Source organism: Kibdelosporangium aridum (genome assembly GCF_900176515.1).
In the GTDB taxonomy this organism is placed as follows: domain Bacteria; phylum Actinomycetota; class Actinomycetes; order Mycobacteriales; family Pseudonocardiaceae; genus Kibdelosporangium; species Kibdelosporangium aridum.
This window is the reverse complement of the sequence record NZ_FWXV01000001.1, coordinates 1,877,116-1,992,458: the sequence shown is the minus strand read 5'-3', so window position 1 is coordinate 1,992,458 and position 115,343 is coordinate 1,877,116. Positions and strand designations below refer to the sequence as shown.

108 protein-coding genes (1 of these 108 running past the window's edge) are annotated in these 115,343 nt (G+C 67.0%); 60 read left to right on the top strand and 48 right to left on the bottom strand.

Annotated features, from left to right (window positions below):
* The first annotated feature begins 226 nt into the window (after positions 1–226).
* The 8 genes from B9C43_RS08565 to B9C43_RS08530 all read left to right on the top strand — a co-directional run bounded on the left by B9C43_RS08565 (position 227) and on the right by B9C43_RS08530 (position 7,052).
* Positions 227–1,270 carry an LLM class flavin-dependent oxidoreductase gene (locus B9C43_RS08565; RefSeq protein ID WP_084425360.1) on the top strand — a complete coding sequence of 348 codons (1,044 nt, stop codon included), beginning with the start codon at positions 227–229 and terminating at the stop codon, positions 1,268–1,270.
* Positions 1,267–1,773, top strand: a complete 507-nt coding sequence (locus B9C43_RS08560) for a winged helix-turn-helix transcriptional regulator (RefSeq protein WP_084425359.1) — start codon at positions 1,267–1,269, stop codon at positions 1,771–1,773. Before B9C43_RS08565 ends, B9C43_RS08560 begins: the two co-directional genes overlap by 4 nt.
* A gap of 6 nt (positions 1,774–1,779) precedes the next feature.
* Entirely contained in the window at positions 1,780–2,304 is a 525-nt protein-coding gene (locus B9C43_RS08555) for an SRPBCC family protein (RefSeq protein WP_084425358.1), read from the top strand.
* Positions 2,305–2,499: 195 nt separating this feature from the next.
* A complete protein-coding gene (locus B9C43_RS08550) occupies positions 2,500–3,348 on the top strand; it encodes a geranyl diphosphate 2-C-methyltransferase (protein ID WP_033386816.1) in 849 nt (282 codons plus the stop codon).
* 16 nt (positions 3,349–3,364) lie between these two features.
* Positions 3,365–4,474, top strand: coding sequence for a family 2 encapsulin nanocompartment cargo protein terpene cyclase (locus tag B9C43_RS08545; RefSeq protein ID WP_084425357.1), 1,110 nt, complete (start codon positions 3,365–3,367; stop codon positions 4,472–4,474).
* Between the two features lie 128 nt (positions 4,475–4,602).
* Positions 4,603–5,127, top strand: coding sequence for a pyridoxamine 5'-phosphate oxidase family protein (locus tag B9C43_RS08540; RefSeq protein ID WP_084425356.1), 525 nt, complete (start codon positions 4,603–4,605; stop codon positions 5,125–5,127).
* Between the two features lie 99 nt (positions 5,128–5,226).
* Positions 5,227–5,961, top strand: coding sequence for a sugar phosphate isomerase/epimerase family protein (locus B9C43_RS08535; protein ID WP_084425355.1), 735 nt, complete (start codon positions 5,227–5,229; stop codon positions 5,959–5,961).
* Complete coding sequence (locus tag B9C43_RS08530) at positions 5,958–7,052, top strand: Gfo/Idh/MocA family protein (protein ID WP_084425354.1); 1,095 nt, start codon at positions 5,958–5,960, stop codon at positions 7,050–7,052. The genes B9C43_RS08535 and B9C43_RS08530 overlap by 4 nt, the downstream gene beginning before the upstream one ends.
* On the opposite strand, the gene B9C43_RS08525 is transcribed toward B9C43_RS08530, so the two are convergent.
* Positions 7,049–7,642 carry a TetR/AcrR family transcriptional regulator gene (locus tag B9C43_RS08525; RefSeq protein ID WP_033386810.1) on the bottom strand — a complete coding sequence of 198 codons (594 nt, stop codon included), beginning with the start codon at positions 7,640–7,642 and terminating at the stop codon, positions 7,049–7,051. The genes B9C43_RS08530 and B9C43_RS08525 overlap by 4 nt on opposite strands.
* A gap of 83 nt (positions 7,643–7,725) precedes the next feature.
* Here B9C43_RS08525 and B9C43_RS08520 point away from each other — a divergent pair, with 83 nt between their 5' ends.
* From B9C43_RS08520 to B9C43_RS08505, 4 genes are all read left to right on the top strand, one after another.
* The gene (locus B9C43_RS08520) at positions 7,726–8,937 is read left to right on the top strand and encodes an MFS transporter (RefSeq protein WP_084425353.1); all 1,212 of its coding nucleotides are present in this window, start codon (positions 7,726–7,728) and stop codon (positions 8,935–8,937) included.
* Between the two features lies 1 nt (position 8,938).
* A complete protein-coding gene (gene msrA / locus B9C43_RS08515) occupies positions 8,939–9,436 on the top strand; it encodes a peptide-methionine (S)-S-oxide reductase MsrA (RefSeq protein WP_033386808.1) in 498 nt (165 codons plus the stop codon).
* Positions 9,437–9,444: 8 nt separating this feature from the next.
* Positions 9,445–9,963: a molybdenum cofactor biosysynthesis protein gene (locus tag B9C43_RS08510; protein ID WP_033386805.1), complete on the top strand. Its 519-nt coding sequence runs from the start codon at positions 9,445–9,447 to the stop codon at positions 9,961–9,963.
* Positions 9,964–10,039: 76 nt separating this feature from the next.
* The gene (locus B9C43_RS08505) at positions 10,040–11,050 is read left to right on the top strand and encodes an alpha/beta hydrolase (protein WP_084425352.1); all 1,011 of its coding nucleotides are present in this window, start codon (positions 10,040–10,042) and stop codon (positions 11,048–11,050) included.
* 61 nt (positions 11,051–11,111) lie between these two features.
* Here B9C43_RS08505 and B9C43_RS08500 read toward each other — a convergent pair whose 3' ends face one another.
* Together B9C43_RS08500 and B9C43_RS08495 are read right to left on the bottom strand one after the other, a co-directional pair.
* Entirely contained in the window at positions 11,112–11,519 is a 408-nt protein-coding gene (locus tag B9C43_RS08500) for a bacteriophage spanin2 family protein (RefSeq protein WP_033386801.1), read from the bottom strand.
* Between the two features lie 148 nt (positions 11,520–11,667).
* On the bottom strand, positions 11,668–12,663 hold the full coding sequence (locus tag B9C43_RS08495; RefSeq protein ID WP_084425351.1) for a LacI family DNA-binding transcriptional regulator: 996 nt from the start codon (positions 12,661–12,663) through the stop codon (positions 11,668–11,670).
* Between the two features lie 99 nt (positions 12,664–12,762).
* On the opposite strand from B9C43_RS08495, the gene B9C43_RS08490 reads away from it, so the two are divergent.
* The 5 genes from B9C43_RS08490 to B9C43_RS08470 all read left to right on the top strand — a co-directional run bounded on the left by B9C43_RS08490 (position 12,763) and on the right by B9C43_RS08470 (position 20,091).
* Positions 12,763–13,854, top strand: coding sequence for an ABC transporter substrate-binding protein (locus B9C43_RS08490; protein ID WP_033386796.1), 1,092 nt, complete (start codon positions 12,763–12,765; stop codon positions 13,852–13,854).
* Positions 13,854–15,380 carry a sugar ABC transporter ATP-binding protein gene (locus tag B9C43_RS08485; protein ID WP_084425350.1) on the top strand — a complete coding sequence of 509 codons (1,527 nt, stop codon included), beginning with the start codon at positions 13,854–13,856 and terminating at the stop codon, positions 15,378–15,380. Before B9C43_RS08490 ends, B9C43_RS08485 begins: the two co-directional genes overlap by 1 nt.
* 233 nt (positions 15,381–15,613) lie before the next feature.
* Entirely contained in the window at positions 15,614–16,588 is a 975-nt protein-coding gene (locus B9C43_RS08480) for an ABC transporter permease (RefSeq protein ID WP_084425349.1), read from the top strand.
* 5 nt (positions 16,589–16,593) lie between these two features.
* A complete protein-coding gene (locus tag B9C43_RS08475) occupies positions 16,594–17,604 on the top strand; it encodes an ABC transporter permease (RefSeq protein ID WP_235038499.1) in 1,011 nt (336 codons plus the stop codon).
* 21 nt (positions 17,605–17,625) lie between these two features.
* Positions 17,626–20,091 carry a LamG-like jellyroll fold domain-containing protein gene (locus B9C43_RS08470; RefSeq protein ID WP_084425347.1) on the top strand — a complete coding sequence of 822 codons (2,466 nt, stop codon included), beginning with the start codon at positions 17,626–17,628 and terminating at the stop codon, positions 20,089–20,091.
* A gap of 31 nt (positions 20,092–20,122) precedes the next feature.
* Here B9C43_RS08470 and B9C43_RS08465 read toward each other — a convergent pair whose 3' ends face one another.
* Positions 20,123–20,977: a sigma-70 family RNA polymerase sigma factor gene (locus B9C43_RS08465; protein ID WP_084425346.1), complete on the bottom strand. Its 855-nt coding sequence runs from the start codon at positions 20,975–20,977 to the stop codon at positions 20,123–20,125.
* An 83-nt stretch (positions 20,978–21,060) separates the two neighbouring features.
* Here B9C43_RS08465 and B9C43_RS08460 point away from each other — a divergent pair, with 83 nt between their 5' ends.
* Entirely contained in the window at positions 21,061–21,510 is a 450-nt protein-coding gene (locus B9C43_RS08460; RefSeq protein ID WP_084425345.1) for a carboxymuconolactone decarboxylase family protein, read from the top strand.
* A 48-nt stretch (positions 21,511–21,558) separates the two neighbouring features.
* On the top strand, positions 21,559–22,434 hold the full coding sequence (locus B9C43_RS08455) for a phosphotriesterase family protein (RefSeq protein ID WP_084425344.1): 876 nt from the start codon (positions 21,559–21,561) through the stop codon (positions 22,432–22,434).
* Here B9C43_RS08455 and B9C43_RS08450 read toward each other — a convergent pair.
* From B9C43_RS08450 to B9C43_RS08440, 3 genes are read right to left on the bottom strand one after another with little or no spacing between them, the layout of a single operon-like run.
* Positions 22,417–23,013, bottom strand: a complete 597-nt coding sequence (locus tag B9C43_RS08450) for a TetR/AcrR family transcriptional regulator (protein ID WP_084425343.1) — start codon at positions 23,011–23,013, stop codon at positions 22,417–22,419. The two genes, B9C43_RS08455 and B9C43_RS08450, sit on opposite strands and share 18 nt — an antisense overlap.
* Positions 23,003–23,770, bottom strand: coding sequence for an SDR family NAD(P)-dependent oxidoreductase (locus B9C43_RS08445; protein WP_084425342.1), 768 nt, complete (start codon positions 23,768–23,770; stop codon positions 23,003–23,005). Before B9C43_RS08445 ends, B9C43_RS08450 begins: the two co-directional genes overlap by 11 nt.
* A gap of 7 nt (positions 23,771–23,777) precedes the next feature.
* Positions 23,778–26,444 (bottom strand): AfsR/SARP family transcriptional regulator, encoded by a 2,667-nt coding sequence (locus tag B9C43_RS08440; protein WP_160096408.1) that lies wholly within the window; start codon positions 26,442–26,444, stop codon positions 23,778–23,780.
* Positions 26,445–26,845: 401 nt separating this feature from the next.
* Between B9C43_RS08440 and B9C43_RS08435 the strand changes: the two genes are divergently transcribed.
* From B9C43_RS08435 to B9C43_RS08420, 4 genes are read left to right on the top strand one after another with little or no spacing between them, the layout of a single operon-like run.
* Positions 26,846–28,003, top strand: coding sequence for an acyl-CoA dehydrogenase family protein (locus B9C43_RS08435; RefSeq protein ID WP_235038498.1), 1,158 nt, complete (start codon positions 26,846–26,848; stop codon positions 28,001–28,003).
* The gene (locus B9C43_RS08430; protein WP_084425340.1) at positions 28,000–28,980 is read left to right on the top strand and encodes an LLM class F420-dependent oxidoreductase; all 981 of its coding nucleotides are present in this window, start codon (positions 28,000–28,002) and stop codon (positions 28,978–28,980) included. Before B9C43_RS08435 ends, B9C43_RS08430 begins: the two co-directional genes overlap by 4 nt.
* The gene (locus B9C43_RS08425) at positions 28,970–29,971 is read left to right on the top strand and encodes an NADP-dependent oxidoreductase (protein WP_084425339.1); all 1,002 of its coding nucleotides are present in this window, start codon (positions 28,970–28,972) and stop codon (positions 29,969–29,971) included. Before B9C43_RS08430 ends, B9C43_RS08425 begins: the two co-directional genes overlap by 11 nt.
* Position 29,972: 1 nt before the next feature.
* Positions 29,973–30,437, top strand: a complete 465-nt coding sequence (locus B9C43_RS08420; protein ID WP_033386762.1) for a winged helix-turn-helix transcriptional regulator — start codon at positions 29,973–29,975, stop codon at positions 30,435–30,437.
* On the opposite strand, the gene B9C43_RS08415 is transcribed toward B9C43_RS08420, so the two are convergent.
* From B9C43_RS08415 to B9C43_RS08400, 4 genes are all read right to left on the bottom strand, one after another.
* Entirely contained in the window at positions 30,434–31,396 is a 963-nt protein-coding gene (locus B9C43_RS08415) for an NAD(P)-dependent alcohol dehydrogenase (protein WP_084425338.1), read from the bottom strand. The two genes, B9C43_RS08420 and B9C43_RS08415, sit on opposite strands and share 4 nt — an antisense overlap.
* Complete coding sequence (locus B9C43_RS08410; protein ID WP_033386758.1) at positions 31,393–31,614, bottom strand: helix-turn-helix transcriptional regulator; 222 nt, start codon at positions 31,612–31,614, stop codon at positions 31,393–31,395. Before B9C43_RS08410 ends, B9C43_RS08415 begins: the two co-directional genes overlap by 4 nt.
* The gene (locus tag B9C43_RS08405) at positions 31,611–32,033 is read right to left on the bottom strand and encodes a hypothetical protein (protein ID WP_143446183.1); all 423 of its coding nucleotides are present in this window, start codon (positions 32,031–32,033) and stop codon (positions 31,611–31,613) included. Before B9C43_RS08405 ends, B9C43_RS08410 begins: the two co-directional genes overlap by 4 nt.
* A gap of 98 nt (positions 32,034–32,131) precedes the next feature.
* Positions 32,132–34,705, bottom strand: a complete 2,574-nt coding sequence (locus B9C43_RS08400) for an NACHT domain-containing protein (RefSeq protein ID WP_084425337.1) — start codon at positions 34,703–34,705, stop codon at positions 32,132–32,134.
* Positions 34,706–34,792: 87 nt separating this feature from the next.
* Between B9C43_RS08400 and B9C43_RS08395 the strand changes: the two genes are divergently transcribed.
* A complete protein-coding gene (locus tag B9C43_RS08395) occupies positions 34,793–35,566 on the top strand; it encodes an SDR family oxidoreductase (RefSeq protein ID WP_084425336.1) in 774 nt (257 codons plus the stop codon).
* Positions 35,567–35,572: 6 nt separating this feature from the next.
* Here B9C43_RS08395 and B9C43_RS59920 read toward each other — a convergent pair whose 3' ends face one another.
* The 8 genes from B9C43_RS59920 to B9C43_RS08355 all read right to left on the bottom strand — a co-directional run bounded on the left by B9C43_RS59920 (position 35,573) and on the right by B9C43_RS08355 (position 47,058).
* Positions 35,573–37,765 (bottom strand): patatin-like phospholipase domain-containing protein, encoded by a 2,193-nt coding sequence (locus B9C43_RS59920; protein ID WP_327221958.1) that lies wholly within the window; start codon positions 37,763–37,765, stop codon positions 35,573–35,575.
* A gap of 120 nt (positions 37,766–37,885) precedes the next feature.
* Positions 37,886–40,804, bottom strand: a complete 2,919-nt coding sequence (locus B9C43_RS08385) for a M36 family metallopeptidase (protein ID WP_084425663.1) — start codon at positions 40,802–40,804, stop codon at positions 37,886–37,888.
* A gap of 41 nt (positions 40,805–40,845) precedes the next feature.
* Complete coding sequence (locus B9C43_RS08380; protein WP_084425335.1) at positions 40,846–41,514, bottom strand: hypothetical protein; 669 nt, start codon at positions 41,512–41,514, stop codon at positions 40,846–40,848.
* A 3-nt stretch (positions 41,515–41,517) separates the two neighbouring features.
* A complete protein-coding gene (locus B9C43_RS08375) occupies positions 41,518–42,138 on the bottom strand; it encodes a hypothetical protein (RefSeq protein WP_084425334.1) in 621 nt (206 codons plus the stop codon).
* Complete coding sequence (locus tag B9C43_RS08370) at positions 42,138–43,787, bottom strand: WXG100 family type VII secretion target (protein ID WP_084425333.1); 1,650 nt, start codon at positions 43,785–43,787, stop codon at positions 42,138–42,140. The genes B9C43_RS08375 and B9C43_RS08370 overlap by 1 nt, the downstream gene beginning before the upstream one ends.
* On the bottom strand, positions 43,784–44,269 hold the full coding sequence (locus B9C43_RS08365; protein ID WP_235038497.1) for a YbaB/EbfC family nucleoid-associated protein: 486 nt from the start codon (positions 44,267–44,269) through the stop codon (positions 43,784–43,786). Before B9C43_RS08365 ends, B9C43_RS08370 begins: the two co-directional genes overlap by 4 nt.
* A gap of 91 nt (positions 44,270–44,360) precedes the next feature.
* Positions 44,361–45,764: a glycosyl hydrolase family 18 protein gene (locus tag B9C43_RS08360; RefSeq protein ID WP_084425332.1), complete on the bottom strand. Its 1,404-nt coding sequence runs from the start codon at positions 45,762–45,764 to the stop codon at positions 44,361–44,363.
* A gap of 487 nt (positions 45,765–46,251) precedes the next feature.
* Positions 46,252–47,058, bottom strand: coding sequence for a polysaccharide lyase (locus B9C43_RS08355; RefSeq protein WP_235038496.1), 807 nt, complete (start codon positions 47,056–47,058; stop codon positions 46,252–46,254).
* Between the two features lie 139 nt (positions 47,059–47,197).
* Between B9C43_RS08355 and B9C43_RS08350 the strand changes: the two genes are divergently transcribed.
* From B9C43_RS08350 to B9C43_RS08335, 4 genes are read left to right on the top strand one after another with little or no spacing between them, the layout of a single operon-like run.
* Positions 47,198–47,590 carry a DUF5709 domain-containing protein gene (locus B9C43_RS08350; protein ID WP_033386718.1) on the top strand — a complete coding sequence of 131 codons (393 nt, stop codon included), beginning with the start codon at positions 47,198–47,200 and terminating at the stop codon, positions 47,588–47,590.
* A gap of 47 nt (positions 47,591–47,637) precedes the next feature.
* The gene (locus tag B9C43_RS08345; protein WP_084425331.1) at positions 47,638–48,234 is read left to right on the top strand and encodes a sulfite oxidase-like oxidoreductase; all 597 of its coding nucleotides are present in this window, start codon (positions 47,638–47,640) and stop codon (positions 48,232–48,234) included.
* Entirely contained in the window at positions 48,234–48,947 is a 714-nt protein-coding gene (locus tag B9C43_RS08340; RefSeq protein WP_200825458.1) for a ferredoxin reductase, read from the top strand. Before B9C43_RS08345 ends, B9C43_RS08340 begins: the two co-directional genes overlap by 1 nt.
* Before the next feature lie 2 nt (positions 48,948–48,949).
* A complete protein-coding gene (locus B9C43_RS08335; protein WP_200825457.1) occupies positions 48,950–49,201 on the top strand; it encodes a DUF6510 family protein in 252 nt (83 codons plus the stop codon).
* Here the strand turns inward: B9C43_RS08335 and B9C43_RS08330 are convergent.
* The 3 genes from B9C43_RS08330 to B9C43_RS08320 all read right to left on the bottom strand — a co-directional run bounded on the left by B9C43_RS08330 (position 49,155) and on the right by B9C43_RS08320 (position 53,173).
* Positions 49,155–50,867: a bifunctional copper resistance protein CopD/cytochrome c oxidase assembly protein gene (locus tag B9C43_RS08330; protein ID WP_084425329.1), complete on the bottom strand. Its 1,713-nt coding sequence runs from the start codon at positions 50,865–50,867 to the stop codon at positions 49,155–49,157. The genes B9C43_RS08335 and B9C43_RS08330 overlap by 47 nt on opposite strands.
* Positions 50,868–51,613: 746 nt before the next feature.
* The gene (locus B9C43_RS08325) at positions 51,614–52,075 is read right to left on the bottom strand and encodes a hypothetical protein (protein WP_084425328.1); all 462 of its coding nucleotides are present in this window, start codon (positions 52,073–52,075) and stop codon (positions 51,614–51,616) included.
* A gap of 21 nt (positions 52,076–52,096) precedes the next feature.
* The gene (locus B9C43_RS08320; RefSeq protein ID WP_084425327.1) at positions 52,097–53,173 is read right to left on the bottom strand and encodes a DUF6745 domain-containing protein; all 1,077 of its coding nucleotides are present in this window, start codon (positions 53,171–53,173) and stop codon (positions 52,097–52,099) included.
* 192 nt (positions 53,174–53,365) lie between these two features.
* Between B9C43_RS08320 and B9C43_RS08315 the strand changes: the two genes are divergently transcribed.
* From B9C43_RS08315 to B9C43_RS08290, 6 genes are read left to right on the top strand one after another with little or no spacing between them, the layout of a single operon-like run.
* Positions 53,366–54,634 carry a hypothetical protein gene (locus B9C43_RS08315; RefSeq protein WP_084425326.1) on the top strand — a complete coding sequence of 423 codons (1,269 nt, stop codon included), beginning with the start codon at positions 53,366–53,368 and terminating at the stop codon, positions 54,632–54,634.
* Complete coding sequence (locus B9C43_RS08310; protein WP_084425325.1) at positions 54,631–55,602, top strand: glutamate ABC transporter substrate-binding protein; 972 nt, start codon at positions 54,631–54,633, stop codon at positions 55,600–55,602. The genes B9C43_RS08315 and B9C43_RS08310 overlap by 4 nt, the downstream gene beginning before the upstream one ends.
* A 3-nt stretch (positions 55,603–55,605) precedes the next feature.
* Entirely contained in the window at positions 55,606–56,844 is a 1,239-nt protein-coding gene (locus B9C43_RS08305; protein WP_084425324.1) for a caspase family protein, read from the top strand.
* A complete protein-coding gene (locus B9C43_RS08300) occupies positions 56,841–59,024 on the top strand; it encodes a serine/threonine-protein kinase (RefSeq protein WP_084425323.1) in 2,184 nt (727 codons plus the stop codon). Before B9C43_RS08305 ends, B9C43_RS08300 begins: the two co-directional genes overlap by 4 nt.
* An 11-nt stretch (positions 59,025–59,035) precedes the next feature.
* Complete coding sequence (locus B9C43_RS08295) at positions 59,036–60,286, top strand: vWA domain-containing protein (protein WP_084425322.1); 1,251 nt, start codon at positions 59,036–59,038, stop codon at positions 60,284–60,286.
* Between the two features lie 28 nt (positions 60,287–60,314).
* Positions 60,315–60,671, top strand: a complete 357-nt coding sequence (locus B9C43_RS08290; RefSeq protein ID WP_084425321.1) for a GntR family transcriptional regulator — start codon at positions 60,315–60,317, stop codon at positions 60,669–60,671.
* Here B9C43_RS08290 and B9C43_RS08285 read toward each other — a convergent pair.
* Together B9C43_RS08285 and B9C43_RS08280 are read right to left on the bottom strand one after the other, a co-directional pair.
* On the bottom strand, positions 60,668–61,069 hold the full coding sequence (locus B9C43_RS08285) for a hypothetical protein (RefSeq protein ID WP_084425320.1): 402 nt from the start codon (positions 61,067–61,069) through the stop codon (positions 60,668–60,670). The genes B9C43_RS08290 and B9C43_RS08285 overlap by 4 nt on opposite strands.
* Before the next feature lie 84 nt (positions 61,070–61,153).
* On the bottom strand, positions 61,154–61,477 hold the full coding sequence (locus B9C43_RS08280; protein ID WP_033386692.1) for a putative quinol monooxygenase: 324 nt from the start codon (positions 61,475–61,477) through the stop codon (positions 61,154–61,156).
* Between the two features lie 181 nt (positions 61,478–61,658).
* On the opposite strand from B9C43_RS08280, the gene B9C43_RS08275 reads away from it, so the two are divergent.
* A complete protein-coding gene (locus tag B9C43_RS08275) occupies positions 61,659–62,045 on the top strand; it encodes a toll/interleukin-1 receptor domain-containing protein (RefSeq protein WP_033386689.1) in 387 nt (128 codons plus the stop codon).
* Positions 62,046–62,047: 2 nt separating this feature from the next.
* On the top strand, positions 62,048–65,734 hold the full coding sequence (locus B9C43_RS08270; RefSeq protein WP_160096404.1) for a tetratricopeptide repeat protein: 3,687 nt from the start codon (positions 62,048–62,050) through the stop codon (positions 65,732–65,734).
* Here B9C43_RS08270 and B9C43_RS08265 read toward each other — a convergent pair.
* Positions 65,726–66,535 carry an ANTAR domain-containing protein gene (locus B9C43_RS08265; RefSeq protein ID WP_160096402.1) on the bottom strand — a complete coding sequence of 270 codons (810 nt, stop codon included), beginning with the start codon at positions 66,533–66,535 and terminating at the stop codon, positions 65,726–65,728. The two genes, B9C43_RS08270 and B9C43_RS08265, sit on opposite strands and share 9 nt — an antisense overlap.
* A 180-nt stretch (positions 66,536–66,715) precedes the next feature.
* Between B9C43_RS08265 and B9C43_RS08260 the strand changes: the two genes are divergently transcribed.
* The gene (locus B9C43_RS08260; RefSeq protein WP_084425316.1) at positions 66,716–67,738 is read left to right on the top strand and encodes a hypothetical protein; all 1,023 of its coding nucleotides are present in this window, start codon (positions 66,716–66,718) and stop codon (positions 67,736–67,738) included.
* Here the strand turns inward: B9C43_RS08260 and B9C43_RS08255 are convergent, their stop codons facing one another.
* From B9C43_RS08255 to B9C43_RS08225, 7 genes are all read right to left on the bottom strand, one after another.
* Entirely contained in the window at positions 67,739–68,137 is a 399-nt protein-coding gene (locus tag B9C43_RS08255) for a nuclear transport factor 2 family protein (RefSeq protein ID WP_033386670.1), read from the bottom strand.
* A gap of 56 nt (positions 68,138–68,193) precedes the next feature.
* Complete coding sequence (locus B9C43_RS08250) at positions 68,194–69,015, bottom strand: peptidoglycan-binding domain-containing protein (RefSeq protein ID WP_033386668.1); 822 nt, start codon at positions 69,013–69,015, stop codon at positions 68,194–68,196.
* A gap of 59 nt (positions 69,016–69,074) precedes the next feature.
* Entirely contained in the window at positions 69,075–70,013 is a 939-nt protein-coding gene (locus tag B9C43_RS08245) for a D-2-hydroxyacid dehydrogenase family protein (protein ID WP_084425660.1), read from the bottom strand.
* A gap of 10 nt (positions 70,014–70,023) precedes the next feature.
* Positions 70,024–70,671: an HD domain-containing protein gene (locus B9C43_RS08240; RefSeq protein WP_084425315.1), complete on the bottom strand. Its 648-nt coding sequence runs from the start codon at positions 70,669–70,671 to the stop codon at positions 70,024–70,026.
* Between the two features lie 78 nt (positions 70,672–70,749).
* Complete coding sequence (locus B9C43_RS08235; protein WP_033386664.1) at positions 70,750–70,962, bottom strand: DUF5703 family protein; 213 nt, start codon at positions 70,960–70,962, stop codon at positions 70,750–70,752.
* Entirely contained in the window at positions 70,959–71,951 is a 993-nt protein-coding gene (locus B9C43_RS08230) for an NHL repeat-containing protein (RefSeq protein ID WP_084425314.1), read from the bottom strand. Before B9C43_RS08230 ends, B9C43_RS08235 begins: the two co-directional genes overlap by 4 nt.
* 79 nt (positions 71,952–72,030) lie before the next feature.
* Complete coding sequence (locus tag B9C43_RS08225) at positions 72,031–73,008, bottom strand: aldo/keto reductase (protein WP_084425313.1); 978 nt, start codon at positions 73,006–73,008, stop codon at positions 72,031–72,033.
* Positions 73,009–73,126: 118 nt separating this feature from the next.
* Here B9C43_RS08225 and B9C43_RS08220 point away from each other — a divergent pair, with 118 nt between their 5' ends.
* The 3 genes from B9C43_RS08220 to B9C43_RS08210 all read left to right on the top strand — a co-directional run bounded on the left by B9C43_RS08220 (position 73,127) and on the right by B9C43_RS08210 (position 75,839).
* Positions 73,127–73,954: an undecaprenyl-diphosphate phosphatase gene (locus B9C43_RS08220; protein WP_033386658.1), complete on the top strand. Its 828-nt coding sequence runs from the start codon at positions 73,127–73,129 to the stop codon at positions 73,952–73,954.
* Between the two features lie 10 nt (positions 73,955–73,964).
* A complete protein-coding gene (locus B9C43_RS08215; RefSeq protein ID WP_084425312.1) occupies positions 73,965–74,666 on the top strand; it encodes a histidine phosphatase family protein in 702 nt (233 codons plus the stop codon).
* 66 nt (positions 74,667–74,732) lie between these two features.
* Positions 74,733–75,839 carry a hypothetical protein gene (locus tag B9C43_RS08210; RefSeq protein WP_084425311.1) on the top strand — a complete coding sequence of 369 codons (1,107 nt, stop codon included), beginning with the start codon at positions 74,733–74,735 and terminating at the stop codon, positions 75,837–75,839.
* 16 nt (positions 75,840–75,855) lie between these two features.
* Here B9C43_RS08210 and B9C43_RS08205 read toward each other — a convergent pair whose 3' ends face one another.
* Positions 75,856–76,665, bottom strand: a complete 810-nt coding sequence (locus tag B9C43_RS08205) for a TetR/AcrR family transcriptional regulator (protein WP_235038495.1) — start codon at positions 76,663–76,665, stop codon at positions 75,856–75,858.
* Between the two features lie 63 nt (positions 76,666–76,728).
* On the opposite strand from B9C43_RS08205, the gene B9C43_RS08200 reads away from it, so the two are divergent.
* Positions 76,729–78,372: a right-handed parallel beta-helix repeat-containing protein gene (locus tag B9C43_RS08200; protein WP_084425310.1), complete on the top strand. Its 1,644-nt coding sequence runs from the start codon at positions 76,729–76,731 to the stop codon at positions 78,370–78,372.
* A gap of 271 nt (positions 78,373–78,643) precedes the next feature.
* A complete protein-coding gene (locus B9C43_RS08195; protein ID WP_084425309.1) occupies positions 78,644–80,590 on the top strand; it encodes a S8 family serine peptidase in 1,947 nt (648 codons plus the stop codon).
* Between the two features lie 45 nt (positions 80,591–80,635).
* On the opposite strand, the gene B9C43_RS08190 is transcribed toward B9C43_RS08195, so the two are convergent.
* On the bottom strand, positions 80,636–81,478 hold the full coding sequence (locus B9C43_RS08190; RefSeq protein WP_235038494.1) for a TIGR03621 family F420-dependent LLM class oxidoreductase: 843 nt from the start codon (positions 81,476–81,478) through the stop codon (positions 80,636–80,638).
* Between the two features lie 205 nt (positions 81,479–81,683).
* Between B9C43_RS08190 and B9C43_RS08185 the strand changes: the two genes are divergently transcribed.
* Positions 81,684–82,256: a Uma2 family endonuclease gene (locus B9C43_RS08185; RefSeq protein WP_235038493.1), complete on the top strand. Its 573-nt coding sequence runs from the start codon at positions 81,684–81,686 to the stop codon at positions 82,254–82,256.
* A gap of 18 nt (positions 82,257–82,274) precedes the next feature.
* On the opposite strand, the gene B9C43_RS08180 is transcribed toward B9C43_RS08185, so the two are convergent.
* The 3 genes from B9C43_RS08180 to B9C43_RS08170 all read right to left on the bottom strand — a co-directional run bounded on the left by B9C43_RS08180 (position 82,275) and on the right by B9C43_RS08170 (position 88,427).
* Complete coding sequence (locus tag B9C43_RS08180) at positions 82,275–83,255, bottom strand: LLM class flavin-dependent oxidoreductase (protein WP_084425307.1); 981 nt, start codon at positions 83,253–83,255, stop codon at positions 82,275–82,277.
* A gap of 64 nt (positions 83,256–83,319) precedes the next feature.
* Positions 83,320–87,534 carry a GH92 family glycosyl hydrolase gene (locus tag B9C43_RS08175; RefSeq protein WP_200825455.1) on the bottom strand — a complete coding sequence of 1,405 codons (4,215 nt, stop codon included), beginning with the start codon at positions 87,532–87,534 and terminating at the stop codon, positions 83,320–83,322.
* Positions 87,535–87,776: 242 nt separating this feature from the next.
* Positions 87,777–88,427, bottom strand: coding sequence for a class I SAM-dependent methyltransferase (locus B9C43_RS08170; protein WP_235038492.1), 651 nt, complete (start codon positions 88,425–88,427; stop codon positions 87,777–87,779).
* Between the two features lie 44 nt (positions 88,428–88,471).
* Between B9C43_RS08170 and B9C43_RS08165 the strand changes: the two genes are divergently transcribed.
* A complete protein-coding gene (locus B9C43_RS08165) occupies positions 88,472–89,128 on the top strand; it encodes a class I SAM-dependent methyltransferase (protein WP_084425305.1) in 657 nt (218 codons plus the stop codon).
* On the opposite strand, the gene B9C43_RS08160 is transcribed toward B9C43_RS08165, so the two are convergent.
* On the bottom strand, positions 89,106–90,209 hold the full coding sequence (locus B9C43_RS08160) for a tyrosine-type recombinase/integrase (protein WP_084425304.1): 1,104 nt from the start codon (positions 90,207–90,209) through the stop codon (positions 89,106–89,108). The two genes, B9C43_RS08165 and B9C43_RS08160, sit on opposite strands and share 23 nt — an antisense overlap.
* A gap of 11 nt (positions 90,210–90,220) precedes the next feature.
* Positions 90,221–90,787, bottom strand: a complete 567-nt coding sequence (locus B9C43_RS08155) for a TetR/AcrR family transcriptional regulator (RefSeq protein WP_200825454.1) — start codon at positions 90,785–90,787, stop codon at positions 90,221–90,223.
* Positions 90,788–90,884: 97 nt separating this feature from the next.
* On the opposite strand from B9C43_RS08155, the gene B9C43_RS08150 reads away from it, so the two are divergent.
* Genes B9C43_RS08150 through B9C43_RS08140 form a run of 3 tightly spaced genes read left to right on the top strand, consistent with a single transcriptional unit; the run spans position 90,885 to position 93,832 of the window.
* Complete coding sequence (locus B9C43_RS08150) at positions 90,885–92,204, top strand: ABC transporter permease (RefSeq protein WP_235038491.1); 1,320 nt, start codon at positions 90,885–90,887, stop codon at positions 92,202–92,204.
* A 32-nt stretch (positions 92,205–92,236) separates the two neighbouring features.
* Positions 92,237–93,223: an NAD(P)H-dependent flavin oxidoreductase gene (locus tag B9C43_RS08145; protein ID WP_235038490.1), complete on the top strand. Its 987-nt coding sequence runs from the start codon at positions 92,237–92,239 to the stop codon at positions 93,221–93,223.
* A gap of 27 nt (positions 93,224–93,250) precedes the next feature.
* Entirely contained in the window at positions 93,251–93,832 is a 582-nt protein-coding gene (locus B9C43_RS08140; protein WP_084425302.1) for a PaaI family thioesterase, read from the top strand.
* A gap of 220 nt (positions 93,833–94,052) precedes the next feature.
* Here the strand turns inward: B9C43_RS08140 and B9C43_RS08135 are convergent, their stop codons facing one another.
* Both B9C43_RS08135 and B9C43_RS08130 read right to left on the bottom strand, forming a co-directional pair.
* Positions 94,053–95,207, bottom strand: coding sequence for a winged helix DNA-binding domain-containing protein (locus B9C43_RS08135; protein ID WP_235038489.1), 1,155 nt, complete (start codon positions 95,205–95,207; stop codon positions 94,053–94,055).
* Positions 95,204–95,908 (bottom strand): SDR family oxidoreductase, encoded by a 705-nt coding sequence (locus B9C43_RS08130; RefSeq protein ID WP_084425301.1) that lies wholly within the window; start codon positions 95,906–95,908, stop codon positions 95,204–95,206. The genes B9C43_RS08135 and B9C43_RS08130 overlap by 4 nt, the downstream gene beginning before the upstream one ends.
* Before the next feature lie 84 nt (positions 95,909–95,992).
* Here B9C43_RS08130 and B9C43_RS08125 point away from each other — a divergent pair, with 84 nt between their 5' ends.
* A complete protein-coding gene (locus tag B9C43_RS08125; RefSeq protein WP_200825453.1) occupies positions 95,993–96,616 on the top strand; it encodes a TetR/AcrR family transcriptional regulator in 624 nt (207 codons plus the stop codon).
* A 224-nt stretch (positions 96,617–96,840) separates the two neighbouring features.
* Positions 96,841–98,136: a glycoside hydrolase family 18 protein gene (locus B9C43_RS08120; protein WP_033386602.1), complete on the top strand. Its 1,296-nt coding sequence runs from the start codon at positions 96,841–96,843 to the stop codon at positions 98,134–98,136.
* Between the two features lie 68 nt (positions 98,137–98,204).
* Here B9C43_RS08120 and B9C43_RS08115 read toward each other — a convergent pair whose 3' ends face one another.
* Positions 98,205–98,837 carry an SRPBCC family protein gene (locus B9C43_RS08115; protein ID WP_084425300.1) on the bottom strand — a complete coding sequence of 211 codons (633 nt, stop codon included), beginning with the start codon at positions 98,835–98,837 and terminating at the stop codon, positions 98,205–98,207.
* Between the two features lie 105 nt (positions 98,838–98,942).
* On the opposite strand from B9C43_RS08115, the gene B9C43_RS08110 reads away from it, so the two are divergent.
* From B9C43_RS08110 to B9C43_RS08090, 5 genes are all read left to right on the top strand, one after another.
* A complete protein-coding gene (locus tag B9C43_RS08110; protein WP_084425299.1) occupies positions 98,943–99,521 on the top strand; it encodes a PadR family transcriptional regulator in 579 nt (192 codons plus the stop codon).
* Between the two features lie 293 nt (positions 99,522–99,814).
* A complete protein-coding gene (locus tag B9C43_RS08105) occupies positions 99,815–100,765 on the top strand; it encodes an ATP-binding cassette domain-containing protein (protein ID WP_084425298.1) in 951 nt (316 codons plus the stop codon).
* Entirely contained in the window at positions 100,762–101,544 is a 783-nt protein-coding gene (locus tag B9C43_RS08100) for an ABC transporter permease (protein ID WP_033386591.1), read from the top strand. Before B9C43_RS08105 ends, B9C43_RS08100 begins: the two co-directional genes overlap by 4 nt.
* Positions 101,541–103,892, top strand: a complete 2,352-nt coding sequence (locus tag B9C43_RS08095; RefSeq protein ID WP_200825452.1) for a DEAD/DEAH box helicase — start codon at positions 101,541–101,543, stop codon at positions 103,890–103,892. Before B9C43_RS08100 ends, B9C43_RS08095 begins: the two co-directional genes overlap by 4 nt.
* Entirely contained in the window at positions 103,889–104,908 is a 1,020-nt protein-coding gene (locus tag B9C43_RS08090) for an SWIM zinc finger family protein (protein ID WP_084425296.1), read from the top strand. Before B9C43_RS08095 ends, B9C43_RS08090 begins: the two co-directional genes overlap by 4 nt.
* On the opposite strand, the gene B9C43_RS08085 is transcribed toward B9C43_RS08090, so the two are convergent.
* The gene (locus B9C43_RS08085) at positions 104,839–105,705 is read right to left on the bottom strand and encodes a PhzF family phenazine biosynthesis protein (RefSeq protein ID WP_084425295.1); all 867 of its coding nucleotides are present in this window, start codon (positions 105,703–105,705) and stop codon (positions 104,839–104,841) included. The genes B9C43_RS08090 and B9C43_RS08085 overlap by 70 nt on opposite strands.
* Before the next feature lie 64 nt (positions 105,706–105,769).
* The gene (gene pdxR / locus B9C43_RS08080) at positions 105,770–107,179 is read right to left on the bottom strand and encodes a MocR-like pyridoxine biosynthesis transcription factor PdxR (RefSeq protein WP_084425294.1); all 1,410 of its coding nucleotides are present in this window, start codon (positions 107,177–107,179) and stop codon (positions 105,770–105,772) included.
* A gap of 66 nt (positions 107,180–107,245) precedes the next feature.
* On the opposite strand from pdxR, the gene B9C43_RS08075 reads away from it, so the two are divergent.
* Positions 107,246–108,451: an MFS transporter gene (locus B9C43_RS08075; RefSeq protein ID WP_084425293.1), complete on the top strand. Its 1,206-nt coding sequence runs from the start codon at positions 107,246–107,248 to the stop codon at positions 108,449–108,451.
* Positions 108,452–108,669: 218 nt separating this feature from the next.
* Here the strand turns inward: B9C43_RS08075 and B9C43_RS08070 are convergent, their stop codons facing one another.
* On the bottom strand, positions 108,670–108,852 hold the full coding sequence (locus B9C43_RS08070) for a hypothetical protein (protein ID WP_084425292.1): 183 nt from the start codon (positions 108,850–108,852) through the stop codon (positions 108,670–108,672).
* Between the two features lie 140 nt (positions 108,853–108,992).
* Positions 108,993–109,463: a hypothetical protein gene (locus B9C43_RS08065; protein ID WP_084425291.1), complete on the bottom strand. Its 471-nt coding sequence runs from the start codon at positions 109,461–109,463 to the stop codon at positions 108,993–108,995.
* 73 nt (positions 109,464–109,536) lie between these two features.
* Between B9C43_RS08065 and B9C43_RS08060 the strand changes: the two genes are divergently transcribed.
* A complete protein-coding gene (locus B9C43_RS08060) occupies positions 109,537–110,142 on the top strand; it encodes a TetR/AcrR family transcriptional regulator C-terminal domain-containing protein (protein ID WP_235038488.1) in 606 nt (201 codons plus the stop codon).
* On the opposite strand, the gene B9C43_RS08055 is transcribed toward B9C43_RS08060, so the two are convergent.
* Positions 110,102–111,070 carry an Lrp/AsnC family transcriptional regulator gene (locus B9C43_RS08055; protein ID WP_084425655.1) on the bottom strand — a complete coding sequence of 323 codons (969 nt, stop codon included), beginning with the start codon at positions 111,068–111,070 and terminating at the stop codon, positions 110,102–110,104. The two genes, B9C43_RS08060 and B9C43_RS08055, sit on opposite strands and share 41 nt — an antisense overlap.
* Positions 111,071–111,174: 104 nt before the next feature.
* Here B9C43_RS08055 and B9C43_RS08050 point away from each other — a divergent pair, with 104 nt between their 5' ends.
* Together B9C43_RS08050 and B9C43_RS08045 are read left to right on the top strand one after the other, a co-directional pair.
* A complete protein-coding gene (locus B9C43_RS08050; protein WP_084425290.1) occupies positions 111,175–112,359 on the top strand; it encodes an MFS transporter in 1,185 nt (394 codons plus the stop codon).
* An 11-nt stretch (positions 112,360–112,370) separates the two neighbouring features.
* A complete protein-coding gene (locus B9C43_RS08045; RefSeq protein ID WP_084425289.1) occupies positions 112,371–113,468 on the top strand; it encodes an epoxide hydrolase family protein in 1,098 nt (365 codons plus the stop codon).
* A 3-nt stretch (positions 113,469–113,471) separates the two neighbouring features.
* On the opposite strand, the gene B9C43_RS08040 is transcribed toward B9C43_RS08045, so the two are convergent.
* Complete coding sequence (locus B9C43_RS08040) at positions 113,472–114,104, bottom strand: TetR/AcrR family transcriptional regulator C-terminal domain-containing protein (protein WP_033386563.1); 633 nt, start codon at positions 114,102–114,104, stop codon at positions 113,472–113,474.
* Positions 114,105–114,179: 75 nt separating this feature from the next.
* Between B9C43_RS08040 and B9C43_RS08035 the strand changes: the two genes are divergently transcribed.
* Positions 114,180–114,590: a nitroreductase/quinone reductase family protein gene (locus tag B9C43_RS08035; protein ID WP_033386561.1), complete on the top strand. Its 411-nt coding sequence runs from the start codon at positions 114,180–114,182 to the stop codon at positions 114,588–114,590.
* 11 nt (positions 114,591–114,601) lie between these two features.
* On the top strand, positions 114,602–115,343 hold the 5' portion of the coding sequence (locus tag B9C43_RS08030) for a zinc-binding dehydrogenase (protein WP_084425287.1). The gene runs 191 nt beyond the window's last position; only the first 742 of its 933 coding nucleotides appear in the window; its start codon is at positions 114,602–114,604; the stop codon falls past the right edge of the window.

Here is a 115,343-nt window from a genome sequence, read left to right as displayed (position 1 = left end):
GGGCGCGTGGCTTGACGAACCCTTTGGCCCACTCGGGTGGCCTGGATCTGTCTGCGGGTACATGGACGATATTTCCGGGCGTATGCGCCATCGATCCCCCTCGACGTGCGGTTGGTGCTGCTATTGAAGCTAGACGCCACGGAGCGCTGTGAGGTTGCTCTTCACTTGACCGGGTGAGTCCAAATAAGCAACTATGCAGCTAGACGACGTGGAGGGTGGACCGGCGATGCGAACGGCGACGACCGTCGAGGCCTCGAGCGGCTGGCGGGACATGACCGGCTTCGTCGTCGAGGCCGAGAAACTAGGTCTCGACGTGTGTTTCGTGGCCGAGGCATGGGGCTCGGACGGCCCGTCGGCGCTTGGTTTCTACGCCGCACGGACCGAACGGATGCTGCTGGGGTCGGGCATCATCCAAGTCGGGACACGCACACCGGTCGCGATCGCGCAAACCGCCATCACTCTGTCGAACCTGTCGGAAGGTCGCTTCCTGCTTGGGCTTGGCGCGTCCGGTCCACAAGTGATCGAAGGCCTGCACGGCGTGCCGTTCGCCCGGCCCTTGACCCGGATGCGGGAAACCGTCGAGGTCGTCCAGCGAGTCCTCGACGGCGGCAAAGTCTCGTACTCCGGTGAGATGTTCCAGATCCCCTTGCCAGGGGGCAATTCCAAGCCGATGCGGCTCTCGGCGCGCCCGGAGCACGACATCCCCGTGTACCTGGCGACGCTGTCGCCTGCGATGCTGCGGCTGACGGGTGAGATCGCGAACGGCTGGCTGGGCACCAGTTTCGTGCCGGAAGGCGCGGCCGGCGCGTACTTCAGGCATCTGGACGACGGATTGGCGAAATCCGGTCGGACCCGCCAGGACCTGGACATCTGCCAGGGCGCGGAAGTGGCGTTCGCGCCGGACGAGGACGCGTTGCGCGCGATGGTCGCCGGGCGGAAGAAGGAATTGGCATTCAGCCTCGGCGGGATGGGCTCGGCGTCGACGAACTACTACAACCAGGCGTACAGCAGGCAAGGCTGGGCGGACGTCGCCACCGAGGTCCGCGACCGTTGGCAGGCCGGTGACCGGGACGGCGCGGCCGGGCTGGTCACCGACGAGATGGTGCTGGCGACGACGTTGATCGGCACGGAAGCCATGGTCCGCGAACGGCTGCGGGTGTGGCGTGACGCGGGCGTGGACACCGTCAGGTTGTACCCGGCAGGTGAGACGCTCGACGACAGGCTTGCCACGTTGGCCAAGGCCATCGAGATGGTTCGGGAGATCTCGTGAAGCGCAGTTCGTTGGCGCGATGGCCGTGCTCGATCGCGCGGACTATGGACCTGTTGGGTGACTGGTGGACGCCGCTGGTGTTACGTGAGTCGTTCTACGGCATTCGCCGGTTCGACGAGTTCCAGCGCACGCTCGGCATCGCGCGCAATACCCTCACCGAACGGCTGACCCGGCTGGTCGCGGAAGGCCTGCTGGAAAAGCAGATGTACCAAGAGAAACCGCTCAGGTACGAGTACGTGCTGACCGAGAAGGGGCGCGATTTCTTCGCCGTGCTGCTGGCGATGACCCGGTGGGGCGACCGGTGGTTGTCCGGTATGGACGGTCCGCCGGTGACCATGCACCACGACACATGCGGTCATGAAGCGCAGGCTGAAGTGGTGTGTTCGGCGTGCGGTGAGCACCTGACGTCGGATGACGTGACGATGCGGTTCGGGCCCGGGTACCCCGAACGACTCAAGAAAGTGCCGGAGGTCCGGCGGCGGTTCGCCGGACAGGGAGGTTGATCGACGATGGAGTGGACCGGTGCGCGGTACGCCGACAAGCCGTCCGTGGAAGTGCGGACGTGGATCGAGGCACCCGCCGATCGGGTGTGGTCGATCGTGTCCGACATCGGGCGGATGCCCGAGATGAGCGCCGAACTGCAATCGGTTGAATGGCTTGACGGCGCGACCGGGCCCGCGGTCGGCCGCAAGTTCGTCGGGTACAACAAGCACGACTCCTTCGGCGAGTGGTCGACCACGTCCGAGGTCGTCGAGTACGAACCCGAGCGGGTGTTCGCGTGGGCGGTCGGCGATCCGGCAGACCCGTCCGCGGTCTGGCGATTCCGCTTGCAGCCCAAGGACGGCGGCACGGAACTGGCCGAGTGGATGCAGATGGGGCCCGGCCGCTCGGGACTGTCGGCGGCGATCGACCGGATGCCGGACAAGGAACAGAAGATCGTGTTCGTCCGGATGCGCGAGTTCGAGCGCAACATCACCGAGACGCTGGCGCAGATCAAGAAGATGGCGGAGTCGCCGAGCCCCCGATCAGCGTAATGTACGCCGACCGGCGAACCGGAAAATCCCAGGACACGAAGATCGCTTGTGGACGGTTCACTCACGGGCCGTCCACTGTGAACCACCCGTTAGTGCGGAGCGGGCCGCCCGGGTGGCGGATACATGCGCCAAGTGGCGGCTGCAAGGCTCGACAAGGTTGAGCAACCGACTGAGCCTTGTAGAGGAGTCATCCGGATGGCCACTGTCCAGTCCACCACCGGACCGGTACTGCGTAGCGACTACCAGCGCTCCATCGCCGCGTACTGGAACAAGGAGAAAGATCCGGTCAACATCAGGCTGGGCGACGTCGACGGTCTGTACCACCATCACTACGGCATCGGTGACTACGACCAGTCGGTGCTCCAAGCGGGGGACCAGGCGATCATCGAGGAGATGCACCGGCTGGAAACGGCGCAGGCGGACGTGCTGTTGGACCACCTGGGTGACATCGGCCCGCAGGATCGGTTGCTGGACGCGGGATCCGGCCGTGGCGGCACGAGTTTCATGGCGAATCAACGGTTCGGCTGCCAGGTCGACGGCGTGAGCATCTCCGAACAGCAGGTCGGCTTCGCCAATGATCAAGCGCGGCAACGGAATGTGGCCGACCGCGTCCGGTTCCACTTCCGCAACATGCTGGACACCGGGTTCGAAACCGGTTCGATGCGCGGTATCTGGACCAACGAGACGACGATGTACGTCGACCTGAACGAGTTGTTCGGTGAGTTCTCCCGGCTGCTGCAGTACGGTGGCCGGTATGTGTGCATCACCGGGTGCTACAACGACGTGACGGGCGGGCGTTCGCGTGCCGTCAGCCAGATCGACCAGCACTACATCTGCAACATCCATCCGCGCAGCGAGTACTTCAAGGCACTGTCGGACAACGGGTTCGTGCCGATCAACGTGGTCGACCTGACCGCGGCGACGATCCCGTACTGGGAACTGCGGGCGCAGTCCTCGGTCGCGACCGGCATCGAGGACCCGTTCCTGACGGCGTACAAGGAGGGCAGCTTCCACTACCTGCTGATCGCGGCCGACCGAATCTGACCACTGGGGACACCAGATGACGGATATCCTGTTCGGACCGTTCGGGCTGGGGACGTCAGCGGCCCGGGTGACGTCCCAGCTCAGCCATGATCCGGCTTACGTGCAACGGGAATGGGGCGACGGAACCGCCTCGCCGCTCTACACGCCGGTCGTGGAACGCGTGAACGAACCGCTCGCGGAGGAGGTGAACCGAAGGCTGGTGGCGTGGGCCGCGGAGTGCGGCTTCGAAGGTGAGAACCTCGAGCTCCTCGGCAAAGCCGGGTTCGGCAAACTGGCGATGCTGACCCACCCGGACTCCGACGACCCGGACCACTTGCTGATCGCGGCCCAGATGAACGCGGCCTGGTGGGCGGCGGACGACCTGTACGCCGACGACAGCGAAATGGGCGCGACGCCAACAGCGTTGCCGCCACGTCTGGCGTTGGTGATGGCGGCCATGGACCCGGTCGCGCCGGCCGGGGAATTCACGGCCCCACTGGAGGAAGCGCTCCGGGCGGATCCGATCCTGGTGGCATTGCGGTCGGGCGTCGAGCACATGTCCCGGTACGGATCAGCGGCGCAGATCCAGCGAGTCAACTACTCGACGTTCGCGATGTTCGTCAGCTGGAACGCCTATGCCGCTTGGCGATACACCGGCGAATACCCGCCGGCATGGGAGTATCTGGCGGCACGTCAGCACGACAGCTTCTACACGTCGATGACATTGATCGACATCGTCGGCGGATACGAGCTGCCCGCCACCATGTTCTACGACCCCAAGATCCGTCAGGCGGCGTTCCAAGCCGGAACCGCGACAGTGCTGGTGAACGACCTGCACTCGGTGGAGAAGGACGCGGCCGACGAAAACCCGGTCTGCAACATGGTTTTGCAGATAGCGGCGGACCGGGACTGCTCACTGCAGGAGGCGACTGAAGCGACCGTGGAGTTGCACAACACCATTGTCCGGGACTTCGAAGCGGGCCACCGTAACCTCCAAGCGGTGCCTTCGTTGGAACTACAACGGTTCCTACGCGGTCTGCGGGCGTGGATGGGTGGCGGCTTCGAGTGGCACGCGACCAACCCGCGCTACAAGAGCAAGCCAACGCCGGAACCGTCGTCACACGAGGAGCCGCCCGCGGCTGACTGACAGACTTGGTGTCACGGCGCACAGGGGACGCCGTGACACCAACGTCAGTCGGCTGAGTGAAACCATGACACCAGGTGTCAGGGTTTGCCGCGATCATGGAGTCGACCACCGGATCGACAAGGACCTCCATGCGCGAAACACCAGCAGAACTCAACGAGCTCCAGACGCTCCTTGACGCTTCACTCGACCGCTCCACCTCACATCTGCGCTCGATCATCGGCCCTGGCAGAACTCTGACCGCGGAGCAGCTCACCCAGGTCCTCACCGGCATGTGCACCCTCGCCGTGTCCACCGTGACCGCCAAGGGCGAGCCGAGGATCAGCGGTGTGGACGGGCACTTCCTGCACGGCAAGTGGCACTTCGGCACGGCTTGGACCGCCGCGAAGGCACGCCACCTCGCCGCCCGGCCTGCGGCCAGCGTCGCGTACATGCGTGGTGAAGACCTGGGCGTGTTCACGCACGGCACGGTGGAGATCCTCAACCCGCTGGGCGGCGAGCCTGCCGCTGACTGGCCGGAGCTGAGGCTGTACTTGGCGGACTTCTACGGCGACCACGCGTTCGACTGGGACGCGGAGGTTGTCTATTACCGGCTGCACCCGCACTGGATGACCGTGTACGCCCCCGACTTCGCAAAGCTCACGGGCACTGCTTGACCGGTACGGATGGCAAGCCATCCGTTCGCCTCTGGTGCGAATACTTACCACGTGGTAGAAATTGTGAGAGCGCTTCCACGAGAGCACCAGGGGGTCGGTGTGACCAACGTTTCCGTGCAGCTGTATTCCGTCCGCGACAAGTTCACCGAGAATGCCGACGAGGTCCTCGGCCGGCTGGCCGCCATCGGGTTCACCCAGGTCGAGCCGTACGGCCTGGCCGAACACGCGGCCACGCTGGCCGAGGGCCTCAAGCGGCACGGCCTGACCGCGCCGACCGCGCACGCGCGGCTGATCGGCGAGGACCAGCGGGCGATCTTCGGCAAGGCCGCCGAGTGCGGTGTCGGGGTGGTGATCGACCCGTTCGTTCCCGCCGAGAAGTGGCAGAACAAGGCCGATATCGCGGCCACAGCCGATGCGCTGAACGCGGCCGCCGCCCTCGCGCCCGAGTTCGGTGTCCGGGTCGGCTACCACAACCACTGGTGGGAGCTGGAGTCCCGGATCGACGGGCGCAGCGCGTTCGAGGGGTTCGCCGAGCTGCTCGACCCGGAGATCGTCCTGGAAGTCGACGCCTACTGGGCGGCCGCCGGTGGCGAGAACGCCCCGGAGCTCCTGCAGCGCCTCGGCGATCGGGTCTACGCGATCCACGTGAAGGACGGCGGACTCGCCACCGACGCATCCGGTCAGGTACCCGCAGGTCAGGGCAGTGTCCCGGTCGCGGACGTGCTGACGGCGGCTCCCAAGGCACTGCGTGTGGTCGAGTTCGACAACTACGACGGCGACATCTACGAAGGCATCACGGCCAGCTACCAGTACCTGAAAGGCATCGAGGGATGAGCATTGGTGTCGGCATCATCGGTGCGGGTGTCATCAGCGAGACCTATCTGACCAACCTCACCAGCTTCCCCGACGTCAAGGTCGTGCACGTGGCGGACATCGACGTGCCACGCGCCGAGGCACAGGCCGGGAAACACGGTGTGCCCAAGGCGAGCACGGTCGCGGATCTGCTCACCGACCCGGACGTCGAACTGGTCGTCAACCTGACGATCCCGGCCGCGCACGTCGAGGTCGGCCTGGCCGCGCTGGACGCGGGCAAGCACGTCTGGTCGGAGAAGCCGCTGGCGTTGGACCGGCAGACCGGCCGCAAACTGCTCGACCGGGCCAAGGAGAAGGGCCTGCGGGTCGCGTGCGCCCCGGACACCCTGCTCGGCGCGGGTCTGCAGACCGCACGACGGGCGATTGACGAGGGCCGCATCGGTGAGCCGATGACGGCGCTGGCGTTGTTCCAGGTGCCGGGCCCGGAGAGCTGGCACCCGGCGCCGGAGTTCCTGTACCAGGCGGGCGGCGGGCCACTGCTGGACATCGGCCCGTACTACCTGTCCACGCTCGTGTCGTTGTTCGGGCCGATCAGCAAGGTCACCGGCGCGGGCGGGCAGGCGCGGGCGACGAGGGTGATCGGCAGCGGCCCACGGGCCGGCACCGAGTTCGCGGTGACGGTGCCGACCACGGTCACCGCGCTGGTGGAGTTCACGAGGGGCGGGTCGGCGCAGATCGTGATGAGCTTCGACTCCGCGCTGCGCCGGGTCGGGTTCCTCGAGCTGACCGGGACCGGCGGTACCGCCGTGCTGCCGGACCCGAACTACTTCGACGGCCCGACCGTGCTGCACATCCTGGGCAAGGACGAGCCGGAAGAGCTTGCCGCGCAAGGTCATTCGGCGTCACGGGGAACCGGCGCGCTGGAACTCGCCCGGGCGATCAAGGAGGGCGTGCCGGAGCGCGCGTCCGGTGAGCTGGCGTATCACGTCCTGGACGCCATGCTGGCGATCGAGGAGTCCATGGCGAGCGGCCGGTCGGTCGAACTGCAGAGCACGACGGGAATTCCGCAGGCGCTGCCGGGGGACTGGGACCCGTACGCGCGCACGTTCTAGTCGATGGGGATGGTCAGCAGGTTTTGCAGGAAGAAGCGCAACGACCCGACGAGATCGATCTCGTCGGGCTGGGTCAGCCACTGCACCTGCAGGCCGTCCTCCATCGCGATGAACGTGACCGCGGCGGCCTCGGGGTCGACGCCCGGCCGCAGTTCGCCGCTCTCGGCCAGCGCCTTGAACGTGGCCACGGCCGATTCGCGGGCGATCCGGTAGTGCCGGATGAAGTAGTCGTGCGCGGGGTGGTCGGGGGCGACGGCCTCGGCGGCGAGCCGGGCGTACACCTCGACGATGCCGCGGTGCGCGACGTTGAACTCGGCCAGCGCGATCAGGTGCCGCAGCAGTTCCATGCCCGGCTGGATGTCGAGCTTCTCCCGCTCGGTGTCCTCGGCGTCCCGGCGTTCGAGGACCGCGGCGAGCAAGGCCTCCTTGGTCGGGAAGTAGTAGAGGAGCCCCGCGTGTGTGATCCCGGCCCGTTTGGCTACCTCACGCAGAGACGAGCCGTGGTAGCCGAACTCGCGATACACCTCGAACGCGGCGGAGATGATGTCCTCACGGCGCAGCCGGCCCTTCTGGTAACCCCCGGCGGTCACGGCATCACTGCAAACGAGGCGGCTGGCACGGCGAACATCATGCCCCAAGCTGCCAGGATCATGGGTATGAGGAGTGCCTGCTGATGACCCAGCCGACACAGCGCGCCCGCGCTGCCCGCGTCGCGACCTGGATCTATTTCACGCTCAACGGCTTCGGTGTCGGCCTGTGGGTCGTGCATATCCCGAACGTGGAACGCGCGACCGACATCACCCACAGCACGCTCGGCCTGCTGCTGTTGCTGCTCGGCGGGTCCGCGTTCATCGGCATGCAAGTCGGCGGCGGTCTGGCCGACCGGCTTGGCCAGCGCAAACTCGTGCCCGCGGCGGGCGTGCTGATGGGGGTCGCGCTGTTCGGACCCGGGCTTGCCGACTCCTGGTGGACGCTGGGGCTGTCGTTGATGGTGCTGGGGTTCTCCAACGGGTTGATCGACGTCGGGATGAACGCCCAGGCTGTGGTGGTCGAACGGGCGTATCCCCGGCCGATCATGGCCGCGTTCCACGCGATGTGGTCGATCGGCGGCGCGGGAGCCGCGCTGGTCGGCGCGGGTTTGCTGGGTGCGGGCGTGCCCACCGAGGTGTCGCTGGGCACGGCCGGTGTGCTGATCCTGATCATCTCGCTGGTCACCGCCCGGTTCCTGCTCGAACCGGACCACCATGCGGCTCCCGCGGAGGATGCGCCGAAGCCGAAGGTCAAGGCTGGCAAGCTGGTGTGGTTCCTCGGCGCATTGGCCTTCGCCATGATGCTGGCCGAGGGCGTCGCCGCGGACTGGGCGGCCCTGCACTTCAAGGACATCCTCAACACGTCAGCCAGTACAGCGGCGTTCGCGTACGGCACGTTCTCGGTGGCCATGACGGTCGGCCGGTTCGCCACCGACCGAGTGGCCGCGATCGTCGGCCCCAAGGCGATCCTGCGTTGGGGCGCCGCGCTGGCCGCGGCCGGGTTGAGCATCGCCGCGGCGTCGCCGTGGGTGCCGCTGGCCCTCGTCGGCTGGATGCTGTGTGGCCTTGGCCTCTCCGGCGGGGTCCCGCAGCTGTTCACCGCCGCGGGCAACCTGGACGCCAGGTCGGCGGGCACGTTGATGGCCAGGGTCGTCGGGCTTGGTTACGTGGGCATCCTCGCTGGTCCGGCCCTCGTCGGCGGGCTGACCCACTGGATGCCGCTGAACGTGGCGTTCGCCCTGCCGGTCGTGCTGTGCGCGCTGGCCGCGGTCTTCGCGTACGTCATGCCGGCACCAGGAACAAAACCGGCACAGGATCCGCTTCAATTGAGCGAGAGCGGACGAGAGGAGCGTTGACGTGACCGAGGTTGCGGTGCTTGCGGGTGGCTGCTTCTGGGGGATGCAGGACTTGATCCGGCGTCAGCCCGGCGTGGTTTCCACGCGAGTGGGCTACACGGGTGGCGACGTTCCCAACGCGACGTACATGAATCACCGAGGCCACGCCGAGGCGATCGAGATCGTGTACGACCCGGCGGTGACGTCGTACCGCCAGATCCTGGAGTTCTTCTTCCAGATCCACGACCCGACAACGAAAAACCGGCAGGGCAACGACATCGGCACCAGCTACCGGTCGGCGATCTTCTACACCAGCGAGCAGCAGAAGCAGATCGCCGAGCAGACCATCGCCGAGGTGGACGCCTCGGGTCAGTGGCCGGGCAAGGTGGTGACGGAGGTCAGCCAGCTTGGCGACTTCTGGGAGGCCGAGCCGGAGCACCAGGACTACCTCGAGAAGTTCCCGAACGGCTACACGTGCCACTACGTGCGGCCGAACTGGACGCTGTCGGCCCAGCAATAGGGAGCCCAGTGACCGAGGTGGCGATCGTCGCGTTGCACGTCTCGCGCGTGCACGCGTACGAAGGCCGCCCAGCGGACGGACCTCAGCCCGACCCTGAGCCGGTGGCCCGGGACGCGGTCGAGGTCCGTGCCGGCAAGGGGATCGTGGGGGACAGGTTCTTCAACCACCCCGCGCACCGGAAGGCTGCGGTGACGTTCTTCGCCGCCGAGTCCCTCGACAGACTCGGCATCACGGCGTCACCGCTGCTGACTCGGCGCAACGTCGTCCTGCGCGGTTTCCCGATCGACGACCTCGCGGCCCGGCGCGGCACCCCCGGTTCGGTGTTCAGCCTGAATTCCGGGGACGGCGCGATTCGGTTCCAGGCCTACCGGCCCGCGAGTCCCTGCGCCTGGATGGACGTCGCCTTTGGCGAAGGTGCGTTCCGCGGCCTTCGAGGCCATGGGGGAGTGCGGTGTGTTCCGCTCGACGACGGAGTGTTGCGGGTCGGATCCGCTCAGCTAGAACTGTGGACGCCGACCCTGCTTTGATCACGGTTCCACAGAAATAAGGCTACTGTCCGGTCGCACCGGTTAATGTGGACAGTCCAGTTGCGACATCCCCGGCATGATTAGCCGATTCGTTGCCGCAGCAGTGCTGACCACCGCATTGCTCACGCCCGTTGGCGTCGCGACGGCCGATCCGGACTCGCCGTCCTGTGTCCAAGCGGACGTTCCGGTGCACACCTTGACTGTCATCGGAACCATGCACGGCACGCTCTGCCTGCCGGCCGGCCCCACGCCCGACACTGTGATGGTGTTGGTGCCCGGCGCCACGTACAACTCCGTGTACTGGGACTTCCCGTACCAACCCAACACTTACTCGTTCACCAGGGCGATGACCCAAGCCGGTTACGCCACCTTCGCCGTCGATCGCCTGGGGACCGGGCAGAGCACCCGGCCGCTCAGCGCTCAGCTGACCGCTCTGGTGCAGGCCGACGCTGTGCACGACGTCATCCAGGCGTTGCGCGCGGGCAGCGTTGGAGGCACTGCGTTCAGCAAGGTGATCGTCGGCGGCCACTCGCTGGGTTCGATCATCTCGATCATCGAGGCGGCCACGTACCAGGACGTGGACGCGTTGCTGGTGACCGGTGCCTCGCACCAGCTCAACACGGTCAACTCGGCCACGCTGGTGACAGTTCATCTCCGGTCGGTGGCTTTGACGCCCGGGTTCCCGAACCACGACGCCGGGTACCTCACGACAGTGCCGGGACACCGCAAGCCCGCTTTCCACGATCCGGACTTCGTGGAGCCCGCTGTGATCGCACTCGACGAAGCGACGAAGGACGTGGTTTCTTCCGTCGAAGCCCCGGACGGTTTGACCCTCGGGGTGTTCGCGCCGTACTCGGCCCTGGTGGACGTTCCGGTCATGGTGACGATCGGGGAACGCGACCCGATCTTCTGCGGGGCGCTGGCGCAGTGCACTGCGCTGTTCCAGGTGGTCGAGCGACCGTACTACCTGGGTGCGCCGTCGGTGGACTTCTTCGTGCTGCCCACCGCGGGTCACTCGATCAACCTCAACCCAGACGCCCCGGCGATGCACGATGCCGTGGTCGACTGGGCGGATTCAGTGCTTTGACCAGCATATGAGAAGCGGGCGCCCGCACTGGGCGCCCGCTTGCTGGGTCACTGAGCCGGGGTCAGTTGCCGCCCGGCGTGCAGGCCTTGGTCAGCGCGGAAACCTGGTCCGCCTTGGTCTTGACCCAGTTGGCTGGGCCGTTGACCAGGTCGGAGACCGTGGTCTCCTTCATGGTCGTGGACAACTCGGTCAACGCCTGGTTCACCGTCGTGTCCGTGGCCTTGCCTGCCAGGTCCTGCAGCTTCTGGCCCGCGTCCTGTGCGCCCTGAGCAGCGGCTTCCGGGTTGGCGGTGTCCGGGTTGAACGCGGCGATCCTGAGCGCCTCGACGCACACCTGGGCAGTGGAGGCAGCGTTGCTGACACCCTCCGCGGTCTGCTGCGCCTCCTGCAGGGCCCCGCACCCGGTCAGTGCCACGATCAACGCACCGCCACCGAGCACACCAGCCACCAACCGCTTGGTAGAACGCATCCGAATCCCTTCCGGTTCTTGCTCGAACCGAAGGTCTCCCCAACCACGCTGAACCTGTGGCGCCGAGACCGGGTCGCCACTGGGGACGCCGTACTGACGAATCTCGGCCGGGTGGGTACTCCCCTCCGTAAAAACCACTTTACCAAAGCTAACCGGTTGTACTTTCCCGCACCTGGAGTGTGAACGGGATCTGTACGTCCTGAACAGGACTTGTGTCCCCGCTCGCACGCTGGTGCACGAGGTCGACGGCGGCTTTCGCGAGAGAGGCCTTGTCCGGCGCGATGGTGGTCAGTGACGGCAAGCTGTACGCGCTGTGCTCGGTGTTGTCGAAGCCGACGACGGCGATGTCTTGTGGCACATGGTATCCGCGCTCGGCGGCGGCACGCACGGCGCCGTGCGCGAGCATGTCGTTGAAGCAGAACACGGCGTCGGGCGGTGTGGGCAACGTCAGCAAGTGGGCCATCGCCTCGGCTCCGTCGCGGTGGTGGTAGCGGGTGGCGGGGGCGACGAACTCAGGCGGGCACGGCAAGCCTGCCTCGGTCAACGCTGAGTGATATCCCGCGAGTCGTTGGGCGGCGGTGCCACGGCTGGGATTCTGGCCGATGACCGCGATCCGTGTCCGTCCCAGCGAGATCAGGTGCCGCACGGCGAGTCGCGCGGCTTGCACGTTGTCGATCCCGACGTGGTCGATGGGCACGTCGAGTGCGTGCTCACCGAGCAGGACCATCGGCACGCCGGTCGGGTTCTGCGTGAAGTCCTCGGTGTGCAGTGCTTCCGGGCTGATGATCGCGCCGTCGACCATGTGCGGCCCGAGCGAGGCCAGCGTCGAGACCTCGGGATCGCGCAAACCCTGGGTCTGCTCGATCAGCACGCTCCAGTCGTGCGTGTGCGCCGCGGTGATCACGCCGCCGGCGAGCTCGCCGAAGTACGGGATGCTCAGCTCGGGGACCATCAGCGCGATGAAGCCGGTCCGGCCGCGGCGCAGGTTGCGCGCGCCGACGTTCGGCTTGTATCCGGTGGCGGCCAACGCCTCACGGACCTTGCGCTCGTTCTCCGGCTTCACAAAGGAATAACCGTTCACGACGTTCGACACCGTCTTGACCGACACACCGGCCAGTTCGGCCACGTCCTTCAGCGTTGCCACGGGATGAGGGTAGCAAGAACGCGTGTATTTACAACGTTGTACCAACGATGTAACGTGCTCGCCGAGCGTGTTCGCCCTGTCTCAATGAGGAGTCAGCCCATGCCCGCCGCCAGTCTGTCCCGTCCAGTCCATTTAGGCCGGATCTTCGGTGCGAGCCTCTGCGGTATTGCGCTGATCCTGGCCGGATGCGCCAAATCCGAGGAGGCGCCCACCCCGCCGACGCAGGCGACCGGGGGAGCGCAAGCGCCCGTCGCCCCGGCCGCGGGCGGCCCGACCTGCACACTTTCCCAGTACGGTGGCGCACAAGTCGACCTGAAGAACGCCATCGTCGGTTTTTCCCAGTCCGAAAAGGAAGCCAACCCGTTCCGGATCGCCGAGACGCAGTCGATCAAGGACGAGGCCGCGAAGGTCGGCGTCAAGCAACTGCTCACCACGAACGCCAATTCGCAGCTGAGCAAGCAGATCTCGGACATCCAGGACATGATCAACAAGGGTGCGCAGGCGTTGATCGTCGCACCACTGAACTCCGACGGCCTCGAACCGGCGCTGTCAGCCGCGCGGGCCAAGAACATTCCCGTACTGACCATCGACCGCAAGGTGAATTCGACGCCGTGCAAGGACTACGTGGCCTTCCTCGGCTCGAACTTCGTCGAGCAGGGCAAGCGAGCCGCGCAGCAGATGGCCAAAGCCCTTGGCAACAAGGGCAAAGTCGCGATCCTGCTGGGCGCGTCCGGTAACAACGTCACCACCGACCGGACCAACGGCTTCGTCGACGAGCTCAAGGCCTCCGCACCGGACATCCAGGTGGTGGCCCAGCAGACCGGTGATTTCGCCAGGGAGAAGGGCCAGCAGGTGATGGAACAGATCATCCAGGCCCAGCCGGACATCAACGGGGTCTACGCCGAGAACGACGAAATGGCGCTCGGCGCGCTGGTCGCCTTGCGCAGCGCGAACAAGAAGGCCGGTACGGACATCCACGTCGTGTCGATCGACGGCACTCGTAACGCTGTCCAGAAGGTCACCGAGGGCGAGCTGTACGCGGTAGTGGAATCCAACCCGCGGTTCGGGCCGCTGGCTTTCCAGACGTTGCAGTCGTTCCTGAGTGGACAGCCGGTCCAGCAGAACGTGGTGATCAGCGACAAGCTGTACAGCAAGGACAACGCCACGGCCGAGCTGGGCAACTCGTACTGATGACCGGCTCACCAATAGTCGACGCCCGCGCGGTCGGCAAGTGGTTCCCCGGCGTGGTCGCCTTGTCCGATGTGGACCTCACGTTGTTGCCGGGCGAGGTGCACGCCTTGGTCGGTGAGAACGGCGCGGGCAAGTCGACGCTGATCAAAGTGCTGACCGGGGTGTACCCGCCGGACAGCGGCGAGTTGTTCTTCCGGGGTGAACCAGTTCGGTTCAGTCGTCCGCTCGACGCGCAGCAGGCCGGGATCAGCACGGTGTACCAGGAGATCAACCTGGTGCCGCTGATGTCGGTGGCCAGCAACCTGTTCCTCGGCCGCGAACCACGCAACCGGTTCGGGCTGATGGACTTCAAGGCGATGAACACCGCCGCGGCCAAACTGCTTGACTCCTACGGCGTGGATGTGGACGTCACCTTGCCGCTGAGGACGTTGGGAGCGGGTGTCCGGCAGATGGTGGCCGTTGCTCGGGCGGCGGCCACCAACGCCCAGGTCGTGATCCTGGACGAGCCGACCTCGTCGCTCGAACCACGAGAAGTCGACACGTTGTTCGAGATCATCAACCGTGTCCGGGCGAACGGTGCGGCAGTGCTGTACGTCAGTCACCGGTTGGACGAGCTGTACCGAATCTGTTCATCGGTGACGGTTCTGCGGGACGGCCGCAAGGTCCACAGTGGGCCCTTGGCTTCGTTGTCCAGGTTGGAGCTCGTCGCTCTGATGCTCGGCCGTGACCTCGAACAGATCGAACGCGAGGGCACGACCAAGTTCGACTCCACCCCCACCGAAGCGCTGGAAACCCCAGTCCTCGCCGCACGAGGGCTGACCAGCCAACACCGGCTGCACGGGGTGGACGTGACGGTCAGGCCAGGCGAGATCGTGGGCCTCGGTGGCCTACTCGGTGCTGGACGCAGCGAGACGGTCCGGGCGATGGCGGGCTCATTGCCCGTCGACGCTGGGACCGTCACGGTCGCCGGCAGGAAGGTGCGTACTGGCTCGGTCGCCGCGGCAATGCGCTCGGGCGTGGTGCTGTTGCCGGAAGACCGCAAGTCGGACGGAGTCCTGCCGGACCTGTCAGTGCGGGAGAACATCGTGCTGGCGGCGTTGCCCAGGTTGTCCGCAGGAGGTCTGGTGTCGCGCAAACGCCAGGACGCCATTGTGGACAAGTTCATGAAACGCCTGCGGATCAAGGCGTCGAGCCCGGACCAGAAGGTGGGCGAGCTGTCCGGCGGCAACCAGCAGAAGGTGCTCTTGGCCAGGCTGCTGTGCCGGGAACCGAAAGTCCTGCTGCTGGACGAACCCACCCGCGGGATAGACGTCGGCGCGAAGGCCGAAGTCCAGGCGCTGGTGGGGGAGTTGGCCGCGGAAGGGCTCGGCGTCGTGCTGATCTCCTCGGAGTTCGAGGAAGTCGTCGAAGGCTCGGACTCGATCGTGGTGCTCAGGGAAGGCCGAGTGGTCGCGGAACTGAGAGGTGCGGACGTGACCGAGCAGAAGCTGATCGCGGCACTGGCGGAAGGCGGTGGCGATGGCTGACTCAACGGCGAGACAGCCGGTGGCCACGCGGTGCTTCGGCGGCTGCGGTGTCACGGTGGAGGGCGCGATGGCTGAACGGATGGTCGTGCGGCCTGGTGGGGCGGGAGCCCTGGTGGCTGGGCCGCCTTGGTCGCGCCGGTCTCGGGGATGGGCGTTGATGGCTGAATCGATGCTCATCGGACCTGGACCCGCACCGAGGTTTCGCCGCGCGCCGGTCCTGGTGGAGGGCGGCGATGGCTGAAACAACCGTCACAACTCTTTCCACTGCTCAACCACCAGCCACCCGGCGGCTTCGCGACTACGGCGTCTATGCCGCCCTCGGCATCCTGGTCCTCTACAACCTCGTCTTCACCGAGAACTTCGCCACCCTCACCAATCTGAACACCCAGCTCGTCCAGGTCACGCCGATCCTGATCGCGGCGCTTGGCATGGCGTTGGTCATCGGCACCGAAGGCGTCGATCTCTCGGTCGGGTCGGTGATGGCACTCGCGGCCGCACTCCTCCCGCTCTACCTCGGTTACGGCCTGATGCCCGCGATCGTCGTGGCTCTGCTGGGCGGGGCGCTTTGTGGACTGTTCAGCGGAACACTCGTTGCTGTCGTGGGCATTCAGCCGATCGTCGCAACACTCGCGTTGCTGGTCGGTGGGCGAGGGCTCGCATTGGTCCTGGCTGACGGGCGGCTCAAGGACATCCGCAACCCCGTGCTGCTCGACATGGGATCAGGCAGTGTGCTCGGGGTTCCGATTGTGGTGCTGATCGCCGCGTGTCTTACGCTGGTGGTCGGGTTCCTGGTGCGGTACACCACTTTCGGCCGGCAGTTGGTCGCCGTCGGCGGCAACCGGTCGGCCAGTGTGCTGGCTGGTCTGCCGGTCCGGCGGATCCTGATCGTCACCTACGTGATCAGCGGCGTGCTCGCTGCGATCGCGGGAATCGTCGCGACTGCCAGGCTCACCGCGTCCGACCCGTCGGCCATCGGGCAGCTGGCCGAGTTGTCCGCGATCACGGCCGTGGTGGTCGGCGGAACTCCGCTGAACGGCGGCCGGGTCAGGATCCTGGGCACGGTCGCCGGTGCGCTGCTGATGCAGCTGATCTCAGCGACTCTGATCAAGAACAACCTGCCGACCTCCATCGCGCTCATCGTGCAGGCGGCGATCATCGTCGTGGCCGTGCTGCTGCAGCGTCCTCGCTTTGCCGGAGGTGCGGGGTGACCGTCGTGACAGACAAGACCGAAGTGGCCACTGTGGAGAAAGGCCTCAGCAGGCGGCAGTGGATCGCCGGTCTCGTGCAACGGCGCGGGTCGGTGGTCGTGCTCGCGTTGATCGTGCTGGTGTCGACGTTCGCGTTCGACTCGTTCGCGACCGTGGACAATGCCAGGAACATCGCGATGCAGAGCTCGTTCCTGGCCATCGTCGCACTCGGGATGACGTTCGTGATCATCTCCGGCGGGATCGACCTGTCGGTCGGATCGGTGTTCGCCCTCGGCGGTGTCCTGGCCGCACTGGGGATCCAGTGGGGGAGCGTAGCCGGAATCCTCCTTCCATTGGTGGTGTGCGGCGGGATCGGTCTGCTCAACGGAGCGTTGGTCGCATATGGACGATTGGCACCGTTCATCGTTACGCTGGCCACGTTGCTCGGTGCCCGCGGGCTCCTGCTGGCGATCACCGACGAAGGAGCAAACACGCGGCTCATGCCACGTGACGCGTTGCTCACCCAACTGGGCCAAGGCACTTTCCTCGGCTTCGGATATCCAGTGTGGATCGTGATCGTCCTGTTCGTACTCGGTGTGCTTGTCTTGCAGCGCACCAGATTCGGTCACTCGGTGCTGGCGATCGGCGGCAGTGTCGAAGCCGCGCGGCTGATGGGGCTGCCCGTCGCGCGGCGCACGATGTGGCTCTACACCGGAAGTGGTCTGCTGGCCGGGTTGTCCGGTGCGCTGGCAGCGGCGTACTCGGCGTCCGGCGTGACCATTGTGGGCGTCGGGTTCGAACTCGACGCCATCGCCGCCGTGGTGATCGGTGGAACGCTGCTCACCGGCGGCGCGGGAACCGTCGGCGGAACACTCGCCGGGGTGTTGCTGCTGATGGTGATCCAGAACGTGATCAATCAGATCGGCACGTTGTCGTCGCATTACCAATCGGTGGTCAGCGGGGCGTTCCTGGCCATCGTCGTCGCTATCCAGGCGTACCTGAGCCGTGCACATCTCGGCCGGGAGCGAAGTACGTGAGATAACCGGAGGTTGCCGCCAGTGTTGAGAACCTCGATCCTGCTCACCGCCTTAGTCCTGAGTATCACCGCTGTTCCCGCGTCGGCCGAGCCGACGTGGACACCGGGAAAACCCCCGCTCACCACACCGTGGACCAAACAGGTCGGTCCCAGCAACGCGTTGCCTGAATATCCACGTCCACAGTTGACCCGTGACCGTTGGCGAAACCTCAACGGTGTCTGGGAGTTCGCCGGTGCCAAGGAGGGCGAGGCACCGCCGATCGGGAAGTCCCTGGCGGAACGGGTGCTTGTGCCGTATCCGATCGAGTCCGCGCTGTCCGGGATCCAACGCCGGGAAGACCGGATGTGGTATCGGCGCACGTTCGAGGTGCCGCCGAACTGGCGTGGCGACCGCGTGAAGCTGAACTTCGGTGCCGTCGACTACGACAGCACGATCTGGGTCAACGGCCGCCAGGTCGGTACGCACCGAGGCGGGTTCGACTCGTTCAGCCTGGACATCACGGATGCGCTGACCCGGCGTGGCCCGCAGGAAGTCGTGGTCGGCGTGACCGACCTGACCGACGCGACCTGGCAACCGGTGGGCAAACAACGAAACGTGCCCGACCGCGGCATCTTCTACACCTCCAGTTCCGGAATCTGGCAGACGGTCTGGCTGGAACCCGTGGCGTCCAGCAACATCACGCAGCTCGACCAGACGCCGAACCTCAGCGACTCCACTCTGCGGCTCACGCCACGGGTCGAAGGTGACACCAAGGGCCTGATGGTCGAAGCAGTGGCCTACGATCGGCACAGGCCGGTCGGCCGAGTCGTCGGCGCACCGAACACCGAGCTGAAGCTGCCGGTGCCCAACCCGAAGCTGTGGTCACCGGACTCGCCGTTCCTCTATGACCTGAAAGTCAGGCTGGTCAGGGGATATCGCACGGTCGACGAGGCGGGTTCGTACTTCGGGATGCGGCAGATCGGCATGGCCCCGGGTGCTGACGGCAAGATGCGGATGACGCTCAACGGCAAGATCCTGTTCGAGATGTCCACACTGGACCAGGGATTTTGGCCGGACGGCATCCACACCGCGCCGACCGACTCCGCACTGCGGTTTGACCTGGAACAGCACAAGGTGCTCGGGTTCAACACGGTCCGCAAGCACATCAAGGTGGAGCCGGACCGGTGGTACTACCACGCCGACAAGCTCGGATTGCTGGTGTGGCAGGACATGCCGGCGATGAAGACGTCCAACCAGTTGCCGCCGGTCGACGCGCAGCAGCAGTTCGAACGCGAGATGCACACGATGATCGACAAGCACAAGAGCTTCACGTCGGTCGTGGTGTGGGTGCCGTTCAACGAAGGCTGGGGCGAATGGGACCGCACGGCCACCGGCCGGATCGCAGACGACGTCAAGAAGCAGGACCCGAGCAGGCTGGTGAACGCGCACAGCGGCGTGAACTGCTGTGCCTCCAAGGGCGACTCCGGTCGTGGCGACATCCTCGACCATCACGCCTATGTCGGCCCGGCGGCGCCTTCGCCGAGTGCCACACGCGTCGCGGCGGACGGTGAACACGGCGGGTTCGGGCTCGAAGTCGAAGGCCACATGTGGTTCGGCGAGGGCCACGCCTACGAGATGACCCCTGACTCGGCCACGCTGACCCGCCGGTACGTGGAGAACCAGCGTGATGTGCTGTCCGCGGCGCAGAAGTGCGGGATCAGTGCGGCGATCTACACCCAGATCACCGACGTCGAGCACGAGGTGAACGGGTTCTTCACCTATGACAGGCAAGTCCGCAAGATGGACTTCGGCCAGGTCAAGGCGATCAACGAGGAGATCATCAAGAAGGCCGACGGCACCGGCAGCGGCCCGCAGCCAGGACCCGGCACTCCGGGCCTTGACGGCATCACCTTCTACCCCTTCAACGAAGGCACGGGCACAACCACCGCGGATGAGGTCGGCACCAAGGACGCCACTCTCACCAATGCGACCTGGACTGAAGGGCACCCCGGTTCGGCGATCCAGTTCAACGGCAGCACGTCCACAGTGGACACAGGTGCCAGCATTCTCGACACCGCCGGGAACTACAGCGCCGCCGCATGGGTGAAACTCGACAGCCTCGGTGGGTTCGCCACCGCGGTGAGCCAGGACGGACCGAGCAACAGTGCGTTCTTCCTGCAGTACTCGGGCGCGGACAACCGGTTCGCGTTCAGCTTCGCCGGTGTCCGGGCACTCGCCCCGGTCGCGCCGGAACCTGGCCGCTGGTACCACATCGCAGGCGTACGGGATGTGCGAGCGGGGTCGTTGACGCTGTACGTCGACGGTCAGCCCGCTGGCACGGCGTACTCCTGTGACGGCGGTCCGGGCGCGGGCAACACAGTGATCGGCCGGGCGAAGTTCAACGGAGGTCCAGTGGACTTCTGGCGCGGTGCGATCGATCAGGTGCACCTCTACGACCGGGCACTGCCGGCCGTCGAGGTAGCACAGCTGTACGCCTCCGGCAGGTGACGAGTGCGGGGCGGTGGTGACGACAGCGTCATCACCGCCCCGGCTCAGGCAGGTCGATCGACGCGAGCTTTGCCGGGTCTGTCACCACTGCGATGCCGACGATCCGGCCGTCGATCACGGTGAAAGCCACGACCGACAGCGGGGTGCCGTCCGCGCGCCACGCGACGATCCCGGGAAGGCCGTTGACGAGCACAGCCTGCCCGTGCACCCCGGAGGCGGACAGCCGGGCACCAGCGGCGACCTTGGTGGCGCCGAGGACGACGACCACACCATCGCCGGTGTCGACGGTCAGCTTCACCTCGGGATCGAGCACGCGCAGCAACCCCTCGAAGTCGCCGTGGCGAGCTGCCGCCAGGAATGCCTCGACCACCTTCCGCTGCTCGCGGCCTGCGACTGTTGACCCTCCAGTCGCCTGCACCTTGCCGCGGGCGCGGCTGGCGAGCATCTTGGTGGCGGCGGTGGACTTCCCAAGGATCCGGCCGATTTCCTCGAACGGCACTGCGAACAGGTCGTGCAGCACGAACGCCAGCCGCTCGTTCGGTCTGAGCGACTCGAGGACGACCAGCAGCGCGAGCCCGATCGAGTCGGTGAGCGCCACGTCGTCCTCGGGCACTGGGCCGTCGTCGGCCGTCACGACGAGCTCGTCGTAGAACGCCTGGGGGTGGGCCTGACGTGATCGTAAGACGTCCAAGCTGATCCGGCCGACCACCGTGGTCAGCCAGCCGGTGAGGTTGTGGATGGTCGCCGTGTCCTGGCGGGAGAGCCGCAGCCACGCCTCCTGGACCACGTCCTCGGCGTCGGCGTGCGACCCGAGCACGCGGTACGCGACCGCGCGCAGCCGGTCGCGCTGGGCCTCGAACGCCTCGGCGGGGCTGGTGTCGGACATGTTGTTACCTTCCTCGGATCTGCTTCGTCATGGGTGATGACGAGCCCGGAAGGGCATAGGTAACCGATGAGGGAGCAACACAGGTGGAACCACGCTTGAAGGACTCGGTGAGTCCTGACTTGATGACCGCGATCCAGCTGCTCAACAAAGTGATCCAGGCCGGTGGTGCCGACCAGCGCGTGCTTGAGCTGGTCCATCTGCGGGCCAGCCAGATCAACGGCTGCGGCCCGTGTGTGTTCGGCGGGGTCCACTCGGCTAAGAAGCACGGTGAGACCGACGAGCGGCTGCACAACGTGGTCACGTGGCGCGAGACGCCTTTCTTCACCGAGCCGGAACGGGCAGCGCTCGCGTTGGCCGAGGCCGCCACCCGGATCCAGGACGGCGCGCCGGGCGTGACCGACGAGATCTGGGAGGCGGCAGCCGCCCACTTCGACGAGAAGCAGCTGTCCGCGATCGTCCTGCACATCGCGATGACCAACCTCTTCAACCGGGTCAACCATGCGGTCCGGCAGCAGGCCGGCGCGACTTGGTGACAGCCAAAGCGGGCGACAGCCGTCGGATGTACTGGGTATAACAGCCCGGTGAATGTGGTCCGAACGGTCCTGGGGGACATCCCGCCGGAGGAACTGGGCATTTGTGACGCCCACGACCACCTGTTCCTGCGGACGCCCGCGTTGCCAGGCCAGGAACTCGACGACGCGGCCGCCGCGTTGGTCGAGGTCCAGCGGTACGCCGCGCTCGGTGGCCAGTCGATCGTGCAGTGGACGCCGCACGGCATGGGACGGCAGTGGGATCGGCTGGTGGAGATCTCCCGCGCGACCGGCGTGCACATCGTCGCGGCCACCGGGCTGCACCAAGCGAGGCACTACGCGTCACTCGAGGACATCTGGGACCGGCTGGCCGACGTGTTCATCGCGGAACTGTCCTGGGCGGGAATGATCAAGGTCGCCGGGGATTTCCACGGCCTCGGCGACCACGCCCGGCACACGATGGCCGCGGCGGCGCAGGCGCACCGGGCGACGGGAGCGCCGATCGGTGTGCACCTGGAAGGCGGCACGGGTGGGCACGAGGTGCTGGATCTGTTGTGCGGGAGGTTGGAGGTCCCGGTCGACCGGGTGATCCTCGGCCACCTGAACAGGACGCCGGACATGCGGATGCACCGGGACCTCGCGCGTTCCGGTGCGTTCCTGGCGTTCGACGGGCCGTCGGAGGCCAACCACGCCACGGACTGGCGGCTGTTCGACTGCCTTGCCGCGCTGATCGAAGCAGGCCACGCCGAACAGCTGCTGCTCGGCGGGGACACGACCACGGCGGCGGCCCGGTCACGGCCGGGAATGTCGTACCTGATCCGCGAGCTGCAGCCGCGCCTGGAGCGGGAATTCGGCTTGGCGGCGCAGATCTTCATCGGCAACCCGGCGATGGCGTTCGCCGCGGACTGGCTAATCAGCGCGAAGTGAGTGCCAGATCCGCTCGGGCAGCACCTTGATCGCCTGCTCGATGTCCAGCCCCGGCATCCCGGACAGCCAGCGCCGCGCGGTCTCCGCGACCGGGCCGATCAACAGGATCTCCACCAGCGGCCCGGCAATCGCCACCAGCCTGCCCGCGGCCACGTGCGGGCGCAGCCATTCCGCGATCACCTTGAGCTTCGGCGCTTTGGCCGCCGTGACCCGGTCGGCGTGGGCGGCCAGGTAGCCGGCGTACGCCGACGCGTGGATGAACCGGGCCGCAGCCGGGTTGTCCCGCGTGAACTCCAGGTACGCCACGACGATCGCCTGGATGCCGGTGCGCGCGGCCCGGACGTTGTCCAACGCGGCGATCAACGAGTCCAGCAGTTCGTCCATGCAGCGGCTGTACAGCGCGGCAGCCAGACCGTCGAAGTTGCCGAAGTGGTGGTACAGGCTGCCGAGGCTGACGCCGCTCGCGGCCGTGACGGCGTGCACCGTGAAGCCGTCGTGTCCGGACGAGTCGAACACATCCAAGGCCGCAGTCAGCAATCGGGAGACTGTGGCCTCGCCGCGTAGCTGCTTAGGAGACACCGGCCAACTCTATGGCTTGCGCCCATACGCGGCGCGCGAGCGCACGATCCGTAGCGACGGGCGCGAGTGGGGTCTCGGTGAAACGGTCGAAGTAGCGCCCGGTTCCTTCGGCCAGTGCCAGCTTGACGACCGGCTCGGCACCGACCGCGGGCAGCGGCCATGACCGCTTGACGAACTTCATGATCAGGCCCGTCAGGCCGGTGGTGTCCCCGAGGCCCGTCTTGATCACGCCGGGGTGCACCGCGTCGATCGTCAGCCCGCGCTCGGCGAACAACGGCACCATCATCAGGTTGGCCAGTTTGGTCGTGCAGTACGTGCGCATCCGGTGGAAGTCCTCGCCGGTCGGCGTGCGGGCCGGGTCGAACCGGCCCTTGATGTACAGCCCGGCGCTGACCTGGACCACGCGCCTGGCCTCCACCAGGTGGTTGAGCAGGAACGGCGCGAGGTGGTTGACCGCGAACGCCTGCTCGAACCCGTCCGGTGTGCGTGCCAGTCTCGTCGGCCAGATGCCCGCGTTGTGCACGAGCACGTCGATGCGTCCCAGCCGCTGCAGTTCTTCCGCGACCGCACGCACGTCCGCCAGCACCGACAGGTCGCCGACGACGAGTTCTGCCTGGTCACCCAGTGCCGCCACGGCTTGCTCACCGCGGCCGCGGTCTCGCGTGACGAGCACGACCTTGTGGTCCTGCCGGACAAGTTCTTCGGCGACCGCGAACCCGATCCCGCGGCCACCGGTCACCACTGCCGTCATCCCCATGCCGGGACTATAACTTTATTCTAGAAAAACGTTCTAGTTTCTCGGTGAGTTCGTGCGCCCTTGGGTCGGCGAGGTCGGTCATGACGGCCACCGCCGCTTCCCAGATGCCACGCGCGATGCCGGGGTGCCCGGCCTGGTCAAGGGTGCTTCCCAGGTCGATCAGCACTCTCGCCATGTGCCGTGTGTTGCCCGTGCTCCGGAACAGGCCGACGGCGTTCCGGTACGCCCGGATGGCCAGCGAGTACTCCCTCAGACCGGTGTACGCGGCGCCCATGTGGGTGAGCACCCACGCCTCGTGGTCGGCGTTCCCGGAGTCGTAGTTGAGGACCACGGCTTTCTGGTAGCACTCGACCGCGTTCCAGTACTCGCCCTTGTTGGCATACGCGATACCGAGATTGTCCAGGTTGCGGCTGATCCCGCGGTTGTCGCCGAGCTGTTCGAAGAGCTCCATCGCCTGGCGTGTGTAGCGCATCGCTTCGTCGGTCTCGTCGAGTTCGACGTGCGCCAGGCCGATGTTGCCGGTGGTCATGGCCGTGCCGCGAAGGTCCGGCAAAGACTGGAACTTGCTTCGTGAAGCCCGGAAGCGTGCGATGGCGGCGCGCTGTTCGCCCATGTCGAGCAGTACGCACCCGAGTGAGTTGAGGGTGTAGCCCTCACCGACGGTCTCCCCGGCGGTCTTGGCTGCCTTGTACGCGGCCTGGTAGAACTCCACGCCGTCATGCCATGGGATGGCGTAGTCGAAGAAGGTCGTCATGGTCATCGCGATGCGCCACGCGTACCCGGGAAAGCCGTGTGCGGCTGCCCATGCCGTGACCGAACGCAGGCTGTCGTATTCCTGACCGAACCACGCCCTGGCCTCTCGAGCGGACGTGAAGTCCTTGGGGGCCACGGTCGGCGCCGGTATGCCCTTCAGGAACTCCCTGTGCCGTCCTGGATCCACGAAACGATCCGCGTTGATGGCGGTGTGCAGGTACCAGTCCAGTACCCGGTTGGCCGCGGCGTGCCGTTCTTCCGGGGTGTCCTGCTCTGCTGTCTCGGCCGCGTAGAGCCGGACCAGGTCGTGTAGTTCGTAGCGGCCGGGTTGGCGTTCCTCCGCCAGATGCGCGGCGACGAGCTGGTCGAGCGCGGTCTGCGCCTGCGGCATGCCCGCGAGCGCGATGGCTGCGGGCAAGCCGATGTCGTTGCCCGGGTACATCCCGAGTTTGCGGAACATCGCGGCGGCTTGCTGGCTCAAGGCGTGATACGACCAGGTCAGCGCGGCCCGCAGACTCGTGTACGGGTTGTTGTCGCGGGTGTCGAGGTTGTCCAGCCGGGCTTGTTCGTCCTCCAGCGCGGTGACGACCTCGCGCAGCGATCCGGCGCGCAGGGCTCGTTCGGCCACGATCGCGATGGCCAGCGGCAGGTGGTCGCACAGTTCGACGAGCTTGCCCGCGTAGGCGATGTCCTTGGTGATCCGGTGGTGGCCGATGGCCGACGCGAGCAGTTCCAGCGACTGCTCGCAGTGCAGGCGGTGCAGTGTCAGCCGGTACGCGCCGTCCCGAATGGACAGTGCGCGGAGCTGGTTGCGGCTGGTGACGATGACCAGCGCTGTCGTGCTGGGCAACAGCGGCCGCACCTGTTCGGCGTCACGGGCGTTGTCCAGGAACAGCAGGGTTCTTCGGCCGGACAACGTGCTGCGCAGCAGCGCGGACCGTTCGTCCAAACCGGACGGAATGACCTCGTTGGAGACGCCGAGCGAACGCAACAGTGTCTCGACCGCTGCCGCGGGTGTGACTGGGCCGTCGGGTGCGTATCCGCGCAGGTTCAAGTACAGCTGGACATCCGGGTACATGTGCACGATGCGGTGTGCCCAGCGGATCGCGAGGGTGGTCTTGCCGACGCCCGGCGCGCCGTCGATGGAGATGATCGCCAGGCCGTCGTTGCCCCGGTTGACCCACAACTGGTCCAGCGAGTCGAGTTCGTCGGTCCGGCCGGTGAAGCGCGCGATGTCGTGGGGTAGTTGCCGTGGTGATGTGGTCGCGGGCCGTTCGTCGGTCTCCAGCAGGATCGTGCGCTGCAGGTCGTCCAGCTGTGGGCTCGGTTCGATCCCCAGCTCCTCCCGCAGGATGTCCCGGACCTGCCGGTACGAGGTGAGTGCTTCGGCGCGCCTGCCCGCCCGGTGCAACGCGGTGATCAGCTGCAGCCACAGCGATTCGCGCGCCGGGTACTGGCTGGTGAGTTCGTACAGCTCGGGGATCAGCTGTTCGGAGGCGCCCGCGGCCAGCTGCAGGTCGATCCGGCGGCCGGTCGCGGCGAACCACTCCTCGGTCAGCCGGGGGATCACGTCGCGGTCCAGCCAGGTCGAGTACATGTCCTCGAACGGCGTGCCGCGCCAGAGTTCGAGCGCGGCGGTGAGCAGGACGAGTTCCTCGGTCGGCGTTTTCGCCGCACGCGCCTGGTCGAGCAGATCGCGGAACCGGTGCACGTCGATGGCGTGGTCCGGGATCGTCAGCTGATATGTTCCGCCCGCGCCGGTCTGAATGAGCTCTGAACCAAGCAGTTTACGAAGCCGCCGGACATATGTGTGCAACGAGCCGCGGATACTCGCGGGACCGTGTTCAGGCCAAAGTTGTTCGGCCAGCCGGTCGACCCGTACCGGCTTGTTCGCCGACAACAGCAGAGATGTGAACAGCACACGGAGTTGACCTGCCGGGATGTCGACCTGTCTGCCATTGACACAAACTTGCCACGCGCCCAGAACTCTGACGTCATGACCCATGGCACCCCCCTTTGAGTGTCGCGAAAGAGCATACCGACAAAAGGGATTGGCCTGCCGCGCCATTCTGACGTGCTCAAACTGATATACAGGCGCTGAGCAAAAGGAGTAGCGATTGCCTTGATCTGAACGAAGGTCAATTGCTCTGCGGTGCTACCGGCGTATCGGCGAATCGAATCGAGCGGCTGGCTGTTGATCACGGCAGCGTACCGTGACGCCGTTACCGAACAACATGAAGGACCTTCTTGTTTGCTCCTGCCCGCAGGCGGGTGGTAAAGATAGTGAACCGGTAAGAATTTTGAACCGACGCAGGAGTGCAAGTGCCTGACGTAGTCGTTCCAGCAAGCGCGCGACCCGGTGAGTTCGAGCAGATGCACCGCGCAGCGCGAGCATGTGCCGAACTGGCGAAGAGCCTGGCCACCGACATCGAGGACGCGCGCGCCTTGCCGCCCGCCCTCGTCGAGCAGCTGGCCAAGGCCCAACTGCTGCGTTCCGGTGTACCAGCCAGCCTCGGCGGCCCCGAGGCGCCGCCCGCGGTCAGTCTGGAGACCGCCGAGGCGATCGCTCGCGGCGACGCGTCCGCGGGCTGGTGCGTCTCGATCGCGGTCACCAGCAGCCTGCTGTCCGCCTACCTGCCCCGGCAAGGCGCCGAGGAGATCTTCACCGACCCGGCCACGGTCGCCGCGGGCGTGTGGGCGCCGCGCGGCAAGGGCACGCCGGTCGACGGCGGAATTGTCCTTTCCGGACAGTGGCCGTTCTGCAGCGGAATCCCGCACGCCGACTGGCTGTTCGCCGGGTTCGTGCTGGGCGACCAGCTGAAAGTGGCCGCGATCGGCAAGGCCGACCTGACCGTGCTGGACACGTGGAACACCAACGGTCTGCGCGGTACCGGCAGCCACGACTGCGTGGCCAAGGACGTCTTCGTGCCGGATCACCGGGTCTTCTCGGTGGTCGAGGGCCCGCCGCCGGATGCCACGGCGCTGCACCGCTTCCCGCTCTTCGGTTACTTCGCTCTGTCGATCGCGGCCGCCGCGCTGGGCAACGCGCGTGGCGCGATCGACGACCTGCTCGACCTCGCGACGAAGAAGAAATCGCTCGGTTCGACACGAACTCTCGCCGAGCGCTCGCAGACGCAGGCCACGGTCGCCGCGTCGGAGGCCGCACTGCGCGCCGCCCGGGTGCTGATGTACCAGTCCATTGAGGACGCATGGCAGGCCGCGCAACTGCAGGAGCCAGTACCGGAATCGTTGCGGGTCGGCCTGCGCCTTGCCGCGACCCATGTCGTGCGCACAGCCGCCGAAGTCACCACCGCGATGTACGAACTGGGCGGCGGCGCCTCGATCTACAAGTCCTCGCCACTCGAGCGCCGGTTCCGCGACGCGCACACCGCGACCGCGCACTTCCAGGTCAACCAGGCCAGCTACGAACTGCCCGGCAAACTGCTGCTCGGCCAACCGGCGAGAGTGGAGCAGTTGTGAGCGAGATCGGCGCGGTGATCCCGTTCTGGCTGTACCGGCCGGACCTCGAGGCACTCGAAGTGGCGCAGGAGGCCGATCGGCTCGGGTACCGGACGCTGTGGATCGGCGAGATGGTGACGTTCGACGCCTTCGCGTTGGCGACCGCGATCGGCATGCGGACCCGGCAGATCGGTCTGCGCATCGGCCCGCTGGCGATCGGAGTGCGCAGCCCGGTCAGTATCGCACTGGGGATGTCGTCGGTGGCCAGGCTGATCGGCCGCCCGGTGGACGTGGCGTTGGGCGCGTCCAGCCCGACCATCGTCACCAACTGGCACAACCGCTCGTTCGACAAGTCCGCGGCACGGATGCGCGAGACGGTCAGGGCACTGCGCGGGATCCTCGAGGACGGCCGCTCCGACTTCGCAGGAAAACACGTGCGCACCAAGGGGTTCCGGCTGCGGCACGCGTTGCCGTCCCGGTCGGTCTCGGTCGCCGCGTTCGGTCCGGTCATGACCAAGGTCGCCGCCGAGGAAGCCGACGAGGTCGTGCTGAACATCGTGACCCCGGGCATTGTCGCCAGAGTCCGGGAAGCGGTCGACGCGCACGCGCGGGCGGCGGGCGTCAAACCGCCTCGGTTGGCGGTGTGGGTCTCCGCGGCGATCAATCCGGGCGCAGCGAGCTATCACCAGCTCGCCTCGCAGCTGGTGGTGTACCTCAAACCGCCGGGCTACGGCGAGATGTTCACTGAACTGGGCTACGGCGAGCTGGTCGAACGGGCGCGGGCGGGGGAGTCGTACGCCAAACTCGCCCATGACCTGCCGGCGGAGCTGCTGGCCAGGGTGTGCGCGATCGGTACGGCCGACCAGATCCGTGACCGGATCGCGAAATACCACCGGGCTGGCGCCGATCATGTCGCTATCGTCCCGTGTACCGCGGAAGATCCCGCGGGAAGTTCCGTCCTGACCGCGTTGAAGGAGTACACACTGCATGACCGCTAACGCGCAGTACCGTCTCGCCGCCCGCCCGGTCGGCCTGCCCAAGCCGACCGACTGGCAGTACACCGAGGAACCCGTCGCCGAGCCCGGCGACGGCCAGTTCCTGGTGCAGAACCAGTACTTGTCGCTGGACCCGGCGATGCGTGGCTGGATGAACGCCGGCAAGTCGTACCTGCCGCCGGTGGGGATCGGCGAGGTGATGCGGGCGATGGCGGTCGGTACGGTCGTGTCGTCGAAGCACCATGGCTTCGCCGAGGGTGACGTCGTGCAAGGCGTGTTCGGGGTGCAGAAGTACGCGATCTCCGACGGCACCGGAGTGTCCACTGTCGACACCTCGCTCGCGCCGGCGCCCGTGCACCTTGGCACCCTCGGCAGCTCCGGTTTCACCGCGTACTTCGGCCTGTTGGACATCGGCAAGCCCGAGCCGGGGCAGACGGTGGTGGTGTCCGCCGCGGCCGGTGCGGTCGGCAGCATCGCCGGGCAGATCGCGAAGATCAAAGGCTGTCGGGCGATCGGCATCGCGGGCGGGCCGGAGAAGTGCGAGCTCCTGGTCAGCCAGTTCGGCTTCGACGCGGCGATCGACTACAAAGCCGGTGACCTCCGCGGCCAGTTGAAGCAGCACGCCCCCGACGGTGTCGACGTGTTCTTCGACAACGTCGGCGGCGAGATTCTCGAAGCGGTGCTCGCCCGGCTCGCGCGCGGCGCCCGTGTGATCATCTCTGGTGCGGTCTCGCAGTACAACACCGAAACGGGAGCACGTGGCCCGGCCAACTACATGCAGCTGCTTGTCCGGCGTGCCTCGATGACGGGTTTCGTCGTCTTCGACTACGCCGCCCGGTATCCCGAAGCGACCGCGGATCTCGCGGCGTGGCTGCGGGACGGCCGGATCACCTCCCGGGAGACCATTGTGGACGGCGGGATCACCGCGTTCCCGGAGACGCTTCTCGGGCTTTTCGCCGGCAAGAACACGGGCAAGCTGATCCTGGCGGTGTGACGTGGCCTATTCCCCGGAAGACCTCAAGCACCGGTTCGAGTCCGACACCGTCGGCCGGGCACTGGCGCTGGTCGGCGAGCGGTGGAGCCTGCTGATCCTGCGAGAGTGCCTGTTCGGGGTCCGCCGGTACGGCGAGTTCGCCCGTAACCTGTCGATACCACGGCCGACGCTGTCGGCACGGTTGAAGACCCTGGTCGAAGCCGGGCTGCTGGATCGGGTTCCCTACGAGCCCGACCGGCACGAGTACCGGCTGACCCAGATGGGCCGGGAGTTGTTCCCCGCGATCGTGACGCTGATGCAGTGGGGCGACAGGTACCTCGCCGACCCGGACGGGCCGCCGATTCTGTTCCGGCACAAGGGATGCGGACAGATCTCGGAATCGTACGTGGCGTGTCGCAACTGCGGCGGGGACATCGACTATCACACCGTCACGCCGGAGCCAGGTCCGTCGTTCGGCAACGGCTAGACCGTGATGGCGATTTTGCCCTTGGCCTTGCCTGCCTGGGCGTAGGCGACAGCTTGGGGGACCTCGCTGAGCGGGTGGACCCGGTCGATGGCCGGGACGATCTTCCCGGCTTCGGCGAGGTCCCTGAGCACCTCGAGGTCCTTCTTGTTGGCCAGTGAGATCACACCGCGCACCCGGTGCGAGGTGAACAGCGACAGCAGCGGAGCCTTGAGCATCCACTGGGTGCCGCCGAGGATCTTCCCGCCGTTCTCACCGCCGACGATGACCAGCGTTCCCCGTGCCGACAAGGCTTTGCGGACGTGGTTGAGCGGCCGGTTGCCCGCGATGTCGAGGATGAGGTCGAATTCGTCGCGGGTGAAGTCGTCCTTGGTGTAGTCGAGGACCTCGTCGGCGCCGAGGCTGCGCACGAAGTCCATTTTGGACGTGCTGCACAGGCCGGTGACGTCCGCGCCGAACATCTTGGCGAGCTGCACGGCGTACGACCCGACCCCGCCGCCCGCGCCGATCACCAGAACCCGTTGGCCCGGCTGGACTTCGCCTTTGTCGCGCAACGCGTTCAGCGCGGTGGTGGCCGAGACCGGGATGGCGGCTGCTTGCTCGTACGTGAGGTTCTCCGGTTTGCGGGTCAGCTTGGCTGGCTTGGTCGTCACGTACTCGGCGAACGCGGCCCAGCAGGTGCCGAACACCTCGTCCCCCGGCTTGAACTCGGTCACGTCGGCGCCGACCGCCTCGACGACCCCGGCCACGTCCGTGCCCCGGATCGGATTTCTGGGCCTGCGTAAGCCAAGGGCCGGCCTGATCATGTACGGCAGGCCAGTCATCAGGTGCCACACGCCTGCGTCGATGGCCGAGGCGCGGACCTGGATGAGCACCTCGCCCGGCTTGGGCGTCGGCATGCCGACGTCCCGGAACTGCATGACTTCGCTGGTGCCGTACGTGTCCTGGACTATTGCCTTCATTCTTCGTCTCCTGGGTAGTGGAACACTTCGTCAAGGGGTGCTTTGAACACGCGGGCGATCTGGAACGCCATTTCCAGGGAGGGGGAGTAGCGGCCCTGTTCGATGGCGATGATCGTCTGCCGGGTGACGCCGATCCGTTCGGCGAGTTCGGCCTGCGTCATCTCGCCGTTGGCGAACCGCAGCGCCCTGATCTGGTTGGTCACTTTGGTCGGCTTCACTGGAACCCCTGCCGGTAGGCGGCGATCTTCGCGGCGGAGGACAGAACCCCGCTCAGTGCGAAGCCGAGGTAGATGGTGTTGGCGATCCAGAAGTGGTTCGCCTCGGTCATCGCCAGTACCAGCGCGCCGACCCCGCCGATGGCCGTGAACGACTGGCCGATCCGATCACCGAAGTAGCCGATCTCCTGGTCCCGTTGGTCCTTTCTGCGCTCGGCCTGCGGGATCGTCGCGGCCATCACGATCTCGGCCACGATCGACACCGCGATGGCGATCCCGATCGTCCAGATCATCGTTGCCACGTAGGGGGTTTCAACCAGTGGGGCGGCGCCGCTCCGGCTCAGGATGATGATCACGTAGATGGTCGAGCCCACGATCGTGACCACGCCCATGATCCACGCCCGCTTCTCTTCGAATGCCACGCCCACTCCCGCCGATGTAAAACAACTTTGACATGAGCCAATGTAAAGCAGGTCCAACATCATGTCAAAGCTTCTTTACATCGGACGGCGGTCGGGGATCAGCCCTGGTCGGCCGGCGGAGTGATGACGAGCTTGTCCAACATCTCCACAGCGCGGCGGGCGAGTGCGGCATCGCCCCGGGTTGTGATCGCGCGCAGGGAGGCGACCGCGTCGTCCATGTAGGGATCCCGCCAGTCGTAGGCGGAATCGAAGACGCCTGGCACTGGGGTGGTGAGAAGGTCGCCGAGCTGGAAACTCGCAACCAGGGAAAGGTCATCGTGTTGGGCCGCGATGACCATGCGGAGAACGTCCGCGGCGGCGCGGAGGGCTGTCTCGTAGAACCGCGATTGTGGGGTGTGACCGCCGGCATAGAGAGAGGGTTCGAGGGTGGCCGGGACTCGAGCCCGTAAGGTTTCGGCGACCTTCATCGCGGATGGAGCCCATACCGTGGCCGGCAGAACGGAGCCCGTGTAGGTGACGGCCTGGACTGCGTCCCCGGGCGTTGCCGTGCGGGCGTCGTCCACTGTGCGTGCCAGTAGTGTCTCAGGTCGAAGGTCGATGACCGACAGTCCTTCGTGGACATAATGCTTCGGTACATCCTCCGGCTGCAGGCTGGCGAAGTGTTCCAGCAGCAGCCGGTGGGCGAACATGTAGCCGCCGCCGACCCTGAGCATCAGCGTGTGCGCGACGGCGAAGTCGAGGAAGGCGAGCGGACGCGACGGCGTGATGCCACCGTGGACCAGCACTCGGCGAGTGAGCCAGTAGGTGGCAAGTCCGCGGCCACCGAACAGATACGCGGCCGTGCCACCGAAGACGACACCAGTGACTGCGCCATCCGGCCCGTAGAAGACACCCAAGATCGCGGTCACCGGCACACAGACCACTAGGAACGAAGTCCCGCAGAGCCATACCGCGTCTCGTAGGCCGGCGCCGGATGGCCGGTTGCGCAGCGCCTGACGATCGCCGCCCCATGTCTGCACCATGGGTAAAAGCACCCCGAGCACGGCGCCGATGAGAAGGCCGGCCACCCCCTTGTCGATGACCGCGGCGAAGAAAGAACCGTCTCCGGTGATGACGCCGACAACGCCGACGATCGTGCCGACCAAGGCCCCGAACGCACCGCCGGCGAATCCCAAGCCGAGCGCGCCGAAGACACCGAGAAAAGCCCATTCTCCGAGGTACTCCATCAGCAGTGCGCGACGATTGCCGCCGGAGGCGTGCGCTACCTCGCCGCCGTGACCGGTGGACAGGCCGAGACCAAAGCCAATGGTGGCGAGGAGTCCCAGAACGATGCCGGTCCATGTGTCGATGAACAGATGGAGTAGCAGTCCCGCAGAGCCACCGAGAAGCACGGACGCGGGCAGTGCGGTGACTGTGATGACTCGTCTGCGAAGACGCTTCGGCAGCCAGTTCGAGTTGACGGATTCGACGAAGAAGAACAACTCCAGGTTTTTGCCCATCCACCGCGCGCAGTAAGCGAGCCATCGGACGACATCCGATGGTGCGAACCGAGGGCCGTGTGGTTTCCGGCGGACGGCACGTTCGACGTACGCGGCGATGAGCCGGCTTTGCCGCTGCTGGGTCGGCCCTTCGGTAGCGACGTCCTCAGCGGGCAGCCCGTGGTAAGCGCGAACCGCCACATTCAGCAGGAACGGAGTTCGCAGCAGATCCCAGAGCGCGGGTTCTCCTGCCAAGGCTTCGCGCAGCCCGGCCATCGGTTCACCGAACTGGCCGAGATAGTCCTGTACCTGGGTCTGTGTCAGCGGCTGGATGAGCAGCGCGGTGCCCAACGAGAAGCGCAATCCCAGAGCGTTGTAGTCGGCGATGCGGCTGGCCACGACGAGCGGCAGCAGGCGGTGCGTGCGATGGAAAGCCTCGATGGCCTGCGCACACGCGAGCCGCTTGTCGAGCACGACTTCGTCGAGCCCGTCCAGCAGCGGCAATACCCGGTCGTTGGCGATCCAGCTGCGTGCCAGTTCGGGAGACAAGCCGTACAACGGCCCGCACAGCTCCTCGACAAACCACTCCTCCAGGGGTTTGCTGTCCGACGACCAATTCGCGAGCGGGAAAACCACAGGGATCGGCGCGGTCTTGTCGCGGGTGGCGACGTCAAGCAGGTCTTCCAGCAGAGTGAGCAGCATCGTGGTCTTGCCCGCTCCCGGCGCGCCGAGCATGAGCAAGCCCCGATACCGTTCCACGACATCGACCAGCCGAGTTCCCGGCTCGACCGGCCGTGGTCGCTGGTCGGCCGTCTCCAGCATCATGTCCCACGGCCGACGCAAAAACCCTGGCCGCTCTTCCAGTCCGAGCTCGACAAGCGTCTGCTGGTACAACGACTGCGTCAACACGCCGTTGACCCACATCGTGCGGACCTGAGCGAGCATTGCCTTGCGGCTGAACTCCGCGCGATCGTCGGTCACTGCGGGGTGGCCCGCATCGATGCGGCGTAGGTAGATCACCAGCGGTATTCCGCTGAGGACCAGCGCCGCCAGCACCGGCCACGCGATCCAGAGGTACGGTTGCCAGGCGTCTGGCAGCACGCCTGTGGCCACATTGGTCACGATCGCGATCAACGCGGTCAGCACATTGGCGACCACGACTACCCATAGCACCTTGCTACTGGTCGACCGCATGCGTCATCTCCTGGACCACCTTCCGACAGGCGATCTGACTATCGTCGGAATCCGTGCTTTGGTTTCGGCTGCCGCTAGGCTCCGACCATGAGTGCACTCTTCTCCGTCGACGGTAAGACGGTGCTCGTCACGGGCGGTTCCCGGGGTATCGGCGAGATGATCGCGCGAGGCATGGTCGAGGCTGGTGCGCGTGTGCTGGTCTGCGCGCGCAAGCCCGACGCCGCCGCGAAGGTCGCCGAAGACCTGTCGAAAACGGGCGAATGCCATGCGCTGCAGGCGGATCTGACGTCTACAGAGGACATCGGCAGGCTTGTGGCCGCTGTTGGCGAGCACTTCGGCGGGCAGCTCGACGTACTGGTCAACAACGCCGGCGCGACCTGGGGTGCGCCGCTGGAGGAGTTCCCGGCGAAGGGCTGGGAGAAGATCCTCTCCACCAACGTCACCGCGCTGTTCGAGCTGACCACCGCGCTGCTGCCGGCGCTGCGGGCCGGTGCACAGCGGCCCGCCCGTGTGATCAACATCGGTTCGATCGACGGAATCCGTGTGCCGTCGTTCGAGAACTACTCGTATTCGGCGAGCAAGGCCGCTGTCCACATGCTCACCCGCCACCTCGCGAAGCGCCTGGCGAGCGAGGAGATCACAGTCAACGCGATCGCGCCCGGCTTCTTCGTCAGCGAGATGACCAAGTGGTTGCTGGACGCGCCCGGTGGGCTCGGCCAGATCGAATCCACCGTCCCGCTGGGGCGCATCGGCAGGCTGGAGGACATCGCGGGCACGGCGATCTTCCTGTCCTCACCCGCTGGCGCCTACCTGACGGGCGCGGTGATCCCTGTCGACGGCGGGATCACCGGCGCCGCCTGATCCCGGTCACTCGTCCGGCAGCAGCCGCAGCACCGGGTTGACCGGGGCCGTGCCGTCGAACTGCTTGACCAGGCAGGTGTTGGCCATCTCGATGAAGTGGTCGTACGAGCACACGATGTCGTCGGCGTACGGCTCGACCACCGGCGGGAACGTCGGCCCGGCGAACCAGTCACGCATCGCGGCCGGAATCGGGTAGTGGGCGGTCCGATCCTTGTACAGCGCAGCCCGGGCATCAGCCTGGAAGGAGATCTCGCGCAACTCCCGCAACGCCAGCCGGAGCCGGATCCAGCGATAGCGGTCGGTGCGGGTGTAGCCGTCCTGCTCATCGCCGTGCTGCTCGGTGAACCGGCGGCGCAGGGCCTCTCCCGCGGCACGGCCGCGCAGGGCGAGGCGGCCGATCACTTCCGGGGTCATGAACAGGTTCGTGCCGCCTTCGTCCGGTGCCTGCGGGATGGTGGCGATCCGGCCGCGGAAACCAGGCAGTGCCGACTGCGTGGTGTCACGCCAGTCCAGGAAGGTGTTCAGGATCCTGCCGACGAAGGCCAGCGCCGTGTCGCCCATTTCGGTGTAGGGCTCGCGAGGGCTCGAGGCGTCTTGCTCCGGCAGGTCGACCTCGCCGTCCTCGACCTTGCGTTCCACCGACTCCAGGTTCAGGCCGAACGTGGGCCAGCGGGGCAACAGCGAGTCGAAGAAGTGGATGGGGAAGTTGCTGGTGATCCCGCCGTCGGAGAACCAGTGCGGCGTGCGGTCGCGGTACAGGACGACGGGGCAGATCAACCCGGGCAGCGGCAGGCTCATCCGCGCAGCCAGGATGACTGGCATGTCGCAGGGTTGTGGCAGCCACCGCAGACCGACGTTCTCGTGATCGGGGCACGTCACTCCGTCCACTGTGGACGTGGACATCTGGGTGATGACGCGGTCGGGGATCAGGCCGCGCAGGCATTCCGGGCAGAACTGCCAGCGCTCGGCCGCGGGGAACGGCAACTGGTGCGGCCGGCTGGCCGACAGGTCGGTGGTCATCAGCGCCAGGTTGATCACGCGGTCGCCGGGCGGTGGGCAGTACTCGGGATCCGATTCACGCGGCTTGTCCGGGCCACGCCACAGGTCGCCGAACGTCAGCGCGCGCTCGTGATCGATGCCCGCGAGATCGTCGATCCGGTCAGCCAGCCAGGTCGCCAGCGGCGGCACCGGCGCCGACGGGATCCCGCAGACGCGGTCGAGAAAATTCGGCTTGAACTCGGACGCACCGGGGATCAGGCCGAAGCGGTGCTCCTTGTAGCGCGCCAGCAGTGGCCATGAGGCGACGCTGTAGATCACCGCGAACGCGCCGGCCACCGCGAAGGTCAGCACGAGCCAGAACACGATCTGCACCGCGATCGCGACCACCCACCCGGCCGCGTCGACCTCGTACAGCGGGATTCCGGTCAGGCCGAGCACCAGTGGTATCAAGAAGAACAACGTGATCTTGCCGAATCTGGCCGCGGTCACCTTGTACGACCACGCGGCCACGGCCAGAGCCACAGCCGCGAGCGGAACCGCGACTGCCCACAGTGAACCGTTCCAGGTGGACGGTGCGATCAGCCATCGCAGTGAGTACGGACCGACTAGCCACAGCGCGAACAACACGAGCAACGCGATCGTGCCCAACGGTTTGACAGCGAACAACAGCGCGGTGAACACCGCGTTGAATCGCCTGCGGCCAGTGGTGGCGGGGCTTTGCATCAGCGCTGTCACCAGACGATAAGCCTTGTGCAGCGCGGCATTGGGCTGGAACAGCCTCGGCAGGCGCCAGCGGTCGTCGCCTGTGCCGGAGATCAGCCATTTGATCAGGCCGGCCATTCCGGCGAAGCCAGGTTGGACGGCGTCACCGGTGACAGGGTTCGCGGGCTTCCGGTAACGGCCGTACTCCGCTGCCGCGGTCGTCGCGGCGCCGATCGCTCCGGCGGACGCGCCTCCGACGTTGCGGAACATGTAGTGCTCGGCAAGTGCGCAGACCGCCAGTGGATAGATCACCCCGCTGGTCGTACCGCCGCGCATGGTCAGATCACAGGAGCGCTGGACGTACTCGAGATATCCTTCCGGATCCTGTTTGGCCCGATTGTCCGCCGCGGCGGGCGAAAGCCGCATCAAGTCCGTGTCGGCCGCGATGTGATAACGATCCGGTTGCTCGTACCCGGCCACCTCGTCGATCGGGTCCATCTGTCCTCCCCGAGCCGTGCTTCTTTCCTTTATCGGCCGGAGTGGACACTAGGTTATGGGCTGAGGCGGATCCGGTATTTCGGGGCGGGTCGCCGGGCAGGCGGCGACCCGCCCTTTCGATCAGAAGGCGAACGCCTGCAGCTCGGCGATCCGGACGGTCTGGGCGACTGTCGGGTTGCCGGTGGTGCAGTCGCTTGTGGAGCGTGGGTCGTTGTGCTGCGACCCGGCGTATTCCTTCGCGCCCGTGCACTGGTTGGCCAGAACACGAACCATCAGGTGCGTGGCCACGGTCGGATGGATGTTGAACGACCTCGCCGACAGGTCCGGCGCGGTCGGCCGCGGTGCGTCAGCCGGGAACGCGTTGCCCGGGCTGGTGTACACCTTGCGGTAGTTCGCCGGGTCGGCGCAGTCCTTGCCGAACGCCGCGTTGCACGACAGGATCTCGAACTGCCGCAAGGCGGTGAATCGGTTCTGCGGATCGGGGTCCGCGTCCCCGGCGATCTGCGGCCTCAGCTGAGCGCTGACCTGCACACGGGTCACCAGCTGCGGCCGGTCGCCCGCCAGGTCGATCCGTACGCTCTTGCCCGCGACCGGCGATCCGACCGACGCCCAGTTCGACGCCTCGGTGTCGTCGATGAGCTTGTCCGCGTTCACACCGTCACCAGTGGCTGTCGCGCCATTGCTGCGGGACGCCACGTTCGGCAGCAACAGCGGGACGAGCAGCTCGCGTTCGCCCGCGCGGATCGTCCGGCGGACCTTGGAGCTGCCGAATCCTTCTGCCGCCACAGTGAAGTTGTACGTTCCCGGCGTGATCTCCACCGTGTCGGGCAGGGGAGTGGCCGGATCGGTGTCGGCGACCGGAACCGTCCGGGCTTCGTAGTCACCGACGTACAGCCGCGCGGGCTTGTGCGCGGCGAGCTTCACCGTGCCGTTGCGCCCGTGCGGTGAGGCGAAACTCGGCGTCGGGTCGGCGTCGTTGCCGCCGTTGCTCGCCGCGTCACGGCCCAAACCGTGCTGTGCGAAGGCATTCCACAGGATCGGCAAGTCCGCGCCACCGAAGCGGATCTGGTTCGCCGCCAGGGTCGCATCGCGCATGTCCACGTAGCTCACCGCGCCGGACGCGTTGAGCAGCAACGCGTCGAACGCCTGCTGTACCCAGCGCCGGTTGCCGGGGCACTTCTCGACCGGCACCTTGCCGTCGGCGCAGTCCCGCTGCAGCGCGGGTGTGCCGAGGCCGTACTTGTCGATCATCGCCTGCCGGACATCGAAGCTCGTCGAGCTCCAGATCTCGCCGTCGGCGTGCACCTGCAGCCCGACGAGGTCGTACGCGATGTTGCTGTAGTTGAGCTCGCTCTTGCTCATGTCGTAGTTACGGATACCTGTACGCAGATCGCCGGTGGCGTATCCACCGGTGACGTACGGCGTGTCGCCACGCGGCTTGAAGCCGTACTCGTACAGGTATTCCATCGCGAACAGGTCCGAGTGGGACTCGTTCATCGCGCCACCCTGCGCACCCGACCAACCGCTGTTCGGGCCCGCGATCAGACGGCCGCTGATGGCGTGGCCGTACTCGTGCCCGATGACGGACATGTCGTAGTCGCCGTCGACACACGGCGCGTAGAACCCGCCAGGCGTCGGCTGCCACAGGTACATGTTCGTCGTCGGCGGCACGCCGTCAGGCGGAGTCGCCTGGTTGGCGTTGTTACGTGACGGGAAACCAGGAGGCGCGCCACCCGCACGGCCACCGGCCTGCGCGTTGCCACGCTCGGCGTCGCCACCGAGACCGCCGCGGTCACCGTTGCTGGCCTGCATGTTCCAGGTCTCCTCGGTGAAGCCGAGGTGATACGACCAGTCATGCATCCGGTTGTGCGACGCGAACAGGTTGGCCAGTGCGGCGTCGATGTCGTTCTGCTGCGGGCTCGCGAAGACCGACGGGTTGCACTTCTCCTTGTACCACTGGTTGGTCCACGGGTACGTGTACTCGCGCGTCGGGCTCGGCGTGGAGGTACGGGTACCGACCGTGCCACTGGCCAGGTCGTCCCACTTCTCCCAGCCCTTGGCTGAGTTGCCCGCGGTTGTCAACGTCGGAGCGCCCGTCGCCGGGTCGACATCCCACGCGACACCACGATCGGCCGTGCTGACCGCACGTTCACAACCAGGCGCCTGCACCAGGCACCACCGCACCCGGTTGTCCTGTGACGAGTAGTCGGCAGGCGGGTTGGCGGGGAAGACGTCCCACTCGGGGTTGTCGGAGTCGTGGTCGACGATGTTCTCCCGCACGAGCACCTGCCCGGTTCGTGCGTCGACATACGTCGTGAAGCCGGTCGGGTGCTCGTCGTCCTTGCTCATCAGAACGACCTGGTACGCCGCCCGCGCCGGACCTCCGGGCATCGGCACGGCGCCGAGTACGACCCGCGTTGTCCCCAGTGCGTCGCCCGTAAGGCTCGCGTCCGACGTCGCCGCCGCAAGCGCCTGATCGGCCGAGATGGTGGCCGGCTCGGGGCTCGGCCGGTTCGGGCTGAGCGTGGAGCTGAGGTAGACGACGGCGCCGTCCTTGATCCCGAACACCGCCAGCCCGTCGAGCATCGATGGCAGATCGCCGAAACGCTGCCGCAGCATGACGTACGAGCCCTGGCCCATTGGCCGGTTGACCAGTACTTCCATCGTGCCGATGGACTGGTCACCCAGGCCGAACGCGGCCTGGTTGTCCGCGAGGTAGGCCTTCGCGATGGCCACCGGATCGGCCAGCGCGGCCGACCGGCGCTGAACCTCGGGCTTCGGCACCAGCGTCGCGGGCGTGCCGTACTTGTTCCACCGGACCGTGCTGCTGCCCTGAGCTGCGAGTTGTTGCTGTTGGGCGGACGGCTGAGCCGCCCCAGGGCGATTGTCGACGTCACCATGGTCGTGGGTGTCGCCCTGGACATGGGAGTCCGGGTGTTGCTGCGGGGCCGCCACCGCCGTCTCTGTCCACAGCAGACTCGCGGATAACGCCCCGACCGCGGCGAGCACACCGGCCCGCCGAAGAGGTTGTCTTCGCATGCCCACAGCCTTGTATACATTCGCAGGAGGCGATACGTCCGTTAGTCTCTGACTTCTTGCCCGTCGATGACGGAGCCCTTCCGGCAGCGGCAGTAGAGCACCGAGCCGTCCACGAAGTCGACCCGCACCACGTTCGGGAACGGAAACGACCGGCCGAGCCAGACCCGGCTCCAGCCGCGGATCCGGCGAACGTCCGCTTCCCACAAGGCGACCATCAGATCGCCGTGACCCCATGAGTTGTGCGTTCCCAGTACCGCGTCGGTCGCCGTGCCGAGCAGGTGACGCACGATGCCCTTCTTTCGCCGGGCCTGCTTCTGCGCTTCCCGGACGTAGACGAACAAGTGCGCGGCGGTGATCACTGAGACCCGCCGGTCGGTCACCATGAACCCGGCGTCGCCATGGCAGATCGCCATCGCGTCCGCGACCTTGGCCGCGTCCTGCTCGGGATGCGTGGCCTCGGCCCAGTACCCGATCGAATCGTCCTCGACCCAGTCGTGTCCGGTGAAGCGGCCCGCGCTGGTCATCTCCAGTGGATGGTGGGGCAGGTAGTCGCGTTCTACGAGTTCCGGTGCCCCCGGCGCGGGCGGATGCGGTACCTGGATCCGGCCGGCGATCCGGGAGCCCACGTGTCGCATCAGCGTGGCGTTGCCCAGTCGGATCGTCTCATCGGGCTGGCGGTACCAGTCGGGATAGTCGTAGTCGGCAGCCATCTGCTACTCCGGTGCGCCGAGGCTCAGTGCGAGCAGTCGTTCGTAGTGAGCACGGTCGTGGGACCCGCAGATGAACTCGAAACCAGACCCGTCGATCAGTTCCATCTGCAGGAAGTACTTGGTGCTGAAGGTGCCGCTGCTGCCGACGGACAACTTGGCGATCTGCGAGCGGGGGATGTCGAAGAGCGGTTCGAGCGGGCGGACCTGCATCTCGTACTGGATGCCTTTCTTGCCCTTGGAGTCCTCCTCCAAGGGGTCGATCCGCTGGGCGACGTGCAAGCGGTTCGGTGTCAGCATCCACAGTGTGCACCGGGGGCGAAGGCACTTGACGATGTACTCACCAGCCAGCTGGCTGTTGCGGTGGAAATAGGCAACGACATCGTCGGGAACGTCCGGTGCACCGCCTCTCGGTACCTCGTCGTTCCACTTGAACTCGTCGACGATCTTGCCGGGTACCTTGGCCAGCGCGGACGTCACGGCCCTTCTGGCGCCGTCGAGACCTCGATGATCGAGACCGAGTCCCTGCGCGAAGCATGCCCACAGCAACGGTTCTCCGCTGGCCAGCAGCGTGCGCGCGTGCGGTGCCGCGCCCGCGATGTTGGAGGCGAGGTGATCAATGGGCATTACGGGTTTTTGGCCGTTCCGTCATCGGTGGTGAATCCGCGCTGTTGTGCGGCTTTGCGTTCCTCGTCCGTCGACGGGTCCTGAGCGTGGTCGTACGCCTGTCCAGCGCCCCATTCGACCGCCGCACCCGGGACGTTCTCCAACACTCCGCTGAACACCGCTTTGGTCGTGTTGGTCGTGCCGCCGCCTGCGAGATATCCGAGCGTGGTTTTGATCAGTCCCTGCGCGAGGGCTTCGTCACCGTGGGCCTTCGTCTTGACCCACCGGTTCGTTGATACCGTGCGCCGGTCGGTCGCGTTCACGACCTTCTGCTGTGCGTCTTTGACGGCTTGCTCGGCCGCGTCGTACTTCTTCTTGTCGGCTGGGTCGGTCTTGGCAAGCACGTCCTCGGCTTTGTCCAGCGCCTTGCGGGCGTCGTTCATGTTGTCGGTGCTGGAGGCGAGGTTGGTGACCGGGTTGCCTTTGATCTGGCCACCGATCGCGAACGTGCCGCGCTTCTCGCTCATCTTGTCGATCGTCTTCGGCACGTCGTCGGCGTACTTCTTCAAGAACGGCACGTTCTTGAGCACCTTGCCGTTGCGCAGCGCCTTGATGATCTCCTCGAGCTTGTTGATCAGCTGCGCGAGCTTCTTGCGCAGGTCATTGATCTTCTTGGCGAGGCGGCTTCCGGTAATGGTCACTTGACCCGCGGTCATCGCGCTCGCGGCGGCGACGGACGCACCGGCCGTGATCCACGAGGCGGCCAGCGCGGCCAGCCATTCGATGATCAAGCCGAGGACGAGTTCCTGGATGATGTCGATGCAGACCTCGACGAACGTGTCGAAGATGGTCGCGGCCGTCTCCAGGATGCCCTTGAGGTTGCTGATGTCGCCGGACATCGCCCGCGTGCCGTCGCCGAACTCCTTCATCTCGGCGCGGAACTTCTCGGCGGCTTCGCCTTCCCAGATCGCCGCGGTGGCCTGCGACCGCTTGTCCTCGGCGTCACCGACGCCCTTGAGCCAGTCGGCGACGTTCTCCCAGCCCTTGGCCGTGCTGCGCATCTGCTCGGGATCGCCGATCGCGGGCTCGAGGATGTAGTTCACGATCGGGCTGATCACGATCGAGATCAGCCAGCCGAGGCCGTTGTCGACCAACGACTGGCCGGGGCTCGCCACCGCCTTGAGCTGCTCCATCCGCGCGTTGAACGCCGCGAACGCCGCCTCAGGCGGACTGCCGGGATCTTTCAACTGCGCTGTGACGTCCTGCTTCGCCTTGGACCACGAGCTTCCGTAGGCACCGACCTGGTCCCAGTAGCCCTTGCGGGTGCTGTCGCCCGCGCTGTTGAGGTCCCCGAGGTCGCCGACGCCGTTACCCACATCGGCCAGGCCTGCCTTGTTGTTCGCCTCGGTCGCGCCGTACGCCTCGGCGGTCTGGGTGACGCTGTCGGAGATCTGTTGCAGATACGTGCCCGCCTGCTTGGCCATTGTCTGGCATTCCATCAAGGACTCGAAGTACTTGTCCTTGAAGTAGAAGAACAGCGGGCCGAAACAGTCGTCGCTCACCCGCGCCTGTTCCAGCAGTTTCTCCAGGCCGGCGAAGTTCTCTGATTGTTTGATCGATCCCTGGCCGTGTGCCAGCAGTTGAGCGCCGTCCACGCCGAACCCGGTCATCGCTTCACCCCGGAAAAGCCTTCGTCGCCGAAGTAGTCGTCTTCCCCGCTGGACCTGCGCGGTTCACGAGCGGTCGGCGCACCGGGGATCGGCAGGCTGGAGGCGGGCGGTGGTTCGGCGGGACCGATCGGTTCGGTGGCCGGTGACTGGGCTCGGAACGCGTTCTGGAACTGGTCGTACATCTCGTCACCCAGTACGGGCCGGACCGCGTCTTCCATCGCCGTGGCGGCCTGCTGCGTCGCCTGCCGGATCGTGCTCAGGATTTCCTGCGTGAGCTGAGTGTGCGTGCGGGTCATCGCCGCGGGCGACAACTGCAGCCCGAGAATCGCTCCCGAAGGGGCGACGGTGACGGTCACCGAGCCGTCGGAATTGCGGGCACTGCCTTTCAGCTCCGCCATTTTTTCCTTGAGCTGCGCAGCCCTGGCCGCTTGCGCCTCGAACTGGCGCATCTTCTCCTGGAACGCGGCATCGTCGATCGCCACGAATCCCCCCTTCACCCTGTTGCCGGGGATCGTAGCCAAAACAGTGGCCCGCCCGGGTCGAAACGCGGGCGGGCCATGTCACAACGAGCGATCAGGCAGGCAGGCGCCAGACCTGGTTCGCGCTGGCGAAGCAGTCCCAGATCTGCAGACGGGTGCCGTCCGCGGAGCTGTTACCAGTGGCGTCCAGGCAACGGCCCGACGCCGTGTTGCGCAGCGTGCCATCGCCGTTGGCCTGCCACGACTGTGCGCCAGTGCCGTTGCAGTCCCACAGCTGGATGACCGTGCCGTTCGCGGTGCCCGCGCCCGCCACGTCCATGCACTTGCCGAGCGCGCGGAGCGTGTTGTCGGTGCCGACGGTCCACGTCTGCGCGCCAGTGCCGTTGCAGGTGTAGATCTGAACCGCGGTTCCGTTGGCGGAGCTGGCCCCCGCCACGTCGACGCACTTGCCGGCGATACCTGTGATCGGGCCGGACCGGCTGCCGCCGGGCGGCGGGGTGGTGCCGCCAGCCGCGTCGAAGATCGCGCTGAGCAGCGACGTGGCGCCGGTCGTGTCCTGGGACAGCTCCCAGTTCATGATGCCGCCCGCGTTGGCCACCGCCCACTGGGTCTTGCGCTTGATCGTGGGAATGCCGTTGTAGCACTGCGTGCCGCCGCTGATGTTCGCGCAGTCGCGGTTGGCGTTGGCCGGGTCGGCCGCGACGATCTGCGAGTACGGAACGTAAACCGGACGGCTGTAGAACGGCACACCCAGCACGGTCTTGCTGGCAGGCAGACCGCGCCCCTTCCAGAAGTTCGCCGACTGGATCGACCAGTCGTAGTTGGCGTGCGGGCTGCCGCCGTCGTACGCCATGATGTTCAGCCAGTCGACGATCCCGAAGACGGCCGGCTCGACACCGTTGGCGGTGCCGCCACCGGAGACCACCGCCGCGGTCAGCAGCTTGCCCCGGCTGTGCAGAGCGTCGCCCAGTTGCCGCATCAGCGCGGTGAAGTTCGCACCCGACTGACCTGGATCCGGGTACTCCCAGTCCATGTCGATGCCGTCGAGGTTGTACTCGTTGACCACGCCGATCAACGCGTTGACGAACGTGGTGCGGCTACCGGCGTTGCTGGCCAGCTGTTCGAAAGCTGAGTCGTTGCCGTCGTTCCAGCCACCCACGGCCAGCGACACCCGGACACCGTTGTTGTGTCCCAAGGAGACCAGCGACCGAAGCTTGTTCGGGTCCGGTATTCCCTGCAGTGTGCCGTTGGAGTTCGGCAGCACGAAGGCGTAGTTGATGTGGGTGAGCTTGGAGTACTGGATGGAGTTGACGTTGCCGGACCACGACGGCATGTAGCCGACGCTCTTGAAGCCCGGTGGCAACGCCGCCACGGCAGCGGACGTGGCAGCGGGTGCTGCCGTGGCCGTTGTCGTGACTGCGACCGTGACTCCGGTCGCGACAGTGGCAAGGGCAATGCCTGCGGCGCTCAGGCGCTTGCCCAGTCTGGTCCATTGCATGAACGGTTCCCTTTCACACGCGGGCCCCGTTGCGTCGCACGAAGTCGGTGCCGGGAAGGCAGGGTTGCCGACATCGACGCAAAGAGACGAAACCCGTTGACATCTGCAGGGGGTTTGAGGGTTTCGGCGAAGGGAGAGCGAACTATCTCGCGGTGTGCGCTCTCATCACACGCCGCGGATGGCTCTCTCTGTTCAGTGTCGTCATCGACACGTCCCTTCACTCAGGTGGCGGCGTGCCTCAAAGGTACTGCATGGCTAAAACTAAGTCACGACAAAGGAAGTGATGCGGTTCGTTCGGTTGCCGAACGAACTGTTCGTGCAGGTCTATACCGGTCTAAACCAGTGCGTGAGGTCCGAAGAGGATGATCAAGTCAGTGGTAGGGGTCTCCGGCACTGGTCCGTCCGATAGGGACCAAGCGGCGATGCGGCCTCGACGGGCGCCCGCCCATGTCAGCCAGGGCGGGACGCCCGTCAAGGGTTTATGCGGTCAGTGCTTTGTCGTACTGACCGAGAAGTCCGAGAAGTACGCGTGCACTTCCCACTTGGGTCCCCAGCTGGTGTCGTGTCCACCGAAGAACGTCGAGAAGAACACGCCCTTGAAGGGGATCGACGCGATGTTCGGTGCCTCGCGCACCGAGAGCACCTGCCGGTTGTCATACCAGACAGTGATCTGGCCGGTTGACCGGTTCACCGCCTGCTCGATCGTGTGAGTCTGGTTGTCGGCGGCGAAACTCCACGAACCGAGACCGACGTCCCGGCCGTATCCGCTGCCACCAGGTGTGTAGACGTAGACCTCGCCTTTGCTGCCGTTACGGAACATGAACCGCGTGGACCACGCGTTTCCGTGGTTGCCACCGCTGGCCTGTCCGGGTTCCCCGCCGTAGAGGCCGGGCAGTTTCCCGCCGAGGCCCCAGTCGAAGTTGCTGGGGAACCGGACCCGGTAGCGGAAGTACAACGTGGTGGCGTTGCGCAGGTCGGACCGGCCGATCTTGCCGAGGTCCTGGTAGAACTGACCACCTCCGCTTGTCGGGCAGTTGGTGCACGAGGGCGCGGAGGAACCCTTGCCGTACTTGACATCCAGCGTGGCGCCGGATGCCTTCATGTTGCCGGACCCGAATTCGCCACGGCCGTCGATTCCCCAGCTCGATCGCCACGAGGACGAGTTGAAGCCGGAGAACGTTCCGGACCAGGGCGCTGGCGCGGCTTGTGCGGCCGGGACACTCACCGAAATGAGGCCGGCCATGGCCACGCAGGCGACGATCGCCTTGCTCAGCCGGGAACTGTGCAGGGACATGCGATTCCTTCCAACGCGCGGGCAGGGACCCGTTGGCGGCGGCGCACAGGTCAGAACGGTAGGGCCAAGTTCCCTGTTTGTTCAACCACTTGACAACAGTTCATGTATCTGAATGACGGCCGGGCGTACAGTAACGCCCGTGGACAACGACACCCAAGACAACGCCGACACCGGAATCCTCGACCCTGAGGACACATTGGACGACCGGAACGCGTACGACGAGGGTTACTCGCCGCCGGAGAAGGCGCCGATCCTCGACGAAGGGGTGAGCTTCGGCGACCGGCTCGCCCGCGAGGAACCGGACGTGTCCTATGACGCCGATGACGACGATCTCGGCGACGCGCGGGACACCGACGGCGAACTGATCGACGACGAGGTGGGCGACTTCCGGGCCGGCCGTCTCGTGGCGCAGGACGAAGGCTTCGGAGCGGACACCGACGCGGAGCTCTACGCCTCGGACGTGGGCATCGACGGCGGCGCGGCCTCGGCCGAGGAAGCGGCCGTGCACCTGGTGGACCCGCGCGAGTACTGATCCGCCGTGCTCTGGCGGTCAGCCCGGGTAGTAACCACAATGCACGCATGAGCATCGTGACCCGGGGCTTCCGGGGCAGACGGGACTCCGCACCCGATTTGCCCCCTGGCCAGTACCTCACGCGCGATTTCCCGGTCCTGTCGGCGGGACCGACGCCCCGGATCACAACCGACGCCTGGCAGTTCACGATCACCACCGAAGCGGGTGCGAAGCACACCTGGATGTGGCGTGACCTGCAGGCCCTGCCCAGCGAGCAGCCGACTGTCGACATCCACTGCGTGACGAAGTGGTCGAAACTGCACACCAGCTGGCAGGGCGTATCGCTGGACGTGCTCTTCGACGCGGTCGACACGGGCGCTGACTACGCCGTTGTCCACTCATACGGCGGCTACACCACGAACCTGCCGGTCGAGGACATGCTCGACGGCAAGGCGTGGCTCGTGTACGGCTTCGAAGGCGAGGACCTGACGCCGGAGCACGGCGGCCCGGTCCGGCTGCTGGTGCCGCACCTGTACTTCTGGAAGTCGGCGAAGTGGGTGAAGGGGCTCGACTTGAGCGACCACGACGAACCCGGATTCTGGGAGACCCTCGGGTACCACAACTACGGTGACCCGTGGCGCGAGCAGCGGTACACGGGCGACTGATGATGATGCTGCGCTGGTTGCCCGGAACTGTCGCGGACATCCGGGTGGAAACCCCGACATCTCGCACGATCGTGTTCGACGTGCCCGACTGGCCAGGACACTTGGCGGGCCAGCACATCGACGTCCGGCTCACCGCCGAGGACGGCTACAGCACGCAGCGCAGCTATTCGCTGGCCGCGCCGCCGGACGACGACCGGATCGAGATCATGGTCCAGGAAGTGCCGGACGGCGAGGTTTCGCCGTTCCTGGTGCAGGACCTGATGCTGGACGACGTGATCGAACTGCGCGGTCCGATCGGCGGCTGGTTCACCTGGCAGCCCGCCATGGACACACCGGTGTCACTGGTCGCGGGCGGGTCCGGGATCGTACCGCTGATGGCGATGATCCGAGCCCGCACGCAGGCAGGCAACGATGCCGGGTTCAGACTGCTCTACTCGGTGCGCGGGCCCGCGGATGAGTACTACGCGGAAGAACTCGGCAAGCACGACATCGAGGTCACCAGGATCTACACGCGAGCCACGTCGCCTTCCGGGCGACCGGCCGGCCGCGTCGGACCTGCGGATCTCGCGACGTTGTGGCCCGCTGACGCGGGTGCCCGGACGTATGTCTGCGGGCCGACCGGCTTTGTCGAAGCAGTGGCGAAGATGCTCGTGGACGGCGGATACGACCCGGGCACGATCCGTACCGAACGATTCGGCCCATCCGGAGGATGACAATGCACGTCGATGGCAACGCGGTCGCGGCAGCTCTCGGCTTCGACGTCTCGGTGCTCAAGCTGACCTGTGCGTCATGCGGTCAGCTGGGCCCGTTCGCCGAGCACCACGTCTACGACTCAGGCCCGGGGATCGTGGTGCGCTGTGCGGGCTGCGGCGAGATCACCGCCCGGATGGTGCGGACGGACACGGAGATCTGGCTGGATCTCAGGGGATCGAAGTCAGTTCGCGTTCCTTTGCCAGCTGAGGCGTGACCACCAGGAAAAGGGCGGCAACCAGAAGCGGGACAACACCGAACCCGATCGCGACGGCGCCGCCGAGCTGCTGGGAAGCAAGGAGATCGGAAGCCCACGGCAACTTCAGCGACCGGTAGAACTGCTCACCGATCGGATGGTCCTGGATGAGCAAGGCGCCCGCGAACACCGACTGAGTAGCCAACGCCGCGAACACCATGAGCCGCCTCGTTTTGAGCGGAACCTCGGGTGCGAACGCGGTCAGGAAGAACGCGAGCCCGGCGAGCAGAAACCACAGGTGAATGCCCGCGCGCACAACAGGCTGATCAAGCGACCACTCGAACACGCCCGTGAAGTACACGAGATAGAAGGAACTGCTGAACAGAACAGTGGCAGCGATCGGGTGCAGCAGCACGCGATACCTCTGCGGTATCCCTCGCGCCAGAAGGATAGGAGCACCAATAGCGAGGATCATCGTGCTGACCACGTCGACGCTGAAGACCGCGGGAGCGTAACGCCCAATCCCGGACGACGTCGCGATGACGATGGCCACACATCCCGCGACCCAGGCTCGCGATCGCCAGTACATCACCGCGAGCACGATCGCGGCGGTGCCAAGAAGAAGATCGAACCGCCAGTCAGTGAGGATCCGGCCGACGTCGGCCGGTCCACTGAGGACATACCCGAGCTTGAGCTCAACGGTGGGCACGATCTCGTTGTGATCGGGCGGGGGAGTGCGGGCGAGAGCGGCCGCAAGCCCGATCGTCATGAGCATCATCAAAACCTCGACGGCGCCAAGTTTCATCAGCGCACGCCCGGTGCCGTGCTTGACGACTTCCCGCACGCCGCGCTGCCGCTGGAAGTAACCGAACACACCGAGGATCAGAAGTGCGCCGAGCTTCGCGACAACGAGCACGCCGTATGAGGTAGTGAAGAGGTTCGGCAACTTGACCCGCACAAGCGCGTTGATCACCCCGGAGGCGGCCAGAGCGATCCAGCACCACAACGCGAGGGTCGAAAAACGGGTGACGGCTGTGGTGAGATGCTCACCTTTGCAGTACGCCACAACAGCAATGAGCCCGCCAACCCACAAGGCAGCGGCTACGAGATGTATCAAGAGGCTTGCCGTCGCCCAGTCGTGATCGCCACCGCTGGACGAATGTCCGCTTGAGGCAACAGGAACCAACCCGAACAACGCCAACCCGAGCAGCCCTCTGGTGGCCCGCTGGGTAGTTATGCGAGTCGATGCTCCGGCTATCACAGCGCCAATCAACGCCGTCAACATCCAGGCTCTCGTCGGCTCGACGGCGAAGGCGATCTCGAGCAGACGGCCGAAGTCCATGAAGTAGCTCAACGGCCGGGCATAAACATCGGCCAAGGTGAACGGAACGGACAAAAGCGCGGCCACAGCCCACAAAACAGCCGCCCACCCGGAGATCCTGATCGGGACACGGTGCGGCTCCGGCAACAGAAACCCAGAGAACAGCAGCCCGCCCACACAGACAACGGCGCCCAACTCCGCAAGCACTCGCACCACAGGGAGTCCGTAGCTGGCGTAAAGGTCCGTGCCACGCAACCCCGCGACGGTGAAATCGTTCCCGGTGACCGACAGCAACCCGACCGCGACAAGACAGGCAACGACCGTCCCGATCCCAAGCAGGGCACCAGTCTTCGGAGAAACGCGCACGCGCGGATCCTAGAGGCCCCAGTGACCCCGCTGCCCCCGTATGCACCCGCCGCCCACTGCATCTAGGACTACGGCCAATGTTAATTCCACTGTGACGAAATAGGCTACGAAAGCCCCGATCGGACAAGGGGCCCCTGATTCAAGGCTATTGCAGTGAGGGAGGGGTGGGGGAGGTGTGCGTTGGCGCGACTGTGGATTACGGGCCGATGTGGATAGATCGGGAGTTGTGGATCTTCGGCGCCGGAGGTTGTCGGACCCGCTGGGTAAGCTGGCAATCGGGGGCCGGAGGCCGCCTAGGCCGGGTCGGGATGCGGGCAAAACCAGGGGAGGCCCGCCGCAAGCCGCTGGATGTCCGATAGGGGAGCGGACGAGGCCGTCGCAGTGACTGGAACGTTGCACCACGGTGGTCTATTGGCAGGCTTCGGGCTGGACGTCGGCTAAAGGATAGGTGACGCGGGTAACTATGGGCGTTGCACCACGGTGGGTCAGCTGGGCTTCGGGATCGGAGACCGCGCGTGTTGGGTGGGAGCGGGAGACGCGGGCAACCAGGTGGTTCCGGGTGTTCATGTCACGGGTGGTGGGTTATTGGCTGGCCTCGGGGCGGGCGACCGTCGGCATTGGGTAGGGGAGGCCCTGGCCGCAGGAAACCTGGTAGGTCCAGGCGATGCACCACAGGTGGCCCTGTCGCCGGAGGCCGCCCAGGCCGGGGAGGCCCGCCACATCAAGCGAGCCTCCAGCCACACCGACTAATCCGCAACCAGCACAGTCCGGCCAGCGAAGCCGAAGTTCTCAGACGGACCCATAGACCCGTTGAACGACTCCCGCTGCCGACGCACAACCCAAGTGCCCGGAGCCACACCCGTGCCGCCGTGCTCAGGGTGGATCAAATACACCGGAGCCGTGTTCACGAAAGCCGCGACACCCAGCCGCTGGGAATCATGCACGCCCCGCGTCCACTGACAAGTGCCGGGATCGGCCACGAGAGTATGCGGGTTGTTGCCCGCAACACCCCGAACCAGCTCCACGCCGCCAGGCGGGACATCCCGCGCGCCAAACCACGACATGCGGATCTGAGGAACGAAACCCGCCGGAATGACGATCAAGTCACCCTGCGCCTGCAACCCGTCGATCACGGGCACAGTCACCGACCGAGACAGGTGCGAGAGCACGTCAAGACCAGTCCGGGAAAGCAGTTCAGCCAATTGCATGAGTGATCACCTTCAAGAAGTTCAGGTTCGACGCTGCAGCGACGCGTACTGGGCTCCGGTGAGCCCATACGTCCAGCCGGCGGCGTCGATGGGGTTGGAAAACGATGGTGGGACGTGCAGGCCGTATTGGCGGCGGGTGCCGTCACGTTCGACGGATCCGTTGACGGCTAAGAGCAAGCGGGAACCGCTGTACGGCAGGTCGTACAACTGCAGTGCGTATCCTGGGTTGCCTGGGTCATCTGCCTGCGCTACGAGCGACAGCTGTGCTTCGGAGATGAACGTGGGCCAACCGAGGTTCTCGATGGCGCATCGTCGTACTTCGACGTTGCGTTCGGACGTGATCGCCGAGACGGTCGGTTGCGAGATTACCCATGGGGGAACGCGGGTTCCGTTCCATGCGTGCACGGTCCAGCCGTCGGGGTAGGCGACAGCAGGCCCAGAACCGCTGTGTAGTCGTTCTGAGGCCACGCGGACGACCAACGGGCGTTCGGTGACGAAGCATTGGTTGCCTCGCGCCCACCACCAGCCGCATGAACGTGCCAGAGTCGACCATAGTTGGACCTGAAGGACGTCGCGCGGGTTGAACTCTGTGTGGAGAATGCGTTGGTGCACGTCGTAAAGCGCGAGCCAGTCGACGTCGTGCTGGCCGAGCCAGCGCAGTCCGAGCTCCACGCCGCCGATCTCGGCGCGGATCAAGCCCGCCACCGATTCCCGGATCGATCGCTGCAACGCACCGCGCACCAGCGGGTCCACAATAGACTTCGCTGGCCTGCCGGATTCGACTGCCGCCACAGGGTTCGAAGTCTCGAACGGGGAATGTTGGCCGATCCGGGCGTCCAGACGGCTCCGCAGATCCGACCGGAGCGTCGCGATCCGGTTTTCCACAGGGGAAGGGAACTGCAGGGGACCTGACGGTGGCAGCACGTCCACCGCCGCCGAGGGGGAGTCCAGCCAGACGAACTCGGGACGTGGTTCGTCGGCCATCGCGTACAACGCGGTGATTGTGGCTTCGGTGGCCGGTCGGTCCGCGGGTTCGCAGGAAAGTGCGTGCGCCGACCATTCTTCGCGCACGTCGATCGCGCGCCACCAGAATTCCACGGAGACAAGAGGACTATCTGCGAGGCGGGACTTGCGCCGCCGTCGTGCGCTCATCGCGCGTGGGCGAAACCGCCCTTCCGGGTAGACATGGCGACGATGATCGCAGGTTCACAACCGGACTCGCAACCCCCGTAACACGTGAGCCGGATGCCCGATGCATGTGGTGCGCATCACGTGACGTGAGGGGGTCGGTTGCCGCCGAGCGGAGTACAGAAGGCGATCACGTTCAGCCGTCGGGCACCAGGTCAGCTCACCGTTCTGCTTGTCATCCTCGTACTTGTCTGTCTGGCCACGGGTCTTGCGGCCGCGTTGGACGTTCAGCGCAAGCGGGCGGTGTTGACCGAGGTCATCGAGGGCAGTGGCCAGGTGACCAATGCGGCTGTGGAGATCTACCAGTCGTTGTCCGAGGCCAATGCCACGGTCGCGAGCGCGTTTCTGGTCAGCGGGGTGGAACCGGCGCCGTTGCGTGAGCGGTACCAGACCAACATCACCGAGGCCGCGGCGGCGTTGACCACAGCGGCAGCTGGTTCGCTGACAGGCGAAAGTGCCGTGATCGTCACCGAATTGGCGGCATATCTTCCGATGTACACCGGGCTGGTCGAACGGGCCCGAGCCTACAACCGGCAAGGGCAACCGCTCGGTGTCTCGTACATCCGGGAGGCGTCGCACCTGGTGCAGGGGACGATGTTGCGGTTGGCCCAACGCCTGTACATGGCTGAGACCACCCGATTGGAAGAGGCGCAGAACCAGGCCGGTGTGGTCGGCTGGACTCTTCTCGTCGTGGGGTTTCTCGTGCTGGGGGGACTGGTGGCGGTGCAGATCTACCTCACGCGGACCACTCGGCGAGTGCTGAACGCGGGCATGCTGGTGGCCACACTCGCCGCGCTGGCCGCGGTTTCGTGGTACGCCATCGCCACGGCCAAGGCCGCGGATCACAGTGTCACGAGTCAGCAGCAGGGTTCTGCCGCGGTGAAGGCGTTCGCCGAAGCGCGGATCAAGGTCCTGGAAGCCCGCAGCGATGAAGCGTTGACGTTGGTGGCCAGGGGAAACGGCCGTTCGTACGAAGACCATTTCGTCCTTGTGCGCAATGAGCTCAACGGCGGGCTTCTCGCCAACGCGAAGGCCGCTGCCAGCGCGGACACCGTTGGGCCAGTGGACAATGCGATCAACGCGTGGCACGGCTGGGTGGACAGTCATCGGGAACTGCGTAGTCAAGACGACAGGGGCGACTACGACACGGCGATCGAGATGGCTACCAACGGTGTGCCCGGTGAGCTGTACGGCACAGTCGATCGGGAACTCGGCACGGCGATCGCGCGTGCCGCGGGCAAGTTCCACGATGAGGCGGTGTCTGCCAGGGGAGCGTTGAGCATGGCGGACATCGGGATCGCGGTGTTGTCTGTGGTGGCTGCCCTGGCCGTGTGGTTCGGGTTGGCTCCGCGAATACGGGAGTACCGATGAAGATCCGGGCCTTGCTGGTTGTCGCGCTGCTGATCACCGGGTGCGGTGCCGAGCCTGCGGTGGTGCCGGTCGGGGTTCCGTCGGTGACGGTGATGCCGTCAGGCGTGACGTTCGCGCCGCCGTTGCCGGAAAGCGCTACCCGGCCGTGTAATCCGAAGGAGAGTCTCAGACCGGCCGGCGGTGCTGTTGAACCTGGCAGCACGATGGCCCGGATTCGTGAGCGAGGCAGGCTCATTCTCGGCATCGGGTCGAGCGCGTACCTGCTCAGCCACCGCGATCCCTACGACGGCAAGGTGAAGGGCTTCGAGGCGGATATCGCACGGGAGATAGCGGCCGCGATCTTCAACGGTGACCGGGAAAAGATCCAGTTCCGGGCGTTGAACGCGGCCGAGCGGATCCCGGCGATCCGGGGTGCGGACGACAAGGGGAACCCGGTCGAGCCGGTCGACATGGTGATGGCCGCGATGACGATGACCTGTGAACGCTGGGAACAGGTCGCCTTCTCGGCCGAGTACTACTCCGCCGGTCAGAAAGTACTGGTGAACAAGAAGTCCGGCATCACCAGCACGGCCGACCTGGCTGGCAAGAAGGTCTGCGCGTCGGCCACCAGCACCAACATCAAGACCATCGCCGAGTTGCCCGCGAAGCCGACACCGGTGGCGGCGGCCAACACCAGCGACTGTCTGGTGATGCTGCAGCAAGGCCAGATCGACGCGGTGTCCACAGGGGACGTGATCCTCGCCGGTCTGGCGGCGCAGGACGAAGCGACCCAGATCCTGCCTGAGCGGTTCACCGACGAGCCGACGGGTATCGCGATGTCGCTCAACGCGCCTGACCTGGTGCGGTTCGTCAACGGCGTGCTGGAGAACCTGCAGGCCGGCGGCCGGTGGCAGCAGTTGCAGGACCAGTACCTGGCGAAGTACATAGTGGACGCGAGACCGCCTGTCCCGCAATACAAGGCGGAGTGACTCATGACGGCCCGACTGCCTGATCCGGCCAAGTCCCGAGCGGTGTTGATCGGCACGGCCGACTACCAGGATCCGGACCTGACGGATTTGCCCGGTGTGGCCCACAACCTGACCGATTTGGCGGCGACGCTGACCTCGCCGCAGGGAGCTGGGCTGCGGCCGGAACATTGCCTGGTGTTGCGCGATCCGCCTGCGCAGGCCGACGTCGGCGACCACATCGTCACGGCCGCGGCTGAGGCCGAAGATGTGCTGCTGGTCTATTTCTCCGGGCACGGCGTGATGACGTGGGATCGGCACAACGAGCTATGTCTTGCGTTGCGGGACACCAGGTCGAAGTCGTTGCGGACGTCCGCGCTGCGCTGCGCGGATCTCCGTCAGTACATTCTGGACAGTCCAGCGCGGACCCGGGTGCTGATCCTGGACTGCTGTTTCGCCGGCCGGGTGCTCGAGCCGACGATGAACTCACCGGTGGACACGATGCTCGACGAGGTCGACGTGGCCGGTGCGTACGTGCTCGCGGCCGCGCAAGGCAGGGCATTGGCCCCGCCGGGCAGGCGCAATACGTTGTTCACGGGTGAACTGCTGCGGCTGTTGACCGAAGGGATCCCGAGGGCCCCGGGGATGTTGTTGACCCTGGACGTGCTGTTCCGTGAGGTTCGTGCGGTGATGCGGCGCAATGGCTGGCCTGAGCCGCGGGGCAACAACAGTGACATGGCGGCGCATCTGGCACTTGGCCACAACCCAGCCCACCTGATCCGAAAGGCGATGACGGCGTTGCGTGCCGATGTCGACCGGCTCGCGGTGGAAGAGGCCGAGACCAAGGTGGTCTACGAGGTCGTGCTGGACAAGATCAGTGGGCCGAACCTGCCGCCGGTGACCGAGGTCGCGGCTCGGCTGGCGGATCGGCTGGACGTCCTGGAACAGGTCGCGGCCACGGGTCAGCCGGTCAGCAACGAACTGGCCGAACTGAAAGGCGATTTGACCGACGGGCGCAACGCGACGCGTCGCCTGCGGGCGCTGGGCAATGGGCTGCTGGAGCGGCGCGGGGAGCTGCGTGAGCGGCTGAAGGGTTATCAGGCGCAGGCGGTTCGGTTGCACATCGCGGAGGACTGGGATATCGCGAGGTTGTACGCGTCGGCGCGCGATCTGTTGTGGACCAAACCGTGTGACCTCGGCCGTGCTTTGCGGGCGGTCAATGCGTTTCAGCGTGCCGTCACCGACCGGCGAGAGGGGCGGATGTGAGTGCTTGCACTGAGCCTGGCTGCACAGGATCGTATGGCCCGCACGGTTACTGTGACGATTGCGGCCACAAAGCCCCGGCCGCGCCGAAACCGCCGACGAAGCCGAGCAGTGAACCGCAGAGCGTTCAACGGCCGATCTCACGGCCGGTCAGCACGTCCCGGTTCGGCGCTGGCTGGGTGAGCATGCCGCGCGTGAGCCGCGGCGAACCCACTGGCGGGCCGGTCCAGCCGATCGAAGAGTCGCAACGGTTCTGCCGGAAGTGCAACACACCTGTCGGCCGTGGCCGTGACGGCAATCCAGGGCGGGCAAGGGGTTACTGCCGCAAGGACGGCACGCCGTTCTGCTTCGAGCCGACCTTGGCCGAGACCGACGCGGTCGACCGGTACGAGATCGACAGGTGCATCGCCCGCGGTGGCCAAGGCTGGATCTACCTCGGCCACGACACGCATTTCGACGACACCGGGCTGCAGCGTGCGGTCGTCCTCAAAGGAGTGATCGACAGTGCCGATCCAGAGGCGATCGAGCAGGCCCGGCAGGAGCGGCGGTTCCTGATCGCGGTGGATCACCCTAACATCGTCAAGGTCATCGACTTCGTCCGGCATCCGGATCCGTTGACCGGCACCATGGCTGGCTATCTCGTGATGGAGTACATAGACGGCCGCACCTTGCTCGACCTGCACAGGGAGTACCACGACGAGGGCGGTCAGCGGGCGCCGTTGCCGTTGACCCACGTGCTGGCGTACGGCATCGAGATCCTGCAGGCCATCGGCTACCTGCACGAGAAAGGCTTGCTTTACTGCGATTTCAAGCCCGACAACGCGATGCACACCGGCGATCAGCTCAAGCTGATCGACCTCGGCGCGGTCGTGCCGATGGACGACGTCCCGGACATGTTCCTCGGCACGGTCGGCTATCAGGCCCCGGAGATCGGGGACACCGGGCCGACGACAGCGTCCGATTTGTACACCGTCGGCCGCAGCCTCGCCGTGCTGAGCTTCAACTTCGAGGGCTTCACCAAGGAATACGCCGATCGGCTGCCCGATCGCGACGATGTGCCGGTGCTGGCGGCGCACGAGTCGTTCGACCTGTTGCTGCGCAGGGCGACGCACCCGGATCCGGCGCAGCGGTTCGCCTCGGCGGAGCAGATGCGCAGCCAGCTCGAAGGCGTTCTGCAGGAGGTGTTGTCAGCCTCGCAAGTGCGTCCGCCGACGCTGACGTCCCGGGTGTTCACTGTGGAGCAACGTACGTTCGGTACAGACGTGGTGATCGCGGGCGATCGTTCGCTGTCGCAAGTGGACTGGTCGGCGGTCGGGCCCGCGCTGCCGGCGCCGTTGGTCGACCCGGCCGATCCTGCCGCCGGGCACCTGGCCGCGATCGCGGCAGCCGACCCGGACTCCGTGGTCGACGCGCTGCTGGCGATTCCGTCGCAGAGCCCGGAAGTAGTGTTGCAGCTCGTCGGTGCCCGCATCGCCGCGGGACAACTGGACGTCGCACACCAGGACCTTGACGCGTACGCGGCGTCGGCGCCGCATGACTGGCGTGTGTCCTGGTATCGGGGTCTGGCGGCGTTGTCCGCAGGCCGTCCGCACGAGGCTCGCCCCTACTTCGAGCATGTGTACGCCGCGTTGCCGGGCGAGCTTCCGCCCAAGCTAGCGCTTGCTGCGGCGTCCGAGTGGGACGGTGACGACGATCGAGCCGGCCCGTTGTACCACCGGGTCTGGCGCGCCGACACCCGCTATGTGAGCGCTGCGTTCGGCTATGCCCGGGTTCTGGCCCGCCGGGGCGAGTTGGCGGCAGCGATCACGGCATTGGACGGCGTGCCAGAAGATAGCGCGCAACATACTTTCGCCCAAGTCGCTGCCATCCGGACCTGCCTGTCGCCGAATCTGGCCAAGGCGGAGTTGCTCGACGCGGGTGCCCGGCTGACGCGGCTCAAGATCGGCATCGAACGCCAAGCGGAGCTGTCGATCGAGGTGTTCGCCGCGGCACTGGACTGGGTCAGGGACAACGACGGCGCCGAGGCCTCCGGTGAGGTGCTCGGGCGTCCGCTGGCGGACCGGCACCTGCGGTTCGGCCTGGAAAAGGCGTATCGCGACCTGGCCGGGGTGACCGAGGACGTGGACCGCAAGATCGAACTCGTGCGCACGGCCAACCGCGTCCGGCCGCGGACATTGTTCTAAAGGGGCGGGGGATGGGCTTCCAGCTGCACGTCGACCACAACAAGTACCTGCCGGAGGGCGGCCGGAGCATCGACGCGGTGGTGTCGGTGAGCGCGTCGGGTGGCAGGCGGGGCCCGGCGGTCACGGCCGCCGAGGTGATCATGATCGACTGCTCGAGCTCGATGGAGGGCGAGAAGATCATCGAGGCCAAACGGGCCACCAACCAGGCGATCGACCTGCTGCGTGACGAGGTCGCGTTCGCTGTCATAGCGGGCACGACCGAGGCGCGGATGGTGTACCCCGCCAACCAGGCACTGATGGCCGCCTCGCCTGCGACGCGAGCTGATGCACGGGAAGCGGTGCGGCGTCTGGTGGCCCGCGGTGGCACCGCGATCGGCACGTGGCTTGACCTGGCGAACGAGCTGTTCCAGGGTGAGCAGGCGGACATCAAGCACGCCATCCTGCTCACCGACGGCCACAACGTGGGCCAGAAACACGAAGAACTGCTGGCCACCCTGGAACGCTGCCGTGGCAACTTCGTGTGCGAGAGCCGCGGTGTCGGTGATGGCTGGTCGGCTGAGCCGTTGAACGCCGTCGCGGACGTCCTGCTGGGGACCGCCGATGGCCTGCCGGACGCGAAAGGGCTGGCCGCCGATTTCCAGCAGATGATCGAGTCGGTGATGGGCAAGACGACCGCGGGCGTGTCGCTGCGGCTGTGGTTGCCGCGCGGTGCGCGGATCCGGTTCGTCAAACAGGTCTTCCCGGACATCCTGCCGTTGACCGAGAACGGGACCACGGTGTCGGAGCGGATCACCGACTACCCGACCGGCGCGTGGGGTGCCGAGACCCGGGACTACCACCTGTCGATCGAGCTGCCGCCCGGCAGGCAGCTGGACGAGGAGATGCTGGCCGGGTTGGTGAAGGTGGTGGCCGAGAGCCAGGAGGTCGCCGAAGGCCTGATCGTGGCGTGCTGGACCGCGGATGCCACGCTGTCGACGAAGATGAACCAACGCGTCGCGCACTACACCGGCCAGATGGAGCTGAACACGTACACCCAGGAAGGTCTCGCCGCGCTGGCCGCGGGCCGCAAGGAGGAAGCGACCGCCAAACTCCGGCGGGCCGCCGAGCTGGCGCAAGCCTCCGGCCGTGAGGACACGGTGCGCATGATCAGGAAGGTGATGACCGGGATGCGGCGGGACATGTCCGGTCTGGACGCCGAAATGGCCTCGGTGAAGTCACGCAAGACCGTGCAGTGGCGCAAGAAGGACGACTCCGTATCCTGAAGGCCCTGACCTGTGAGCAAGGAGTGGCGTGATCACGATCGACCCGGGTTCGTCCGTGGCGCCCTATGAGCAGGTCCGGTCGCAGTTCGCTCAGCAGATCACCGATCGCACGCTGCCCGTCGGCGCCAAGCTGCCGACCGTGCGCGCGCTGGCAGCGGAGCTGAAACTCGCGGCCAACACGGTCGCCAAGGCGTATCGCGAGCTGGAGGAAGCCGGGCTGATCGAGACCCGCGGCCGGGCAGGCACGTTCGTCAGCGCGGCAGGTCAACAGAGCCGGATCGTGATCCAGCGGGCCGCGCGGGACTACGCCTCGCAGGCCCGCGCGCTCGGGCTGGACCCGCAGGAAGCGCTGAGCATCGTGAAGGCGGCGCTGTCGATCGACTAGTCGATGACATCGCCCATCTCAATGGAGGCGCGCGTCAGATGCCAGCCCACGATGGGACGCCACACGAAGTCGTCGTCTTGTGCGACGCCGACCGGGCCTGCGTGCAGCGCGACCGCGTGGTTGTCGCGCTCCTGGACGTGAATGACCACTTTGGACAGTGTGGCCGGTGCGTTGTCGCTGCGGATGCCGTGTTCCGTTGTGGAGTCGTTCTCCGGTTGGCTGATCGGCGAGTCGAGCAGCGGGTTCGGGCCGTCGTGGGAGCGCCGATCTTGCGCCAGTCCTCGACCGTCCCGGTCAGGGTGATCGACGGGATGCCGCGGATGCACGCCGTCGGGCACGACCACCTGCCGCGCCGGGTCGCCGCCAATGGCCAGCGCGTCGGGACACAGCTCGCTCAACGGCTGCGTGGGCAGCGGCTCGGTGGCGGGCGTGACGTCGTCGACGGGAACGTGACCATGGCGCGACCCTAGCGCCGAATTCCGTTACTCCACAGCGAATTCGCCGAGGGCGGACCACTCGTTCTGCGGGATCTTGAAGTTCACGATCCGCGGCGTCTCGGCAAGGTACTGGGGGAGTGTCCGCCGTGCGTTCTTGAAGTGGTCGGACGTCACGTGCGCCGCGCCCGCGTCGTCATCCTGGAACGCCTCGACGATCACGTACTCGTTGGGGTTGTCCACGCTGCGCGACCAGTCGAACCACAGGCATCCCGGCTCGGCGCGGGTGGCCTCGGTGAAGTCCTTGGTCAGCTGCGGCCACTGGTCGGCGAATTCCGGCTTGATCAGGAACTTGGCGGTGATGAAGATCATTACCGCATCGTATCGGAGCCTGCGGCCGCTGACTGTCGCAGAATGAGACGCCCGGCCCGACGCCACCGGCACGGTCGTTCCGCTGTGGACAGTCGAATCCGAAATTTTCTGTGGCATGTGGTGTAGGCCATACTCCGGCACGGCCGAACGGCTATCCTTGGCCCTGCCGATGGGAGGGTGGATGGCCGCGGTCTTCATCAGTTATCGCAGCACCGATCATGCCGAAGCCGAACGTCTTGCCCTCGACCTGCGCTTATACGGCCACGATGTCTGGCTGGACACGTGGGAACTGAACATCGGTGATTCCGTTGTGCAGAAGATGAACGACGGCCTGACCGATGCGGCGTATCTGGTGCTGTGTTATTCGCCGAATTCCTCGGCCAGTCCGTGGCAGGAACGGGAATGGATGTCCGCGTTGCACCGGCAGGTCAGCGGGAAGGACGTGAAGCTGCTGCCGGTCCGGCTGACCGGTGGCGACGCGCCCGCGATCCTGGCCGACATCAAGCACGTCGACCTCACCGCTGACTGGGATGAGGGCGTCCGTGCACTGGTCGCGGCCATGAAATGACCATGACCCGGCAACCGGTTTACGTCGTCTGCGCCGAGGGTGAGGAGGACCTCGCCGAAAAGCTCGCCGAGCCGCTTCGCGACGCCGGATACGAAGTCGCCCACGACGGCACGGTGCTCGTCGGCGAATCGCGGATCGGCAACGCGATGAAAGCGATGTCCGCTGGTGTGCCGATCGTTTTGTGCGCGACGGCGAGATCGGTCGGCAGTGCCTGGGCGCACAAGATCGTGAATGCCGGTTACGCCGGCGCCAACCGTGTATTCGTCGTTCAGATGGACGAACAGGCTTACGTCGAACAGCTGTCCGTGAAAACGAAAGTGGCCAAGTATCACGCCGATCCGGCGAGAGGTGTGCGGGAACTGGTCGACGCGCTCACCGCGCAATTCCCGCCCGTGCCGGCCGCCGCCGGGACCCGGCGCAAGAGGACGGGCAAGGGGCTGCAGTACCTCGACGAGCCGACCGACGTGACGCTGGTGGACCCCGACGCGCTGGCCAGCTTCCGTGCCCAGATGCGGCCCGAGGTGAGCGGCAGGTATCCGGAAGGACTCACCTCGTCGCAGTTCCTCGACCAGATCGAAGTCTGGGCCGACGGCGGGCTGACTCGCACCGGCGTGCTGCTGTTCGGCCGCAGCCCGACCCTCGCCTGTTCGGCCGCGATGGTCAAGTGCGTCCGCTACTACGGCCTTGACCGCTCCGGCCGCCGGGACGGCGAGACCTACGAAGGCCCAGTGACCGGCCAGATCGTCAACGCGCGTGAGTTCGTCGCCAAGCACGTCCGCCGCGGTGAACGCCCCAGCGAGGACCACGCTCAGGCGGTGCCGGTCTACGCCTACCCGATGATCGCGGTCCGCGAGATCATCGTGAACGCGTTGGTGCACCGGGACTATTCGCAGGACAACTCCTGTGTGCACGTTCGGGTGTTCGACGACCGCGTCGAGATCAGCAGCCCAGGCGACTGGCTGGGCCACGACATCCCGGTCGGCGAACCGCACGAGCTGACCGAGTTCAACGGGCAGTCCAAGAAGCGCAACTACCGGCTCGCGCACATCCTGTCGTGGGTGCGGCTGGTGGAAGGCGAAGGCAGCGGCATCCCCACGGCACTGCAGGACTGCCGGACCACGGGCAGTCCTGTTCCGACGGTGCTGCGGGAATCGGACTTCATCACGGTGACGGTCTGGCCGTGTCCGATCGAGGACACCGCCGAGGTCACGATCTCGGGCACCGGGCAGCGGCTGCTCAAGCCGCGCACCCTGCCCCGCGGTGTGAAGACGTTCGTCGGCCGGGAAGCCGAACTGGGCTGGCTGGAGAGCTCACCGGACGCGGGCGTCTTCCTGATCACCGGCGCGCCGGGCACCGGCAAGACCACGCTGGCGGTCAACTTCGCCCACCAGGTCGCGGACCGCTATCCCGACGGTCAGCTGTATGTGGATCTGCGCGGGTTCAGCCCGTCCGGCCGTCCGGTCCAGCCTGCCGAGGCGCTCCTGTTGTTCCTCGACGCCCTGGGGATTTCCCGCCAGGCCATGCCGGTGGAACTGGAAGCGCGCGTCGCGTTGTACCGCAGCATCGTCGCGGGCCGCAGGATGCTGGTGCTGCTGGACAACGCGCGCTCCACCGAGCAGGTCCTGCCGTTGCTGCCGGGCTCGGCGCAATGCCGTGTGCTGGTCACCAGCCGCGCTCGGCTCGCTGACCTGGTGGCCAAGAACGATGCGGTGCAGGTCGCGTTGAACGTGTTCGACCGCAACGCCGGGCTCACATTGCTGGCACGGTGCCTTGGCGACGAACGCATCGACGCGGAACCCGACGCGGCCGCGCAACTGGTCGGATACTGCGGCGGTCTGCCGTTGGCCTTGCGCATCGTGGCCGCGCACGCCGCCGCGCACCCTGAGTTCCCGCTGCACGTCCTGGCGAGTGAGCTCAACGACGCCAACAGCCGGCTGGCCGTGCTGGCCGGGGATGACGAGTCCGCGAGTATCCGTGCCGCGTTCTCCTGGACCTATCAGGCGCTCAGTCCCGAGTCCGCCAGGGTGTTCCGGTTGCTGGGCCTGCATCCCGGGCCGGACATCGGCCTCGCGGCCGTCGCCGCGATCACGGACCTGACCGAACCACAGGCGCAGCAAGTCCTGCGGGAAGTCTGTGTCGCGCACCTGATCCACCATTACACGCCAGGGCGATACCGATTCCATGACCTGCTGCGGCTCTACGCGCACGAGCAGGCGATGGCCAACGACTCGGACTGGGAGCGCGACGACGCGATCCGCCGCGTGCTCGACCATTACATCGAGCGCAGCGGCCGCGGTGACCGGCACTGGTTCGCCACCGAGCGGATGGTGCTGCTCGCCGCGATCGACTCGGCCGCCCAGCTGGGATTGGACGAGCGCGCGTGGCGGCTGGCCTCCGCGATCACGCCTTTTCTCGACCAGCAAGGGTTGTGGCACGACCTGGCCAGCGTGCAGCACACCGCCCTGGGAGCCGCGGACCAAGCAGGCGACCGGCACGCCCAGGCGGAGATCCACCGCAACCTCGGGGGAGTGCACGGCCAGTTCGGCCGGATCGCCGAAGCTGTCAAGCACTACGAGCTCTCGCTGCGGTTGTGCCGTGAACTTCGGGACGAAGTGGGGGAGGCCCATTCGGAACTCGCGCTCAGCAAGGTCTACGGGCGGCGTAACCAAACCGACGAAGCGGTGTTCCACGCCCGGGTGGCGCTGGATCTGTTCCGCCGCAACGCTGATCGCCTCGGCGAAGCCGACGCCTTGGTGACCTCAGCCGACTGCGCGGTGCAGACCGGGGAGCTGCGGCAAGCGCTGGAGGAGTTCAAGCAGGCGCGCGAGCTGTACCGGGATCTGGACAACCGCGGCGGGGAAAGCCTTGCCCTGGAAGGACTTGGCCAAGTCCATCACGGTCTGCGCCAATTCCCCGAGGCGGTCGAGCACTACGAGACCGCGCTGCGGCTGTCGCGTGAAGCAGGCAACCGGTACGGCGAGGCCGTGACCCTCAGCCGGCTGGGCGACACCTATCAGGCGCTCGGCGACCGGGCCAAAGCCCGATCGACGTGGCAGCACGCCCTTGAGCTGCTGCACGAGTTCGGCGACCCCGACGCGGACACCGTGCTGGCCAAGCTCGCGTCACTCGACCAGCGCGGGACGGCCAGCCTGCAGGAACCCGCCATCCTCGTCGTCGACGTCGCCCCATCGGATGCGCATACCTTGCGGGACGGGCCGATCCGGGCGCTGCGGTCGGCATTCCGCCGTACCGACATCGACTGGGACGCCTGCCGGGTCGAGGACCGCGGCGACGGATTGATGATCATGGTCCCGGCCGCGGTGGCCAAGGCGGTGTTCGTGGACGCGTTGCCGCAGGCGCTCGTCGCGGCCGTACTCGAGCACAACCGCACACAGCCGGAGAGCCAACGGTTCAAGCTCCGGGTCGCGCTGCACTCCGGCGAGGTGTCCGTCGACGACCTCGGCCCGGTCGGTGCATCGGTGAACTTCGCGTTCCGGCTGGTCGACGCGATCCCGCTGCGCCGGGCGCTGGACGAGTCGGCAAGCCCGGTCGCGTTCATCGTGTCGGCCACCTTCTACGACAACGTGATCCGGCCGCATCCGAACGCGGACCTCAGCGCCTACCGGCAAGTCAGCGTGGCGATCAAGGAAACCGATGCCACGGCGTGGATCCACGTGCCGTCACCGTAGCCGCAGCGCCTCCTGGTGCACGCGTTCCAGCGCGTCGAGCACGACCGTGCGCTGGTGCCAGTCCAGCCACAGCGCGGTCTCCAACGCCAGTTTGTCCAGCCGCGCACCCTCCGTTCCGGTGGGGGCGCGACCCTTCCGCGCGTAGTGGGTGGACACCATCGCCACGCACCGGCCATCCGGCAGGGCCAGGGGAGTGCTCTGTACTGAGTGGACGCCGGCATCCAGCACCACCTCGCCGGACGCGGTGCCCGCGAAGATCGGGTCCTTGGCGACGTCGGTGACGATCACCCTGCTGCGGCGACGCAGGGCCGTGCCACACGAGGTCTCGCCATCGGTGACAGTCGCGAAGAAGTCGATGAATTCGACGGACAGGCCGCGGTGCTGTTCCAGCTGCAGGGCACCGGTCAGCTGATCGACCAGCTGCAGATCACCGGCGTCGGCGTCCATCGTGCCCAACACGGTGTCCAGGAACGCAGTCAGCACAGCCGTGCGGTTGGTCTGCCTCTCCGGCAGGTAACTCATCTTCGGCGTGAGACGCCGGACCCGCCCGGGGAACCAGTCTCGCCCAGCGGGTGGTTTCGCTGCCAGCAAGCTGGACGCCAGCGTCGACAGCTTGAGGTTGTGCCGTTGGGCCGAGTCGCGCATCAGCGTGAACGCCGTGTCGTCGGTGAGGTCGTACCGGCCCTGCAACAGGCCGAGGGCTCGGGCGATCAACGGCCGGGACCGTAACGCTGCCTTGAGGTCGAACACCTCATGACGCAGCTGGGATACATCGTCGGAGATGTGGTTGGTAAGCGCCACACGCGCTCCCTTTGATCTTGCGGACACGACAAGGACGCGCCGGGTTCGCCGCGCTGCTGGACTCGCACCGACTGACCGCACCCTATAGCGACTACATTCAGGACTACGAACACAGTTCAAATCAACTGTGACGAAAATACACGAAACAGCCTCAACGACCGCGCGTGGCAGGGTGATGGCATGCGTAGGGGATGGATCGGTGCTGCGGCTCTGGCCGCCGTGGTGGTGGTCGCTGTGCTTGTCCTGCGCGACCCGCCGCCGCCACGTGACCCGGTACCTCCTGCGCTACAGGTCGAACAGGCCAGGAGAGTGCCGCTCACGGGCCTGAACTGGCGGCCGGTGTCGTTGCCTACGGCGATCGAGCACCCGCACCGGTCGGCCGTGGACACCGAGCGAGCCCTGTTCCCGATCACGCAGCCAGACGGGACGCACCTCCTGGTGAACAACACCGGCGTGGTCCTTGCGCGAGGCAACGAGGGCCTGACCGCCACGCTGGAAGGTGCCCGTGTGGTCGTGCACGAGACCAACACCGGCCGTGTGTCCACTGTGGACGCGGCAACGGGTGGGCTGACCGGTGAGTTCACTGGGCCGAAGACGGCGCTGGTGGCGCACGCGGTCGGTGCGGTCGTCGTCCAGGAGAACGACCAGTGCCTGCAGATCCTGGACGCCTCCACCCTGAAGGTGGTCACCCGGCACTGTGCCCCGCCGGGGTGGGCGATTTCGTTGCTGACAAGCGAACTGGACGGCGTGCAGTGGCGCGAAGCCAGGCCGGACCAGCATTGCGCGCGGTGGTTCCAGCTGACGCCGCCGTTCACCCCGCAGGCGTTGATCACGGGGGAGCGGGCGTGCCGGGCGGCGGTGCTGGTACGTACCGCGGATTGGGAGCTGACCGCGGATTTCCCGCCGTACGAAGTGGGTGTGCTGCATCCCGGGCCGTTGGTGGCGCGCCGGGAGAACCGGGAGATCACGTTGGACGCCACGGCCTTGGACGTGCATGCCTGTGGTGGCCGGATCTATTGGTTGAGCAAGCCGACAGGTGCGGAGCAGAAAGGGGAATTGGTCCGCTGGACGCCCGGGGACAACACCGTCCAGGTGCTTCAGGTCGGTATGGGCAGCGCCTCGCCGCCGCGTTGTGTGAACGGCGTGCTGAGCGTGGTCACCTATGGCGAACGGCCGCAGCTGTGGGCATTGGATGAGCCGTGATCACCCGCCGAGCGGGGCTCGTCGTGCGAGGATTTTGCGGTAGCTGATGCGCCAGCCGTCGTCGGCTCGGATGACGGTGTCCTCGTAGGTGACGCTGGCGGAGGTTCCGTCGGCGTTGATGCCGATTCCCTTGGAGCGGGCGTGGATCTGGCCGTCGTGTTCGGTCACGACGATGTTGGTGACGTGGTGGCCGACAGGGTTCAAGTCGCCGAGGGCGCGGCCTGCGGCTGCCAGGGCTTCGACACCGATGAGGGGTTCTTGGCCGAGGTCGGTGATGTCGTAGGTGACGTCGGTGGTGAAGACCTCCGACAGTCGGTCCAATTCGCCGCTGTCGCAGAGGTGTCCGTGCATGGCGAGCAATTCGCCGATGGCGAGCCGGTCTTCGGTGGTGATCCCCATCGGTTCACCCTAACGGGGAAAGTGTGGGTGGCCACCCCGGCCACCCACACGTGTGATCATTCCCCGCGCTGGACTTCTTCCCAGGTCCTCTTCGTCACGCTCGGGCCGTCGTCGGCGGCGCCGTTGGCGAGGCCGTTCTTGCCGAGGTAGTAGTCACCGGACTGGTGCCACGCGGAGATGGACTGGTGCGGGTCGGACACGGCCATCGCGTGGATGTGGTGCTCCCATGGGCCTTGTGAGGGTTTGCGCCACCATGCGGCGAAGCCGACCTCACGCAGTTTGCGGACGACGTCGACCTTGACTGTGTCGGACATGCCGCTCACGGAGATGTCCAGTGCGCCGCCGCCGTCGTGTGTGCCGCCGGAGGCGCCGACGCCGCCTGGGTTGTAGGAGCCTTGCGTGATGGTCAGGGTCCGGCCGAGCCGGGCTTCGGCCGCTGCCAGCATGGCTTTGGTGCGGGTGTTGATGGTTTTGCCTTGGTAGCTGATCCGGGATCCGGCGCTGACGATGTTGGTCACCGTGAAGCGGCCTTCGCCCAGTCGTTCCAGTGAGGTCTGGCCGGGGATGCCGTTGGTGTCGATCCCGCTCCACCCGAAGGACTTCTGCAGGTTGGTGTAGGCCGTGGTGGTCGAGGTGCCGAAGTGGCCGTCGACGTACTGTGCGGCGAGGAATCCCTTGGCCTGCAGTGCTTGTTCGACCACCAGTACGTGGTCTTTGGCGCCGGGGGTGAGCGCGGAGTCGGGGCGGCGCGGGTCGATTTGCGCCGCGAGGAGCACTTTCTCCATGTTCACGGCGGGCAGGGCTTGGGCCGGTATTGCCGCTATGACGGAAACGGCGATCGTGACGGCGCTGGTGGCTGCCGCCCACTTGATCCGCATCGGGGGACCTCCTCGTGGTCTTGTCGCTTCGCAGCTTGGCGAGGAGGAATACAAGACAGCTACAAAACGCGTGGTACGGGTGCTCCGGCGAGGAAGGCCTGGATGTTCTGGACGGCTTCGCGGAAGTAGGTCCGGTAGTTGTTGTCGGTGACGTAGCCCAGGTGCGGTGTGGCCAGCACGTTGGGCAGGGTTCGCAGGATGTCGTCGGCGGGCAGTGGTTCTTGGGTGAACACGTCCAGTCCGGCGCCGGCGATGCGGTTGTCCCGCAAGGCATCCACCAGGGTGTCCTGGTCGACGATCGTGGCGCGGGAGGTGTTGATCAGCAGGGCTGACGGTTTCATCAGTGCGAGGTCGTCGGCGCCGATCAGGCCGCGGGTGCGGTCGCTGAGTACGACGTGGATGGACAGGACATCGCTGGTGGACAACAGTTCCTGCTTGGTGACCAGCTGGACGCCTTCGGGTTCGGTGCGGTCAGCGGTCAGGTTGGTGCTCCACGCGATGACGTTCATGCCGAAGGCGCGGCCGACTCGTGCGACTTGGACGCCGATCTTGCCGAAGCCGGCCAGGCCTAGGGTTTTTCCGGCCAGGCCGATACCGACGGTGCTCTGCCAGGGGCCGTTGGCGCGCAGCGCGGTGTTCTCGGTGACGAGGTGGCGGGCGAGGCCGAGGATCAATGCCCAGGTCAGTTCGGCCGGTGGGGTGGATGTGCTGGCGGTGCCGCAGACGGTGACGCCGTGGGCGGCTGCTGCGGCCAGGTCGATGGAGGCGTTGCGCATGCCGCTGGTGACCAGGAGTTTGAGTTCGGGCAGCCGTTGGAACAGTGCGGCGGGGAACGGGGTGCGCTCGCGCATGATGACGACGATCTGCTTGTCCTTGAGCGCGTCGACGAGCTGGTCGTGGTCGTCGAAGTGTTCCTGGTAGGCGGTCACGTCGAGGCCTGACCAGTCGGCCATGGCCAGCGCGACGGCTTGGTAGTCGTCCAGCACCGCACATCGCATGATCGACACGCTACCTGCCTGGCCTGGCCCAGCCGCGTCGTTCGCCTTCGCCGATGATCTCGAGGCTGGCGTTCCACAGTGCTTTGGAGGCGTCGCCGATGGCGGCTTTGCGGGCGCGTACGTCGTCGGCGGTGATGCCGGGGCTTTGCCAGGTGCCGCCGCGGGCCATCCAGTTGAGCAGTTGGGGTTCCAGGCGGTCCATGGCTTTGGCGAAGCGGGCTTCCGGGGTGGTGCGGGCTTCGAATTCGTCCCAGAGTGCGCGGATCTCGGCCGCTTGGTCCTCGGGCAGCAGCCCGAACAGTTGCTCGGCGGCTTTGATTTCGCGTTCGGCTTGGTCGGCGCCCATGGTGGGGTGGTAGATCGGGGTGTCGCCCGCGTAGATCTCGACCAGGTCGTGGATGAGGACGAGTTTGATGGTGTGGCCGATGTCGATGGGTTCGTCGGCGTGTTCGGCCAGGATGATGACCATCATGGCGAGGTGCCATGAGTGTTCGGCGTCGTTCTCGCGGCGCCTGTCGGCGGCCAGTGGGGACTGCCGCAGGATGGTCTTGAGTTTGTCGACTTCGATCAGGAACGTCAGCTGCTGGCGCAGCCGGGCGTCGATCGTGTCCGGCAGGGGTGTTTCGTCTGCCAGCAGCCGTGAATTGGGATCATCCATGACCCCAACTGTTCCAGATCGCGCCAGGGGACAGCGCCCCGGCGCCTTCGCCGGGGTGCTGTAGCCGACTTGGGCGGTCTAGATCATCAGGCCTGGTACTCCGGCCCTTGGGCGCTTACGGCGGAGCAGGACTTTGCGGGTGCCGTCGGAGTACAGGCGTACTCGCGACAGTTCCCACCCGGCGTATTCCGCCTGGATCGACAGTTGGACCGCTGCGCTAAGGCGGGAAATCCCCGGCGGCAGCTTCAGCGGCCGGTACTCCCAATCCCCTTCAACCACCCCATCGTTCACGGCTGCATCACCTGAACTCCTCCACCGGTCGCGGACGCGACGAAGACACGCCCGCTGTCCGGGTCGACGGTCACCGAATTCGGTTGCACGACAGTGGCGAACCGGTGTGTTTCCCGGGGTTCGCCACCGGCGACGTGGTAGCCGACCACCTCGTTTCGTTCGGTCAGGGTGACCCACGCGAGGTCACGGTTCGGGTCGTACGCGATGCCGTAGGGCGTTCCCGGTACGGGGTAACGCTGTTTGAGCATGACCGGGTTGGTGGTGAAGGCCAGGAGCGCGCCGCCGCGCGTATCGGTGACGAGCACCCGGCCGTACCGGTCGGTGGTGGCGTTGCCTGCGCCTTGGCCCGCTCGTTGCCCGGCGCCGATTTTGCCGTCCACGAGGTCGATATCGAACAACGCGGTGCGCAGGCGGTCAAGCACGACGGCGTGCTGGCCGGTCATGAGGACCTGGTCGGCGCGGAACATGCTGCCGGAGATCCGTTTGGGGCCTCCGCCGCCGCGGAGGACCTCGATGGCCTTGGCGTCGGTGAGCGGGATGAGCTCGAGATCACCGGAGGCGACGGCGGTGCCGGGCGCGCTGTCGAACTGCATCGCGGTGAGGGTCGCGTCCGGCAGCGTGACGGTGAAGAGCATCTTGCTGATTCCGACCGATGCCAGCACACCGTCGGGCAGGGCACTCATCGCGGTGACAGGTCCTGGCATGGTGACCGATCGTGCGGGTGCGCCTGGGTCGTCGAGGCTCAGCAGCAGCAGTTCCGGGTCGGCTGTGGCCAGCGCGATTGTCCGGGCCTGTGGCGCGATGACGAGCCCGGTGATCTTTTTGGCCAGCGGGATGACCGTGCCGACCGGCTTGGACGTCGCAGGCGACGTGGCCGGCACGGCGATGGTCAGATTGTCGGTGACCTGGAGGTCATCGTGGGGTTCGGCGGTCTGAGAGCATCCTGCCAGCAGCGTCACACCCGACACCACGGCTACCAGCCGACGCAACAGCGACCTCCATCAGTAACGTCCAGTTCACCCAGCATCCCCGATTCTGCACGCCAGGTCACGTCTTGTTGGGCAACCTTCACCCGAGTCGTTGCTCCGGGTAGCCGAGTTGGATCCCGCTGACGTCGTCCAGTGCGGCCCGGATGGCGGCAGGCAGGGTCAGTTCCTCGGCGGCCAGTGATCCGGCGAGCTGCCCGGTGTCGCGGGCGCCGACGACCGGGGCCACGACGCCGGGACGGTCCCTTACCCAGGCCAACGCGACAGCCAGCGGGGACGTTCCCAGGCCGTCGGCGGCGGTGGAGACGGCCTGCACGATGCGGGCGGCGCGTTCGGTGCGGTGGTGTTCGACGTAGGGCGCGTAGTGCGCGGAGGCGCCGCGGGAGTCGGCGGGGGTGCCGGAGCGGTATTTGCCGGTGAGCACGCCGCGGCCGAGGGGTGCCCAGGGCAGGATGCCGATGCCGTGGTGTTCGGCCGCGGGTACGACTTCGCGTTCGATGCCGCGTTCGGCCAGGGAGTATTCGACCTGGGTGGACACGATGGGGGAGGCGCCGCCGGCCATCAGTTGCATGGTGGCGGCGGTGGACAGTTGCCAGCCGGAGTAGTTGGACACGCCGGTGTAGCGGACTTTGCCGCTGCGTACGGCGGTGTCCAGGGCGGCGAGGGTTTCGTCGAGGGGGACCGCGGAGTCCCAGGCGTGTAGTTGCCACAGGTCGATGTGGTCGACGCCCAGCCTGCGCAGGGATCCGTCCAGTGCGTGCAGCAGTGCGCCGCGGGAGGCGCCGCCGCCGAAGGGGCCTTCGGTGCGGCGGGCGACGGCTTTGGTGGCGATGATCACGTGGTCGCGGGGTACGGCGTCGTCGAGCAGGGCGCCGAGGATGCGTTCGCATTCGCCTTCGGCGTAGACGTCCGCGGTGTCCACGAGGGTGCCGCCCGCGTCGGTGAACGCGACGAGTTGCTTGGCGGCTTCGTCGGCGTCGGTGTCCCGTCCCCAGGTCATCGTGCCGAGGGCCAGCCGGGACACCCGCAGTCCGCTGCGGCCGAGGTGTCGATACTCCACGGAGCGTGAGCCTAAGGGCTGACGATCACCGGGGCCGGGCAAGGGCCATGGTCGGCCGCTATCGGGCGTAGTCCAAGATTCTTTCCCAAGCACGTGAAACCGGGTTGGGAGTGGCGGGTTGGACTGGCTTCAGGCGATTGTTCTCGGTCTGGTCCAGGGGCTGACGGAGTTCTTGCCGATTTCGTCGTCGGCGCATCTGCGGGTGGTGTCCACGTTGGGGTGGGGGACTGACGCGGGTGCGTCGTTCACCGCGGTGACCCAGCTGGGTACCGAGCTGGCGGTGTTGATCTTCTATGCGCGCAAGATCGGTGTGCTGGTCGGCGCGTGGTTCAAGGGGTTCGCCAGCGCGGCGGTGCGGCGCACCGACGAGTACCGGATGGCGTGGTACGTGATCATCGGGTCGGCGCCGATCGCGGTGCTCGGCGTGATCTTCAAGGACGAGATCCGCACGTCGTTCCGGAATCTGTGGATCACCGCGACGGTGATGATCGTGTTCGCGGTGGTGCTGGCGGTTGCCGACGAGATCGGCAGGCAGAAGCGGACCGAGCTGACGATGCGGGACTCGATCACGATGGGTCTGGCGCAGGCGATGGCGTTGGTGCCGGGTGTGTCGCGGTCGGGTGGCACGCTGACCGCGGGCTTGTTCCTGGGTTTGGAACGCAAGGCCGCGACGGATTATTCGTTCCTGCTGGCGTTGCCTGCGGTGTTCGGCGCGGGGATCTTCTCGATTCCGGACGTGATGGACAAGACCGGGCCGGGGCCGCACGCGTCGACCGCGCAGATGATCGTGGCGACGGTGATCGCGTTCATCGTGGGCTACGCGACGATCGCGTGGTTGTTGCGGTACGTGTCGAAGCACACGTACTCGGTTTTCGTGTGGTACCGGATCTTCTTGGGCGTCGGGTTGATGGTGTTGCTGGCGACCAACACGATTCCGGCCACGTAAGGTCGGGATCATGGCCACGGTGATCCTGTTACGGCATGCGCGCTCGACGGCGAACGGTTCGGGCGTGCTTGCTGGGCGTACCCCGAAGGTGTCGTTGGACGATTCGGGGACCAAACAGGCCGCGAAGCTGGTGGAGCGCCTGGCGGACGTGCCGGTGGCGGCGATCGTGGCGTCGCCGTTGTTGCGGTGCAAGCAGACGGTCGCGCCGCTGGCGGCCGCGAAGGGGATCCAGGTGGTCGCCGACGCGCGGTTGTCCGAGGTGGATTACGGCGAGTGGACCGGTCGCAAGCTCAGCGTCCTGGGCAAAGAGCCGTTGTGGAAGGTCGTGCAGCAGCACCCCTCGGCCGCGGTGTTCCCTGGCGGTGAGGGGTTGGCGTCGGTGCAGGCGCGAGCGGTGGCGGCCATTCGGGCGCACGACGCGCGGATCACCGAGGAGCATGGGGCGCACGCGGTGTGGATCGCGTGCAGTCATGGGGATGTGATCAAGGCGGTGCTGGCGGACGCGTTGGGCCAGCATTTGGATTCGTTCCAGCGGATCGTGGTGGATCCGGCGTCGTTGTCGGTGGTGCGGTACACCGATACGCGGCCGTTCGTGCTGCGGACCAACGACAACGGCGGGGATCTGGCGAGCATCGTGCCGCCGAAGCCGAAGAAGAACGCCAAGAGGGCCTCCGCGTCCGACGCGGTCGTCGGCGGGACGACCGGAAAGTAGCCGTGACCTGCGGATAACAGGTCGATCGCAGGTTTGTCGCAGCAGCGGCGGGCATGGTCTCGGCCCATGCGGTGGTTCGCTGTTTTCGCGGTGGTGGCGCTGCTGCTGGTGTCTGTGTTCTCTGTGATGTCCGAGCAGGACGCCGTTCCGCAGGCGCCCGTGGCGCAGACGGAGTACGAGCGTCGGTGGGTCGATAGCGACGGCACGGTCACCGCGCAGTTGCACACGCAGCCGTTCCAGGTGCGTCGTGGTGAGGGCTGGGTCCCGATCGACACCACGCTCGCGGTGCGCGCGGACGGCATGGTCGCGCCGGTGGCGACTGTGGGGGATGTGGTGTTCTCGCCGGGTGGCGGTGGTCCGTTGGTGCGGTTGGCGGAGATGAGCCTGACGTGGCCGACACCGTTGCCCAGGCCCGTGCTCGCGGGGGACATCGCGACCTATCCGGATGCGCAGCCCGGGCTGGACGTGGTGCTGACCGCGCTGCCGGCTGGGTTCTCGGTGACATTCACGCTGAAATCACCGGATGCCCGCGAGATCCGGCTGCACGCCGAGAAGGTGAAGTCCGGTCCCAGCGGCACCGTGACAGCCGGTCAGGTGTCCGGCGGGCCGGTTGGCATGCGCGACGCCGCGGGCCGCACCGCGCGAGCGGTACGCAGTGTCCGGCCAGGTGGACTGACCATCCGCCCCGCGCAGGCCGTGCTGGACGCGCAGTGGACGCGTTATCCGGTGGCGGTGACGCAGGAATTCAGTGCGGACGCGCTGTCGTGGATGGTCGTGGGGCAGAGCGTGACCGGGCAGGGCTATGTGTCGCAGTGGCGCCCCGCGGGCACGGCGACGGCCGGGGTGGCGGGGGAGTACGACTACCGGGCGTATTTCGAACTGACCGCGGTGCCGGTGCACGGCAAGCAGGTGCGTACGGCGAGGTTGCGGATCCCGGCCTGCCAGCAGGTGGAGGCGTGGCATATCGGCGCGTTCGGCCCGGGCACGACCTGGACCGCGACGGAGTACCGTGAGCTGATCGGCGTGACCGACTGTGGCGAGGTCGACGTGACCGCGTTGATGACGCGGGCCGCGGCGGAGGGCTGGCAGCGGATCTCGGTGGCCTTCGCGGCCCGCACGGACCAGGAGCCCGCGCAGTTCGGGGCTCCGCTGGTCGAAGTCCGATATCAGTAATCCTGTTTCGGGGATGCTATTTCCGGGCCCGGTAGGCCTTCTGCTGGCACGCGCGTGAGCAGTACTGCTTCGGCCTGCCCTGCCCGGTGGCCTCGACCGGTGTCCCGCACACCACACACGCACTTTCATCACGCTTTTCATCACGAATGAGGGCGTCGATGCCGTCCAGCACCCGCTGCAGGCCGAACTCGAACGGATCCAGCGGCTTGTCGTACCCGCCTTGCTGGTAGATCCAGCTCAGCGTCGGATACCGGTCCAGGTGCTCGAACAGCGACTCCCGCGCGCCCCAGAACTCCTCGTGTGTCAGCCCGGACTCCCGTTGCGCGGCAACGACATCCACTATCTGGCGGGCCGCGCTCTCCACGAACCCGCCGATCAGCGTCACCACCGCGACGATCTGCGCGGGCGGCAAACCGGTGCGGGCCACCAGCGCCAGCGCCCGCTCGAAGCCGGCCACGATGTTGGGGCCGGGCACGGTGCGCGAGCCCGAGGACTCGATCAGCCACGGATGCCGTTGGTACAGCGCCAATCCAGCCCGCGCCCACGCCTGCACCCCGCTGCGCCAATCGCCCGGTTCCTCGGGCTCGTCGGGCGGGACCATGACCGCGTCGCGCATCAGGTCCAGCAACTCGGCCTTGCCGGGCACATGCCGGTACAGCGACATCGTGGTGAACCCGAGCGCCTCGGCCACCCGGCGCATCGACACCGCGCCAAGGCCTTCCGCGTCGGCGATACCGATCGCGGTGCGCACGATCGTGTCCAGGTCCAGGCCGCGCCTGGACCGCGTGCCCCACAGCAACTCGGTACTGCGCTCCGGATCCGGCACTTGACTCCCCTTGTTTATGGTGTACATCTTAAGTATACGGCATATACATCTGAGGGGACAGTCATGCAGTTCTACATCGACCCGGCCGGCGACGACTCCGGCACGGGCACGATCGACCAGCCTTTCGCCACGCTGGACCGGGCCCGTGCCGAGGCGGGGCCAGGCACGGTGATCACGCTGCGCGCGGGCACGTACCGGCTCACCGAGCCGCTGTCGTTGTCCGAGGCCGACTCCGGCGTGACGTTTCAGGCCCACGACGGCGAAGAAGTCGTGATCAGCGGCGGCCGGATCGTCACAGGGTGGGGGAGAGGAGCCGACGGCGTGTGGACCGCGCCCGTCCCCGGCTTGGCCACCCGCCAGCTGTACGTCTCCGGTCGCCGAGCCGCGCGAGCGTCCCGCGCGCTGGACATGCCACTGAGGCGCACCGACACCGGCTACGTCCTGCCCGAACCGCAGCCGTGGCACGGCGAGATGGAACTGGTCTACCACGGCGTCTACCCGTGGTCGCACGCACGCTGCCCGGTGGAGAGCGTCGACGGGGCCGTGGTCACCATGGCGCAGCCCGCTTTCTCGTGGGCGAGCAAGCTCTACCAGTCGATCATCAGCTGGGACGGGCCAGGCGCGGGGGAGACCAACGGCGCCGACAACCCCACGTCGATCGAAAACAGCCCCGCGTTCCTCACCGAAGGCACGTTCGCCCTCGCCGAGGGCGTCCTGCACTACCTGCCCCGCCCCGGTGAGAACCTCGACTGCGTGGTCGCGCCCGTCCTGGAAACCCTGGTACGCGCGGACAACGCCCACGACATCGCCTTCCGCGGGATCACCTTCGCCGACACGACCTGGCTGCGGCCCAGCACCACCGGAGGGTTCCTGCACTACCACGGCAACGGCTACTACGACGGCGGCGAGATCATGACCGTCACCTTCGCCGAGGGCGCCGGCCAGGTCGAGGTCCCGAACAACCCGGCGAGCATGCCCGGCGCGCTGCGCTTGCACGGCTGTTCCCGGATCTCCTTCCAGGACTGCCACCTGACCCGGCTCGGCGGCGTCGGCCTGGAACTCCACGGCGGCACCGGAAACACCGTGCGCGACAGCGAGATCAGCGTCATCGCGGGCGGCGGTGCGGTGATCGGCGGGGACGCCAGGGACTGCCGGATCGACAACACCCACATCCACCACATCGGCCTGGACTACCACGGATCGCCGGCCGTTCTCACCGCGGGGACGCGCGGAACGGTCATCGCGCACAACGAGATCAACGACGTCCCGCACGCCGGGATCGTCGTCTACGACGGCACCAGCACGCAGGTGCTCCACAACCTGGTGCACGACACCATGCAGGTCCTGGCAGACGGCGGGGGGATCTGCATCTCCGGCTCGCAGGGCACGTCCCACGCCGACGGCGCCCTCATCCGTGGCAATGTCGTACGCGACACCGTCACGCCGTACAACTACGCGCTCTACACCGACTACGGCGCCTCCTGGGTAACCGTGCAGGGCAACGTGATCCACCGCAACGACAACCCCGCGGTGTTCCAGGTGTCCCCGCCGCTGTCACACGTCGCGTTCCTCGGCAACTACTGGGACGCCGACCCGGGCGACGCGCCGGAATCGGTCACCCTCGCCGACAACACCGTGCTCACCGAGCCGGACTTCGCCACGCACGAGACCGTCGCTTCGATCGTCGCGGCCGCCGGACGGCACTGACATTTCCGGAAATCCCAGCGACTTACTCTAGTACTACGAACCTAGTTAAATCCTCTTGTGACGAAACACGGTTCAGTTTCAGCACAATTGCTTCGGTCCCAGCCAATTACTTTCAACCCGCAATGAGGCGGGTAGTTTTCCCAGTTTTTCACATCGACTCCGGTAGGCCATTTGGCGGCTGACCGAAAGTCAACTGGTCGGTACCGTCGGTGAACTGCCCGGGCCTTTCCTCCTGTTCGGGCATTCCCTGCTGCGATCCGGAGGTTGTTTCATGCTGCGGTCACGACGCGGCTTGTTAGTGGGTTCAGTTTTCGCCGCCGCGCTGATGACTACCGGTGTCATCAGCGCGGTCGGCTCCGACACCCCGCAGGACAGCCAGCTCATCTACCTGGCGAACCGGACGTTCGATCCGACGCGGACCGGTGCTCGGGCCATGGCCGGCGAGTCCGGCAACGGCGCCTATCTCGTGCAGTTCCGCGGTGTATTGACCGACGCCCAACGCGCACAATTGCGGGAACTGGGTGCTCGAATCGGTACCTACATTCCTGATTTCGCTTACGTCGTGCGGATGGGTGCGACGACAAAGAAATCAGTGTCCGAGTTGAATTTCGTCCGCTGGCTGGGCGACTACCAGCCGGCCGACAAGGTCGAGATGACGGCGTCGAGGGCCGCCGCGTCCGGCCACTACCTCGTTACCCTGGTCGAGCCGGACACGGCCGACCAGCGCAGGGTCGCCGAATCCATCAGGCGGGCCGGCGGACAGGTGGACATGATCTCTGAAAGCCGCCAGCACCTGTCCGCACTGCTCGGCGCCGACCAGCTCGCCGCGGTGTCCAGGCTGCCCGAAGTGCTGGCCGTGGGTGCCGTCTCGGCGCCGGAAACGGACATGAACAACGCGCGGGAAGCCAGTGGCGCCAACGCGATCGAGACCGCGGGCGGCTACCGCGGCCAAGGTGTCCGCGGTGAGGTGATGGACGGTGGACTGCGCACCACCCACCAGGAGTTCCGGGCCCGCCCGACGGTCATGCACGGCGGCAACTCCACCGACATGAGCCACGGCACGTCCACCTACGGCCAGATCTTCGCCCAAGGCGCCAGCGCCACCCGGCGCGGAATGCTGCCCGAAGGCCAGGGCATCTTCGCCACGTACAACAAGCCCGACCGTTACGCGCACACCCGTGAGCTGGTCGCCCCGACCGGCAACTACCGCGCGGTGTTCCAGAGCAACAGCTGGGGCAGCTCGCTGACCACCTCGTACACGACGGTCTCGGCGGCGATGGACAGGATCGTGTTCGACCACGACATCCTGATCTGCCAGTCCCAGTCCAACGCGGGCACCCGCAGTTCCCGCCCGGAGGCGTGGGCCAAGAACGTGCTGTCGGTGGGCGGCCAGTACCACCGCAACACCTTGTCCCGCACGGACGACGCGTGGAACCGCGGCGCGAGCATCGGCCCGGCGGCCGACGGCAGGCTCAAGCCGGACCTGTCGAACTACTACGACGCCATCGACACGACCTCATCGACCAGCGACACCTCGTACACCACGTCGTTCGGCGGAACCAGCGGCGCCACGCCGATCACGTGCGGCAACGCGGGCCTGCTGTTCCAGATGTGGGCTGACGGCGTGTTCGACGGCGGCCCGGGCAAGGGCCGTGACGTGTTCGCCTCCCGGCCGCACGCCGCGACCGCGAAGGCGCTGCTGGTCAACACGGCCAACCAGTACCCGTTCACCGGCACCGCGCACGACCTGACCCGCACCCACCAAGGCTGGGGCACCGCGAGCGTCGGCAACGCCTACACCGTGGCCCGCGCCAACGGCTGGAAATTCCCGGTGCTGGTCAACGAAACGGACCTGGTGAGCCAAGGCCAGACCCGCAGCTACTCGGTGAACGTGACCGCGGCACGGCCGTTGAAGGCGACCCTGGTCTACACCGACCCGGCCGGTAGCCCGAGCGCGTCCGTGGCCAGGGTCAACGACCTGACCCTGCGTGTCACCGCCCCGAACGGCACGGTGTACTACGGCAACAACGGTTTGTCGGCAGGCACCGAGTCCACTTCGGGCGGTTCACCGAACACTGTGGACACAGTGGAGAACGTGTTCCTCAACTCGGCCGCGGCCGGGATGTGGAAGGTCGACGTGATCGCCAGCCAGATCAACGCCGACGGGCACGTGGAAACCACCGCGACCGACGCGGACTACGCACTGGTCGTGCAGTAATTCTTGTCGTCGGCCCCGCTCTGGTTTGAGCGGGGCCGACACATGTCAACGCAGGAGTTCGATGACCTTGGCGAACGCGGCCATGTGCGGTTCGAGCACGCTGATGTAGCTCAGGCCGAACTGCTCGCGGTAGCGCAGCAGCCGCTCGGCGATCTCCTGTGACGAGCCGACCAGGACACCGGGCAGCTGAACAAGCATGTCGTCGCCGAGACCGCTGGCCTGGCGGATGATCGAGAGGTCGACGGTGTCCGCGCGGTCGCCGACCGCCGCGACGAACAGGTTCAGCTCGATGTCGTCCACGCGGTCACCGGCTGCTTCTCGCAGCGCGTCGACCCGGCGGCCGAACGCGTCTTCCGGGCTGAGTCCTTCGGTCAGTCCGGCCAGGATGGAGAAGCTGAAGATGTCAGCTTCCCGGCCGGCGAAGCGCAGCATCCGCTCACCCGCGCCCGACAGCATGATCGGCGGCGACGGTGTGTCGGTCTCCGTGGCCAGCAGCGCGCGCAGTTCGGCCAGGATCGCGTCGAGTTTGCGCAGCCGCTGCCCGCCAGTTCCGAACGGCACGCCCGCGGCTTCGAACTCGGCCGGGACGTAGCCGGTGCCGAGCCCCAGTTCGAGACGGCCGTCGGTGAGACGGTGCACGTCAGCGACATCCCGCGCGAGGTACGTGGGGTTGAGAATTCCGGCATTGAGTACGTAGGTGCCCAGCCGGATGGTCGTCACATCGGCGGCGGCCACCAGCGCCGGGAACGGTGCGGCCGTTCCGAGGTGGTCCGGCACTTGAAGCACGTCGTATCCGAGGTCCTCCACCTGTCGTGCTCGGGCGCGCCAGGCCGAGCGGGAGCCGACGTTGAGCAGAGAGACACCGAAACGAAATGGGCGGCTGGTCATGATCTCCAGCATGCGCCGGCCCGCCCGGCGTCGCCGCTCCAAACAGGACTCAAGCGGCGGCGAGAATTTGCCTGCACATGGAAATGGCCGTTGAGAATCGTTTTGCCTCAGTTCGCACCGGCGGCTGACACGGACCGTGACAGGTAGGCTCTCTATCGAGTTCGCACGCCCATGCCACGCTGGATGGGCAACGTAAGGAGGAGCCGTGTCCGCGACGAAACATTTGCTGACGGATCTGGACAAGCATCTGTACACAGTCGGCGACTATGCGGCGCTCGGTGAAACCGAGTACTGGAGCGAACTTCAGGAAGGCAAGATCGTCGTGTCGCCGAGCCTCACATACGACCACGGGATGGCCGTTTCGGAGTTGTTTGTGCAGGTGCGAGCACAACTTCCACCGAATCTCATCACCGTGCCCGGTATAGACATCGATCTCGCTCTCGTACCTGAAGATCAACCCGGGACTGTGCGTCGACCCGATTTGGTCGTCGTCGAGCGCGCTGACCGTAAGCGTGCGATGGCTGAGGGCCGGTTGTTGCGAGCATCTGAAGTACTGCTCATTGTCGAGACTGTGTCGCCGGGTTCGCGCCGGACGGACTACCGGATCAAGCGCGACGAATACGCCGATGCGGGAATCCCCACTATTGGATCCTCGATCTGGATGAGCCAGTCTCGTTGTTGGCATGCCATCTCACCAAGGAATTCGGCTACGTCGACCACGGCGAAGCCACCGGCAAGTTCGCCACGAACGAGCCAGTGCCGTTCACCATCGACCTGACCGCCTTGCTCGACTGAGTCAGCTCGCGAGCTGGGGGATCACCTTCTCGCCGAACAGCCTGATCGCGGTGAGCACCTCGTCCGGTGGCAGGCCGCCGATGTCGATCAGCACCAGGTGCGCGTCCAACCCGAGAAGCTTCTGCTGAGCGTTGAGCCGATCGGCTACTTCCGTCGGGTCGCCGCAGATCGCAGCCCCCTCCATCAGCTTGTCCACGTCGATGCTCGTGCCGTCACCGCGCCACGGGCTGGCGAACGCGGCATACGCCTCCAGGTAAGGCTTCCACCGCTGACATGCGTCTGACTCCGCCACGAACACGTGGCTCGGCAACGCGACCCGGCCCGGAGTCCCCCTGCGATAGTTCGCGACTACGTCCACGTACACGCTGGGATCCCGCAATGTGCTCGGCAGCATCAACGGCATCCCCAGTTCCGCGGCGAAGTCCGCCGAATTCGCCGAACCGCTGCCCACCCACAGCGTCGGGTGCGGGGTCTGGATCGGGCGCGGGGTCGTGGTCACGTTCTGCAGCGGGCTGCGGAACGTGCCGTTCCAGGTGACGTTCTCCTCCCGCAGCAGCTTCAGCAGCAGCCGCAGGTACTCGTGAAAGCGTGGCCGCAGGTCCGAGGGGGAGATGCCGAACGCGAGGTCGGTTTCGGTCGACACGCCACGGGCCACGATCAGCTCAGCGCGCCCGTTCGACAGCACGTCGAGGGTGGCCAGTTCTTCGGCGACCCGCACCGGGTCGCGGTGGGCGAGCAGCGTGACGCCGGTGGACAAGCGCAATGTGGACGTGCGGGCCGCGATGGTGGCCAGCAGGAGTTCCGGTGCGGAGACGATGTAGCGGGTGAAGTGGTGTTCGCCGATCGCCACTCCGGTGAACCCGGCTTGTTCGGCGACGACGGCCTGTTCGACCATGGCCTGGATGCGGTCCGGCTGGGACAGGCTCTGCCCGGTGCGTGGATCCGGCAGGTGATCCCCGAGGATCAGCAGGTAGACATCCACGCCGAAAGATCCTACCTGTTCGGCCGGGCCGCACTGGCCCGGCCGAACAGGCGGCGGTTGAACGTCAGATCTGGCCGCACTGGCCCGAGCGCGGGCCGTTGACGGTGTTGGCCAGGCCGTTGTTCGCCGGTGGCGGGTTGTTTCCGGTGCAGTCCACCGGCCCGTTCACGGTCGACGAACCCATCACCGGTCCCGCGTTGTCCACTAGGGACACCGGGCCGGTGATCTCGGCCGCGCCGATGGTGATCTCACCGCGGGTCTTGGCCAGCGTCACCGGTCCGCTGACCTTGGTGCCGATCAACGCCACCGCGGCCGCCTGGGTGGCCGAGACCGGCCCGGTGATCGTGCCGCCGAACGCGTACAGCGAACCGCCCGCGTCGATCTGCACGGGACCGTTGACCGTCGCGTCCTGCAGGCAGACCACGCCGGTCACGCGCAGCGGGCCGTTGTGCGTGCCAGTGATGGTCTGCGCGCACGCTGGGGTCGGCTTGGCCAGGAACTCCAGTTCGGCCACCGTCGCGGCGCCCGCGAACTCCAGCCGGTACTGGGTGTAGCGGCTGGGTTTGGCGAGCTTGAACGGCTTGGTCTGCTGGCGCCACTGGAAACTCTCGTTCGCCCTGGAGTCGACGATGGCCCAGTTCTTGCCGTCGAACGAACCCTTCAGCACCCATGCCTTCGGATCCGCGGTGTCGGTCTTGCCGGAGGTCACCGTGTAGTACTCGACGACGTCGTGCGGCCTGGCCGGTTTGAACTCCACCACCGAGGCGGTCGCCTCGGTCTGCGAGGTGTTGTCGAACAACGCGCCGGTGAGGTTCGCGGTGTCCCGCAGCGGCTTGGCGACCTCGGTGCCGGTGGTCAGCGACGGCGGAACCGCGTCGGCGCCGCTGCCCCACGCCGAGGGCTTCGGACCCATGTCGAAGTCCAGCGTCGCGCCGCCGGCGAGCATGTCGTGGGTCAGGAACGTCTTGTCGTAGGGCTTGCCGTTGACCTTCAGGCCCTGGACGTAGATGTTCTGCTTGGAGTTCTTCGGCGCGTTGACCACCAGCTTGCGGCCGTTCTCCAGGTTCACCGTGGCCTTGGTGAACAGCGGCGAGCCCAGGGCGTACGTCGGTGCGCCCATCTGCAGCGGGTAGAACCCGAGTGCGCTGAACAGCCACCACGCGGACATCTCGCCGTTGTCCTCGTCACCGGGGTAGCCCTGGCCGATCTCGCTGCCGATGTAGAGCCGTTCGGTGACGTCCCGGACCTTCTGCTGGGTCTTGGACGGCTGGCCGGTGTAGTTGTACATGTACGGGATGTGGTGCGAGGGCTGGTTGGAGTGGCCGTACTGGCCCATGCGCACGTCGCGGGCCTCGAGCATCTCGTGGATGGTGCCGCCGTAGGAGCCGGGGAACCGCGCGGTTTCCGGTTCGGAGAAGAACTTGTCGAGTTTGGCGGCGAGTTTGTCGCGGCCGCCGTAGAGGTTGGCCAGGCCCTGTCCGTCGTGCGGCACGGTGAAGGCCATGTTCCAGCCGTTGGTTTCGGTGTAGTCGTAACCCCATTCGCGCGGGTCGTAGGTCTCGGGCGTGGTGCGCCACTTGCCGTCTTCGGTCTTGCCTTGGAAGAACCCGATGGCCGGGTCGAACATGGTGACGTAGTTCTGTGCCCGGTTGCGGAAGTATTCGGCGTTCTCCAGGTATTCGCGTTTACGCGGGTCGTCCGGCGCGGCCTTGTCGGCGAGGGCCTGGGCCATCTTGGCGATGCCGAAGTCGTTGATGTAGCCCTCCAGCGCCCACGACATGCCTTCACCGGTGGATGTCGGGGTGTAGCCGAGGAAGATCGACTTGTCGATGCCCTTGCGGCCCACGCTCTGGTTGGGCGGGGTGACCGTGGCGTTGCGGATCGCGGCGTCGTAGGCGCCGCGGGCGTCGAAGTTGGTGATGCCCTTGAGGTAGGCGTCCGCGAAGGACACGTCCGAGCTGGTGCCGGTCATCAGGTTGGCATACCCGGGGGAGGACCAGCGGGAGATCCAGCCGCCGTCGCGGTACTGCTGGACGAACCCGTCGACCATCTCACCGGCCTGTGTCGGCGCGAGCAACGCGTACGCGGGCCAGGTGGTGCGGTAGGTGTCCCAGAACCCGTTGTTGACGTAGACCTTGCCGTCCACGATCTTGGCGCCGGTCTGGGTCGGGGTGTTCTCTCTGACGTTGGGCACGAACGCGCTGGCGTACTTGTACTTCGGTGCCTGCGGGGTGCCGGTGTTCTCGAACCCGGAGTTCGGGTAGAGGAACAGCCGGTACAGGTTGGAGTACAGCGTGATCAGCTGGTCCTCGGTCGCGCCTTCCACCTCGATGATCTTCAGCTTGGCGTCCCACGCGGCCTGGGCGCGGGCGCTGACGGTCTCGACGGTGTCGGCCGGGGAGATCTCCTGCTCGAGGTTCTTGCGTGCCTGCTCGACACCCAGCAGCGAGGTCGCGATGCGCATCGTGACGGTCGTGTCCGCGCCGGTGTCGAACTTCAGATACCCGGTGACGTTCGCGCCGCCACCGCCGGGCAGCATGCCGCTGGCGGTCACCGGTTTGTCGAACGTGGCGTACACGAACAGCCTGCCCGCGCCCGCCGAGAGTCCACTGCGGACATCGGAGAACCCGGAGATGGTCCGGTTCGCCGCGTCGAGCGTCAGCCCGCCGTTGTTGTTCACGTTGTCGAAGATCAAGTTCGCCGGCGCTGTGTTGCCGTCTTTGCGGGGGAAGCCGAACCGGAACACCGCGGCGTGATCGGTCGGCGCGATCTCGGTCCTGACGCCGTTCTCGAACTGCACGCTGTAGTAGTGCGCCTTGGCGATCTCGTTGCTGTGCTTGAACGGCAGCGCCCGCGCGGCGCGTCCGGCGTCCGGTGCCACGTCCGCTGTGGACGGCATGACCTGGAAGGTCTGCCGGTCACCCATCCACGGGCTGGGTTCGTGGCTGACGGTGAACGCCTGCAGGGTCGGCAGGTTGTCGGCGTTGTTGGCGCGGGCGTAGTCGTACAGCCAGCTCGTGGAGCCCGCGTTGGTCATCGGGGTCCAGAAGTTGAAGCCGTGCGGCACCGCGGTCGCCGGGAAGTTGTTGCCACGGGAGAAACCACTGGTGGCGTTGGTGCCGCGAGTGGTCAGCACGTAGTCCGACGGCCGGGCGTAGTTCGGCGCTTGTGGCGCGCCGACGATCTTGATGTCGTCCACCCAGCCCTTGAACCCGGTGGGGCCCTTGGGGTTGTCGTACGCCAGCAGGATCCGGTCCACGGTCTTGCCCGCGGCGACCTTGCCGATGTCGGAGACGATGTTGTTCCACTGCTGGGTGTACAGCGTGCGCGACGCGGCCTGGCCCTGCGGGGTCAGCGGGTTGCCGTGGTGGTCGACGGCCTTGAGGTCGCTGAGGTACGTGCCGTCGGTGAACGCCAGGTCGATCGCGGCGTGCGTGGACGGATAGTTCAGGTCGTCCAGCAGGAACTCGGGGAAGATCAGGTAGGACAGCCTGCTGGTCGGGGTGACGACAACGTTGACGTCGAACACCTTGTTGTACGAGTACGCACGCCCCGCCGCGAGGTGCGTACCGACGTACCGGAATGCCTTGCGCCCGGTGAACCCGGCCTTCGGTTTCGCGGTGAACGCGCTCGTCGGGCCGTCACCCACCACGGTGCTCATGTTCGGTACGACCAGGATGCGGGACTCGGCCTGCGGTGTGGTCTCGGAGAACTGGATCTCGGCCAGCTGCAGGATCTCGTCGCCGTTGTTGGCCGTGAAATCGAACCGGTAGTACAGGTACTCGGTACCCCCACCGTATTTGTATTCCTTGGTCTGGAACCGTTTGTCGAACGCCTGCCCGGTCTGGGTGTCCAGTGTGGTCCACGACTGGCCGTCGGCGGAGCCTTTGAGTGTCCAGTCGCGCGGGTCGCGGCCGGGGAAGTCGTTGGCCGAGGTCATCGCGTAGCGCACGACGTCGACCGGTTCGGTGAACTTGAACTGCACCCACCCGGTCGGTTCGAACACCAGCCACTTGGTCTGCGGGTCGTGGTCGACCAGGTTCTCCTTGACCTCGCCGGAGCCGGAGTTCTCGCCGTTGGCGGTGACCTCGGCGACCTTGTCGGTGATGTCGCCGGGGATCCGCGTCGGGTCGTCGGAGTTGACGCCCGCCGCTTTGAGATTGCCTGCCGGGTCGGTCTCGGCGGTGTCGGTCCACGTCGGCTGCGGGTCCCCGGCTTCGAAGGAGGAGGAGAAGTCGGTCGGGCCGCCCGGCTGGGCGGCGGCTGGGTCCGCCAGCATGGTCGTCAACAGTGTCACGCCGACGGCGCCGGCCGCCAGACGTCTGATCGATGGTCTTGGCCAACCGGTCCGCCGGTGCCCCATGAGCTTGCCTCCGCGTTGAGGAACTACGACCCTGCCCCCGGGTCGGGCCACAGGACAACTCAGCTTTGACATCGATGTCAAGACGTAGTCGGTGAACTGTCTTCAGACTCGACACGCACTGCGCCAGTTGGCCTACAACGACCGGACGGCACGAACTGTCAGGCCCGCTTGGCACTGCGGTCCACGGTCACGAACCACGCCGGCGCGCCGCGCTCACCGTGGAATCTGGTGTGCACCCGGTCGGCTTCCAGAGCGACGATGTCCCAGCCGGTGCTCGGGGTGAACGCGGCTCGCAGCTCGTCCTGGCTGACCGGATGCGGGCCGGTGTCGGGTCCTTCGTCGCTGAAACACAACAGATACAGCCGCGCGCCCGGCTCGGTCACCGACGCCAGGCTGGCCACGTATCCCGGCCGCTCATCACGGTCGAAGGTGTGGAACAGCCCGCAGTCCAACACGGTCGCGAACCGGCGCCCGAGGCTGTCCAGCCGCAACGCGTCTGCCACCGCGAACTCGACGTCCAGTCCACGCTCCGCCGCTTTCGCCCGGGCGCGCGTCAGCGCCGTCTCGGCCACATCACAGCCCACAACCAGCAATCCTTGTTCCGCGATGTGCAGCGCGTTCTCGCCCGACCCGCACCCCGCGTCGAGCACCGGCCCGGTGAATCCGCCTTCGGCCGCCACGCGGATGACCGCCGGCTGCGGGCCGCCGATGTCCCAGGGTGCGGGGCCGTCGTGATAGGACGCGTCCCAGGGCAGCCCTGTCATCCGTTCGTGGCTGGTCGGCTGCCGACCACCGAAGGGATCTGGCACGACCTCATCGTGGCACACCACAGGCACTGTAGGACGATGACCGGATGACCGCCGCTTTTGTCCGCGCCCACACGCGTCTGGGTGTCGCGCCGCACGTCCCGGAAATCCAGCTGTACCTGGCCGAGGACGCGTTCGACCTGTGGGAGCGGGTGGAGGCGGAAGTCGGCGAGAAGGGCCTGGCGCCGCCGTTCTGGGCCTTCGCTTGGGCCGGTGGTCAGGCCCTCGCGCGCTATGTGCTGGACAACCCGTCGCTCGTGGCCGGGCGCAGCGTGCTCGACCTCGCCGCCGGGTGCGGGATCGTCGCGCTGGCGGCGGCCAAAGCCGGGGCGCGCCGGGTTGTGGCCAACGAGATCGACCAGTTCGCCATCGACGCGATCGTGTTGAACGCCGAGGCCAACGGGCTGACCGTGCAGACCGAGTTCGGTGACATGGTCGACGGCGACGCCGAGGGGTTCGACGTGGTCCTGGCCGGGGACATCTTCTACGACACGGCCGTCACCTCACGGATGATGCCGTTCATTCGCCGCCTGCAGGCCCGAGACGTGACCGTGCTGGTCGGTGATCCCGGCCGCAAGCACCTGCCGCGCGAGCAGTTCTCCCAAGTCGCCCAGTACGAGGTCCCGGTGCCCAAGGCCCTGGAAGACGCGGAGATCAAGACCACCACCGTGTGGCGGCCGCTTAGTCCTGCTGGTGACGGCTGAGCACCGACGCCAGCGTGTACACCGGCGAGGAATCCAGTTTGTGCCGGGCCGCGTCATAGCCGCGGGTGACACGGATGTCGTTGTGGGACAACAAGTCCTGCACCTTCTCGATCGGTACGCCGTTGGCCAGCAGCGTCGTGGCCACCGTGCGCCGGGAGGTGTGCGGGGTGATGCTGTCGGCGGCGGCGAGCCCGGCCTGCTTGGCATACCGGCGCAGCGCCAGCCACACGTCCCGCTGCGTCAACGGCCGCCCGCCCGCCTTGCTCGGATCACGCGGATGCGGCGTGGTCACCAGCAACGGACCCGCCGGGATGCCCTCCCGTGCGGCCCGCACCGCGAGATACGCGTCCAACGCGGCTAGCACCGGCGGCGCGAGCGGAACGAAGTCGCGAGTCTGCCCTTTCTTGGTGTACCACAGGATCCGATGCCCACGGTCCACCGCGAGATCCTCCACCCGCGCGCTGGTCACACCCGAGACCCGCAGTCCGGTGTGGAACATCAGCGACACCAGGGCCGCGTCCCGATAGGCCGCCTCGCTGCCGATGCGCTGTGCGCGGCGGGTCACGTGATCCAGCAGCGCCGCGGTCTCCGCCTCGGCCAACGCCGGGAACGGCGACTGACGGTCCACTTTGGGCCGTTTCACCGCCGACACCGGGTTGCGGTCGGCCACGTCGTTGTCCTCAAGGTACTGATACCAACTGGAAATCGCCGCCAGCCGACGGGCCACAGTGGACGATGACGCCTTCTTGGGCACGCCGTCCTTGCCGGTCACGGTGATCGTGGCCTTCCACGCGTCCACATCCGCCCGTCGCGCGTCCAACGGGTCCAGCCCGGTGCGGCGGCACCACTCCAGCCACGCCGCCAGATCAGCGAAATACGCCCGGCGCGTGTGCTCGGTCTTGTCCGCCTCCAACCACAACACCGTCAACGCCCTGATGCCGTACCGGTCATTCGGGTCCACCGCAGGCAAGGCGGGCAACAACTCCACCGCCTGCACCAGCACCGCCCGCAACGCACCCGGCTCTGCCGGTTCAGCCGGCTCGATAAGGCGGGGGACCGGCCGGATCAGTTCGCCTGACACACCTGTCGATCTTAGGGACGCAGGCCCTGGCTCACCATCGCCAGCAGCCGATCGGGCAACTGCGTGTCGTCCGGATCCTGCTCGCTGGCCAGCGCGACCCCGTTGACCAGCTTCAACAGATCCAGCACGTCGACATCCGCGCGCACCGCACCGGCCGCCTTGGCCCGGTCCAGCACCTGACCCGCTGCCTCGTAGACCATCGTGTGGCAACTCTGCGCCAACGCGGACCCGCCCGAACGCAACGCGCTCATCAACGCACTGGCCAAGCCCCGGTAGGTGTTCGAATGCGTGACCACCCGCCGCAGGAACACCTGCAGCGCCTGGCCCGCGTCCGGCTCGTCGAGCAGCTCGTTCGTCCGGGCGATCAACCGCTCCATCTGCACCCGGAACACCGCCTCGACCAGGTCCAGACGGGTCGGGAAGTGCCGGTAGAGCGTGCCGGACCCGACCCCGGCCCGTTTGGCGATGTCATCAAGCGGCGCGTCGGTGCCGTGCTCGGCGAACGCCGCCTTCGCCGCGTCCAGCAGCCGCTCATAGTTGCGGCGCGCGTCGGCTCGCATCGGCCTCGTGTCCACCATTTCCACATTCTGACGGGTAAAAGTGGACTTGGACCCACCGAACATGGGGGAGATGCACCCATCGTGCCCGCGCCGCGGGCATCACTAGCGTCACCCCATGACCGATGGGGGTGCCATGTTCCGGCTCGCACTACGCTCGATCCGTTACCGCGCAGGAAGTTTCCTCGCCAGCCTGCTGACGCTCACGCTCGGCGCGGTCATTCTGATGACCTTCGCGGCCCTGCTGGACACCAGCGCCGCCGCGGATGCCCAGACGGCTACGACGCTGACCATCATGGCCAGTGTCGTCGGCGGCTGGGGCTTGGTGATCGTGACCTTCGCCGCCGCGTCCACCCTGACGCTGCAGGTCCGGCAGCGCAGCACGGAAATGGCGCTGCTGCGGACCGTCGGTGCCACCCCGGCCCAGATCCGCCGCCTGGTCCTGATCGAGTCGGTGACCCTCGCGCTCATCGCCGTGCTCATCGCGCTGGTGCCGTCGAGGCTGACCAGCGGTGTGCTCGTCGAGCTGCTCAAAGACGCCCACCAAGTGCCCGCCGACCTGCCGGCCGCGTTCGGCCCGATCGCGGTCAGCGTCGGCCTCGGCGTCACCCTCGCCTCCGCGGTGCTCGCGGCCCTGCTCGCCGCACGCCGTGCCGCGACCACTCGGCAACCGGGCCGCGGCCGGGCGCGTCTCATCGCGGGTGTGGCGGTGCTGGTTGCCGGAATCAGCAGCGGCGCCACGGTCATGGTCGCGTTCGATGGCACTGAACCGGCCGTCATGGCCGTCAGCGGCCAAGGCGCCATCCTCTGCGCGATCGGCCTGGCCCTGCTCAGCCCGCCGATCATCACCGCCATCGCCACCCTGCTGACCCCGCTACGCGGCGTGTCCGGATACCTGACAGCGGTGAACCTGCGCGGCCACACCCACCAGATGGCCACCGCGCTGGCGCCGATCATCCTGTTCACCGGCCTGGCCACCGGCACGCTCTACATGCAGCGCATCGAAAACGAGTCCGGCACGCCCATGCCCGCCCACATGGCACCCACCATCGAGACGCTCAACTACGTCGTGGTCGGCATGGTCACCCTGTTCGCGGCGGTCATGCTGATCAACACCGTCATCGCTGCCACCCTGCACCGCCGCCGCGAGTTCGGTCAGCTCCGCCTCGCCGGCTCGACCCGCCCGCAAGTGCTGGGCATGGTCAGCACCGAAGCCAGTGTCCTGGCCTGCACCGGTGTCCTGTTCGGCACGCTCGCCGCCACCGCGACCGTGATCCCGTACAGCGTCGTGAAAACCGGCTCCCTGTTGCCGGACACGACAATCACCACCTACCTCGCGGTGATCCTGACCGCCGCGGCACTGACCCTCATCACCACCGTGGCCAGCGCCCGCCGCGCCACCGGGCAGCCCGCCATCGACACCGTCCGGGTCTCCTGAACCCGGCACCAGGCTGGGATAGGTTGCCGATCATGACGCTGCGGACGGCTTTCTGCGACCTCGTCGGCATCGACCTGCCCGTGGTGCAGGCCCCGATCGGCGGCCCGAGCCGGCCCGCGCTGGCCGCCGCGGTCAGCAACGCGGGCGGCCTGGGCGTGCAGGCAGTGAGCTGGGACCGGCCCGATCAACTCGAGCGGCGGCTGGCCAAGACCCGGGAGCTGACCAGCAAACCGTTCGGGATCAACGTGGTCCTGGAATGGCCGCAGCACGACCGGGTCGCCCAATGCCTCGCGGCCGGAGTCCGCGTCATCTCCACGTTCTGGGGCGACCCCGCGCCCTACACCGACATGATCCACCAGGCCGGTGCCATCCACATCCACACCGTCGGCTCGGCCGCCGAAGCACGCGACGCCGTCGCCGCCGGCGTCGATGTCATCGTCGCCCAAGGCTGGGAAGCAGGCGGGCACGTCCGCGGCGAAGTGTCGACCTTGGCGCTCGTGCCCGCCGTGGCCGACGCCGTCGCACCCGTGCCCGTCCTGGCCGCAGGCGGCATCGCCGACGGACGAGGCCTCGCCGCGGTGCTGGCCCTCGGCGCCGACGCGGCCTGGATCGGCACCCGATTCCTGCTCGCCGACGAAGCCGCTACCGGACCCGCCTACCGCGACGCGCTGATCACCGCCGCCGAAACCGACACCGCCCACGGCATCGTCTTCGACAAAGGCTGGCCCGACGCGCCCCACCGCGCCCCTGCGCAACAGCACCGTGCGCGCATGGGAAGCCGCAGGCCGCCCCGGACCCGGGCACCGCCCAGGGGAGAACGACGTGGTCGGCACCTGGCTCGACGGCCAGAACGTGCCACGCTACGCCGACCTCGCACCCCTCGTCGGTGTCACCGGCGACACCGAAGCCATGGCCCTGTACGCGGGCCAAGGAACCGGCCTGCTGCGCGAACCCAGCCGGCCGCCCAGATCGTGGCCGACCTCGTCGAGCACTGCCACGCCCGACTCACCCGCTGGTGACCAGCCCGCCCCGGTTAACGTTGACCAATGAGCAGGACAGCGCAGCCGTGGCCGCCAGTGCCGACCGAGCCAGCGATCGCACATCCGAAGGCACCCTCGGCCGGTGAGAAACTGCCGATGCACTACGCCGAGTGCTTCGGATGCGGCGAGGACCTCGACGGCGGACTGCACATGCGGTCCACAGTGGGCGAAAGCCAGACCGTACGAGCACAGTTCACGGTCACCGAGGCACACCAGGGCGCGCCTGGGCTGGCCCACGGCGGTCTGCTGGCGTGCGCCTTCGACGAAGCACTCGGCTCCCTGGTCGGCAACATGCTGCGCCGGCCCGCCGTGACCGGCCGGCTGGAAACCGACTTCCGGCGCCCCGTACCCGTCGGCTCGACACTGTTCATCACCGCCCGCCTCGACGGCATAGCCGGCCGCAAGATCTACGTCAGCGCCGACGGACGGCTCGACGCCGAAGACGGCCCGATCGCCGTGCAAGCCCGGTCGCTGTTCGTACTGGTCGACTTCGAGCACTTCACCACCCACGGGCACCCGGAGGCGATGGAGAAACTCATCGAGGCCAGGCGCAGGAAACCGGACAGGGACTGGGACATCAACCCCTAGCGGCATCAAGCGGGCAGGATGAGCTCGGCCACGGGGGACAGGCCAGCAGCGCCGGGGATCGAGTAGGCGAGAAATGTCCAGTGTGGACCGCTTCGAAGCCGGAGGGTTCCGCCTGCGGTCATGACTCACCGCGTCAGCGGCCTTGGCGAGACCGTCGTGGTTGAGCGTGCCGAGTTGGCGGAGCGGCTGCGGGCTTCAATGTTGTGGTGGCCCCGGGCCGTCACGAGGACAGCTTGCGCTCCAACGGAGTCCGGAACCGTGGGGTGACGCGGACAGCACCGAGCCACTCCTGCAACCGCGCAGCCTCCGCCTCGACGGCCGTCATCACCTCCTTACCCACGTCCTCGAGAACCTCGACCACAACGTCGCCACTGCGCCGCTGAGCCCAGCCGCCCACGATCCGCCCGTCCGACCACACCGTCGGGCCCACGTTGCCCGAACGGTCGAACAGCGCCGGGCCATGCCCGCCCAGGAACCACTCCCGCGACTGCCAGCCCATCGGCGTCGAGTCCAGGCCAGACAGCAACGCCACCCACGGCTCGGGCTCCGGCACGGGCTCGAGGTCATCGGCCAGCGCGACCCCGGCGACACCGTCCAGGTCCACCTCGACCGGGCCGATGTCGGCCAGCGCCTTCTTGGTCTGCGCCATGCTCCAGCCGGCCCACCACTTCAGGTCCGTGACCGGCGCTGGGCCGAAGGTCGTCAGCCACCGCCGCGCCAGGCATGCCCGCGCGGCCTCCGGCGACCAGTCGGCCCGGCCGGGTAACCAGTCGTCCAGCATCGCCCACGAGTACTGCCCGCTCAGCCAGGATCCGCGGGGACGACCCCGCACGATCCGCCCGTCCGCGGCGAGCAGACCCAGCACACGCGTGGTGATGAACGACGTCGCCCCATACGGCTTGTCCGGCGCGTACACCAGCGGAGTGCGCAACCGTGGCTCGTCCTCAGCGAGTTGTGCGGCGGTCGCCGAGCCGCGCGCGCTCAGCGCGGCGGCCACCGCGTCCTCCACTTCGGACAGCCAGGCACCGGTCATGCCCACCTGCCCGAGGTGTTGGACCAACCCGCGCCGCAGACGGGCAGCCACATCCCTGCCGCACGCCTCCTGGACGACCGGAACCAGGTCGGCGGGCACCACGAACACGGTGCGGCGCATCCCGAGCATCCGGACCACCGTGCGGTCCTCGTACAGCGCGCGTTCGGTGCCCGGGCCATCGGCCACGCGCTGGCGAGCCACGATCGCCAGATACACGGTCGCGGGATCGGTCGCGTGCAAAGCCACCATCGCCTCAGCGGCATCGACGGCCGTCGCCCCTCTGACGGCCAGCAGATGACGCCAGGCGAGCCTGGCTCGCCGCTGACCGATCCCGATGTTCACGCCTCCGTCTTACCAGCCGCTACCGACAGTTCCGGTTTCACTGCTCGTTCGAGCTGGTCACGCCCTGTGTACAGGTCCCAGAGGTGCTCGGCCAACGCGTCAGGCTCCAGCATCGGGAAGCCCCCGTCGGGCACGAACCGCTGCTGCGCCTCACTGCCGCGGACAATCCCGCCCACCATCAGCAACCCGGCGTACACACCCTTCCCGGCGATCTCGCCATGCAAGGCGTGCACGTAGTTACGCAGCCCAGCTGCGGCCGCCCCGACATTGCTGATCATTGGCACCGGCTCGATCGCCGAGATCCCGGTCGCGTACAGCAATGCCCCCGACCCACGCGCCAGCATCCCCGGCAACACCAAACCCGTCAGCACGACCGGCGCGACCAGCCGTAACTCCAACTGGAACCGCAACGCGGCCGCATCAAGACCAACCGGGCCAGCCACCACCTCGTCCATCCCGGTCGCGCCGAACGCCACCACATCGATGTCACCGATCTCGGCCACAACCTCAGCCAGCCGCTCATGATCAGTCACATCGGCGACGAAAGTCCTTGCCTCGCCGTCAATCCGCGCAGCGAGAGTGTCGAGTTTGGACTGTGTACGGCCCACCAGCGCAACCCGGAACCCCGCGCGGGAAAACCGGCGAGCGGTCGCCAACCCCAGTCCGCTACCCGCTCCGAACACCGCGAGCGTCTTGGTCATCCGCCATCCTTCCACCCAGTAACTTGAGGATGTTCTCAACTTAAGCAGAACATGAGGGTTACCTCAAGTTCGTAGGATGGGCATGTGAGCAAGCCGCTGCGCCGAGACGCCCAGCACAACCGCGACAAACTGATCGCGGCCGCGGCCGTGGTCTTCGCCGAGCGCGGCATCGAAGCGCCGCTCGAGGAGATCGCCCGGCAGGCCGGCGTGAGCATCGGCACGCTCTACAACCGGTTCCCGTCGCGCGCGGCGCTGTTCGACGCGGTCTTCCCCGACCGGGTCGCCAACAGCCTGCTCTTCGGCGACCAGGCGCTGGCCTGTGAGGACCCGTGGGACGGGTTCGTGCTGTTCGTGACGAAGCTCTGCGAGCTGCAGGCCGCCGACCGTGGCCTGACCGACCTGATCACCCGCCGCTTCCCTGACGCCACCGCCGTGGCCGAGGCCTGCGGCAACGGCCTGGACAAAGCCAGTCAGGTCATCGAACGCGCCCAGCGCGCGGGCAGCCTGCGGCCCGACTTCACCTTCGCCGACCTGGTCATGCTGACCTGGGCCAACGCCCGTATCGTCGCCGCGACCCAGGACACCGCGCCCACCGCCTGGCGGCGTCACCTCGCGTTCCTGCTCGACGGCCTGCGCACCGGCGCGGCGCACCCGATCGACGAACCGCCGTTGACTGCCGACCAACTCGACGCCGCGATGCGCGCGTGATGGCCGGTGAACTGTCCGCCGCGTTCGGTATGCCAGGCGATGCCTGACTCGGCGAAATCGCGCCAATCCGGCGCGTGACAATGATCTACGTCGGTACGTTGTCCGTGCAATTCACCCATCCACGGCGTAACCCCTGGTTGCGCCGTTCGGACGTAGCTGTGGTCTAGACCTCACTCTAACGTGGTCTGAACCATACCGTCGCCGCTGCAAGCGCGAGGAGAACCATGTCGAGGACGAGATGGGGCGCCGCGATTCTGGCCGGTGCCTTATCCATTGGGTTATCGGTCGCCGTATCCCCGGCGCAGGCCCATGACTATGGCAGTGGTGTCCGCACCGTCGGGTACTACACGCAGTGGAGCATCTACGACCGCAACATCCCGATCAAATACCTGGTCGACAACGGCAGTGCGGCCAAGCTCACCCACCTGAACTACGCCTTCAGTTTCCTGGACGAGCAAGGCAAATGCGTCAGCTCCGACGCATGGGCGGACTACCAGCGGCCGTTCCCAGCCGAGCAGGCCGTCAACGGCAAGGCCGACGAGGCCGGCCAGGCCCTGATGGGCAATCTCAACCAGATCAAGCAGCTCAAGGCCAAGTTCCCGAAGCTGCGCGCGTACATCTCGATCGGCGGCTGGACCGGGTCGAAGTACTTCTCCAACGCCGCGCTCACCCCGCAATCACGTGCCGCGCACGTGAAGTCCTGCATCGACATGTGGCTCAAGGGTGACTTGCCCGGCGCGCCCGCGGGCGCGGCCAAAGGCGTGTTCGACGGCGTCGACCTGGACTGGGAGTGGCCGTCCACCGACGGCGCCCCGGGCAACGTCGTACGCCCCGAGGACAAGCAGAACTTCACCAAGCTGCTGTTCGAGTACCGGCTCCAGCTGCTCAAGCTGGGCTTCGCCGACCGCAAGATCTACGACCTCACCGCGTTCCTGCCGGCCAACCGCGGCGCGCTCGACCGTGGCTACGAGGTGGACACGATCTTCAAGCTGCTGACCTTCGCCACCGTGCAGGGCTACGACTACCACGGCACGTGGGAGCAGATCACCAACCAGCAGTCGGCCATCCGCGCACCCGAGGGCGATCCGACCTCGCCGCAGGACAGCAGTGAGATCGTCGTCGACGCCTACCTCGAGCGCGGCGCGCCACGCAGCAAGATCGTGCTCGGCGTGCCGTACTACGGGCGCGGCTGGACCGGCGTGACCAACCAGAACAACGGGCTGTTCCAGCAGTCGACCGGCCCGGCCCCGGCCACCTACGAGCCAGGCGCCGACGACTACCGGGTGCTCAAGAACCTCGTGGGCCAGAACGGGTTCAAGCTCTACCGCGACGCGAAGGCCGGGCACGCCTGGCTGTTCAACGGCACCACGTTCTGGACCTTCGACGACCCCACCGAGATCAAGCGCAAGGCCCAGTTCATCCGTGACCGCAGGCTCGGCGGCGCGATGATCTGGTCGCTGGACGGCGACACGCCCGAGGGCGAGTTGTCCAAGGCACTGGCCAGCGGCCTGCGCCGCTAGCGACACCGTGTTGTAAGCGACACCGTGTTGTGGGGTCGCCGGATCCGGCGACCCCACAACGCTCCTTGCTATTCCTCACCCATGTAGAGCTTGCTGACCGTTTCCTGAGCGGCCCGCGCGTCCTCTTCGGGCGTCCCCGCGGCGATGCTGGCGTCAGCCCACTGCTTGCTGCTCGCCTGGATGAACTGCTTGCCCTCCGGCGAGGCCAGCCACTCCATCCCCTTCTCTGGCGGAACCGACGCGTCGGACGCGAGGTGCAGCGCGAGTCCCAGCACCATCGAGTCCCAGCCGATGCCGACCGCGCCCGGCCCGAACTGCGCCCACATGTCGTCGTCGACGTGCGCGACGTGCTCGAGTTCGAAGCGGGACTTGCCGTCCGGGTCGGACGACAGCCGTACCTCGATCCACGACACCTGGCCGTTCATCTCCCAGGTGGCCGCGAAGCTCGTCGGCGGGTCGCAGCGTTCGACCACACCGCCCGCGTTGCCTTCCAACTGGTACCGCCCGCCGAGCTGCACCTCCCCGGTGATCGGCAGGAACCAGCGGGGGATGCGCTCGATGCTCGTGCACGCGTCCCACAGGTCCTCGAGATCGGTGTCGTAGGCCTGGCTGATGGTGAGCACCCTGGCTTCACCGGCTTCCAGCGTGCGCGTGCCCAGCGTCCGGCGAACAGCGTTGATCTGGTGGATTACGTCGACCATGGCGCGAAAGCTACAGGCGTCACTTATATAAGTCAACACCGACATAGCGGGTGGTGATCTTGCCCGGGCGCGCCGCCGCGGAGCTCTGATTTAGGCTGACGAGTCATGTCGGCGACACGGCTGCTGGTGCTCGGGGTGGTGCGCGGATACGGGCGCGCTCACGGTTACCTGATCGGCAATGACCTGCTGGCCTGGGGCGCCGACCAATGGGCCAACGTCAAATGGGGCTCGATCTACCACGCGCTCAAGCAGCTGACCAAAAGCGGCTCGCTGATCGAGGACTTCCTGGCCACCCGTACCGAGTACGAGCTGACCGAACGCGGCGAACTGGAGTTCCAGAAGCTGCTGCGCAACGCCATCCGGCGCCCCGAGCACCGCCCGGACATGCTCGGCGCCGGCCTGGCGTTGCTGCCCGCGCTGACCCGCCAGGACGCGATCATGCTGCTGCGCGAACGCCTCGCCGCGCTGGAGGCACAGCGCGACGACGCCCAGGTGCAGCTGCGCAAGTCCCAGGGACCTGAGCACGTCTGGGAGCTGTACACGCTGTGGGGCCACTCCGCGGAATCCAGCGTCGAGTGGACCCAGGGCCTGCTGACCCGCCTGGAAGAAGGCAGATACGCCATGGCGGGCGAGCCTGATTCGCCCGGCAAACCCGGCAGCTGGCACGACCTCAAAGACGCCTGACCTCACCCGGCGTGTCCACCATTCGAGCACACCGTGTCGACCACTGCGGCACCGTGAGATGCCCCTAGGTCGCGCTGCAGTGCGCACTCATGGTGCGGGAATGTGCATCTCGTGGTGCCGCAAAGGTGGACACGCGCACGGCGGATGACCTGCGGTTTCGGCCACGTGGCCGACTTTTCGGCCAGGCGATCGGTGAAAGTTCAGCACTGAGGACTCAAATTTGCATAGTTCGGACGAAGTGATGCATACTCCACGCCCGGCATTCAAGTTTTAGTATGGAGTGGGGTACTCGAATGGCCGAAAAACTGGCGGTCGTCGCTGAGGGGCTGCGCAAGCGGTACGGCGACCACTACGCCCTGAACGGGTTCGACCTGACCGTGGCGGAGGGCACGGTCTGCGGGCTGCTAGGGCCCAACGGCGCCGGGAAGACCACCGCGGTCCGCATCCTGGCCACCCTGTTGCAGTTCGACGAGGGCCGCGCGCAGGTCGCGGGCATGGACGTGGCCCGGCAAGCCAAGGAGGCCAAGCGGCGGATCGGCCTGGTCGGCCAGCACGCCGCGGTGGACGAGATCCTGTCCGGGCGGCAGAACCTGGAGATGTTCGGCAGGCTGTTCCACCTCACGCCGGCCACGGCCCGCAAGCGGGCGGACGAACTGCTCGAGCACTTCGGCCTGACCGACGCGGCCACCCGGCCGGCTAAGACGTACTCCGGCGGGATGCGCAGGCGGCTGGACATCGCAGCCAGCATGATCCTCGCGCCGCGGGTGCTGTTCCTCGACGAACCCACCACCGGTCTGGATCCCCGCAGCCGCAGCGAGGTCTGGCAGTCGGTGCGCGACATGGTCGCCGCGGGCACCTCGGTCCTGCTGACCACCCAGTACCTGGACGAAGCCGACCAGCTGGCCGACCGCATCTCGGTGATCAACCACGGCAGCGTGATCGCCGAGGGCACCCCGGACGAGCTCAAGACCACCCTGGGCGGCGACCGCATCGACGTCGTGGTGCGCTCCACGACCGAACTGCCCAGAGCCGCCGAACTGATCGGCAAGGTCGCGGGCACGCACGCCGAGATCAACCAGGACACCCGCCACGTCAGCGTCCAGGTCACCGACCGGGTCACCGCACTGGTCGACGTGGCACAGACGCTGAAAACCGCCGAGATCGACATCGAGGACATCGCGCTGCGCCGGCCGACCCTCGACGAGGTCTTCCTGTCGTTGACCGCCAAGGGGGAGGCAGCATGAGATGGGCACTGGCCGACGGCTGGACGATCACCCGGCGGGAGCTGATCCACTGGGTGCGTGAACCCGGATCGGTGCTGTTCGGGCTCGCGTTCACGGTGCTGATCGCGTTGATCTTCGGCTACCTGCTCGGCGGCGCGATGATCGTGCCCGGCGGCGGGGACTACAAGGAATTCCTGATGCCCGGCATGTTCGCGATGAACATGCTCTTCGGTATCGGCTCCACGATGACCGCCATCGCGCAGGACATCAGCAAGGGCGTGACCGACCGGTTCCGCTCCATGCCGATGTCCCCGGCGGCCGTGCTGCTGGGCCGCAGCATCGCCGACATGATCGACTCGGTGCTGCTGCTGACCGTGCTGATCCTCTGCGGCCTGGCGATGGGCTGGCAGAGCAACGGCAGCGTGGGCGACACCGTACTGGCCATCGCGCTGCTGATGCTGCTGCGGTTCGCGTTCATCTGGGTCGGCATCTTCTGCGGCCTGATGGCGAGCAACCAGGCCATGGTCACCGCCATGCAGACCATGGAGTTCCCGATCGGGTTCCTCTCCAGCGCGTTCATCCCGCCGAGCACCATGCCGAGCTGGCTGGGCGCCATGGCCGAATGGAACCCGCTGTCCTCGACCGTCACCGCGATCCGGGACCTGTTCGGCAACCCCGGCATCGTCAGCGACTCGTGGATCACCCAGAACGCCATACTGATGGCGGCGGTCTGGCCGCTGGCCCTGATCGCGATCTTCTTCCCACTGGCTGTACGGCGCTACCGGAGGTTGAGCCGTTGATCGAATTCGAACCGGCCGACCCGCCACGGGCGAGCCAGTTCGTCTTCCGGGACTCGGACGGCGCCGTCCGAGTCCCGGTCGGCGCCGCACTGCCCACCGTGCTGCACGACGAACACTGGGGACCACGAGCCCGGCAGGCGCTGCGCCTGGTCGCGGCGGGCAAGATCGTGCCCGCGATCTCGCCGGCCGGATATGACATCTGGAAGATCGACGGCGACACCGACGAGTTCACCAACGCTGTCGCCGACACGCTGCCGCGCACCCCGGCCGCGCCCCTCGTCCTGGGCGGCCAGGCGTTCGCCGCCTGGGAACCGCAGCAGATGCCCCGGGGCTCGCTGGATGCCACCGTGCGCGTCGCGCTGCGTCTCACGGTCGACTTCGACACCGCGGAATTCCGGGCCAGCCTGGAGTTTCCCGGCGACTGGACCGCCGCGACGATGCTCGCCGTGCGCCGCGCGGCGGTCGCCTGGCCCGTGCTGGAACGGTTCCTCGACGACACCGAGCCCGGTGAGCTGATCCTGGGCGATCAGGAAATGGGGGAGTTGCTGGGCGGCGCCATCCAGCGCCTGGACGACGCGGGCGTCGATGTGCTGTGGCCCAGCGAGCTCGCCCGCTCGTTGGCCGCCCGCGCGGTGATCAGTGGCGGACCGGGCGGCGAGGTCGACCTGAACTGGCAGGTCACGCTCGCCGGACAGGCCCTGTCGGACGCCGAGATCGAGGTCCTCGCCGAAGCGCACCGGCCGCTTGTCCGACTGCGCGACCAATGGCTGCTCGTCGATCCCGCGCTGGCGCGCAAGGCCCGTGACCGCACACTGAAACCGTTGCCGACCATCGAAGCGCTCGGTGCCGCGCTGACCGGATCGACCGAGGTCGACGGCCAGTACGTACCCGCCGTCGCCACCGGCTGGCTGGAATCGCTACGGCAACGCATATCCGACCCGGACGCCGGTTTTGACGACGACGTGCGTCAACCGGCCGCGCTGGCGGCGACACTGCGCGACTACCAACTGCGCGGCCTGCGGTGGCTCGACCGGATGACCTCCCTCGGACTCGGCGGCTGCCTGGCCGACGACATGGGCCTGGGCAAGACGATCACCCTGATCGCGCTGCACCTGCGCCGCGGCTCGAAACCCACACTGGTGGTCTGCCCGGCGTCGCTGCTGGGCAACTGGGAACGAGAGATCACCAAATTCGCGCCAGGCACCCCGGTCCGGCGCTTCCACGGCACCGCCCGGTCGCTCGATGGCCTCGACAGCGGGTTCGTGCTCACCACCTACGGCACCATGCGCGTCGACGCCGAAACACTCGCCCAGCAGGACTGGGACCTGCTGGTGGCCGACGAGGCACAACACGTCAAGAACCCCGGATCCGGCACCGCCAAAGCACTGCGCACCATCCCGTCCTCGGCCCGGGTCGCGCTCACCGGTACACCCGTGGAGAACAACCTCTCCGAACTCTGGGCCATCCTCGACTGGACCACACCCGGCCTGCTCGGGCCGCTCACGGCATTTCGCGCCCGCTGGGACGGCAACCCCACCGGCCTGGCTCCACTGGTGCGGCCCTTCCTGTTGCGGCGCCGCAAATCCGACCCCGGCATCGCACCGGAACTGCCGCCCAAGACCGAGACCGACCGGCCGGTCGCGCTCACCCGCGAACAAGCCGGCCTCTACCAGGCACTGGTCGACGAAGTCATGGCGCAGATCAAAGCCAGCAGCGGGATCGCCCGCCGTGGCCTGATCATGAAGCTGCTCACCGGGCTCAAGCAGATCTGCAACCACCCCGCGCAGTTCCTCAAAGAGCCGAAAACCGAGCTGGCTGGGCGGTCGGGCAAGCTCGAGCTGCTCGACGAACTCGTCGGCACCATCCTCGCCGAAGATGGATCCGTGCTCGTGTTCACCCAGTACGTGACCATGGCACGGCTGCTGGAACGCCACCTACGCGACCTCGGCGTCACCACACAACTGCTGCACGGCGGCACACCCGTGGCCGTGCGCGAGGAGATGGTCCGGCGCTTCCAGAACGGCGAGGCGCCCGTGTTCCTGCTGTCACTCAAGGCCGCGGGCACCGGGCTCAACCTCACCCGCGCCGACCACGTCGTGCACTACGACCGCTGGTGGAACCCCGCCGTGGAAGACCAGGCGACCGACCGGGCCTACCGGATCGGCCAGACCCGCCCGGTCCAGGTCCACCGGCTGATCGCCGAAGGCACCCTGGAGGACCGGATCGCCGAGATGCTGCGGGAGAAGAAGAAACTCGCCGACACCGTACTCGGCCAAGGCGAAGCCGCGCTGACCGAACTGTCCGACGCCGAGCTGGCGGACCTGATCGAACTGAGGGGAACCTGGTGAGCGACGCCGCCCAAAATGTCCGGGGCTTCCCGGCCTTCCCCGCAGGCGCGCGCCGCCGCGCCCGGTTCGCCCGCTCGTGGTGGGGCAACGCGTGGATCACCGCGATCGAGGACGCGGCACTGGACTCCGAGCAGATGAAGATCGGCCGCAAGTACGCCTACGCGGGCCAAGTCGGCCCGATCACCGTCAGCCCAGGCCGGATCGCCGCCACCGTGTACGGCAGCGACCGCACCCCGCACACCACCACCGTCCACATCGCACAACTGACCGACGCGGAGTGGACCCGGCTGCTGGACTGGGTCGCGGCCAAATCCGGCTACATCGCCGCCCTGCTGGACAAGGAAATGCCGCAGGAGCTGACCGCGGCCGAGGTCCCCATCCTGCCGCAGATGACCGACCTGGAACCGGACTGCGACTGCGAAGGCTGGGAACTGCCCTGCAGGCACGCCGCCGCACTGTCCTACCAGGTCGCATGGCTGCTCGACGAAGACCCGTTCGTCCTGCTGCTGATCCGCGGCCGCGGCGAGCAACACCTGCTCGACGAACTACAACTACGCAACGGGCCGCCCTCGTCGATGCTGCGCTACCTCGTGACCGACGCCGCGGCCCGCGCCCAAGCCCTCCTCGACGGCAAACACCCCCAGGAGCTCACCGAATGGCAGGATGCCGTGCGGTGGGCCGCGACCTACCCGACACTCACCACGCAACTGGCCGAGGCGACCGGCCACGACCTCACCCACGCCGTCCGCGCCTGGACCTACGGCGGCCTGGCAGGTCTGGAAGTCCTCGAAAACACGTGGCGCCCCACCAAAACCGAACTCGCCAAAGCCGCCACGGCACTGTCCGGAGAGGACATTCCGCCGCTGCGACAGTCGCGTAACCACTGGACCGGCACGGACGCGCAGCTGCGGTTGGGCACAGACGGCCGCTGGTATCCCTACCGGCGTCAGGACGCCGAATGGCTGCCCGCCGGGCCACCGGAAACCGACCCGGCCACCGCCTTGCTGGCGATCTGAAGCAACCCATCGAGGACGGTGACCGCGTGCCCCGTCAGATGCACGCGGTCACCATGCACCTCGGTACGCACCACGCCGGTGCGCTTGGACGCCTGCAATCCGACCAGACTCGTGCGGCCCGTGCGCTGTGCCCAATACGGCGCCAGCGCGGTGTGCGCGCTGCCCGTGACCGGGTCCTCCGGGATCCCGTCCTTGGGTGCGAAAAACCGGGACACGAAGTCGTAGTCGGCCGACTCGGCGGTGACGATCACGCCACGAATGCCGGACTCCTGCTCGATCCGCGCGATCGACGCCAGATCCGGCCGCAGGCCCCGCACAGTGTCCTCATCGGACAGCACCACCAGCAGATCGCCCAGTGCGCCCGTGCGATACGCGGCCACCGGCTGCGTCCCGAGCGCCTCAGCCAGCCCGTGCGGCGCGGCAGCCTCGGTGATGGTCGCCGCTGGGAAGTCCAAGGTGATGCGGCCGTCATCAAAGCTGTGCGCGACAAGGATTCCGCTGCGCGTGGTGAACCGGACCGTCGCCGGGGTGCCGCGGTCCTGGTGCAGCGCGTGCGCCGTGGCCAGCGTGGCGTGACCACATAGGTCGGTCTCGACCTCCGGGGTGAACCACCGCAACGCGTAGTCCGCGTCGCCGTCGTCGACCGGGTGCGCGAAGGCGGTCTCGGAGAGGTTCATCTCCGCCGCCACCTGCCGCATCCAGTCCTCGTCCGGCCAGGTGTCCTCAAGCAGGCACACGGCGGCCGGGTTACCACGGAACGGTTGGTCGGTGAACGCGTCGATGATCCGGATTCGCATACCCCGACGCTAAAAGCCGATCCACGCAGCGCCCATAGCCAATCCCGCGAAATTGGCCCGCCTGCTAACCCGGCCGGTAGGCCTCATGGAGACGACGCAATCCCTCGGGAATCTGCCGCACCTGGATCCCGCCGTAACCAATGACAATGCCGTGCTGGGGTGTCCCGGCACAGAAATCGGCCAGCGCTTGCACTCCGACACCGGCACCACGAGCCCGCGCCACGAGCTCCCTCGGGTCGAATGCCGTGCGAGCACACAGATGCAAGCCAGCCGTGGACGGCACGACGTCCAGCCAGCCGAAGTCGCGCCGCAGTGTCGTGATGATCAGCTCGTGGCGGGCGGCGTACTCGCGAGTGGCCTTGCGGATATGCCGGGCCAGCAAGCCCTCCTCGATGAACTGTGCCAGCGCGCCCTGGGTGACCAAGTCGCCGTACATATCCATGAGCTGCTTGGCCGTGCGCAGCGCCGGAGCCAGCGACGGCGGAGCCACGAGGAAGCCCAACCGCAGCATCGGCAGCATGATCTTGGAGAACGACCCGACGTAGACCACCCGGCCGCTGCGGTCGATGCTCTGCAGCGGTTGCAACGGCCGGTCGGAGAACCGGAACTCACTGTCGTAATCGTCCTCGATGATCACCGCGTCATGGCGTTCGGCCCACGCCAGCAGCGCAGTGCGGCGTGCCAAGGACATCGGCGTGCCCAGCGGGAACTGATGCGACGGCGTCGTGTACACCAGCCGCGCCTTGGCCGGGATCGCCGTCACGTCAAGGCCTTCGTCGTCCACCGGGACAGCGGCCACCCGCGCGCCGAGTGACTGGAACAGCCGGCGGGCAGGGGAGTAGCCCGGCTCCTCCAGCGCCACCACGTCGCCCGGATCGACCAGCACCCGGCCGATCACGTCCAGCGCCTGCTGAGCGCCCTGCGTGACCAGGACATCCTCGGCGCCCGCCAGCACCGATCGCGACACGCCCACGTACCGGGCGATCGCCGCCCGCAGCCCGGGATGGCCCGCGGGTTCGGCGTACCGCGCCGGGTGCACCACCCTGGTCCGCAGCTCACGGCTCACCAGCCGCCGCCACGCCTCCAGCGGGAACAACCGGCCGTCGGGCACTCCGAGTTGGAAGTCGTACGGCAGCACCTCGTCCACCGACGGCCCGGCCACCGACTCCCACAACCGCCGCGGCCGCGCCACCCCACGACCCCGGCCCGCCACCGCACGCGACGCGGGCTTCACCGGCTGGTCCGTGACGAACGTGCCCGCGCCGACCCGGCCGACGAGAAACCCTTCCGCGGTCAGACGCTCGTAGGCATCGGTCACCGTCGTGCGCGACACCTGCAGCCGCTGCGCGAACTCCCGTGTCGGCGGCAGCCGCTCACCCGGCCGCAGCCGTCCGTCGAGGATCGCCTCCAGCAGCTCACGGTAGATCCGCGCGGACAGATCGCCCTTGCCCGCCAGGCTGACATGAAAGTCCATTGGTCCATTCAGTTGTTCAGAAATTGGCTATAACAACCGACCAATCTACTCCGTAGGTTCACTGTCATGCACAGACTCGCTGCGGCTCAGCTGACCAACTCGATCGGTGACGGCGCCTTCTATGTCACCTCGGCGCTGTACTTCACCCGCGTCGTCGGCCTGTCCGCCACCCAGGTCGGCCTCGGCCTGACCATTGGCTGGGCGATCGGCTTCCTGGCGGGCGTGCCCCTCGGTCACCTCGCCGACCGGCGCGGCCCTCGCACCACCGCGGTCCTGTTGGCGATCGCCACTGCCGTGACGATCAGCTCGTTCCTGTTCGTCCGCTCCTTCATGCCCTTCCTCATCGCCGTCTGCCTCTACACCACCTGCCAGTGCGGACTGACCGGCGCCCGGCAGGCACTACTGGCTGGGCTGGTCGCCCCCGAGCTGCGCACCAAGACCCGCGCGGTCATCCAGGCCGCCATCAACGGCGGCATCGCCATCGGTGCGGGCCTCGGCGGTCTCGCCCTCTACATCGACACCCCCGCCGCCTACATGGCGGTCTTCACGGTCGACGCCATCAGCTTCCTGATCTGCGCGGCGATCCTGCGCCCCCTGCCGGAGGTCCCACCCGCCCCCAGCAACGGCCCGAAGCTCGCCGTGCTGCGCGACCGTCCCTACGCCCTGCTCGCCCTGCTCAACACGATCATGCTGCTGCACGTCCCGCTGATCACGCTGGCCACGCCACTGTGGATCGTCCAGCACACCGACGCGCCACGCTGGATGGTCTCCGCGATCCTGTTGCTCAACACGGTGTCCGTGGTGCTGTTCCAAGTCCGGGTCGCCCGGCAGGTCACCTCCCTTCAGTCCGCGGCGCGCTCCATGCGCCACGCCGGAGCACTGCTGCTCGTGTCCTGTGTCGTGTTCGCCCTTTCCGCCCTGGGCACCTCGGCCTGGATCGCCGCAGGCATCCTGCTCGTGGCCGCACTCGTGCAGACCTACGGCGAGATGATGCAGTCCGCCGGCGCCTGGGAGATCAGCTTCGCCCTCGCCCCGCCGGACAAGCAGGGCCAGTACCAAGGCCTGTTCGGCAACGGCCTCGCCGTGGCCAGGGTGATCGCCCCGCTGATGCTCACCGCCCTGATCGTCACCTGGGGCATCCCCGGCTGGATCGTCCTCGGCGCCGTCTTCATGATCACCGGTCTGCTCGTCGGCCCGGCGGTCCGCTGGGCACAACGGCGTAGCAGCGTTATCGCCACCTCCCTTCCCGCAGTACCAATAGGTGTGTCCTGAACTCGCACCGGGGCCTGGCAGGCGCTCAGGCGACGGTCAGTGCCAATCTCAAGGCCCGAAGGCGGTACTGGAGTGCCGGAGCTCAAGCCACAAGTTGCCGTGTTGGGATCACGACGCGGCCTCGGGCAGAACCTGGACACCCGGCAGTCACGCCGGACGAAAACGGTCGAGACGATCAGGCAGTCGGCAACCGGGATGAACCCCGAAGCCGCATCCGCTCACCCGCGCCCGGACAGCATGATCGGCGGCGACGGTGTGTCGGTCTCCGTGGCCAGCAGCGCGCGCAGCTCGGCCAGGATCGCGTCGAGTTTGTGCAGCCGCTGCCCGCCAGTTCCGAACGGCACGCCCGCGGCTTCGCCCGGTCCAAGGACTCGGTGGTTGGCGGATCGGCGCGCATCCATCGACCACGCCGACGCTGGTTTTCCGGGAGATCACAACCCCGCGATCGAGCGGCTGTGTGATGCCCTTGCCACCCGGCTCGACGGGCAACGGGCCTGTCTGCCGGGAGCGGGCATGCCGTCCAACATGCCCCGGGATTCACCTATTGGCCCGGCTGTCCGCTCGCCACAACGGTCCCGCGCGCAGACCACCGCTGCTGCACCACTGCCAGCACTCTGCCCAGCATGACCAGCACGAGGATCAGCGCACCGCCGTCCGTGACCACCGACGGCAGGACGCCCACCCAGCCGTACGTCTCGGACGCAGCCTCGAACATCTCGAACGGCACAATTCCCACCCCGGCCGCCTGTCCGGCGTTCACCGCGAGCACCACCCAGAACAGCCAGTTCCCGGCACGTAAAGCCAACAGCCCCAGCGCATTGGCCACCACGAACACGGCACCGACCACACGGAACCCGGTTAAGAACCCCGACGGATCCGCGCTTGCCCCGGCCAACTCCATTGTCCGGGCCAGCACCTGCTCATCGATCACCACGAAGCCGTGCAGCGCCGTGCCGATCGTGAACACGATCGAACACACCACGACCCAGATGCGCAGACTCCTCGTCCACATCACGCTGATACCCCCTCGACACGCACTCTCCCTATCGGCGATAGAGCCACTCTATCACTGATAAGGTCGGCGTGTGGCCCGCTTGGACATCCGACACATCACCGACATGGCCGTCGAGCTTCTCGACGAGGTGGGACTGGCCGACCTGAGCACGCGGCGGCTGGCCGCCAAGCTCGGAGTCCAGTCACCGACGCTCTACTGGCACGTGAAGAACAAGGCTGAACTGCTCGACCTGGTCGCCGAAGCGATCTGCGCCGACGCCTTCGACATCGACGACACGTTGCCGTGGCGCGATCAACTCGCCAGCGGCCTGCGGCAGTTCCGGCAGCTGCTGATGGCCCACCGCGACGCCGCGACGCTGCTCACGCAGCGACCACCGATCGGCCCGCACCGACTCGGCCACATCGAGACCACCGTGCGGATCCTGCTGAACGCGGGCTTTCCCGACACCGAAGCCGGCGGCATCGCCCGCCTGCTCGCGGCACACGTGCTGACCACCGCCCAGCAAGCGGCCAGGACCATCGACCCGCCCGACGGCGACTACCCGAGCCTGCGCCGGGTCGCCACCCGGCCGATGTCCGGTGAGCAGCAGTTCGAACTGGGCATCGAGATCATCCTCGACGGCCTGGAACAACGCCTCACACAGGCAGCACCGCGCCGGCCCGCTTCACGGTCCTGATCACCGGCGCGGTCTCCATGTCCCTGACAGCGTCCAAAGCGGACACCCGCTCGGTCAGATACCGGTACAGATCCGCGTTGTCCCGGCAGTTCACCGCGGTGATCAGGTTTGTCGGGCCGGTGGTCACCGCCGCGAACGACACCTCCGGATGCCGCGCCAGCTCCTCGGCCGTAGCCACCAGTTCGGACGGTTTCACCCGCATCCACAGGCGTGCCTCCGCGCCGAAACCCAGCGCGGACGGCGGAATGTCGAGCATGTACGACAGCACGCCGCCGCGCCGCAGGTGATCCATTCGCCGCTTGACTGTCGAGTCCGACCAGCCGGTGAGGGTGGCCAGCTCGGCGTACCCCGTGCGGCCATCCCGTGACAGCGCTTCAAGCAGGACAGTGTCACCCGGGTCCAAGGTGATCGGCGTGTCGTCCTGCGCGTGGGGTTCCGGCATGAGCTGCGCGACCTGGTCTTCACTGAGCCAGTGCAGCCCCTGCCAGGAACTCGGCAACGCCGTCGCACGCAGGATCGAATGCGCCGTCACCGACGCCACGCGACGGGTACGCGGCAGCTTCGACAACAACAAGGTGTCCCGCTCGCCCACACTGCGAGCCTGGGTATTGCACGAGATCTCCGTGCCGCCCGACAGCAAATACACCCACGACGTGTCCTGGCGGTCCGCCAGTGCGGCGGCCACCGCGCTCGCCGCGTCCGGTGTGCACTGCAACCGCAGCGTCCACGCCGTATACCCCAGACGCGCTCCGTTGACCGTTCCCACGACCCGCAGCACACCAGCGGAGCGCAACCGCTGATACCGCCTGGCCACGGTGTTCTCCGAGACACCGATGACCGTCGCGATGGTCCGCAACGGTGCCCGGCCGTCGATCTGCAGCGCGTGCACCAGACCTCGGTCGACCGGATCGAGTGTGACGGGATCCATCATCACAGCGTATCCACTGACGGTTTCCTGCGCAGATGATGATTTTCAGGGCGGCGATCCGCCTGGCGGGCCGATCGTAGGTCGTCCACCAGGAAAGGAGAACCATGCGAAAGTGGGGAGCGCTGACCGCGATCAGCCTCGGATCACTGCTGTTTCTGATCGACACGACGGCTGTGACCGTCGCCCTGCCCGACATCGGCCGTTCGTTCGAGGCCTCCCTGACACCGCTGCAATGGGTGCTCAACATCTACACCGCGGTCCTGGCTGCGCTGATGCTCGTGGCGGGCTCGGTCGCGGATCGCTACGGACATCGCGCGATCTACCTGGCAGGCCTCACGGTGTTCACGGCCGCGTCGCTGGTGTGCGGTCTGACGCCGGGCATCGCAGTGCTGATCGCCGCGCGAGGGGTCCAAGGCGTTGGGGGAGCGGCAGTGGCGGTCACGACCTTCGCGTTGATCGGCAGTAGCTACGCAGGACGTGACCGAGGCATCGCCATGGGCATCTGGGGCGCGGTCAACGGACTGGCCGCCGCCGCGGGCCCGATCGCGGGAGGTCTGCTCACCCAGTACATCAGCTGGCGCGCGATCTTCATCGTGAACGTTCCGCTCGCGCTGCTGGCGATCGCGTTGACGGTCAGGAGCATCACGGTGGTGCCTGGTGTGCGCGGGAAGCGGTTCGACATGGCCGGGTTGGTGTCGTTGTTCCGTATCGCGTCGTTCAACGCCCTGATGGTGTGCGGGGTGATTTCAGCGAGCGTGTTCGCGTGCCTGGTCTTCACCTCGGTCTGGCTGCAGGGCACGCTCAAACTAGGCCCGGTCGACGCAGGCCTGGCGTTGGTTCCCTTGGCGCTGAGCACATTCGTCACCTCGACACTGGTCGGGCGACGCCTGCAGCACATCCCGCCCCGCGTGCTGATCGGAATCGGGCTCCTGCTGGGCGGCGCCGGATGCGCACTCCAGGCCGGCCTGGATGCCGGATCGACCGCGCTATCCATCCTCTGTGGACTGATCGTTACCGGTGTCGGCGTCGGTGTGCTCATGCCCGCCATGGGCACCGCGCTGTTCGCCACAGTTCCCCCGCAACGGTTCGGCGTCGCCGTCGGCGCCTCGACGACCGCTCGTCAGCTCGGTCAGACCTTAGGAGTCGCCGTTCTCGGCGTGGTGTTCCAGTCCGGCGTGGACGCCGTCGACGGGCTCAACCGGGTGTACCTGGTCGCCGCCGGGCTCGGATTTGCCGCGGCCGCCACGGGTTTCCTGCTGATCCGGGAAAATGTCGGTACCACGGTCTAACGTTCGGAACCATGACTGGCGACGTTCGTCCCTTCCGCAGTGCTGTTCCGCTGGCCGACCTCGACGACCTGCGGAACAGGCTCGCGGCGACCCGCTGGCCGGACGAGTTGCCCGGAGTCGGCTGGGCCTACGGAGTCCCGCTGGAGTACCTGCGCGAGCTCGTGGCCTACTGGCAGGACGGATACTCGTGGCGGGACAACGAAGCGCGCCTGAACTCCTTCCCCCAGTTCACCACCGAGATCGACGGTCAACGCATCCATTTCCTGCATGTGCGCTCGGCGCAACCGGACGCGTTACCCCTGCTGCTGACACACGGCTGGCCCGGCTCGGTGCTGGAGTTCCTCGACGTGATCGGTCCGTTGACCGAGTCCTTCCACGTCGTCATCCCGGCCATTCCGGGGTTCGGGTTCTCCGGCCCGACCTCCTCGACCGGCTGGGGCCCGCATCGCGTGGCGGGCGCGTGGACGCAGCTGATGGCTCGCCTCGGCTACGAGCGTTACGGAGTCCAAGGCGGGGACTGGGGATCGATCATCTCGCGCGTGGTCGCGGCCCTGGAACCCGAGCGCGTGGTCGGCGTGCACCTGAACTTCCTGCCCACGGTCCCGCGCGGCGACTCGGCAGAGCTGTCCGACGAGGACCAAGCCCGGATCGCCGCGATGAGCAAGTACCTCGCCGCCCCCGCGGGGTACATGCGCCAACAGGCGACCCGGCCGCAGACCTTGTCCTACGCGTTGACCGACTCCCCGGTCGGCCAGCTGGCCTGGATCGCCGAGAAGTTCCGGGAATGGACCGACCCGGCCAGCAAGATCGACACCGACTGGCTGCTGACCAACGTCTCGCTCTACTGGTTCACCGCCACCGCGGGCTCCTCGGCGCGGATCTACTACGAGTTCGAGGCCTCCCGCAGGAGGTTCGCCGACAGCCCGGCCCCGATGGGTGTCGCGGTGTTCCCGTACGAGCTGGTCAAGCCGGCACGGACGCTGGCTGAGCGGGAGCACACCATCGCGCAGTGGACGGAACACGACCGCGGCGGGCATTTCGCGGCCCTCGAGGTGCCGGAGTTGTTCGTGCGGGACGTCCGGGAGTTCTTCGAGAAAGTACGGGGGTGACGGCTACGGCGTGACAGTGTCGTTCGCGGCCTGCATGCCCGCGAGAATGATCTGCATGCCGTACTCGAAGCACTCGTCGGTGTTCGGGTCGAACAGGTTGTCATCCACGTAGGCCTGCGCAGTCAGCGGGAACCGTGCGGTGTCCAGCTTGCTGTGCGCGGACTCCGGCGACTTGTAGAGGTGGTTCTGCTCCTCGATGGTGAAGCCGACCGCGTAGTGGATCAGCGCGGCGAGGCTGCGTGCGGCGGGCTGCACCTCGAACCCGGCGTCCTGCAGCGTGCGCAGCGCCAGCTCGGTGGCGCGGAACAAGGCAGGTTCGGTGACGCTGCCATTGGCGAAGATCCGGCCGCCGTCCCGGTAGCGCAGCATGGCCTTGCGCAGCTGGCGCACCCACTCGGCCGTCCACTCCTGCCACGTCACGCCCGCACGGGGCGCCTCGAGCCCGTCGGCGGCGCAGTTGAAGATCGCCGCAGCCATCACGTCGAGCAACTGGCTCTTGTTCTTGACGTGCCAGTACAACGCGGCCGGTTGCACGTCGAGACGCGTCGCGAGCAACCGCATGGACAGGCCGTCCAGACCGGTCTCGTCAAGCATCTCCAGCGCCGTGCGCGCGATGACGTCCACGGTGAGCTTCACCCTTGACACTTTAACAGCGGTGAATACATCCTTAACGATGTACAGGAAACACTAATCATCGTTTAGGGGATCTGGGTGAGCGACTTCAACGATCAGGTGATCGCGGAGTTCAGGACCAACAAGGGGAACGTCGGCGGGTTCTTCAAGGACGCGCACGTCACGCTGCTGCACCACAAGGGCCGCAAGTCCGGCCGCGACATGGTCACACCGTTGATCTACCTGCCGGTGGACGGCAGCTACGTGCTGATCGGCAGCGCGGGCGGCGCCAAGAAGGTGCCGGAGTGGTTCAACAACGTCGCGGCCGCGGACGAGGTCGAGATCGAGGTAGGCGAACGGAAGGTGACCGCCAAACCGACGATCCTGCGTCAGGGTCCTGAGTGGCTGCGCCTCTACACGCTGTTCGCCGACTATTGGCCGGACATCCACAAGTACGAGGAGAACACCGACCGGCGCTTCCCCTTCGCCCGGCTCGACCCGGTCGGCTGAGGAGAAAGCCAATGCGCGCATGGCGCCTGACAACCAGGGGCGAACCGCTCGAGCTGGTCGACCTGCGCGACCCAGCCCCAGGCCCCGGCGAGGTCGTGCTCCGCACGATGGCCGCCGGGCTGTGCCTGACCGACGTGCATATCGCCACCGGCTCACTGCCGTTTGGCGCACTGCCGGTGGTACTCGGTCACGAGGTCGCGGGCGTGATCACCGAGATCGGGCCTGAGGTGACCGAATTCCAGGCCGGCGACCGGGTGGCGGTCCGGACTGGGCCGGACGGTCCCGGCGTCGCCTACGACGGCGGTTTCGGCACCGTGGTGCGTACCCAGGCCGACCGGCTGATCACGATCCCTGACGGCGTGACGTACGAGCAGGCCGCCGTGGCTACCGACGCGGGCCTGACCTCGTACCACGCCTTGCACGACAAGGGAAACATCCAGCCAGGGATGAAGGTCGGCATCATCAGCATCGGCGGGCTGGGCAGCTTCGGCGTGCAGATCGCCGCGGCCGCCGGTGCCGAGGTCACCGCCGTGGTCCGCAAGAAGGCGCTGGCCACAACGGCGCTCGAACTCGGCGCGGCAACTGTCGTGCAGAGCATCGACGACGTGCGCGATCTCGATCTGATCGTGGACTTCGTCGGCAGCAGTGAGACAGTGCGCGGCAGCGTCCTGGGTGTGCGGCACAGCGGCCGGGTGGTCGTGGTCGGCGGTCAGGACGAGTCGGCGAGCATCCCGATCGCGGTGATGCTCATGA

Bases quoted from the DNA above. Each gene is read 5' to 3' on its own strand.
- B9C43_RS08565 (WP_084425360.1), top strand. From the start codon at position 227: ATGCGAACGGCGACGACCGTCGAGGCCTCGAGCGGCTGGCGGGACATG.
- B9C43_RS08555 (WP_084425358.1), top strand. From the start codon at position 1,780: ATGGAGTGGACCGGTGCGCGGTACGCCGACAAGCCGTCCGTGGAAGTG.
- B9C43_RS08550 (WP_033386816.1), top strand. From the start codon at position 2,500: ATGGCCACTGTCCAGTCCACCACCGGACCGGTACTGCGTAGCGACTAC.
- B9C43_RS08545 (WP_084425357.1), top strand. From the start codon at position 3,365: ATGACGGATATCCTGTTCGGACCGTTCGGGCTGGGGACGTCAGCGGCC.
- B9C43_RS08540 (WP_084425356.1), top strand. From the start codon at position 4,603: ATGCGCGAAACACCAGCAGAACTCAACGAGCTCCAGACGCTCCTTGAC.
- B9C43_RS08530 (WP_084425354.1), top strand. From the start codon at position 5,958: ATGAGCATTGGTGTCGGCATCATCGGTGCGGGTGTCATCAGCGAGACC.
- B9C43_RS08520 (WP_084425353.1), top strand. From the start codon at position 7,726: ATGACCCAGCCGACACAGCGCGCCCGCGCTGCCCGCGTCGCGACCTGG.
- B9C43_RS08505 (WP_084425352.1), top strand. From the start codon at position 10,040: ATGATTAGCCGATTCGTTGCCGCAGCAGTGCTGACCACCGCATTGCTC.
- B9C43_RS08500 (WP_033386801.1), bottom strand. From the start codon at position 11,519: ATGCGTTCTACCAAGCGGTTGGTGGCTGGTGTGCTCGGTGGCGGTGCG.
- B9C43_RS08490 (WP_033386796.1), top strand. From the start codon at position 12,763: ATGCCCGCCGCCAGTCTGTCCCGTCCAGTCCATTTAGGCCGGATCTTC.
- B9C43_RS08485 (WP_084425350.1), top strand. From the start codon at position 13,854: ATGACCGGCTCACCAATAGTCGACGCCCGCGCGGTCGGCAAGTGGTTC.
- B9C43_RS08480 (WP_084425349.1), top strand. From the start codon at position 15,614: ATGGCTGAAACAACCGTCACAACTCTTTCCACTGCTCAACCACCAGCC.
- B9C43_RS08465 (WP_084425346.1), bottom strand. From the start codon at position 20,977: ATGTCCGACACCAGCCCCGCCGAGGCGTTCGAGGCCCAGCGCGACCGG.
- B9C43_RS08445 (WP_084425342.1), bottom strand. From the start codon at position 23,770: ATGGGGATGACGGCAGTGGTGACCGGTGGCCGCGGGATCGGGTTCGCG.
- B9C43_RS08425 (WP_084425339.1), top strand. From the start codon at position 28,970: ATGACCGCTAACGCGCAGTACCGTCTCGCCGCCCGCCCGGTCGGCCTG.
- B9C43_RS08415 (WP_084425338.1), bottom strand. From the start codon at position 31,396: ATGAAGGCAATAGTCCAGGACACGTACGGCACCAGCGAAGTCATGCAG.
- B9C43_RS08400 (WP_084425337.1), bottom strand. From the start codon at position 34,705: ATGCGGTCGACCAGTAGCAAGGTGCTATGGGTAGTCGTGGTCGCCAAT.
- B9C43_RS08395 (WP_084425336.1), top strand. From the start codon at position 34,793: ATGAGTGCACTCTTCTCCGTCGACGGTAAGACGGTGCTCGTCACGGGC.
- B9C43_RS59920 (WP_327221958.1), bottom strand. From the start codon at position 37,765: ATGGACCCGATCGACGAGGTGGCCGGGTACGAGCAACCGGATCGTTAT.
- B9C43_RS08385 (WP_084425663.1), bottom strand. From the start codon at position 40,804: ATGCGAAGACAACCTCTTCGGCGGGCCGGTGTGCTCGCCGCGGTCGGG.
- B9C43_RS08380 (WP_084425335.1), bottom strand. From the start codon at position 41,514: ATGGCTGCCGACTACGACTATCCCGACTGGTACCGCCAGCCCGATGAG.
- B9C43_RS08375 (WP_084425334.1), bottom strand. From the start codon at position 42,138: ATGCCCATTGATCACCTCGCCTCCAACATCGCGGGCGCGGCACCGCAC.
- B9C43_RS08370 (WP_084425333.1), bottom strand. From the start codon at position 43,787: ATGACCGGGTTCGGCGTGGACGGCGCTCAACTGCTGGCACACGGCCAG.
- B9C43_RS08360 (WP_084425332.1), bottom strand. From the start codon at position 45,764: ATGCAATGGACCAGACTGGGCAAGCGCCTGAGCGCCGCAGGCATTGCC.
- B9C43_RS08355 (WP_235038496.1), bottom strand. From the start codon at position 47,058: ATGTCCCTGCACAGTTCCCGGCTGAGCAAGGCGATCGTCGCCTGCGTG.
- B9C43_RS08345 (WP_084425331.1), top strand. From the start codon at position 47,638: ATGAGCATCGTGACCCGGGGCTTCCGGGGCAGACGGGACTCCGCACCC.
- B9C43_RS08340 (WP_200825458.1), top strand. From the start codon at position 48,234: ATGATGATGCTGCGCTGGTTGCCCGGAACTGTCGCGGACATCCGGGTG.
- B9C43_RS08335 (WP_200825457.1), top strand. From the start codon at position 48,950: ATGCACGTCGATGGCAACGCGGTCGCGGCAGCTCTCGGCTTCGACGTC.
- B9C43_RS08325 (WP_084425328.1), bottom strand. From the start codon at position 52,075: ATGCAATTGGCTGAACTGCTTTCCCGGACTGGTCTTGACGTGCTCTCG.
- B9C43_RS08310 (WP_084425325.1), top strand. From the start codon at position 54,631: ATGAAGATCCGGGCCTTGCTGGTTGTCGCGCTGCTGATCACCGGGTGC.
- B9C43_RS08305 (WP_084425324.1), top strand. From the start codon at position 55,606: ATGACGGCCCGACTGCCTGATCCGGCCAAGTCCCGAGCGGTGTTGATC.
- B9C43_RS08295 (WP_084425322.1), top strand. From the start codon at position 59,036: ATGGGCTTCCAGCTGCACGTCGACCACAACAAGTACCTGCCGGAGGGC.
- B9C43_RS08280 (WP_033386692.1), bottom strand. From the start codon at position 61,477: ATGATCTTCATCACCGCCAAGTTCCTGATCAAGCCGGAATTCGCCGAC.
- B9C43_RS08275 (WP_033386689.1), top strand. From the start codon at position 61,659: ATGGCCGCGGTCTTCATCAGTTATCGCAGCACCGATCATGCCGAAGCC.
- B9C43_RS08270 (WP_160096404.1), top strand. From the start codon at position 62,048: ATGACCCGGCAACCGGTTTACGTCGTCTGCGCCGAGGGTGAGGAGGAC.
- B9C43_RS08260 (WP_084425316.1), top strand. From the start codon at position 66,716: ATGCGTAGGGGATGGATCGGTGCTGCGGCTCTGGCCGCCGTGGTGGTG.
- B9C43_RS08255 (WP_033386670.1), bottom strand. From the start codon at position 68,137: ATGGGGATCACCACCGAAGACCGGCTCGCCATCGGCGAATTGCTCGCC.
- B9C43_RS08250 (WP_033386668.1), bottom strand. From the start codon at position 69,015: ATGCGGATCAAGTGGGCGGCAGCCACCAGCGCCGTCACGATCGCCGTT.
- B9C43_RS08245 (WP_084425660.1), bottom strand. From the start codon at position 70,013: ATGCGATGTGCGGTGCTGGACGACTACCAAGCCGTCGCGCTGGCCATG.
- B9C43_RS08240 (WP_084425315.1), bottom strand. From the start codon at position 70,671: ATGGATGATCCCAATTCACGGCTGCTGGCAGACGAAACACCCCTGCCG.
- B9C43_RS08215 (WP_084425312.1), top strand. From the start codon at position 73,965: ATGGCCACGGTGATCCTGTTACGGCATGCGCGCTCGACGGCGAACGGT.
- B9C43_RS08210 (WP_084425311.1), top strand. From the start codon at position 74,733: ATGCGGTGGTTCGCTGTTTTCGCGGTGGTGGCGCTGCTGCTGGTGTCT.
- B9C43_RS08200 (WP_084425310.1), top strand. From the start codon at position 76,729: ATGCAGTTCTACATCGACCCGGCCGGCGACGACTCCGGCACGGGCACG.
- B9C43_RS08195 (WP_084425309.1), top strand. From the start codon at position 78,644: ATGCTGCGGTCACGACGCGGCTTGTTAGTGGGTTCAGTTTTCGCCGCC.
- B9C43_RS08190 (WP_235038494.1), bottom strand. From the start codon at position 81,478: ATGACCAGCCGCCCATTTCGTTTCGGTGTCTCTCTGCTCAACGTCGGC.
- B9C43_RS08175 (WP_200825455.1), bottom strand. From the start codon at position 87,534: ATGCTGGCGGACCCAGCCGCCGCCCAGCCGGGCGGCCCGACCGACTTC.
- B9C43_RS08165 (WP_084425305.1), top strand. From the start codon at position 88,472: ATGACCGCCGCTTTTGTCCGCGCCCACACGCGTCTGGGTGTCGCGCCG.
- B9C43_RS08155 (WP_200825454.1), bottom strand. From the start codon at position 90,787: ATGGTGGACACGAGGCCGATGCGAGCCGACGCGCGCCGCAACTATGAG.
- B9C43_RS08150 (WP_235038491.1), top strand. From the start codon at position 90,885: ATGACCGATGGGGGTGCCATGTTCCGGCTCGCACTACGCTCGATCCGT.
- B9C43_RS08145 (WP_235038490.1), top strand. From the start codon at position 92,237: ATGACGCTGCGGACGGCTTTCTGCGACCTCGTCGGCATCGACCTGCCC.
- B9C43_RS08140 (WP_084425302.1), top strand. From the start codon at position 93,251: ATGAGCAGGACAGCGCAGCCGTGGCCGCCAGTGCCGACCGAGCCAGCG.
- B9C43_RS08130 (WP_084425301.1), bottom strand. From the start codon at position 95,908: ATGACCAAGACGCTCGCGGTGTTCGGAGCGGGTAGCGGACTGGGGTTG.
- B9C43_RS08120 (WP_033386602.1), top strand. From the start codon at position 96,841: ATGTCGAGGACGAGATGGGGCGCCGCGATTCTGGCCGGTGCCTTATCC.
- B9C43_RS08115 (WP_084425300.1), bottom strand. From the start codon at position 98,837: ATGGTCGACGTAATCCACCAGATCAACGCTGTTCGCCGGACGCTGGGC.
- B9C43_RS08110 (WP_084425299.1), top strand. From the start codon at position 98,943: ATGTCGGCGACACGGCTGCTGGTGCTCGGGGTGGTGCGCGGATACGGG.
- B9C43_RS08105 (WP_084425298.1), top strand. From the start codon at position 99,815: ATGGCCGAAAAACTGGCGGTCGTCGCTGAGGGGCTGCGCAAGCGGTAC.
- B9C43_RS08100 (WP_033386591.1), top strand. From the start codon at position 100,762: ATGAGATGGGCACTGGCCGACGGCTGGACGATCACCCGGCGGGAGCTG.
- B9C43_RS08085 (WP_084425295.1), bottom strand. From the start codon at position 105,705: ATGCGAATCCGGATCATCGACGCGTTCACCGACCAACCGTTCCGTGGT.
- pdxR (WP_084425294.1), bottom strand. From the start codon at position 107,179: ATGGACTTTCATGTCAGCCTGGCGGGCAAGGGCGATCTGTCCGCGCGG.
- B9C43_RS08075 (WP_084425293.1), top strand. From the start codon at position 107,246: ATGCACAGACTCGCTGCGGCTCAGCTGACCAACTCGATCGGTGACGGC.
- B9C43_RS08070 (WP_084425292.1), bottom strand. From the start codon at position 108,852: ATGGATGCGCGCCGATCCGCCAACCACCGAGTCCTTGGACCGGGCGAA.
- B9C43_RS08065 (WP_084425291.1), bottom strand. From the start codon at position 109,463: ATGTGGACGAGGAGTCTGCGCATCTGGGTCGTGGTGTGTTCGATCGTG.
- B9C43_RS08055 (WP_084425655.1), bottom strand. From the start codon at position 111,070: ATGGATCCCGTCACACTCGATCCGGTCGACCGAGGTCTGGTGCACGCG.
- B9C43_RS08050 (WP_084425290.1), top strand. From the start codon at position 111,175: ATGCGAAAGTGGGGAGCGCTGACCGCGATCAGCCTCGGATCACTGCTG.
- B9C43_RS08045 (WP_084425289.1), top strand. From the start codon at position 112,371: ATGACTGGCGACGTTCGTCCCTTCCGCAGTGCTGTTCCGCTGGCCGAC.